The following is a 115343-nucleotide window of genomic DNA, read 5'->3' as shown; positions in this document are numbered from 1 at the left end:
TATCAATAATCTTTTGCTTACGAGCTTCGAACTGCGGCTTCTCGAAATCACGAATGATGTAATGCATTTCCGCGCGCTCAACGTTGCCCTTGATGGTCGTCAGGTGATAGAAACCCTCATAACCCTCCGTATGCTCAGGCGTTTCATCAGCGGGTAATTCGCTATGGAAACGGGTTGCCAGTGACAATGCGTTGACCATCACGCCTTTTGCGCTGCCCGGATGCACGTTATTACCGACGATTTTAATGGTCGCGGATGCTGCATTGAAGTTTTCAAACTCCAACTCCCCTACCCCGCCGCCGTCAACGGTGTAGGCCCATTCCGCGCCAAAACCCGGAATATCAAAACTCTGCGCACCTTTACCGATTTCTTCATCCGGCGTAAACGCGATACGGATCGGACCGTGCGGCACGTTGCTATTTTTAAGACGCACCATGGCGGTGATGATTTCCGCGATACCTGATTTGTCGTCCGAACCGAGCAACGTTTTGCCATCGGTGGTGATCAGTGTCTGACCGAGTAACTGATGCAGAACCGGGAACATCACCGGCGAAAGCACTTCATCACCGTTGCCCAGCGCAATATCGCCGCCACGGTAATTCTCAACAATCTGCGGATTGACGTGTTTTGCAGTGAAATCAGGGGCGGTATCGAGATGAGAAATAAAGCCGATGACCGGCACTTTCCAGGCAACGTTGCCCGGTAACGTCGCCATTACGCAGCCTTTGTCACTGAGAGTTACCTGTGAAAAACCCAGATCAATCAGTTCGTTACGCAGTGCCTGCGCCAGCCTGAGCTGTCCGTCAGTGCTGGGCGTATGTTTAACATTGGGCTTAGATTGGGTATCGAAAGAAACGTAGTGAAGAAAACGGTCAAGCAACTTATCCATTTGGGTATCCTCTGGCGGCTGGGTTTTATTATGCGCAGCATGAATACCGTGAATATTGCGTCAGGTCATTTTTCACCAAGTTTACGCAAAGAACTCTTAGGATCCGGCGCAATTTTGGGGATGTATGGCTAAAAAAGCCCGGTTACGACCAGGCTTCGTCTTTTTTAGTCAGGAACTTATGCACGAACTCAGGGACGACCTCGCTTGCCAGCCCGTAGTGTTTCATGTCGAATTCGCTTTCTACCTGGCTTGGCTCGAGATTCAGCTCGACCGCACAGGCTCCGCCGATACGCGCTTCGTGAACAAATCCGGCGGCCGGATATACATGACCGGACGTGCCAATCGCCACGAAGAAATCAGCTCTGGCCAGCGCATCGTAGATTTTATCCATACCCAGCGGCATTTCGCCAAACCACACAATGTGCGGGCGCAGCGGTGCCGGGAACTGACAGCAGTGACAGCGATCGTCAACGCTCAGGTCACCCGGCCAGTCCAGGATCTGCCCGGACTGGGTGCAGCGTACTTTCAGCAATTCACCGTGCATGTGCAGCACGCGCGAACTGCCTGCGCGCTCATGCAAATTGTCGATGTTCTGCGTGACCAGCAGGAAGTTATCCCCGAGTGCTTCCTCCAGCGTCGCCAGCGCGTAATGCGCGGCATTCGGTTTGAGGTCGTCCTGTTGCAGCTGGCGGCGGCGTTCGTTGTAAAAACGCTGCACCAGCTCAGGATCGCGGCGATACCCTTCCGGGGTCGCCACATCTTCCACGCGGTGCTCTTCCCACAGGCCATCGGCGGCCCGGAAGGTACGGATCCCTGATTCTGCGGAAATCCCCGCGCCAGTCAGTACCACCACAAACGGTTTCTTCAGTGACGCGGCGGCCATGGAATCACGGTGAAAGATATTCGACCGGAAACGCTGGTGGCGAATGCGTTTATTTTTGCGAAACCGACACAGACGATGACGTGTGCGCATGACGTGCTCCTTACTCTCTGTGTCTGAATTTAAATACTGTTTTTGAAGATTTGATTACTGACCTCCACTGAGAACCCGGGCCGGATCGATGCGGCTTGCACGACGCGCCGGATACCAGCTTGCCAGTAGACTCAGCACCAAAGCGGTAAATAATACGCCCGCAACGTCAATCCAGTGAACTTCAGATGGCAGGAAGTCGATGAAATAAATGTCACCCGACAGGAACTGATGCCCGGTCAGCTTCTGCAATCCGTTAATGATGTTGGTCAGCTGGAAGGCGGCAATGACACCGATCACCACACCGGTTACGCTGCCGACCAGCCCCGCCAGTAAACCGTACCAGATGAAGACCGCGCGGATAAGTCCGTCTTTCGCCCCCAGTGTGCGCAAAATCGCAATATCGCTGCTTTTATCTTTCACAGCCATGACCAGCGTCGACACGATGTTGAAACAGGCGACGCCGATCACCAGCACCATCGCCATATACATAATCGCGCGAACCATCTGGATGTCGCGATACATATAGCCGTAAGTGCCAATCCAGCTGCTGATATAGACGTAAGCCTGCGTCACTTCACCGGCGTCGTGCACCAGTTTCTGCGCGGCAAACACATCGTTCACTTTGATATCGATACCGGTGACGCTGGTGCCCATATCCTGATACTGCTGCGCATCCGCCAGCGGTACCATGCCAAGACTGTGATCAAGCTGGCCGCTGAGCTGCAAAATCCCGGTAACCTGCAAACGGATCCGCTTCGGCTGTAGCAGTTTCATCTCCGGGTCGCTGTTGGGGATCATCACCGTCACCCAGTCGCCCTGCTTCACGCCAACGGCGTCCGCTACGCCTTTGCCGAGGATCAGTTGTTGCTCACCGGCCTTGAAATTCTGCCATGCGTTATTCTGCACAAACTTCGGTGCGGCGCTGACGCGGGACTCGCTCTGCGGATCCACGCCTTTTAGCTGGATGGCACGCAGTTTTGCGCCGTGCTCAATCAGACCGTTGAACTGAATATAAGGTGCAGCGGCCACAATACCGGGCACTTTTTCGACGCGATCCAGCACACCCTGCCAGTCGTTGAACGGCTGATTCACCGGACGAATTTCACCGTGCGGTACTACCGCCAGCACGCGATCTTTCAGTTCACGCTCGAAGCCGTTCATCGCGCTCAGGCCGACGATCAGTACTGCCACGCCAAGTGCGATGCCCAACGTTGAGATCACCGAAATCAGCGACACCATGCCGCTGCGACGACGACCCCGGCTGAACCGCAGGCCGATCAATAAAGAAAACGGAATGCCTGACATTACTTCGCTCCCAGCAACATCGAGTCCGGCTGCAATCTGCCGTCACGCATTTCCAGCTGACGGGTCAGACGGCTTGCCAGTTTGAGGTCGTGAGTCACCACCAGAAACGCCGTGCCCTGACGTACATTCAGTTCGCCGAGCAATTCGAAAATGCTGTCGGCATTGCGCTGATCGAGGTTACCGGTCGGTTCGTCCGCCAGTACCAGCGAAGGATTGTTGACCAGTGCGCGGGCAATCGCCACACGCTGGCGCTCACCACCGGAAAGCTCGGAAGGACGGTGATTACTGCGGTGTTGCAGACCTACCGCTTCAAGCATCGCCAGCGCACGCTCCTGTACTTCGGCAGATTTCTTTTTACCGATCAGCAATGGCATCGCGACGTTTTCCAGCGCGGTGAAATCGGGCAGCAGGTGGTGGAACTGATAGATGAAGCCCAGCTCACGGTTGCGCAGTTCTGATTTCGCAGAAGAAGACATCGCATTGAGCGACTGGCCTTTAAAAATAACTTCGCCGGAGGTCGGAGAGTCCAGTCCACCCAGCAAATGCAGCAAAGTACTTTTGCCGGAACCTGACGTCCCGACGATCGCCATCATCTCACCCGGCTGCATGTCGAAGGTCACGTCACGCAGTACATCGGTGTGCATCTTCCCTTCCTGATAAGTCTTACAGAGGTTGTCACACTGCAATAATAACGAATTACTCATAACGTAAAGCCTCTGCGGGGTGGGTGGCAGCAGCGCGCCAGGAAGGATACAGCGTTGATAATAAAGCAATGACCATCGCGACCAACGCAATGACCACCACCTGAACCGGTTCAATATCGACCGGCAGCGACGCGCCATCGAGCATCAGCCCGATAGCCGGCATAATAGTATTGAGCTGCGTGGCGAGCACAACGCCGAGTATGGCACCGAGTAACGCGCCGATGACGCCTGCGCTCGCACCCTGCACCATAAACACCGCCATAATCTGACGGCGGCTGAGTCCCTGCGTTTGCAAGATAGCGACTTCGCCCTGTTTCTCCATCACCAGCAGACCCAGCGACGTAATGATATTGAATGCGGCAACCGCCACTATCAGGCTAAGCAGCAGCCCCATCATGTTTTTCTCCATGCGCACCGCCTGGAACAGCTCGCCGCGACGCTCGCGCCAGTCTTTCCAGCTGCTGCCTTCCGGCAACTTTTGCGCGCTCAGGCTGTCGACGTCCAGCGGTTTGTCAAGAAACAGTCGCCAGCCGGTGACGTTGCCTTTCGGATAGAGCATCAGACGTGACGCATCCTGAATGTTAACCAGCATCTGGTAACCATCGACTTCGCTGTTGGCTGAAAACGTGCCGATCACGTTAAACAGACGCTGGCTCGGCACACGCCCAACCGGCGTGAACTGGCTGACGCTGGTAACCATCAGACGCAGTTGATCGCCACGGCGTACCTTCAGCTGTTGTGCCAGCTGATCGCCAAGAATGACGTTATATTTGCCAGGTTGCAGTTCCTGTTGGGCCACGCCAATCATGTATTTCGCCAGCGGGTCCTGGTCTGCGGGATTAACGCCGAGCATCACGCCCACCGCCACGCTGCCAGGGCTTTGCAGCACCACGTCACCGGTGGTCACGGGCACGGCGCGGTTCACGCTTTTCAGCGCGGTGACTTGCTCGTGAGTAATTTTTTGAGGGTCCAGCGATCCAACCGGTGTGGTGATCAACGCCTGAGGCATCAGACCCAGAATGTTACCTTCCAGATCCTTCTCAAAACCGTTCATGACCGACAGCACCGTCACCAGCGCCATCACCCCGAGGGTGATACCAATGGTGGATAACCAGGAGACAAACCGCCCAAAGCGGTCCGAACCACGCCCGCGCATGTAGCGCAGGCCTATGAATAACGCGACAGGTTGATACATGACTTCCGTTTTAAGTGCTTGGCCGCAAATAAGTGCATGGCGCAGACTAAAGTGATCAAGGATAATAAAGGCTAGCACCGCTTTATGGAACCATTAACCCAAAGTAATCGGTTTAACCCCGGGGCTCTTTTGTCCTTTTTTATTGCAAAGCCGGGTTGACCCCGATTGTCTGCGCATCGCAAGATACGGTCTGCTAATTGGCCACCTGCTGCCGCCAAACGAGAACGCAAAACAGCCTATGTCTCAAGATTATCGTTATTCATTGCCTGAACGCCCCGGCGACACCCGTCTTTTAGGGCAGCTTACCGGCTCCGCCTGTGCACTCGAATGTGCACAAATCAGTGAGCGTCACGCAGGCCCCGTCATGCTGATAGCACCGGATATGCAAAATGCCCTGCGTTTGCGCGATGAAATTCAGCAGTTTACCGATCACAAAGTGCTGAGCATTTCTGACTGGGAAACACTGCCGTACGACAGTTTCTCGCCGCATCAGGAAATCATTTCTTCCCGTCTTTCCAGCCTTTATCAACTTCCCACGATGGAACGCGGCATCATTATTCTGCCGGTGAATACATTGATGCAACGTGTCTGCCCGCACGAGTTTTTGCACGGTCATGCGCTGGTGATGAAAAAAGGCCAGCTGCTGTCACGCGACAAACTGCGTGCTCAGCTGGAACAGGCCGGTTACCGCAGCGTCGATCAGGTCATGGAGCACGGTGAGTTTGCCACCCGTGGCGCCCTGCTCGACCTGTATCCGATGGGCAGCGACGAGCCTTTCCGTATAGATTTCTTCGATGATGAAATCGATAGCCTGCGCACCTTTGACGTCGATACGCAGCGTACGCTGAGCGAAGTCGATCAGATCAATTTGCTGCCCGCGCACGAATTCCCGACCGACAAAAATGCCATCGAACTTTTCCGCAGCCAGTGGCGCGAAAAGTTTGAAGTTCGCCGCGACGCTGAACACGTTTATCAGCAGGTGAGTAAAGGGACCTTCCCGGCTGGGATCGAATACTGGCAGCCGCTGTTTTTCAGTCAACCGCTGACCACGCTGTTCAGCTATCTGCCGGAAAATACGCTGGTGCTCAATACCGGCGATCTGGAAACCGCCGCCGAGCGTTTCTGGCAGGATGCCACTCAGCGCTACGAAAGCCGCCGCGTGGATCCGATGCGTCCGCTGCTTGAGCCGGAAAACCTGTGGCTGCGGGTCGATACGCTGTTCGCTGAACTCAAAGCCTGGCCACGCGTTCAGCTGCGCACTGACTCGCTGCCGAAGAAAGCTGCAAACACTAATCTCAGCTACGAAACCTTGCCGGATCTCTCCGTGCAGCCGCAAAACAAAGCGCCAATGGATAACCTGCGCCGCTTTAACGAATCCTTTGCAGGCAGTCTGGTGTTCTCGGTTGAAAGTGAAGGCCGTCGCGAAACGTTGCAGGATTTACTGGCGCGCATCAAATTGATGCCGACGCTCATTACCCGCATCGAAGAAGCCGAATTCGCCGGACGTTACATCATGATCGGCGCCTGTGAGCGCGGATTCCTTGATGCCGATAAACAGCTGGCTCTGATTTGCGAAAGCGATCTGCTGGGTGAGCGCGTGGCGCGTCGCCGTCAGGACAGTCGCCGCACCATTAATACCGACACGCTGATCCGTAATCTCGCCGAGCTGCGCCCCGGCCAGCCGGTGGTTCACGTCGAACACGGCGTTGGCCGCTATCTGGGCCTCACCACGCTCGAGACCGGTGGTATTAAAGCTGAGTACCTGATCCTGACCTACGCCGGTGAAGATAAACTTTATGTGCCGGTATCGTCACTGCATCTTATCAGCCGCTACGCCGGCGGTGCCGATGACAGCGCGCCGCTGCACAAACTCGGCGGTGAGGCATGGTCGAAAGCCCGTCAGAAAGCCGCTGAGAAGGTCCGCGACGTGGCCGCCGAGCTGCTGGATATTTACGCCCAGCGCGAAGCCAAAACCGGTTTTGCGTTTAAGCATGACAAAGAGCAATACCAGCTGTTCTGTCAGGCTTTCCCGTTTGAAACCACGCCGGATCAGGCGCAGGCCATCAATGCCGTACTGGCTGACATGACTCAACCGCTGGCGATGGACCGGCTGGTGTGTGGTGACGTTGGCTTTGGTAAAACCGAAGTGGCAATGCGCGCTGCGTTCCTTGCCGTCGCCAACAACAAACAGGTGGCGGTTCTGGTGCCAACCACTTTGCTGGCACAGCAGCATTTCGACAACTTCCGCGACCGTTTTGCCAGCTGGCCGGTGCGCATCGAAATGATGTCGCGTTTCCGCAGCGCCAAAGAGCAACAGGCGGTGATTGAGGAAGCGGTCGAAGGCAAAGTCGATATTATTATCGGCACACATAAACTGCTGCAAAGTGACCTGCGCTGGAAAGATCTCGGCCTGCTGATTGTCGATGAAGAACACCGTTTCGGCGTGCGTCATAAAGAGCGTATTAAAGCGATGCGCGCTGACGTGGATATCCTGACGCTGACCGCCACACCGATCCCGCGCACGCTGAATATGGCGATGAGCGGCATGCGCGACCTGTCGATTATCGCCACGCCGCCCGCACGCCGTATGGCGGTCAAAACCTTTGTCCGCGAATACGACAGCCTGGTGATACGCGAGGCCATCCTGCGTGAAATTCTGCGCGGCGGGCAGGTTTATTACCTATTCAACGATGTCGAAAACATCGAGAAAGCCACGCAGCGCCTGGCAGAGCTGGTGCCGGAGGCGCGTATTGCCATCGGCCACGGCCAGATGCGCGAGCGCGATCTTGAACGGGTGATGAATGATTTTCACCATCAGCGTTTTAACGTACTGGTGTGTACCACGATCATTGAAACCGGTATCGACATTCCGACGGCCAACACCATCATCATTGAGCGCGCCGATCACTTTGGTCTGGCGCAGTTGCACCAGCTGCGCGGTCGCGTCGGGCGTTCGCATCATCAGGCCTACGCTTATCTGCTGACGCCACCGCCGAAAGCCATGTCCGTCGATGCGCATAAACGCCTCGAAGCTATTGCTTCGCTCGAAGATCTGGGTGCCGGTTTCGCGCTGGCGACGCACGACCTTGAAATTCGTGGCGCAGGCGAACTGCTGGGCGAAGGCCAGAGCGGGCAGATGACCAGCATCGGTTTCACGCTGTATATGGAGCTGCTGGAAAACGCCGTCGAAGCGCTGAAAGAAGGTCGCGAGCCATCGCTTGAGGATCTGACCACCAGTCAGACCGAAGTCGAAATGCGCATGCCTGCCCTGCTGCCGGAAGAATTCATTCCTGACGTCAATACACGCCTGTCGCTGTATAAACGCATCGCCAGTGCGAAAAGCGAAAATGAGCTGGACGAGCTGCGCGTGGAGCTTATCGACCGCTTCGGATCGCTGCCGGACGGTGCGCGCAATCTGATTCAGATAGCCGTGCTGCGACTTAAGGCGAAGGAACTGGGCATCAAACGTATTGAAGGCAATGAGCGCGGCGGCTTTATCGAGTTCGGCGATAAAAATCGCGTCGATCCGGGCCACCTGATTGGTTTGCTGCAAAAACAGCCGCAGGTTTACCGCCTCGACGGCCCGACCAAACTCAAGTTCATGCTGGACCTGACCGATCGGCCAAAACGCCTGAAATTTGTCAGCGATATGTTGGCAGATTTTGCTGAGCATTTGATCTGAGGTCGTAAGCAGATCTGAAGTGGTAAGCACAAAAATAAAGCCCGGTGAATTCATCCCTCACCGGGCTTTTTTACATCGTGATGTCACTCAAACGATTATTTACGCAGCGCCTTCACCTGTTCAGGGGTGATATCCCCCGGCAGACCGGCGAAGGTGACACGCAGATAGTTCACCATATCGGCGATCTGGGCGTCATTCAGACGATCCGCAAATCCCGGCATGGACTGCATGCTTTCGCCATTGGGAAATGCCTGCGCCGGTAAACCATCGAGCACTGAGACGATGAGATTACGGCCATCGGGCTGGCGCAGCGTGGCGTTGTTTTGCATCGCCACAGCGACGTGCGGTTTACCAGATCCATCGGCCATATGACAGCCAGAACATTGATCCAGATAAGTGATCCGCCCCGCATCATTGCCGCCCTGCCCGATGCTCACCGGTACTGCCACGGGCGGTTTATCCCCCAGCAGATAGGTGACTATGGCACGGTGGTCGTCGTCGGTCAGATGACGGGTGCTGAGATCGATAACTTTGTGCATTTCGTCAAACGCCGATCCTTGCGGTGAAATGCCGGTAGCGAGGAAACGGCTCAGACTGGCCGGATCCCAGCCGCGCTGCGCCAGCGCCTGCGGGGAGATGTCCGGCGCGGTGATGCGCCCGAGCGTTCCGCCTTTCAGGTTGTTATCGGTATCCATCTGCCCCAGTTTGCCGCGCGGCGTATGGCATTCTCCGCAGTGGCCGAGCACGTCCGTCAGATACTGCCCGCGCTGCCAATCGGCAGAATTCCCCTGCGAGCTGGCGGGCATCGGATCGGCGTTGCGGAATAACAGATTCCAGCCGATCATCGCCATGCGCTGGTTAAACGGGAACGGCATCTCATTTTCCGGCACTGGCTGATTCACCGCCGGACGGGTCATCAGAAACGTGTACATGTCGTCCGAATCTTTCCGCGCCACACCTTTATAGGAGGTATACGGCATCGCCGGATACAGGTGACGCCCGCCCGGAGCCACACCCTGAGTCAGCGCCAGATAGAAATCATCCGACGTCCAGCGACCAATGCCGTCGTCGGCGGAAGGTGTAAGGTTGCTGCCGAATATTTTGCCGAACGGCGTTTCCAGCGGATAGCCGCCCGCTAACGGAGCACCGCCGGACGCGGTGTGGCACGCGGCGCAGTCAGATGCCTGTACCAGATAACGGCCCCGTTCAATCTGCGCGCTGTCCGCCGTGACTTTCTGTACCGGTGCGTCCAGTGTGCGGTTTTCCCGCCACCACAGTACGGCGATAATGATAATAATCACCACCAGCAGCGCGAGGAAAAGACGTTTTATCATCACGCGTGCTCCCTGATCAGACCCGGCGTTTTCATCACCACGTCACGCACCGCTTCGTAATAACGGACGTAACCGGTACAGCGGCAGATGTGATTCTCCAGCGCGCCTTCAATCGCACTTTCCAGATCGGCAAGCGCAATCGGATGTTTTTCCAGCCGCTCAAGCAGCAGCGTCGCGGCATTCACAAATCCCGGTGTGCAATAACCGCACTGGAAGCTGTAATGCTCCATAAACGCTTGCTGAACCGGCGACAGCCGGACTTCACCTTGGTCATCGGTTTTGGCGTGGCCTTCGACGGTGCGGACTTTCTTACCGTTGAAAAAATGTGCGCCGGTGATGCAGGTGCGCACTTCTTCGCTGGTGCCGCTGTCGTGATCGACAATTGCCACGCAGGCGTGACAGATGCCCTGCCCGCAACCGAGCCGCGAACCGGTCAGCGCCACGTATTCGTGCAGGAAATCGATCATCATCAGGCCTTCAGGCACATCCAGCGGGCCGTAATGTTGATTATTGATGGTCAGCTCTAACGGCTGTGTTTTGATGCTCATTGTAAAACCTCACGAATATTTTCAGCACGGACGGGCAAATCACGGAAACGGTGACCGGTGGCGTGGGCGATGGCGTTCACCAGCGCAGCGACGACCGGGATCATCACCACTTCGGCCATGCCTTTCGGCGGATCGGTTTCCGACAGCGCAGGCAGGATCTCGCTGGTCTGTTTCCAGACCGCCACGTCGCTGGCGCGCGGCAGGTGGTAACGGTTGAAGTTCCAGGTACCGTTACCCGGCCCGTCTTCGTACAGCGGTAAATATTCATGCAATGCGTGACCGATGCCCATCGCCAGCCCGCCCTGTAACTGTCCGGAGACCAGTTCAGGCACGATCAGATTGCCGCACTCCATAATCGAGTGGTGCGTGAGTAATTCGACGTTTCCGGTGGCGATATCCACCGCAATTTCAGCCAGCGTACCGACCGCACTGTAGTAGGTCACAGACGCGTTATTACGCTGCGTCGGCGGGTAATAGACCGCGTCACGCGCCAGCGTCTGGTATTCACCCGCGCCGGTACGCACTGACATGCCGTCAACCGGCACGCGCTGACGCGCATTGTTGAGCGTGAAATCGGCTTCAGCCCACTGCCAGCGGTTGAAGACGTGAACCGCCGCACCGGTCAGCCCCTGCATCTCATAAGCTTTTTTTGCCAGCGTCTCAAGACTGAGAATTTGCATCCCGTTGGCCGTCAGACCGCCTTCCACCCAGCGGGCATCCTCTTTGCGCACGATGTATGGCGCAGCCTGTCCGCCGCCAATGCCGGTTTTCCAGATAGCCATCGCCGCCGGCCACAGGCCGTGATCGAAGACCAGACGCGCCGCTTCGCGGGTGCTGTGTGAAAAGTAATAGGCTGAGTTACTGGCGCTCGACGGTGAGCAGTAGGAGGGCGACCAGCGCGGATTTTTTTGCAGCTTGTCCTGCTCTTCCTGCGACATAATGTACGGATCGCCGCTGGTCTCCACCGGCAGCACTGACCAGTCGGTCACCGAGAAATGCGCCTGCTCCGCCGGTTTACCCAGCCATTCGGCGCACAGCACGGACTGTGACGTGGACATGCCCGTCCCCATTTCCGCACCGCTGTGCCACAGGCTTATCTGCCCGTTTTCGCTGATTTCGACGCGGGCGAATGACGTTTCCGCACCAGTACCGAAATCTTTCTGCACGCAGCCAAACCCGACGCCGTAACGTTTACCCGGATTCTGGCTTTCATAGGCGGCCTTGCGTTTTTCACGCTCCGTCCACAACGGATGGACGGCGGCTTCTTCCAGCACTTCATCCGCACGAATCGCACCTGCCGGAATCGCCCCCTGGGTATTTTTCATACCGGATTTCAAAACGTTGCGCATCCGGAAGGCAATCGGATCCAGCTTCAGTTCGGCGGCCAGTTCATCCATCATCATTTCGGTGGCGGCCATACTTTGCAGCGTGCCGTAACCACGGGCGGAACCGGCATCCAGCGCACGTGATGCCAGCCCGACGGCGGATAAATCACTTTTCGGGAAGTAGTAAATCGACTGCGCAGCGGTTGCGCCAACCATCACCACCGACGGGGTAAAGTTACTTCGCCCGCCGCCGTCTGCGGTCATTGCCGCATGGAACGACTGCAACATCCCGGTTTCACGGTTGACCGCGATGTCGTAATTCATATCAAACGCGTGACGCTTGAGGGAGGACTGAAACTGCTCGAAGCGGTCATTAGCCAGGCGCACCGGAGTGCCGTCACCGTACATCGCCGCCACCGCGCCGTAATACGGGAAGTTATAGTGATCTTTCGACCCGTAACCGACGGTGTAGCAAGGATGCATAATCAGCGTTTTCACCGTGCGGTGGGCTTTGGCCATCATGCGCGGCATTTCATCTGCGACTTCCTGCGGTGACTGCGTCGGCACCACCATATGCAGCGTTTGCGTGGCGGCGTCATACCAGCCGTTGGCGTTGTCGGGTTCAAGCGCCGAGGTATCGACAGACTGCGTGGTGAAACGTCGCGACATCACCAGCCAGTCCTGCGGCGGGGATTTCATTTCGTCTGCCATTTCCCCGGCGTAGAACATGCCCTGCTCATCCAGCTTGCCGCCTTCACGCCCTTCCGGCCAGACCGGCAGATGCTTGCGCATACCGGTCGGAAATACCGGCATATCTTTCAGGCTGGAGAAACGATCGTCTTCAAACGCAGTTTCTCCCCCGACGCGCACAAAGCGGAAAGTGCCCCAGGGATCGCGTTCCAGCGGGCCGGTTTTGGCGCCGTAGCGCACCACACCGTCTTTGAATTTCAGTGCGTTTTTCGCAAAGCGGAATTTGGCAAAATCCTGATAGACCAGAATGGCCACCGCCTGACCGAGATACGCAGGCGTTTTGCCTTCCGGCAGCAGCATGTCTTCGCCGTAAAATGCCGGGAATGCCAGACCGTCTCGCGCCAGTACGTCGGCGGTGACCAGTTGGTCGGGTTGCAGATCCTCACCGAGTAACGATAAATCCAGTCCTGCATAAGTTCTGTCTGCCTGCGTCACGCGCAGGATAAAGGCGTGCGCCTGTTTCTGCGGCCAGTGCGGCATATCTTTGGCGCGGATATCGCGGGCAAACACTTTCTGCCCCATGACTTTGGCTTTTCCGTCAATACGGAAACGGACGCGTTTGTGTTGTGCGTCCCACTGCGGCGATTGCAGGATTTTTTCTTCGAAGAGTGCCGCATAAGCACGGCTGTGTAGCGGCGCGAGATACACGGAGACACCAGCGATTACAGCGCCTTTCACAAAGCGCCGCCTGGACGGGTTAAAGTTGCTCATAAATTTCCTTGCTTCTTATTGTCTTTCTTATAGTCCGGCACATTTACAATTTGTCATAAATTCTGCAAATACCGTTTAACGCGGGCGATTATAGGTAGATGAGTTACTGGAAGTCATGACAGAAAACACATTTTTAATATTTCGTTCACAAATTTGCGCAAAATAGTGGGATAATTAATTCTGTTGCGCAAACAATGTACAAAAGGGATCGGAGCAAGATGGCAGGTATTATTCTCCTCGCCGCAGGGCTGGGGAGCCGGTTTATCGCCGCAGGCGGCGAAGGAAACAAGCTGAATGCCACACTGTCGAAAACAGCAGAAAATGCTGCCAGTGTTTTTGATATTACGCTCGGTCATGCGCTGGAAAGCGGACTGCCGGTACACGTCGTGACGCGCGCCGGGAACCTGCAGGTGCAGGCCAGCTGCCGCCGCGCAGGTGTGCCGTTTACGCTGACGGAAAGCACGGGCACCGGTGGTTCCATTGCCGCAGGCGTGCGCGATACGCCGGAGTGGGACGGCTGGCTGGTTCATCTCGCCGATATGCCGTTCGTTACGCCGGATATTTTCTCCACCGTGGCCGATACCCTGCACCTCAAGCCGGTGGTGCGCCCTTTCTGGCAAAATGAGCCGGGGCATCCGGTCGGTTTTGCCCGCGAAATGGGCGACAAACTTTTGCAACTGCGTGGCGATCATGATGCCCGCGAGCTTATCCGCAGCCATGACCTGCTGCGCATTGATTTCAATACTTCGGGCGTGATCGCAGACATTGATTTGCCCGGGGATCTTGCTCTTTCCCCGCGGCTTTTGAACGGAAATCTCCATGCAGCATCTTGATAATCATGTTATTTCAAAGGCGCGGGAATGGCTGGCACAGCAGCCGGTGTGGCTTTGTACAGTGCTGACAACCTACGGCTCTTCTCCGCGCGCGCCGGGCGCGCTGATGGTGGCGACCCAGGATGGACGCTATTGCGGGTCGCTCTCCGGCGGCTGCGTCGAAGAAGATTTTTTACAGCGGATAGCCGCCGGTGATTATCAGCAAGCCAGCCAGATTGTGCGCTACGGAGACGGTGGATTAACGCCAAACATTGCGCTGCCCTGTGGCGGATCGCTCGATGTGCTGATCGAATATCTGCCCGCTACGCAGGGGAATCTTGAGTACCTGCAACGCATGGGAATGGCGCTGGCCGGGCATTATGCGCTGGATAAATCGCTCACCCTGCCCGCTGCCTGTGACCATCTGGCGCTGACGGAGTATCACAGCGCCACACAGGTAATGCGTGACGGCGACTGCGTGCATCTGCATCTGGCCGCGCCCCCGCGCTTACTGATTGCCGGACTCTCGAGCGTCGCGCTGTATTGCGCCGACTTTGCCTGTGCGCTGGGTTTTGACGTGGTGGTGTGCGAATGCCGTGAAGACGTGCTGGAAAACTTTCTGCCGTTACTGAAAGCGGAAATACGGCTGGAGAAAGCGTTCCCTGCGAAGTATCTCGAACGGGAAAGTTGCCACGCCAATACGGCGATTGTGGCGCTGACCCACGATCCGCGTATGGATGACCTGACGCTGATGGAGGCGGTGAATACGCCTGCGTTTTACATCGGCGCAATGGGCTCACAGCGCAACAGCGCACGACGTCGCGAACGCCTGCAAACCATCGCCGATTTCTCAGCCGATGATTTCGCCCGTCTTCATGCCCCGGTCGGTTTATCCATCGGCAGCAAAACGCCGGCAGAAATTGCACTGGCGGTGATGGCCGACATCGTTAAGCACAAAAATGGGTTGAAAACCCACGGCGTGGCTGCCTGACCAGCAGAAGTGCGAACATAAAAAAAGCCTGAGGTTTGCACCTCAGGCTTTTAGTTTGCGACTTACCTGTGGGTTATGAACGGGTAAGCTGCAACTGACCGCTTTTATCCAGCGGGATTTGCGTGCCCGGATCGTGGTCCATACGCACTTTGCCCTGCTGATCGCCTATTTTATAGGTGACATCATACCCGAGCATTTTATCTTCTTTGTCATACACGGTTTTACAGCGCTGCTGCTGTGTGGTGTAAGTGTCGTTATTCTGCATGCTGCTCTGTACACGGTTACCCGCGTAGCCGCCACCCAGCGCACCGGCAACTGTCGCGACATCGCGACCGCGTCCGCCACCGAACTGATGACCCAGCACACCACCCGCGACGGCACCCAGAACGGAACCGGCGATCTGATGCTCATCCTGTACAGGACGGCGGTGAGTCACAGTGACGTTACGGCATTCCTGACGTGGCGTTTTCGTGGTCTCTTTGATTGGCGTCGCGCTGACAACCTGCGCGTATTGCGGCTCAGATGAAAAGACATTCATGCTCGCCACACCGGCAATGCCCAATGCCGCAGCCACACCAATACCGACCCCAGCTAACATTGACTTGTTCACAGGACTTCCTCCGAAAATGTTACCACGCATATTGCACCTTACTCAGGGCACATTCCTCAGTGGAAAACTTCACATCCTGAGGTTCGGCGTGCGTGAATCGCCGGCTATGAACTTGTTAAAGTTTGTACTCTGAAGCGTTAAGGAACAATAAGACGAAGTCTGTAAGTGCAGGAATTGCGGGTGTAACGGGGTGTTTCAGAGCATTCTTAGCGGACAAAGCCGGGCTTTAAGTGTCTGCTTGCGCCTGAAAAGAAAAAAGCCTGTAGTAAACAGGCTTTTAGAATAGAAACGACGTTAAAACCATTCAGCCGACAGAGAAAAAAAGTCGGCCAGTTCGCATCAGTGCAGCTTCAGGCGCGGGCGGATCACGCGGTTGATTCCGCCAACCAGCATCATCAGGCCGGTTTTAGTGTAGCCATGCAGCGCAATCTGATGCATGCGGTACAGGGAAACGTAAACCAGTCGCGCCAGGCGCCCTTCTACCATCATCGAACCGCGCATCAGGTTACCCATCAGACTGCCGACGGTGCTGAAACGGGACAAAGAAACCAGTGAACCGTGGTCTTTATACACGTAAGGTTTCAGACTCTGCCCTTTGCGCTGCGCCATGATATTTGCGAAGCAGCGTGACGCCATCTGGTGCGCGGACTGCGCGCGTGGCGGTACGAAACCACCGGACGGCTGCGGGCAGGATGCGCAGTCTCCAATCGCGTAAATGTTTGGATCGCGCGTGGTTTGCAGCGTCGGTTCAACCACCAGCTGATTGATACGGTTGGTTTCCAGACCGGCAATCTCTTTCATGAAGTCGGGCGCTTTGATACCCGCTGCCCAGACCATCAGATCCGCATCAATGAATTCGCCGGATTTGGTGTTAAGACCGTTTTTATCAGCACTGGTCACCATGGTTTGCGTCAGAACGCGCACGCCGAGCTTGGTCAGTTCCTGATGGGCGGCCGCAGAAATACGCGGCGGCAGCGCAGGCAGAATACGTTCACCGGCTTCCACCAGCGTGACGTTCAGCGCTTCGCTGTCCAACCCTTCAAAACCGTAGCTGTGCAGCTGTTTCACCGCGTTGTGCAGTTCCGCAGACAGCTCAACGCCGGTAGCGCCGCCGCCGACAATCGCGATGTTCACTTTTTTCTGTTTATCCGCGCTGGCGGAGAATTTGAGGAACAAATTCAGCATTTCGTTATGGAAACGGTGCGCCTGATGCGGGTTATCGAGGAAGATACAGTGATCTTTTACACCCGGCGTCCCGAAGTCATTGGAGGTACTGCCCAGCGCCATAACCAGCTGGTCATAGGCAATATCGCGCACCGGCACCAGCATTTCGCCGTTTTCATCACGAATTTCAGCCAGTTTGATGGTCTGATTTTCACGATCAATATCGGTCAGGGAACCGATCTGGAAAGTGAAGCCGTGGTTGCGGGCATGCGCCAGATAGCTCAGCGCATCCACGCCGTCATCCAGGCTGCCGGTCGCCACTTCGTGCAACAGTGGTTTCCATAAATGGCTGTGATTACGGTCGACCAGAATGATCTCCGCTTTCTTTTTACGGCCAAGCTTATGCCCGAGGCTGGTTGCCAGCTCCAGTCCGCCAGCGCCGCCGCCAATTATCACAATTTTCTTGATTGGTGATGTCAAAATGACCCCCTAAATGTGAACCAATTGTTATATAAGAGTTAAAAAATAATCCTTATATTACATAGGGTTGCTTAAGTTAAATCGGTATCTGAGAGGGAGGATATCATGCGTGGTGATTTGGTCATACCAAAATTGATGCAGGTCAATTTAAATTGATTTGTCTGATTTCAGTTAATGATTTGGCATAGATTTTGACGATTTTAAATCAGCAAGTTAGCGACAACGCAGTGATAAAAGTGAACCACTGATGTATCTCAGCCATAAAAAACCACTGCGCAAGGCAGTGGTTTTGGTCTTCGGCAGTTTCTGTCAGACGATGTTTTTGAAGGCTTTAATGCGCTGCAAATGCGTCGAAATATCCTTGAATTTATGGCTCTGCTTTTCGTCCCATTCAACAGGATAATAATGATGCAGCTTCTCAGCGGTTTTACTGCTGTCCAGTACGCCATCTTCACGGGATAAAATCACCAGACAGCGGTCACGATTTTTCTCACGGAAATCACTGATGCATTTGGTGGCGATATCTTCGTACTCTTCAGGACGATCGATTTTTCCAGCCATATTGTCCTGCGGCGACAAATTCGGATTGAACATTACCTGACGAATGCCGCACAGGAAACCGATGCGCTCGGCCCAGAAACCGCCGAGGCCCACGCCGCAAATCAGCGGATGCGGATCGCTGGTTTCTTGCAGGACTTTATCGACTTCTTTCAGCAAGTGCTGCATGTCGTGGCGCGGATGTAGCGTGCTGTAACTGATAAAGCGTACGTCCGGGTCAATAAACTGTAACTGCAATACTTTCTCGTGGTTACCGGGACTGGTTGAATCGAAACCATGCAAATAGATAATCATCGTTTACCTCATCCTGAATCTGCGAGACACCCTCATACGGTTCGAAAACCGTTACCGGGCAGCCTGTTTGTGTTCCTGCCAGCGGGCATCCAGCGCCGTTAAATCACGGTTTGCCTGCTGCCAGCGGGTTGAATTGAGCAGGTCCTGACGGGCCTCTTTTCCCGTGTAGCGTCCGCGATGATACAGCTGCGCAACACGCTCTGCGTTGACCGGAGACAGGTTATCCAGCACGCTGACCGCGCCTTCACGATGGTTACACACCAGAATCATGTCGCATCCGGCATCCAGTGAAGCCTGACCGCGCTCGGCGTAACTGCCCATGATCGCCGCGCCCTCCATCGATAAATCGTCTGAGAAAATCACACCGTCAAAGCCCAGCTCTTTGCGAAGAATTTGTTGCAACCAGTAAGGCGAGCCGCTTGCCGGACGCGGATCGACCTGCGTGTAAATAACGTGCGCAGGCATGACAGCATCGAGCAACTTACGCTCATTGAGCTGGCGGAAAATGGCCATATCGTGCTCGCGGATAACCTCCAGCGGGCGATCGTCACGCGGCGTCTCTTTGTGGGAATCCGCACTGACCGCGCCGTGACCCGGAAAATGTTTACCAGTGGTTTTCATCCCCGCCGCATGCATGCCGCGAATGTAGTGTTCGGCCATCTCCAGCGCTTTTTGCGGTTCGGCGTGGAATGAACGCTCGCCGATAGCTGCGCTGATATGGCCGATATCCAGCACCGGCGCGAAGCTGATGTCGATATCCATTGCGATCATTTCAGAGGCCATCAGCCAGCCGCTTTCCTGCGCCAGCCGCCCCGCTTCGTGCGGTTCATTCAGTGCCACAAAAGATTGTGCGGCAGGCAGACGGGTAAACCCGTCGCGAAAACGCTGCACACGTCCACCTTCCTGATCGACGGCCAGCACCAGCCTGTCGTGTGATGCCGCACGGATCTGACGGATAAGCTCATGCAACTGCTCTACGTCATGATAGTTACGGGTGAACAAAATCAGTCCGCCCACCAGCGGGTGTTGCAAAATCTCACGTTCTTCGGCATCCAGCTCATAGCCAGCCACATCCAGCATTACAGGTCCCAACAAGATGAGCACTCCTTTTCAATCAGTTCAGCATTCAGTTAAGATTTCGCTATGGTCGCAGCGGTTGCGCCCATTCACAATATTTTAGCTCGCCGGTTTGCTGCCAGCGCACTTCAAACCACATCAGCATCAGGTAGTCGACCCAGGGTAACCAGCGGTTTACCTGCTGCTGTAAAAGGACGAGATCACGGTAACCGCCCGCATCGACGTAGCGCTGCACCAGCGCATGCTGCTGCACTGCATTCCAGCCATTACTGCGAACCATTGCCGCCAGTTCCAGCGCGATATCGCCATCCGCTGCATATTCCCAGTCAATCAGACGCAGGCCGTGCGGCGTTTCCAGCACATTACCGGCGTGAATATCCATGTGCACCAGCGACAATCGCAGCGGCGCAGGCGGCCTGCAACGCATCATTTTTTTATGCAGGCGCAACCAGGCCGGCGTCAGACGACGGCGGTCAATGTGCTGCCAGTAATGTGCGAACTGCTGCTGCAAATCCAGCCGGTAACCTGTAAGCGGCAGGTGATGCAATTTTACTAAAGACTGCGTCAGCACATCCTGAGCCGCACCTGCAAAGGCATCCTCCGCAAGCGGCGCGCCGTCAAGCCAGTCGACTAAGAGCCACGGCGAAGAATAAAGTCTGACACAGGGGCCAAGATTATGCCGCGCGATATGCCGCAAAATCGAATGCTCGCGTCGCCGGTCTGCCCCCGAAATCTGTCGGTCAGGTGAGTGAAAACGCGCCAGCATTTCGCCGGAAGACATGCTGACTCTCCAGCTCTCGCCGGTCAGCCCGGCAACCGGCGACAAATGAAAACCGGCGGTTTTCACCGCCGGATAATGTTGCTCAATCAGTTGCGCAAGCTGAGAATTAATTCTGAACGGCACCGCGGCCTGACCAGACAATTTCGCCGCTCGGTGCGGTAATAAGACGCATCGACATCGTCGGCGCTTTCACATCACCGCTCACCGTGCTGTAAAGGACGTATTGCGCTTTGACGATGTTCGCCAGACCGATGGCTTTGCTGACGGACGCCAGGCTGTCGTCAGGCGATAATCCCAAAGACTGTTTGGCAGAAGCCACCTGTTCGGCAGGGACAACCTGGAAAGTGGTGTTGTTGGCCAGCGCGTTGCGTAAAGCATCCGTCGCTTTGGCGGTTTGCAGCGAACCGTTGGTGCTGTTTTTCACGCTATCCACCAGCAGAACGCTGCCGGACTGCACGCCTTCAGCCTTGAGCATTTTTGTCAGCAACGGCGAAACGGTCGCAGTCCAGTCAATATTGGCAAATTTCGGCGGCTGAGGAACAGGCTGAACCGGTGGTTGCTCCGGCACTGGCGGATTCACCGGAGGCAGCGGCTCTTGCGGCTGCTGTGGTTGTTCCGGCTGTTGTGGCTGCTGCTGGTTTGGTAGCGAACAACCACCGAGGATCAGTGCGGCCATTGCCACAATGAGGAAATACTTTTTCATCAACCTGCTCCGTTATGGAAATTAGAGATAAAGGTAAAGGCGCACACTGTACGCATCAAGATTGCCGTTCAGCGAGTTGATTTCCACGCTGCTGTTGGCAGGCACGATGACCGTGCGCGCATCGGCGACGGGCAGTAAATCCAGCCCCTGTTTGTCATACCAGAAGAAACGATAATGCAGCGTCACAGCATGCGGCTGGTTGTTATTGAGCGTGCTGGTGGCTTGTTTTTGTCCACCGGTTTCACCCACGGCGGGGGAACTGGGAATGATTCCCGCGGTAAGAACAGGCGATTCCATCACAATCCTTTGCTGATTATTGAGCGCAATGCCCGGACGACTGCTGCATCCCATCAACAAAAGCACTGGCAATAATGCCATCAAAAATCGCATATTTTATCCTTACTGGCGCGACAGCAATGGGCCAAGCGCATGGCCACCGACAAGGTGCATGTGTATATGATAAACCTCCTGCCCGCCGTCACGGTTGCAGTTAACAATCAGACGGTAGCCGCTTTCGGCGATCCCTTCCTGTTCTGCGATTTTCGCCGCTACCGTCATCATGCGGCCGAGCGCAGCTTCGTGCGTGGCATCCACATCATTCATGGTGGGGATCAGAACGTTGGGAATAATCAGGATATGACTGGGTGCCTGAGGAGATATATCGCGAAATGCGGTGACGAGCTCGTCCTGATAAACCACATCTGCCGGAATTTCACGGCGTATAATTTTGCTGAAAATTGTCTCTTCGGCCATCTTAACTGTCCTTAACATAGTAAAAAGCGATGTACGCAGTATGGGTTAGAATTTCCATTCCTTTCAACCTGATTACGCTTTTAGCTGCTTAATTGCCGCAGAAAGCGCCAGCAAGTGCGTAATGGCAAATCGCAGGCATGAAAAAAGGAGGCCGAAGCCTCCTCTCTCAGAACTCATACTGCTCAGCATTAATGGCTGCGCATGTACTCGTCCATATCTGTTTTCAGGTTATCCGACTTGGTGCCGAAAATTGCCTGAACACCAGAACCTGCCACAACCACACCGGCTGCACCCAGTTTTTTCAGGCCAGCCTGATCAACTTTAGAGATATCAGCCACGCTGACACGCAGACGGGTGATACAGGCATCCAGGTTAGTGATGTTGTCTTTACCGCCGAAAGCCTGAACCAGAGACGCAGACATTTCTGAACCGCCCTGAGTTGTCGTTTCGCTGGCAGAGTCTTCACGACCCGGCGTTTTCAGATCCAGTTTGGCAATCAGGAAACGGAAGATGCTGTAGTAAACCACTGCATATACCGCACCCACCAGAGGGAACAGCCAGATACGGCTGCTGTTGCCACTCAGCACGATGAAGTCGATCAGACCGTGTGAGAAGCTGGTGCCATCACGCATACCCAACAGGATACAAATTGGGAACGCCAGACCTGCCAGAATTGCGTGGATCACGTACAGGATCGGCGCAACGAACATGAAGGAGAATTCGATTGGCTCGGTGATACCGGTCAGGAACGCGGTCAGCGCAGCGGAGATCATGATGCCGCCGACTTTCGCACGGTTCTCAGGTTTCGCTGAATGCCAGATAGCGACTGCAGCAGCTGGCAGACCGTACATTTTGAACAGGAAGCCACCTGACAGTTTACCCGCAGTCGGGTCACCGGCCATATAACGTGGGATGTCGCCGTGGAAGACCTGACCTGCGGAGTTCACGTATTCACCGATTTGCATCTGGAATGGAACGTTCCAGATATGATGCAGGCCAAACGGTACCAGCGCACGTTCAACCACACCGTAGATACCGAATGCCACAACCGGGTTCTGGTAAGCAGCCCATTGGGAGAAGGTTTGGATTGCGCTGCCGATTGGAGGCCAGATGAAGGACAGAACCACACCCAGGATGATAGCGGCCATACCGGAGATGATTGGCACAAAGCGTTTACCGGCGAAGAAGCCCAGATATTCTGGCAACTTGATACGGTAGAAACGGTTGAACATGTATGCCGCAATCGCACCCGAGATAATACCGCCGAGTACGCCGGTATCCGCCAGATGGCTGGCTGCGATTTCTTCAGCCGGCAAATGCAGAACCAGAGGTGCTACAACTGCCATGGTTTTAACCATGATGCCGTAAGCCACAACTGCCGCCAGTGCAGAAACACCGTCGTTGTTGGTAAAGCCTAATGCAACGCCGATAGCGAAGATCAAAGGCATGTTAGCGAAGACTGAACCACCGGCTTCGGCCATAACATGAGAAACGATCAGTGGCAGCCAGCTAAAGTTTGCGGAACCGACGCCAAGCAGGATACCTGCGATTGGCAATACGGAAACGGGCAACATTAGCGATTTACCGACCTTCTGAAGGTTTGCAAACGCGTTCTTAAACATAATTGAGTGTGCTCCTGAGTAATGATGCTTTTTGATACTTCATGCGGTTCGTCTGATAACTGACCGCTTTGTAAAACGCTCGTGGAGCCTTTTACAGTCGGGTGTCTGAGCACCCCTTTTAATTTTTACGCAGGGTAAAATAATTCCCATTGTTAATGTTTGATGGCAGTCACGTTTTTCTGAAAAATGCTGAAAAACTGGATTAAAAACCGTCACTTTGCAGCGTTAAATCCGAATGAGGCTCTCCTGACAACCGAAAAACGGTGCCAAGATACCTCATTCAGATGATTAATTACGAGGTGAAAAATAAATCCAGCGAATATGACTAAGCTACAGCCTAGATCAAGGAGGATGTGTCGACGTGAAATAATTGTGAAAAGTTTGCGGTAGTGGCTTCTGCGAGCTGTTCAACGCTGACGCCTTTGAGTACCGCCATATAATCGGCCACGTCGCGCACGTAAGCAGGCTGATTCTCTTTCCCACGGTGAGGGACCGGTGCCAGATACGGCGAATCAGTTTCCACCAACAGGCGGTCAAGCGGTACATAGCGCGCCACTTCGCGTAAGGCTTCAGCGTTTCGGAAAGTCACAATGCCGGAGAAAGAAATGTAGAAACCGAGATCCAACAGGAACTCAGCGGTGGGCAGATCTTCGGTAAAACAATGCAGAACGCCACCGCACTCCCCTGCATTTTCCTCTTTGAGGATATCCAGCGTATCCTGGCGCGCATCGCGGGTATGCACGATCACCGGTTTATTGAGCGCGCGGCCAATGCGGATGTGCTCGCGGAACGAATCCTGTTGCAACTTCAGCTGGTGCGCTTCTTTCTGATAGAAGTAATCCAGACCGGTTTCCCCCATCGCCACAACCTTCGGACTGGCTGCCAGACGGCGCAGTTCGGCAAATTCATAACCATCGTCAATGTTCAGCGGATGAACGCCGCAGGAAAACGCCACGTCCGGGCGATCGCCAATCAGTTGCGTCATCGCCTCATAGCCCGGCAATGTGGTTGCCACCGCCAGCATAAATTTCACGTCACGCTCGCGCGCCTTTTCCAGCACGTTATCCACGCCTGAATGAAGTTCGTTGTAATCCAGGCTGTCGAGGTGACAGTGGGAATCGACTAAAAACATAGTAGTTAACTCATTACGATTAAAGTGGGGTTCAGCGCATCATGCCTGAGCTGAAGTGGGAAGGAGACACGGCGCCCTGCAGCATTTGTTCCCATTCCAGCAGCTGTTCGGTGAGCAGCAGTTCGCGGTTCACACCCACGATAGACAGCAACTGCTGACGACACTGCATCCAGGCCGATACCGACTGTTGCAGCGAGGCGTTGGACTGCGCACTGGCCAGCAACGCGATAAGCGGCTGCTGATCATGATTGAGAATAAACTGCGCCGCGTGTTGCTGCCATTTGATGGCATCAAGCAGCAGCGAGGCCAGCCAGTAGATGCGGTCAGCGGCATCGTCATGGTTTAGCTGCGTCAGCAGCGACAACATATCCTGCTGCTGACACTGGATGTAAAGCTGCTGGCAAAGCGCCACGCGCTGTTTCCAGCGTTCCGGCTGCAACAGCTCTAGCGCAGAAAGCGGTGCACCGTTGGTCAGGCGTAATGCGGTTTTAACTGAAACCGGATCGGTGTTCATCTGGCGGTTGATCCACTGCACCGATAATGCTTCTTCAGGCACCGGCAGATGCCAGTAGAAACAGCGGCTGCGGATGGTCGCCAGTAAAGACGAAGGTTCCCGACAGCCCAGCAGGAAATAGGTCCCGGCGGGCGGTTCTTCCAGCGTTTTGAGCAAGGCATTGGCGGCGGCTTCCGTCAGCAATTCGGTCTGCGGGATCCACACCACTTTCGCCCCACCCTGCTGCGAATAGTTGTACAACGTTTCAATCAGCTGACGCACAGGGTCGATGCCCAGTGAGTTTTTACCTTTTTCCGGCTGCAACACGTGCCAGTCAGGGTGGTTTCCGGCAATCATCAACTGGCAGCTGTGGCATTTGCCGCAGCTCTTTTCGCCGTCTTTATGCTGACACAGTAACCAGCGGCTCAGACCGTAAACCAGCGCTTCATCACCCATGCCCGCAGCAACGTGCATCAGCACAGCGTGATGTCCGCGACCGGCCTGATATTGTCCGATCAGTTGGCGATAGGGGGCACTCAGCCACGGATACCAGCTCATAACGCGTGGCCTTGTGCAGCGACCTGCTGCTGATCGAACCAGTTTTTCAATGTCTGTTCGATGGACGCGGTCACCTGCTCAATGGTTTGCGACGCATCGATGGTTTTGATGCGGCTGTCTTCGGCGGCCAGTTCCAGATAGCGGGCACGCGTACGTTCGAAGAACGGCAGAGCTTCCTGCTCGATACGATCCAGCTCACCGCGCGCACGGGCGCGTTGCAGACCAATTGCCGGCGGCAGGTCGAGATACAACGTCAGATCCGGGCGGAAGTCGCCAAGCACGGTGTCGCGCAGCGAACTCATAAGTTTGGCGTCAATACCGCGACCACCGCCCTGATAGGCTTGCGAAGAGAGATCGTGACGATCGCCAACCACCCAGGCACCGCGCGCCAGCGCAGGCAGGATCACGGTTTCCACCAGTTGAACGCGCGCGGCGTACAGCATCAGCACTTCCGCTTTGACGGTCGGTTTTTCACCTTCCACGCCGCGCTTAAATAAATCCCGCAGCTTTTCTGCCAGCGGCGTACCGCCTGGCTCACGGGTGAAAATGATTTCTTCGACGCCATGCTGGCGCAATGCATTCACAACCACTTCATGAGCGGTCGTTTTGCCCGCCCCTTCAAGGCCTTCAATTACAATGAAGTTACTTTTCATTCTTATTCTTCAGAGCCTCTAAATACACGCGAACCGCCTTGTTATGATTCTCAAGGTTAGTGCTGAAAGTATGCCCGCCTTTGCCGTCAGCGACAAAATAAAGATAAGCCGTTTTTGCGGGATGCGCCGCAGCCTCAAGCGAAGCTTCACTTGGCATCGCGATTGGCGACGGTGGCAGACCGGATATCACGTAGGTATTGTACGGCGTTGGCGTCTCAAGATCTTTCTTGCGGATATTGCCGGTGTAGCTATCACCCATCCCATAAATGACCGTTGGATCGGTTTGCAGACGCATACCAATTCTCAACCGGTTAATGAAAACGGAAGCCACTTCCGCACGTTCGCCTTTAACCGCGGTTTCTTTTTCAATGATCGACGCCATGGTCATCATATCGGCCGGGGTCTTGTACGGCAGAGAATCTGCTCGCCCTTTCCAGATATCGGCAACGGTTTTTTCCATCCGCACGTGAGCACGTTTTAGCAGCGATAAATCCGTCATGCCGGCGGTGTAATGATAAGTATCAGGATACAGCCAGCCTTCCGCATTTTTGGTATCGGTCATGCCCAGCGCTGCTGCGATCTCTTCGCCGCTCTTACCTTTTAGCTCGTGTTTGATGAATTCCGAGCTATCGAGTACTTTCATCCAGTCACTCAGTTTGAATCCTTCCACGAAGCGGATGCTGAACTGCGCCTCTTTGCCACTTTTCAGCAGCACGAGCATCTGGCGAATCGTCATACCTTTCTCAAAGCGATAGGTGCCCGCTTTGAACTCACTTAATTCTGGTTCAAGACGCAAGAGCCACGGAAACCACGGGTTAGGTTTCATGAGCTTTTTATCGATCAGTAACGTTTCCAGCACCACACGGCCTGTGCCTGCTGGCAGGGTAAAGATGGTTTCACTGCTGACGTTAATCGGCCGGTCAGCAAACTGTTTCACTTTGTGATAGGCAAACGCCACTGCCCCGAGCAGGATCAGGACTATCAGGGCGAAGATTTTGGTCTTTTTGTTTGTCATTTTTTGTTCACTTATTAACAGCTATGGCGCAGAAAATCGTACAAATGACGCGAGGAGTAATGGCGCTTATCTACTTGCGTCACCGGTAATAATGGCATTAATGCATTACAAATCAGGACCTCATCGGCATCGGCCAGCGTCCCGGGTGCTTCGCTGACGATATCTACCGTCCATTCAGTGCTGGCATCCAGTTCGCGGATTAGGTGCTGACGCATAATGCCGTCAACGCCGGACTGCGATAAATCCGGGGTATAAACGCGGGTTCCCTTGCGCCAGAATAAATTGGCCGCACAGCATTCCACCAGGCAACCGGACGTGTCAACCACCAGCGCTTCATTGGCGTCCGTCTGGTCAAGATGCATGCGGATCATGACCTGTTCAAGCCGGTTAAGATGCTTGATACCCGCCAGCAGCGGATTTTTGCTCAGTGCTACCGGGCTTGAGCCCAGCGTCACGCCCTGCTTACGCCACTGATGATAATGCGCGGGATAATCTGACACAGTGACGATGCGCGTTGGCAGAGTGCAACCTGCGGCGCTGTAACCACGTCCACCCTGCCCGCGGGTGAGAATCACTTTGACCACGCCTTCTTCGCGTTCGGCAGCTGCCAGAATCATTTCAGCTTCCAGCGCCTGCCAGTCTGCATTGTCAATCATGAGGACGCTGGCAGCACGTTGCAGCCGGGAGATGTGCTGCGGCAAAAACTGAATATTGCCGTCAATCACCCGCGCGGTGGTAAAACATCCGTCGCCGAATTGCACAGCGCGGTCGCCTGCCAGCAATGTCTTCGTTGCCACACCGTTAATCCACATGGTTATACCCTCCGGGCGCACTATTCTGACAGCAGAGCCTGCGTGAGCAGACATAACGCAACAAGTGGAGCATTCCTACTTTATCGCACGAAAACGCTCAACGGGCCTGAACACGCATTCTGTTGAGCTGTCGTTTGAGACTTCAGCGCTTTTATGCAGACAGCAAAAAGGCCCGATTAACGGGCCTTTCATTTCAGCATCACTGACTGACTCAGACTTTACGGAACACCAGAGAACCGTTGGTGCCACCGAATCCGAACGAGTTACACAGTGTGTACTCCATCCCTTTGACCTGCCGCGCTTCGTGAGCCACGAAATCGAGATCGCAACCTTCATCTGGATTGTCCAGATTGATGGTTGGTGGAACTGCCTGATCACGCAAAGAGAGAACGGTGAAGATAGATTCCACTGCGCCCGCTGCACCTAACAGGTGGCCAGTCATCGACTTAGTGGAACTCACCAGAACTTTGTGCGCATCCGCACCAAAGACTGACTTCACAGCCTGTGCTTCGGCTTTATCGCCCGCTGCGGTAGATGTACCGTGTGCGTTGATATAACCAATGGCAGAAGCAGAGATGCCAGCATCGTTTAATGCGTTTTTCATCGCCAGAGCGGCACCAGCCCCGTCTTCAGGCGGCGAAGTCATGTGGTACGCATCGCTGCTCATCCCAAAACCGACGAGCTCAGCATAAATCTTTGCACCACGTTTGCGGGCGTGTTCGTACTCTTCCAGCACCATGATACCGGCGCCGTCACCAAGAACGAATCCGTCTCTCTCTTTATCCCATGGACGGCTCGCCGCCTGTGGATTGTCATTACGCGTTGATAACGCGCGGGCCGCGCCAAAACCACCGACACCCAGCGGGGTACTGGCTTTTTCTGCGCCGCCTGCCAGCATCACGTCTGCGTCATTATACGCAATGATACGTGCCGCATGGCCAATGTTGTGTACGCCAGAAGTACAGGCTGTTGCAATAGAAATACTCGGTCCACGTAATCCAAACATAATGCTCAAATGACCGGCAATCATGTTTACGATAGTTGATGGAACGAAGAAAGGACTAATTCTGCGCGGTCCGCCGTTAACCAATGAGGTGTGGTTTTCTTCTATCAGACCAAGCCCGCCGATGCCGGAACCGATCGCCGCACCAATGCGTGTCGCGTTCTCAGCGTTCACTTCAAGCCCTGAGTCTCGCATGGCTTGAATACCGGCAGTAATACCATACTGAATAAAGGCATCCATCTTGCGGGCATCTTTGCGCGAGATGAATTCTTCACAGTTAAAATCTTTTACTAAGCCAGCAAACCGTGTTGCATAGGCGCTAGTATCAAAATGGTCGATCAGGCTAATGCCACTCTGACCGGCAAGGAGAGCGTTCCAAGTGGACTCTACAGTATTGCCGACAGGAGAAAGCATGCCCAGTCCAGTCACTACAACTCGACGCTTAGACACGGGTGTCCTCCAGGGAGGGAAAAAAGTAGTAATACCGTGGGCTAAAAAAAACTTAGGCGGTCAAATGACCGCCTAACTATCTAAACTTAAAGCATGTACGCTTACTGTTGGCTAGCGTTGATAAAATCAATTGCTGCCTGAACAGTAGTGATTTTTTCAGCTTCTTCGTCAGGGATCTCGGTATCAAACTCTTCTTCCAGAGCCATAACCAGCTCAACGGTGTCGAGAGAATCAGCGCCAAGGTCGTCTACGAAAGATGCAGCATTCACTACTTCTTCCTGTTTAACACCCAGCTGTTCAACGATGATTTTCTTAACGCGTTCTTCGATAGTGCTCATACTCTTAAATTTCCTATCAAAACTCGCTTTCGCGATGGTTTTCGTAGTGTATAAAATGTTGAAAAAGATGCAACTAAATCCAGGCTATTCAAACCACGAATTTGCTCTATTTTGCGGTTTTTACCGCAAAAAACGCAAATAGTTTCGTAATTTTTAAATCATGTACATGCCGCCATTGACATGTAATGTTTCGCCCGTGATGTAGCTGGCCTCGTCAGAGGCTAAAAAAGCAACGGCGCTGGCAATTTCTTTGGCATCGCCCAACCGGTTGGCTGGAACTGATGACAAAATGCCTGCGCGTTGATCATCTGTCAACGCCCTTGTCATATCCGTCTCAATAAAGCCGGGAGCCACGACGTTGACAGTAATGCCACGTGAAGCAACTTCACGCGCCAAAGACTTACTAAAACCAATCAAGCCAGCTTTAGCCGCCGCGTAGTTCGCCTGCCCTGCGTTACCCATGGTGCCAACAACGGAACCAATTGTAATAATCCGTCCACACCGTTTCTTCATCATAGCCCGCATGACAGCTTTTGACAGCCGAAACACCGAAGTCAGATTCGTATCCAGGATATCCTGCCACTCATCATCCTTCATACGCATGAGAAGGTTATCACGGGTGATGCCGGCATTATTAACTAAAATGTCAATTTCGCCAAATTCAGCTCGAATCGTCGCCAATACTTGCTCAATAGATGCAGAATCAACCACATTGAGCATGATCCCTTTGCCATTTTCGCCTAAATATTCGCCGATCGCTTCCGCGCCTTTCTCGCTGGTCGCGGTGCCGATCACTTTCGCGCCGCCAGCAACCAGTTTTTCTGCGATAGCGCGGCCAATACCACGGCTGGCACCGGTAACCAGTGCAATTTTGCCTTCGAAGCTCATATTATCCTCTTTTATTGCTCAAGCGCCGCTGCCAGACTCGCCGTGTCATTCACTGCGGCAGCTGTCAGGGTGTCAACAATACGTTTAGTCAGACCAGTCAGTACTTTGCCCGGCCCTACTTCTAATAACTGCTCTACACCCTGTGCGGCCATGAATTCGACAGACTCAGTCCAGCGTACCGGGCTGTATAACTGACGAACCAACGCGCTGCGGATGGCTTCCGGCGAGGATTCTACTTTAACATCAACGTTGTTTACCACAGAGAACTGCGGTGCACTGAAGGTGATGTTTTCAAGCGCAACGGCCATTTTGTCTGCCGCTGGCTTCATTAAAGCACAGTGGGAAGGCACGCTGACAGGTAACGGTAACGCACGTTTTGCACCCGCAGCCTTACAGGCAGCACCAGCGCGCTCAACGGCTTCTTTGTTGCCCGCAATCACCACCTGACCCGGTGAATTGAAATTCACCGGAGAAACAACCTGACCCTGCGCGGACTCTTCACACGCTTTGGCGATCGCGTCGTTATCCAGACCGATGATGGCATACATAGCACCTGTTCCTGCAGGGACTGCTTCCTGCATCAGTTTGCCACGCAGTTCAACCAGCGAAATTGCCTGTTTGAAATCCAGCACACCGGCACAGACCAGCGCAGAATATTCCCCCAGGCTGTGGCCTGCCATCAGAACAGGCTGAGTGCCTTTCTGCTGCTGCCAGACGCGCCAGATAGCCACGGAGGCCGCCAGCAACGCAGGCTGTGTCTGCCAGGTTTTATTCAGTTCTTCAGCAGGCCCTTCTTGCACCAGCTGCCATAAATCGTACCCCAGCACCGAAGAAGCCTCGGCAAATGTTTCTTCAACAACTGGATGCGCAGCGGCTAAATCAGCCAGCATACCAAGCGTCTGAGAACCCTGACCAGGGAAAACAACTGCAATTTTTGTCATTTTTATGATCCTGTTAAATCAAAAACGTACCAGCGCCGAGCCCCAGGTAAAGCCACCGCCAAATGCTTCGAGCAATACTAATTGCCCGCGCTGAATTCTGCCATCACGCACTGCTTCGTCAAATGCCGCAGGCACCGAGGCCGCAGAGGTATTACCATGACGATCCAGCGTGACCACGACTTTTTCCATCCCCATGCCCAGCTTTTTCGCTGTGGCACTGATGATGCGCAGGTTCGCCTGATGCGGAACCAGCCAGTCAAGTTCGGAACGATCGAGATTATTCGCCGTCAGCGTTTCATCAACAATATGCGCCAGTTCAGTCACTGCGACTTTGAAGACTTCGTTACCGGCCATAGTAACGTAGGCAGGTTTTTCCGGCTCAGTCTGGCTTGGATACGGTAACGTCAGCAAATTGCCATAATGGCCGTCTGCGTGCATGTGAGTGGAAATAATACCCTGCTCTTCGGATGCACCAAGCAAAACTGCGCCCGCGCCATCGCCAAAGAGGATCACCGTACCGCGATCCTGAGGATCTAGTTTACGGGAAAGCACATCAGAACCGATCACCAGTGCATGTTTTACTGCACCGTTCTTGATGTATTGATCCGCCACGCTCAGCGCATAGGTAAACCCTGCGCAAGCAGCGGCCAGATCGAACGCTGCGCAATCCTTGATACCCAGCATATTCTGCAACTGGCAGGCTGAACTCGGGAAAGCATGTGAAGATGAGGTTGTTGCAACAATGATTAAACCTACGTCGCTTGCGCTGACGCCGGCCATTTCAAGTGCTTTTTCTGCTGCGTGCAGGCCCATTGTGGCCACAGTCTCATCCGGAGCAGCGATACGACGTTCACGAATACCTGTGCGGGTGACAATCCACTCGTCGGAGGTATCCACCATTTTTTCTAAGTCGGCATTAGACCGAACTTGCACGGGCAAATAGCTCCCCGTACCGAGAATCTTTGTATACATGTACGATCAGTCACTCTTGGGTAATACAGCTTCAAGGCGCGCGGCGATCCGCTGAGGGACCTGCCGCTGCACCGCCTGCACGGCCTGTTCGATAGCAACAGCAAACGCACGCTGATTTGCTCCACCGTGGCTTTTAATAACGATGCCGCGTAATCCTAACAAACATGCGCCATTATACTGGTCGGGGTTGAGATGGCTAAAACGCTTTAGCAATTTCTTCTGTAAAATCCGACCCAACCACTTCAACCACCAGGCCTTCTTGCCACCCTCTCCAGAGGATTTTAACAGTGACAAAAACATCCTTATTACACCTTCCATGGTTTTAAGCGTAACATTTCCGACGAAACCATCACACACCATCACATCGGTCTTGCCAGTCAGAAGGTCATTGCCTTCAAGATAGCCGATATAGTTGATAGCCGTGGTTTTTTTTAAAATAGCAGCGGCTTCGCGGATGTTATCGAGCCCTTTGCTTTCTTCTTCACCGATGTTCAGTAAGGCGACGCGAGGGTGAGTAATCCCCACCACCTGCTCCGCCATAACTGCACCCATCACGGCAAACTGAACCAGCATCGTGCTGTCACACTCAACATTCGCCCCCAGATCAAGCACCACCGTTTTACTACGCTGCTGATTGGGCAATACGCTCATCAGCGCCGGGCGCTCAATACCCTCTAAGGGTTTAACAACCAGCTTCGCTAATCCCATCAACGCGCCGGTATTTCCCGCGCTAACGCACGCCTGTGCATCACCACTTTTAATCAGTTCCAGCGCCACACGCATTGAGCTTCCTTTACTGGCGCGTATAGCTTGCGACGCTCGCATGTCGTTGGCTATGACGGACTCAGCAGGAATTATCCGAATTCGTTCTAACAAAGAAGGATCGGTTTTGGCTAAAAAAGGTGTGATGGCGTCGGGGATTCCGACCAAAAGAAGGTCTAATTCAGAATTAGAGATAAGTGCCTGCAATGAAGCAGGCACTGTGACGGATGGACCGAAGTCCCCGCCCATTACATCTAACGCGAGGGTTAGACGAGTCAAGGTATCGCCTTGCTAGCACTTATCACGTGAATAAGTAGCTGGCAAATATCAGCCGATAACCTTGCGACCGCGGTAGAAACCGTCGGCAGTGATGTGGTGACGCAGGTGAGTTTCACCAGAAGTCTTGTCCACAGACAGAGTGGAAGTGGTCAGAGCATCGTGTGAACGACGCATGCCACGTTTAGAACGGGTTGGTTTATTCTGTTGTACGGCCATGGACCTTACTCCTTAATTACTTTTCTTTAAACTCGCTAATACGGCAAATGGATTTGGTTTCTCCACCTCTGCAGGCAGTTTACCGAATACCATGTCCGCGTCGGACACTTCACAGTGTTCAGATTCATGTACCGGAACGACAGGCAGTGAAAGAATGATTTCGTCTTCAATCATCGCCAGCAGATCAACTTCGCCAAACTCATCGACTTCGATCGGCTCGTACGCTTCCGGTAATGCTTCAGCCTGTTCATCATTGCGGACAGGACTAAAACAATATGTTGCGTGAACCTGGTGCTCAAACGTCTTACCACATCTCTGGCATTCCAGAGTCACAGTAACATCAGACTGACCATTAATAACGGCCAGACGCAGATTGTCGATATCAAACGACAAAGAAGTTTGGACATCAGAATCAACGCTCACCACTGATGCCGCTAATCGTGTCACCTGACCAGGCGAATAGATACCGGAGTAGTCTAAACGCTTTTGGGCTGTACGAATCGCATCAACGGCTAAGGGTAATTTTACTTTTTGCATAGGGCGCGCATATTAACTTTGTAACGACATAGAGTCAAAGAAAAAGGCCTCAAAACCGCACCTTTCACCAATATTCGCTTCCACAGCGGCCAACAGTTTAAAATGTACGATTGAATAACGCTACGCTTTGTGAAAAAAATTATGACAACACTTCCTGCAAAACTGCTTTTGGCCTCTACGTCAGTCTACAGAAAGGCGCTGCTTGATAAGACCGGCCTCGCGTTTACCTGTGCTGCACCCGACATTGATGAAACGCCGCTGGAGGCTGAGAAACCAGAGGTTCTGGTGCAGCGACTGGCACAATCTAAAGCCTTCGCACTGAGCAACTCGCACCCCGAACATCTGATTATCGGGTCTGATCAGGTTTGCGTCATCGACGGCCACATCACCGGTAAACCCTATACATTCGAAAATGCTTTTCGTCAGCTGCGCGCTGCCAGCGGTAAAACCGTGACCTTTTATACCGGCCTCAGTCTGTTCGACGCGCGAACTTCACAAGCGCAGACATTGTGCGAAACCTTTGATGTCACGTTCAGGGCATTAACCGATGAGGAAATTTCCGGTTATCTGCACCGTGAGCAACCTTACGACTGCGCAGGCAGTTTCAAATGTGAAGGGTTAGGGATTACTTTATTTGAGAGCCTGACCGGTCGTGACCCAAACACCTTGATTGGTTTACCGCTGATTGCGCTTTTGGGCATGCTGCGCGGGCATAATGTTAATCCGCTGCTTTAGTTAGACGCACAAAAAAAAGGGCGCAATGTATGCGCCCTTTTCGCTCTAAAAATAGCTATAAGCATTCACTTATCGGGACGCGCTTTTTCCACGCAATACCTTGAGGCAGTTACGCAGTTTGGCGTCCATCGGAGCCTCAATGCGCATCGTCTCGCCGGTACTCGGATGCTCAAAACGCAGTGCTGCCGCGTGCAGGAACAGACGGTTCAGGCCGGTTCCAGACAATTTGGCATCGAATTCGCGCTCACCGTAGCGATCATCAAATGCGATTGGATGCCCCGCATGTAACGCATGAACGCGGATCTGATGCGTTCTGCCGGTCACCGGACTGGCCTTCACCAGCGTGGCAAACTCGTAGCGCTCTTCAATTTTGAATCGCGTTTCAGAAGGCTTACCTTCAGCATTCACACGAACAATCCGTTCGCCGCTTTGCAAAATATTTTTCAGCAAAGGTGCCTGTACGACTTTGCAATGGGAAGGCCATTCGCCCTGAACCAGTGCCAGATAGTCTTTCTGCATACTCTTGATACGCAACTGCTCATGTAATGAACGCAGCGCAGACCGCTTTTTGGCAACCAGCAGAACACCGGAAGTATCCCGATCCAGGCGGTGAACCAGCTCAAGGAAACGGGCTTCCGGGCGCAATGCCCGTAATCCTTCGATAACGCCAAAGCTCAGCCCGCTGCCGCCGTGTACCGCAGTACCGGAGGGCTTATTGAGGATCAGCAAATGATCGTCTTCATAAAGGATGCAATCTGTGAGTGCCGCGACTTTATCGAGTTTGGCCGAAACAGGCGCTTCATCTTTTTCCGCGATTCTCACCGGCGGAACACGAACGACATCCCCGTCTAATAATTTGTATTCTGGCTTAATACGTTTTTTATTAACCCTGACTTCACCCTTACGCACGATGCGATAAATCATGCTTTTCGGCACGCCTTTTAGGATTTTTAGCAAGAAGTTGTCAATACGCTGACCGGCTTCATCTTCAGAAATGGGGATTAATTGTACAGCTGGATTCTCAGTTTTCATGGCTCGGGATTCTAAATATCAGGCACGATTCGCGCCACAGATTTTTATGTGCTTAACTCATAGCTTACCAGCAACTACCGTGGAAAACCTGCAAGAAAACCAGATAAAAAGCACGAGCAATGTGCATTACCTCGCAGATGATTAAGATTCTTGGTCATAACGGGAAAAGTCACCTTGCTATCACAGTGCCTGCAATGGAATAATGAAGTCACTTTCCGCGTTGTTTCTCTTAAGTTAGGGAAAACGCAGGAATTATAGATTTGCCTGATCGCACAAAAACGCAGCAATGGCGTAAGACGTAATGTGAAATCAAGCAATTAGCGGGCTGCGGGTTGCAGCTTGGCCGGCAAACGGAATGAGATCTGTAAACTTAAATTCAGAAGCTATTCCCCTAATAAAAGTGCTGCTTTCACAACGCTGGTGTCTTTAATACAGCAAAAGCAGACTTACCGAAATAATGCGCCCCTATGCAAGCGACAGCCGTGAGGTTGACGATTTGCGAGAAGACTCGGGGCCAACGGTTTATCCGGTCATGACGTCATTTTGCCCGCAGCTCTGTCAATAATGGAAAAATAACGAGTAAGTTAAGATGAAAAGAATGTTGATTAACGCAACTCAGCAAGAAGAGTTGCGCGTTGCCCTTGTAGATGGACAGCGTCTGTATGATTTGGATATTGAAAGTCCGGGCCATGAGCAGAAAAAAGCGAATATTTACAAAGGTAAAATCACCCGCATTGAACCTAGTCTGGAAGCGGCATTCGTAGATTACGGCGCAGAACGACACGGTTTCCTTCCTCTGAAAGAAATTTCCCGCGAATATTTCCCTAGCAATTATTCCTCACATGGCCGCCCGAACATCAAAGATGTTTTGCGCGAAGGTCAGGAAGTGATCGTTCAGGTTGATAAAGAAGAACGCGGAAACAAAGGCGCAGCGCTGACGACGTTTATCAGCCTGGCCGGTAGCTATCTGGTTCTGATGCCAAATAATCCACGTGCTGGGGGTATTTCCCGCCGGATTGAAGGTGATGACCGCACTGAATTAAAAGAAGCGTTATCTTCTCTGCAATTGCCTGATGGCATGGGCCTGATTGTGCGTACTGCCGGCGTCGGTAAATCCGCAGAAGCCCTGCAGTGGGACCTGACCTTCCGCCTTAAGCATTGGGATGCCATCAAGAAAGCCGCAGAAGGCCGCCCAGCACCCTTCCTGATTCATCAGGAAAGTAACGTTATCGTTCGTGCGTTTCGTGATTACCTGCGCCCGGACATCGGTGAAATCCTCATCGATAACCCAAAAGTTCTCGAACTGGCGAAAGAGCACATTGCCGCTCTGGGCCGTCCGGACTTCAGCAGCAAAATTAAGCCTTATGTTGGCGAAATACCGCTGTTTAGCCATTACCAGATTGAATCCCAGATTGAATCTGCATTCCAGCGTGAAGTGCGTCTGCCTTCCGGTGGCTCGATTGTCATCGATAGCACTGAAGCTCTGACTGCTATCGACATCAACTCCGCGCGTGCAACCCGCGGCGGCGATATCGAAGAAACCGCTTTTAATACCAACCTGGAAGCCGCAGACGAAATTGCCCGCCAGTTACGCCTGCGTGACTTGGGTGGCCTGATCGTTATTGACTTCATCGATATGACACCTGTGCGTCATCAGCGTGAAGTTGAAAACCGTCTGCGTGATGCAGTTCGTCAGGACCGTGCACGTATTCAAATCGGCCGCATCTCCCGCTTTGGTCTGCTTGAAATGTCCCGTCAACGCCTCAGCCCGTCACTGGGTGAGTCAACGCACCATATCTGCCCACGCTGCGCCGGTACCGGTACAGTGCGCGATAACGAATCGCTGTCCCTGTCGATTCTGCGTCTGATTGAAGAAGAAGCGCTGAAAGAAAACACCAAAGAAGTCCATGCGATTGTGCCAGTACCTATTGCCTCTTACCTGCTGAACGAAAAACGTGAATCGGTGAATGCCATCGAAAAACGTCAGGGTGGCGTGCGCGCAGTGATCGTACCAAACGATCAGATGCAAACTCCGCACTACCACGTTCTGCGTGTACGCAAAGGCGAAGAAATTTCTGCACTGAGCTACCTGCTTCCGCAGATTCACGAAGCCGAAATGCTGCAACCTTCTGAGGAAGTGCCGTCTGAACGCCGTCGCCCTGAGCAACCGGCCCTCGCCGCGTTTGCCCTGCAAGGCGAAGCGCCACCATCAGGCTTTGAACAAACCTCTGCTCCTGAAGAGCCAGTTCAGACACGCACCACAACAGTCAATGCACCTGCTGCGCCTGTTGCTGAGAAACCAGGGTTTGTCAGCCGTCTGTTGAGCGGTCTGAAAGGCTTGTTCGCACCGGAACCTCAGCAGGAAGTTAAACCTGTTGAAGTGCCTAAAGCTGAAACAGAAACCACTGAAGCCGCGGAAACCCGTCGCAACAACGATCGCCGCAATCAGCGTCGTCAGGGCGGACGTCGTGATCGCAATGGCGAACGCGGTGAGCGCACCGATCGTGGTAATCGTGGTGAAGGCCGTGATAACAATCGTGACAATCGTGGCGAAAGCCGTGACACTCGCGAAAATAACCGCGAACCGCGTGAAGATCAACGCCGTAACCGTCGTAATCCGGAACTGGTTGTTGCTGAAGCCCGCATCGAAGAAGTTGAAACTGTCGCCCGTGATGAGCAGCAGCAACAACCTCGCCGTGAGCGCTCCCGTCGCCGTTCTGATGACAAACGCAGAACACAGCCGGAAGAGAAAGTTCAGGATGTTGTGGTTCAGGAAATTGCCGCGCCGGTGGTCTCCGCACCTGTTGTACAAGAAGATGCCGACCAGGAAGATCGTCAGCCTGCTCAACGCCGTCAGCGTCGCCAGTTAACGCAAAAAGTACGCTTCGAATCAGAAGAAGTGGATCACGAAGCTGAAGCTGCTGCGCAATTGCTGATTACCGGTAGTCGCCCGGCTGAACGCCCTGTTGAGCCTGCCTTCACTTCCCATGAAGAAGCCGGTGCTGAAACCAATTACTCAGCAGATAACGATGACAACCAGAATGACAACGCCCGTGAAAACGGTATGCCACGTCGTTCACGTCGTTCGCCGCGTCACCTGCGCGTCAGCGGTCAACGTCGTCGTCGCTACCGCGATGAGCGTTATCCGACCCAATCACCAATGCCAATGGCTGGTGCTTTCGTTTCTCCGGAAATGGCATCAGGTAAAGTCTGGATCACCTACCCGGTTGCTCAGGCTTATGAACAGCATGTGAATGAGACCGAAGCGCCAGAAGTGCTTGCTCAGCAAGTTGAAATCGCGCAGGAAAATACTCCTGTGTTGAATGAAACGACCGAAGCTGCACCTCAGACTGTTGTGGAAACGCCGGTTAATGAACCAGCGAAAGTTGAGCCAGAAGCTGTTGTTGCAGAATTTGCGCCGCAAGAAACACCTGTAGAAGCGGCACCTGAAGTTGCTGCACAGCCTGTTGCCGATGAGCCTGTTCTGGTTGAACCAGAAACAGCTGAACCGGTACAGGAAACCCCAGTGGTTGCTGTTGCACCGAAAGCGCAAGAGCCGATTGTTGTGGAACCTGTCACTGTTATCGCTGAACCAGAAATTCAGGTTCAGGCACCGGTAGCGGCTCCAGAGGCTGAAGTGAAGGCTGAACCTGTTGCACAAGTTCAACCGGTTGTGGAAGCTGCGTCAGTTGCGGAAACGGCGATCAGCACTGAAGCGGCTGCACCGCGCTTCAAACTGCATGCTACAGCACCGATGACCAAAGCACCTGCGCCAGCTTACGTGCAAGAGCCGGCTCGTCACAGCGACTGGGTTCGCCCTGAGTTTGACTTTGAGGGTAAAGGTTCTGCAGGTGGTCATGCCGCCGTCAGCACGGCTACCGCACCGGCAACAAAACCTGAAATGCCATCAGAGTAATACTCTGACAGACTGGTAACAGGTATAAAAAAACCCGCCTCGGCGGGTTTTTTATTGCCTGAAACTTCCGGCGCATAAGACAGTTAAAGGCTGCGGGTAATCAAGCCAGTGTTTTAAGGCGGCGGATAGTCAGCTCATCAAGCTTACCTTCCAGACTTGCGGCGAAGCGCTGGAAGTGTTCAGTTTTATTATGTTGGTTCAGCGCGTCTTCCGATTTCCAGCGTTCGTAAAAGACAAAAGCTCCTTCTTTGTCGAGATCCCGATGAAGCTCATACTGCAAGCAACCCACTTCTTGTCGGCTGGGTTCAATCACCTCAAGTAAAGCTTCAGTTACCTGTGCCTTAAACTCCGGTTTAGCAGCAATAGTGGCAACAACTCTGATTTCCATAGTAGTTCTCCTGTTATTTTTGTCTTGCTTGCGGGTAACTCCGGCAAGCCCGGCGACTCACATCTGTCCCTACTATGACCCCTACCCCGCATTGATTTCAATACGAAGTTTATTTAACAGATGCAACCCAACGGTTTTGCGCTTATTCTTGTTCCCCGCCGTTAATGCTCCCATTACCGCACCTGATCCCAACATCTTGTCTCTCAATGCCGGAGTTTTGCCTGATGAACGCTACACCGCAAGTTTTGAAAATCCGCCGCCCAGATGACTGGCATATTCACCTTCGTGACGATGATATGCTCAGTACAGTACTACCGTTCACCAGCGAAGTTTTTGGCCGTGCGATTGTTATGCCAAACCTGACGCCGCCAGTGACCACTGTGGAAGCTGCCCTGGCATATCGCGCGCGCATCATGGCCGCTGTGCCTGCAGGCCATCACTTCACACCGCTGCTGACCTGCTATCTGACCGACTCTCTGGATCCGGATGAAATCGCCCGCGGTTTTGAGCAAGGCGTATTCACCGCCGCAAAACTTTACCCGGCCAATGCCACGACCAACTCCCAGCATGGTGTTTCTGACGTCAAGACCATTTATCCGGTACTGGAACGTATGCAAAAAATCGGCATGCCACTGCTCATCCACGGCGAAGTAACGCACAGTCATGTAGATATCTTCGATCGTGAAGCGTATTTCATTGATGAAGTGATGGAGCCGGTTCGCCGTCAGTTCCCTGAACTTAAGATTGTATTCGAACACATCACTACCAAAGATGCGGCTGAGTATGTTCTCGAGGGCAATCAGTATCTTGGTGCTACCATTACGCCGCAGCACCTGATGTTTAACCGCAACCACATGCTGGTGGGCGGCGTGCGACCACACCTTTTCTGCCTGCCTATTCTTAAACGTAATATTCATCAGGAAGCGTTGCGTAACGTAATCGCCAGCGGCGCTGATCGCTTCTTCCTCGGTACCGATTCCGCTCCTCACACCAAAGGCCGCAAGGAATCGAGCTGCGGCTGCGCAGGTTGTTTCAATGCACCTCTGGCAATGCCTGCCTATGCTACGGTATTCGAAGAGATGAATGCGCTGCATCACCTGGAAGCATTCTGTTCACTGAACGGCCCGCGTTTCTACGGTTTGCCGGTGAATGAAGATTTCATCGAACTGACGCGTATGGCGGTCACTCAGCCGGAAGAAATCGCGCTGGGCGAAGACTGCGTTGTTCCATTCCTGGCAGGGCAGACACTGAACTGGAAAGTGACAGCCTGCTAAACGCAGTTCAGAGTTGATCGTCAGTAATCCACCGCGCGATTTTCTCTTCATCTCCTTGTTGCGTAAACAGCAGATTGACTGTATAAATATACAGTCAATCTATTCAGGAGGTCCTATGCGTGTTGAAATCACTATCGATAAAACCAAACCTCTGCCTGTCGGTGCGCTCGACGCGCTATCAGGTGAATTGAGTAAAAGAATTAACAAACAATTTTCAGACCGCGAAAACAATATTCAGGTCCGCTACGCCGGTGCAAATAGCCTGTCGGTTTTGGGTGGAGCAAAAACTGACCGTGATCTGATCGAAGAAATTCTGCAGGAAACCTGGGAAAGTGCCGATGACTGGTTTTCAAATCAGAACGATGAGTAACGCGATGAAACGCCTGAAAATCAACCTGGCTGCCATACCTTATTTATAATAATCAGGTTTATTAAAACCACGCCGAAAGGCTATTTCAGTATTTTACCGGGCGTCGCAGTCCGGTTTTTTATTCCTCTCGCCTGTATAGAAAACACTCAGCGTGAAAATAAAATTTCCGTTAATTCCCAGATAATTCTTACCCCTCATATATCAACACAATTTTTTTACAATTAAATTGATTCAAACTCTCCTCAAAACGATTTAACTGTTTATACTGAAATAGCTCACCTGATAATGAGCCGCATTGATCCTCAGATAGTCACTCACGTTAGTCACTACAAGATAAGGGGTCTATATGGACAGAAATGATGAAGTTATTCAGACACACCCGCTTGTTGGTTGGGATATCAGTACGGTCGACTCTTATGACGCCATGATGATACGTCTCCATTACCTGTCTTCAAAAGACCAGACTCCAGAAAATGCTCAGGTAGACAGAACCCTTTGGTTGACTACCGACGTTGCCCGGCAATTGATTCACATTCTCGAAGCCGGCATAGAAAAGATCGAATCGAATGAGTACGAATACAGTGATCACCGAAAACACTAATCTTTACCTGCCAGCCTGAGGCACCAGCGATTGACATCCTGGTGCCTTTTTCTTTGTTCCCGCCCTGCTTGCCTTCGCTGCCGTAAACTCTCTATCATGACCCTAGCCAGATTGTTAAAAATTTTCGTCAGAGGAGTCTGTGTAACATGGATTATGATCTCATCGTCGTCGGCAGTGGCTCAGTAGGCTCTGCGGCAGGTTATTACGCCACCCGCGCCGGGTTGAAAGTCCTGATGATCGACAGTGCGATGCCGCCGCACAATGCAGGCAGCCATCACGGAGAAACGCGTCTAATCCGTCACGCCTATGGTGAAGGCGCACGTTACGTACCGATGCTGTTAAGAGCGCAAACGCTTTGGGACGAACTTGCGGAGGTCAGCGAAGAGAAGGTCTTTCATCGCAGCGGTGTACTGAATGTCGGACCGGAAAACTCAGAGTTTATCGCCAATGTGAAAAACAGCGCTGAAACTTATGACCTGACGACTAAGAACATGGATGCCGAAGAGATCCGCACAAAGTGGCCGCTGTTCACCCTGCCAGACGGTTATTGCGGCGTTTTTGAACCCAATTCAGGTTACCTGCAAAGTGAAATTGCCATCTCCGCTTATATCCGTCTGGCACGGGAAGCGGGCTGCGCGCAATTGTTTAACTGTCCGGTAGACAGCATAGAATGGCTGGAAGATGGCGTAGAAGTTTCTACCGCCGATGGTGTGTACCGTGGCGCGAAGCTGGCCGTTACCGCCGGTACCTGGGTGACTAAAATTCTCCCCGAACTGCCAGTGAAACCCCTGCGAAAAGTATTTGCCTGGTTCCATGCCGATGGACGCTACAGCGAAGAGAATCATTTCCCGGCGTTCACGCTGGAGACGATGCAAGGTGAACAATATTACGGCTTCCCGTCGGTAAAAGACGCACTAAAACTCGGTAAGCATAATGGTGGCCAGTGGATCACTGAACCGCAAGAGCGTAAACCCTATGGTGGTTTTAGTCAGGACGGAACGGAATCGTTTAACTTTTTCCGCCACTTCCTGCCGGGGGTGGGCGTTAATCTTCGCGGCGCGTCGTGCACTTACGACATGACCGAAGATGAAGACTTCATCATCGATACGTTACCTGACCGGGAAAATACCCTGGTGATTTCCGGACTTAGCGGACATGGTTTCAAGTTCGCCAGTGTTTTGGGCGAAATTGTTGCTCAATTCGCTAACAATCTTCCTATCTCCTTTAATCTGAAGCCCTTTTCGCTTTCCCGCTTCAAGTAATGTAAAAAATCTCACCGTCGTCTATATTCTGCCGACGGTGTTTCTTTTTTCAGTGGCAATGGGTTAATTTCGCTTTGAACCAGATCAATAGACTGGTATTTCCGAATTGACAGCATTATAGAAAAAAACATATGCTAGCCTAAGAAATCACAGGAGTGCTTTCTATCGCGTAATGATACGCACAACAAGGATGTAATATGAAACTATCAATTATAGAACCCTGTGGATTCACACGCTTAGGCATCTATTCTTATCTTATTGAGAATAATAATCTCGACATTATAGATTCCGTGAATATACCCAAGTCACTAAAATCTCTTCATGAATTCCAACCTGATGTGATTCTCGTTAACATGACACAATATTGTCATAGCGCAGAATTATCTGAGGAGTTGAAAGCTTTCTTTGAATACCGCCACACAGCCCGTATTTACTGTTACATCGATGCCAACTATCCCGATTGCGAAGAGCCGATTTCGATTACCCGCGAGGTCTTTATTCTCAATAAACAATCACTGACGTCATTGTTGCAGAACATTGCATTAACACCTGAATCATACATGCCGGGAAATAATGCCGGGCTGCCGAGAATGTTGTTCAGCGATCAGGAAATTCTGGTGATGAACTACTGGATGTCTGAAATGCCCAACTATCGTATCGCCAGGAAATTGAATATCAGCAGCCGTACGGTGTATGTTCATAAACGACATCTGGCGCAGAAAATAAAAGTACGTAACCGGCTAGAGTTCTGTTTCATTTATAATTTGATCAAGTATCTTTTCTGGCCTATTGATGACATTTCTGCCACACCAATGAGTCGCCAAATAAAAGATGACCTTTTGATGATTTATAAGGCCCACATCTGAAAATGCCCTGATTGCTCAGGTTTTTTTTATTCGCAAACCCTTCTGCACTCTTCAACAACGGCTCTTCCGCCTCCTGCGGTTGCACTCTCAATCCAGAAGCCTACAATGACTTCACGATTACCAGCCTCATTTTGAGGAGCCTCATAAAATGAATGTAATTGATAGAAGCGAAGTATCCCCCACAGAAATCACGGAAACATTGCTCTCTGTGATTCGTCTCATGCGTAAGCAGGTCGATGCTGCGATGTCCGCTCAGGGACTTTCGCTTGCCCGTGGTAAGTTATTGACCGCCATCGCACACGAGGGAACCTGCCGTCCGGGTGAACTTGCGCATGTGCTCCAGCAATCACCGAGAACCATTACTGACGCCATTGATGCAATGGATCGGGACGGTCTGCTTATCCGTAAACGCCATCCCACTGACCGTCGTTCGCAGCTGCTTGAGCTTACCGAAGCCGGTAAACAGGCGCTGGAGCAGGTAAAAAAACCCAAACAGGCGGCAATCGACCGGTTGTTTGATGGCTTAGACTCTCATGCCCGCCAGCAGTTAATGGCCTCGCTACGCAGCATTGAAGCACTGGCGCAGGATATCGAAGAGCAGAACAAAGCCTAACGATGAGGCGTTCCATCGCCGAGCAGGATAGCAATTTTGTGCCCTGCTGCGGTGGGCTCCAGGGCGATTTTAAGCACAATCGTCAGAGGAACCGACAGTAACATGCCCACCGGCCCCATCAGCCATCCCCAGAATATCAGCGAAATAAACACCACCAGCGTCGATAACCCCAGCCCTCGCCCGAGAATTTTTGGGTCGATAATGCTGCCGAAAATCACGTTGATCAGGATATAACCGCCAGTCACCATTATTCCGTCACTCACGCCGTTAAACAGGAAGGTCTGAATAATTGGCGGAATGGCCGCAATGAATGAGCCTATGTTAGGAATGTAGTTCAGCGCGAAAGCCAGCATGCCCCACAGGAAGGCAAAACGGACGCCGATAAATGCCAGCAACGCCCATACGGCAAGCCCGGTGACGACACTTATCAGAGTTTTGATCACCAGATAGCGCGTAACGCTGTCCAGCGCGCGCTGAACGTTCGCCATCCCTTTTCCCGGATCGTCGGAGAGTTGCTCGATTTTGTACGGCAGTTGCGTGACCTCCAGCAGCATGAAGGCGACCGTCATCAGCAATAAAAACAACCCGGCCATGGCATTCGAGAGATAACTTATCAGCTTACTCACCAGATTCAGCGTCGCGGCCGGGTCGATATACCCGGCCAACTGTTCCGGCGTGAAGGTCAGTTCACCTTGTGGAAAATAGGCGTCGTACTGCCGCAATTTCTCAACGATGATGCCGCGATACTGCGGCAATGTGCGGGCAAATTCATTGAGCGTCACCAGCAACGTTGAGGTGAGAAACACCATCACGCAAATCACCACCGTCGCCACCAGCATCACCGCGAGTGCACGCGGCACTCGCACTTTCTCCAGTAAGACAATTAACGGATTCAGGACGAAAGCCAGAAACAGCGCCAGAATGAACGGAACGATAATGTCAGCGGCTGACTTGATACCCGCGAAAATAACGACCAGCATGGCCATCATCACCACGATTTTCAGTCCCTGATTAGTCACTATGGTCTTTCGCATGATTGTCTCCTGATGATGATCGCTGGCAGCAAATTAACGTGATTTCACCCATTCACGTAAACGCTGAATATGCACATACAGCGCCGGGATAAACAAGATCCCCGCCGTCGTTGACAGCAACATCCCGCTGAAGACCGTAACCCCGATGATGTGGCGGCTCATTGCGCCGGCACCGGAGGCCAGCACCAACGGCAGAACGCCAAGAATAAAGGAAATCGCCGTCATCATCACCGCACGAAAACGCTGCTTCGCGCCGTCCGCCGCCGCTTCACGGACCGACGCCCCTTCTTCACGTCGCGCTTTCGAGAATTCGACAATCAATATGGCATTCTTCGCCGCCAGCCCTATCAGCAACACCATGCCGATTTGTGCGTACACGTCGTTGCTCAGCCCGGCCAGATGCAATCCGCCGATTGCACCAAATACGGCGAAGATAACTGAAATCATCACCACCATCGGGATACTCCAGCTTTCGTATTGTGCTACCAGGAACAGATAAGCAAACAACAGCGCTGCGGCATATATCAGGATTGCCTGACCGCCAGCCTGAATTTCCTGTAACGACATTCCTGTCCATTCATAACCATAACCAGCCGGGAGTTTTTCGCTCAGAATATGTTCCATCTGAACCATCGCTTCACCGGAACTTACGCCCGGCGCCGCCGAACCGCTGATGGCCAGCGACGGGAACTGGTTGTATTGAGTGATAAACGGCGCGCCGAGCGATGGAGTGAGATCGACAAGTTTGCCCATGCTGACCAGCGAACCATTATCACTGCGCACACTGAGGGTTGAAATCTGATCCGCGCGCTGCCGATCTTCCATTTCATTTTGCATCTGCACATTGAACAGACGGTTATTGATGATGAAATCACTGACGTTCACGCCGCCCAGCGAAGTCTGCAACGTGCCGAAGATGCGGCTGACCGGCACCTGCAACTGTGCGGCACGGTCGCGATCGACGCTCAGGGCAATCTCCGGTACTGATGCGCTGAAGGTGGTGAATACGCGGCTCAGTTGCGGATCCTGATTGGCTGCCATAATCAGCGCCTGACCGGTTGCCGCCAGTTCCTGCGGGGATTGCCCCTGTAATGCCTGCAGGCGCAGATCAAGCCCGGAGGCAGTACCCAGCCCGGAAATAGCGGGCGGATTGATCGCCATGATCATCGCCGAAGGGATCCCGGCCATCGCCGGTTGCAGGCGACCAATCACCTGGTCCACGCTGCTGCGCTCCCCCCAGGGTTTCAGCAGCACAATCCCGAACGCCGAGTTTGGCGCACTGCCGCCGCTCAGCAGGCTGAAACCACTGATGGCAATCACGTCGTCAACCGCCGGATCGTTTTCCAGCAGCGTCTGCATTTGCCCGAGAACCGCATCAGTTCTCCCCAGTGATGCGCCATCAGGCAGTTGCACATTCACAAAGAAGTAGCCCTGATCTTCATCCGGCAGGAAAGATTTCGGCAAGCTCGAGTAGCCCCAGACGCATGCTCCCACGAGGGCTATAACAGTGATCACGCTGGTCAGTGCATGCTTGCCGAGGCCACGTGTGGCGGTCACATAGAGATCACGCACGGTATCCAGCCCGCGATTGAACGCGCTGAACACTCGCACAGGTTTTTCAGGACGAGGTTTCAATAAAGTCGCGCACAACGCGGGGGTCAGCGTTAATGCGTTGATGCTGGAGAGGATCACTGCCGCTGAGAGTGTGACGGCAAATTGACGGTATAATGCGCCGGTGATGCCCGGCAGTACGGCGATGGGAACGAAGACCGCCATTAACACTACGGTGGTGGCGATGACCGGCCCGGCGATTTGCTTCAGCGCCTTGCGGGTGGCGGCCACGCGCCCGAGTGACGGGTCTTCGGTCATCAGGCGCTCGACGTTTTCGACCACCACGATGGCATCATCGACCACGACCGTCAGCGCCAGAATAATCGCGAACAGACTCAGCGTATTGGCGGAATAACCGAACGCGTAGAGCACCGCAAAAGTGCCGAGCAAAGAAACGGGAATGGTCAGTGCGACGATAAACGTGGCGCGCGCACTTTGCAGAAACAGGAAAACAATTGTCAGAACGACCAGGAACGTCAGGGCAAGAGATACCACGATTTCATCCAGCGTGGCGCTGACGAACTGAGTCGAGTCGAACTTAATTTCGTAATTGAGATCGTCCGGGAAATAGCGCGCCTGACGCGTCATTTCTTCGCGTACGGCATTGGCCACGTTAAGCGCATTGGCGCCCGGCGCGGGATAGACCGAAAGAAACGCGGAAGGCGTCTGATTGAGCGTCGCGTTGACCTGATAATCCTGCGCCCCCAGTTCAATACGGGCGACGTCGCGCAGACGAACCGTGCCACCGTGCTCATTCTTACGCACGATGATGTTGGAGAACTCCTCGGGCGAGCTGAGACGTCCGGCACCACTGATGGTCAGGGTTTGCTGCTGCATCGACGGACTGGGTGATGCGCCGATTTGTCCGGCCGCCGCCTGCACGTTTTGGCTTTGGATCGCGGCACTGATCTCCGTGCTGCTGACATTTAGCGCTTCCATTTTTCGCGGATCAAGCCAGATACGCATGCTGTAGTCACGCGAACCAAAAACCTGTACGTCGCCTACCCCGTCAATACGCGCCAGCGCGTCACGTAGCTGGATGCTGGCAAAGTTGCTGATAAACAACATGTCGTGCGTATTTTTTGGCGAAAGCAGACTGATGCCCATCAAAATATTAGATGCCTGTTTACGCACAGATACGCCGGTGTTAAGCACCTCGGCAGGCAACTTCGCGCTAACCTGAGAAATACGGTTTTGCACTTCCACCGCAGCAGTATCCGGATCGGTGCCGCTGGCAAAGGTGATATTGAGGGAATAGCTGCCGTTATTGCCGCTGTTTGATGACATATACAGCATATTGCTGACACCGTTCACCTGCGCCTCAATCGGCGCGGCAACGGATTCCGCAACATCCCTCGCACTCGCGCCCGGATAAATCGCACTGACGGAAACCACCGGCGGCGTGATATCTGGATACTGTTCGACCGGGATGACTTTGAGCGCTACCGCACCAATCAGGGCGGTGACCAGCGCGATAACTATCGCAAAACGGGGTCGCTTGATAAATTGCTGGAGCATCGTCGTTCCTTAACGTTTTGTTGTCTGAGCCGTTGAAACGCCCTGTGCGTCCCGCGTCGTCACTTTCATTCCCGGCTGGATCCATTGCAGACCTTCCGTCACCACGAGATCTCCGCCCTTTAAACCTTCCAGCACGAAATAGCCCTGAGACGTTTGGCCCCCGAGGCGTACCGCCCGCGCTTCAACCTGCTGCTGTGCATTGACCAGCAGAACAAAGTGACCGGACTCATTTTGTTGTAACGCATTGGCTGGCACGACCGGAAGATGGGCATCAGAGCGCGGCTGCGCCAGCACATTGACGGTGCCGCCGGGCAGTAAGCGATGTTGTGGATTCGCCACCGTCAGCCTGACCGCCACGGTGCCGGTCTGCGCATCAATACGGTTACCCAGCGATTCAAACGCAGGCACAGTCATATAAGGCGACCCGTCTGATAAGCGCAAAGACAGCGCCATGTTTTTCTCAGACATCGCCTCTTCTAATGAACCGGTGTTCTGGCTGGCGCTGAGAAAATCGCGCTCATTGACGGAAATCACTACGCGAACCGGGTCAAGCTGAACGATTTCAGTCAGCGTACCGCTCGCCGGATTCACCAGACTGCCGGTGTGAAAATGGCTGACGCCGATGCGCCCGGAAATCGGCGCGGTGATGCGCGTATAGCTAAGCTGCAGCTCCTGCGTTTTCAGCGCGGCTTGCGCTTGTGCGACGGCTGCGCGGGCAGTGTCCCTCGCAGCGAGGGCGGCATCAACGTCAGACTGACTGACCGTACGGGCATCGCCCAGACGCTGGATGCGGTTCAGATGCGTTTGTGCGTGGCGTGCGGTCGCGTTTGCGCTGTCGAGTTGCGCTTTCGCCTGAGCAACAGCCGATTTATGCAAAGCAGGTTCGATTTCATACAGCAGGTCACCCGCATTAACAAACTGGCCTTCTTCAAAGGCGCGTCTTGCAATAAACCCTTCGGTGCGGCTGACCACATTGACCGACTGTACGGCTTCAAGTCGCCCAAGATAAGTGCGGCTGACGCCGTCAGTTTGGGTAGCAATGGTGACGGTGCCGACCGCAGGGACAGGCTGAGCAATCACGTCGTCTGAATAAAGCAGAACAAAAGCCAGTATTGCGGCAATAGCGTTAAAGCGGGTGCCCGTTGCCGGGCGGCGAAATGCGGGGATCATCATAGTGTCACTCTCCGTGTGATGTCGGATGCCTGCCCTGATGGAAAAGAGCGCGCAAGCAACGGCAGACATCGGATATAAGAATATAAAGAAATTCCTAACAGAATTTTCCCGCAAGTATAATTGCGGAAATATGCAGTAACCTGATCTCGATCACCTGAACCGCCACCCTTAATTTTCTTTACGTTTTATTTAGGAAATATTTAGACTTTAGGAATATCAGTAAACTTATATATAAGAATTTTCGCTCCTCTGAATCACAACGCAAAAAAATCATCGAAAATCATTAATCACAGATGAAACCACATTTATTTACTCAAATTTTTAGAACTGGAATCATCTTTACCCGCCATGACAAATACTTACAAACCCTTGCCAGCTCTGCGTTGCCAGTTATTACTTATATGATTTGCGGAATAAGACTAAATGACTGAACAAGCCAAGGTTATTATCATCAAATTTAATGAACAAGTGAAATTAATCGACACTTTTGAAAATTAAATATTGCCAAGATGTTTCAAAATGTTTAGCTTTCGAAAATATCTAATTGAGTGAGATGTCTTTTATGCTGTGGAAAAATACGCCTGTTCGCTTTGGCAATATTTCCGTTGTGATTCATTGGGCAGTCGCGCTGGCCGTTTACGGATTATTCGCGCTGGGCCTGTGGATGGTGGGATTAGGTTATTACGACACCTGGTATCACCGTGCGCCGGAATTACATAAAAGTATCGGCATATTGGTTTTCACCGCCATGGTATTCCGGCTGGCATGGCGGTTTATTTCCCCGCCGCCGAAACCGCTCAGCAGTTACAGCGCGAAAACCCGCCTCGGCGCGTGGCTGGCGCACCTGCTGCTGTTTGCCGGACTGTTCGGCATTTTGATCAGCGGCTATCTGATTTCCACGGCAGAGGGCCAGCCGGTAAGTGTGTTTGGCTGGTTTGATATCCCTGCCACGCTCTTCGGATTGAACCAGCAGGCGGACATTGCCGGAACAGTTCATTTATGGATGGCGTGGGGCATTGTGATCGTTTCCGCCTTACATGCGCTTGCGGCGCTTAAACATCATTTCATTGACCGGGACAGCACCCTGACACGCATGCTGGGTCGCTGATCCGTTTCACTTTCTGCTCTTCACTTTATGGACAATGGAGAATCATCATGTTGAAAAAAACCACACTGGGCCTGACGCTGGCATCGCTGTTACTGGCTGCCGGATCCGCCAGCGCAGCAAATTATAAAATCGACAAAGAGGGCCAGCACGCCTTTATCGAATTTCGTATCAAGCACTTAGGCTACAGCTGGCTGTACGGCAGCTTTAATGATTTCGACGGTGGTTTCACCTTTGATGAAAAAGATCCCTCTGCCGATAAAGTCAACGTCACCATTAACACCACCAGCGTATTTACCAATCACGCTGAGCGCGACAAACACCTGCGCAGCGCAGAATTCCTCAACGTCGGTAAACATCCGCAGGCCACTTTCACCTCGACATCTGTGAAAAAAGAGGGCGAGAACCTGGCAGTGACCGGAGATTTCACGCTAAACGGCGTCACCAAACCGCTGACGTTACAGGCGAAACTGCTGGGTCAGGGTAAAGATCCATGGGGCGGTTACCGTGCGGGCTTTGAAGCCGCTGGCACCATCGCGCTGAAAGATTACGGCATCACAACCGATTTGGGCCCGGCCTCTCAGGATGTTGAGCTGATCATTTCTGTTGAAGGCGTCCGGGAGAAGTAATTCCTGCCGGCAAAGAAAAAGCCCTGAATGGCGAGGCCAGTCAGGGCTTTTTTACATCCTGAAAACGGATCAGTCGTTTTCTGGCGCAGGAATATGCATGGTGGTTTGCAACAGGCCTTTGGACTTGTTGAAAATCTTGATACCATTTTCACGCCCGGCACGCAGCGCGCGCTGTTCTTCGACCGGCAGTTTCAGCTCTGTCATACAGATTTCACTGCAACAACCGTCAAACTTCGCCGCACAGCTTGGGCACTGAATAAACAACAAGTGGCAGCCGTCGTTTTTGCAGTTGGTATGGTTATCACACGCGGTGCCGCACTGGTGACAATGCGCGATCACGTCATCAGAAATACGTTCGCCCATGCGCTCATCAAAGACAAAATTCTTGCCTTTAAATTTAACCGGCAAACCTTGCTCTTTCGCCCGGCGCGCATATTCAATAATGCCGCCTTCGACGTGATACACATTTTTAAACCCGTTGTGCAGCATGTAAGCGCTGGCTTTTTCACAGCGGATCCCGCCAGTGCAGTACATGACAATTTTCTTTTCTTTGTCTTCTTTCAGCATATCAACGGCCATTGGCAGCTGATCGCGGAAAGTGTCCGATGGCACTTCGATCGCTTTGTCGAAATGCCCTACTTCGTATTCGTAGTGATTACGCATATCGACAAACAGCGTGTCCGGATCGTCAATCATCGCGTTGACCTGCTCAGCTTTCAGGTACTCACCGATATTGGACGGGTCAAAGCTTTCGTCGTCGATACCGTCCGCCACAATGCGGTCACGCACTTTCAGGCGCAGCACCCAGAACGATTTGCCATCGTCTTCAAGGGCAACGTTCAGACGAATTTGATCCAGCGCCGGATGGCTGGAAAATAGCTCAGTTTTGAACGCATCGAACCGGCTTTGCGGGACGCTTATCTGCGCGTTAATCCCTTCTTTCGCCACGTAAATTCTGCCAAACACGTTCAGACGCGTCAGGCTGATATAAAGGGCATCGCGGAAGGCTTTCGGATCTTCAATCTGGAAATACTTATAAAAAGAAACAGTGGTGCGCGGCTCAGTTTCGGCCAGCATGCGCTCCCTCAGTTCCTCATTAGAAATACGGTTATGTAACACTGGCATGGTGTACGTTCCTGTCTTTCGGGGAATTAAACTATCGGTCACTTTTAAGCGGCAAGATTATACATTAAAGCAACAATGAGGACATCTCCCGTTGCAAATTCGTCAACAGAAAAACACCTGCTGCTCCTTGCACCCAGGATATTTACGATAATCTATGCTTAGGTGTTATCCATTTTTCGGGATTTATTCACGATTCAACCCTTCGCAGGAGCAGGAAACATGAGCAAGCTTTTTGAACCGATTTCGCTGGGTCAGCTGACATTGCCAAACCGCATTGTGATCGCCCCAATGTGCCAGTACTCCTCAGATAACGGCAAAGCCACGTCCTGGCATCACGCTCATCTCGGCCAGTTATCCTTCTCGGGGGCAGGTTTGCTGATTCTGGAAGCCACCGCGGTGGAATCCGTCGGGCGCATTTCTGCCGAGGATTTAGGGCTATGGGATGATGAGACCGAGACCGCGCTGAAAGGTCTGGTTGATGGCCTGCGTGAAAACAGCGACATGGCACTCGGCCTGCAACTCGGCCATGCAGGCCGTAAAGCGTCGTGCGCAGCGCCATGGAATGGTGGCGCGCAAATCCCTCAGTCCGCCGGTGGCTGGCAAACCGTCGCGCCGTCTGCGCTGGCATTTGCAGAAGGTACCGAATCCCCCGAGGCGATGTCGCTTGAACGCATCGAAGACCTGAAAAAAGCTTACGTCGACAGCGTATTCCGCGCCGATCGTCTTGGGTTTGATCTGCTGGAATTACACGGTGCGCATGGTTATCTGCTACATCAGTTCCTCTCGCCGCTCTCCAACCAGCGTACCGATCAGTACGGCGGTTCGCTGGAGAACCGTATGCGCCTGCTGCTGGAAATCTTCGAAGAAATCCGCGCGGCCTTCCCGGCAGAAAAACCGGTGGGCGTGCGTATTTCCGCGACCGACTGGGTGGAAGGCGGCTGGGATCTGGAGCAATCCATCGAGCTGGCCAAAGCGCTGGATGCGCTGGGTTGTAGCTACATTCACGTCTCCAGCGGAGGCCTGAGCACAGAGCAAAAGATCGCCGTCGGCCCGAACTATCAGGTACCTTTCGCCGATGGCATTAAGCGTTACGTGAAAATGCCGGTGATCGCCGTTGGCCTGATTACCGAGCCTGAACAGGCTGAAGCGATTATCGGCACCGGTCAGGCGGATATGATCGCTTTGGCGCGCGGGATTCTGTACAACCCGCGCTGGCCGTGGCACGCCGCCGCCAAACTTGGCGCCAAAGTGACCGCACCGAAACAATACTGGCGCAGCGAGCCGCACAGCGTAAAAGGTTTATTCCTGCCAAAGTAATCTCTGTTTGTAAATTTACCCTCGGGCAGCCCATTTGGCTGCCCGTTTATTTGACAAAAACCGGTTCTCTGCTGATATTCAGTCGGAAAGAGAAAAGTCCACTCTGTAGCCTTTTATAGGCCGCCGTTCATAAAAAGAGCACATTGCTTTCCATTCAGGCAGTGAATACCAAAAAATGAGGTATTAGTGCCGACAACTTTCACCTCATACAAAAAAAGTGCCACAATATGTCACTTTGCTACAAGAAATTAACGCATAACACGCACTCCATATGGGGAGTGACCGTTTTTATGTAGCGGGCTGCTGCACTAGACAGAGCTTATATATTTTCTACATCAATATAATGACGCAGAGATTCTATGACTCAGGTACCAACATTTAACCGTTCGTTACTGCACCCACGTTACTGGCTCACCTGGATGGGTCTGGGTTTATTGTACGCGCTGGTCTTATTACCTTATCCGGTTATCTATCGTCTCGGCACCGGGCTCGGGCGTTTCTCCATGCGCTTTCTGAAACAACGCTACAAAATCGCGCAACGTAATCTCGAACTCTGTTTCCCCGATATGCACCCTGAACAGCGGGCAGATATGGTGGTGAAAAACTTTGAATCCGTTGGCATGGGGTTGTTTGAAACCGGCATGGCGTGGTTCTGGCCTGACTGGCGTATAGAGCGCTGGTTTCGCGTCAGCGGGCTTGAGCACATTCAGCGCGCCCGCGACAACCAGCAGGGCGTGTTATTGATCGGCGTTCACTTCCTGACGCTCGAACTGGGTGCGCGCATTTTCGGCATCCACAATCCGGGCGTGGGCGTTTATCGTCCGCACGACAATAAACTGATGGACTGGATCCAGACCAAAGGCCGTATGCGCTCAAACAAAGGCATGCTGGATCGCAAAGACCTTAAAGGGATGATCCGCAGCCTCAAGCAAGGCGACATCATCTGGTACGCCCCGGACCATGACTACGGTCCGCGTGCCAGCGTCTTTGTGCCGTTTTTTGCCGTTGACAAGGCTGCCACCACCACCGGCACTTATCTGCTGGCGCGTATGGGCAAACCGGCGATCATTCCGTTCACCCCACGACGTCTGGAAGGTGGCAAAGGCTATGAGATGATCATTCATCCTCAGGTCGCTGACTTCCCACTGGATGATGAAGTTGTAGCTGCCACCTACATGAACAAAGTGGTGGAAAACGAAATCCGTCAGGCTCCGGAACAATATATGTGGCTGCATCGCCGCTTCAAAACGCGTCCGCAGGGCGAGTCTTCACTGTATAAAAAACTAAAAGATTAAACAGCTTGCCGGTTCTCATTCACTGAACCGGCGTTTGTTTCTCTGTTTTTGATTTGCTTAAACAGTTTTTTTGACAGACTTCTTCAAAGTTATCAGATTTTATCTCTTCTCTTTTAGGCCAATACTCTCAGCATAATTTCCCCACGTGATTACCCCACCCTTTTTGGGGCCGCGTGACATCTGAGTCTCATTCGAAAGGAACGTATTATGCTGGCTAAACTGAACACTGCTTTTACCCGCGCCACCGACCATCCTGATTTCGGTAAGCTTTTGTTACGTCTCACTTTCGGTATTCTTATTCTGTTCCACGGCGTGGCAAAAATTGAGAACGGTGTCGGCTGGATCGCTAAAATGTTACAGGCTGATGGCTTGCCGGGTTTCATTGCCTACGGTGCCTATATCGGCGAAGTGATTGCCCCCGTTCTGATCATTTTGGGGATCTTCACCCGCCCTGCGGCGCTGGTGATGGCATTCAATATTCTTGTTGCCGTCTTCCTGGTGGTCGCGGGTAAATTCTTCACCGTCACTGACGTGGGAGCCTGGGGTCTGGAAGGCGAAGCGCTGTATTTCTTCGGCGGCCTGGTGATTATGTTCCTTGGCAGCGGCCGTTATTCTGTGATGAAAAATCCGGCGCTGCGTTAATTTCTACGGTGGTATTTATCTTTCTGAGTCTGTCGCGGCCAGCCTCCTTGCTGGCCGTTTTCTTGTGATCTATCCGCACTGATATTGATCTCCTGCATCCCCGCTTTTTTTTAATACCTGTATTTTAGTCCTCTTGTTACAGTTCATTAACATCATTGAAGTGGATGATAATTAGGCGCATAATTATCCATCTGACTGATTGTTACTTGTGCTCTGCCTTGTTTCTGTCTGCTATGACAGAGCGAATCGACCTTTATCTTTCGGTAATTTATGACCCCGGATCCTGAACCTGAAATAGCACCAGAACCCATTAACTGGAAACGTAATCTGTTTGTTGCCTGGATCGGCTGCTTTCTTACCGGTGCCGCTTTCAGCCTGATTATGCCTTTCCTGCCGCTGTACGTAGAAACTCTCGGCGTAACCGGCCATGAGTCCCTGAACATGTGGTCAGGGCTGGTCTTCAGTATCACCTTCCTGTTTTCCGCCATCGCATCCCCCTTCTGGGGTGGGCTTGCCGACCGCAAGGGACGCAAAATCATGTTGCTGCGCTCTGCACTCGGTATGTCGATCGTCATGGTGTTGATGGGATTCGCGCAAAACATCTGGCAATTCCTCGTTCTCCGCGCCCTGCTCGGCTTACTCGGCGGCTTCGTGCCCAACGCCAACGCGCTGATTGCCACTCAAATTCCCCGTAACAAAAGTGGCTGGGCACTGGGCACGCTTTCAACCGGTGGCGTCAGTGGCGCACTCCTCGGGCCGCTGGTCGGCGGTTTACTGGCGGACAGCTACGGGCTGCGTCCGGTCTTCTTCATCACTGCTGCGGTGCTGTTCCTGTGCTTTGTGATGACGCTGTACTGCATCCGCGAACAGTTCGTCCCGGTGAATAAAAAAGACATGCTTAACCGTAAGCAGGTGTTTGCTTCGCTTAAAAACCCGAAACTGGTCCTTTGCCTGTTCGTCACCACGATGATTATTCAGGTGGCGACCGGCTCGATTGCGCCCATCCTCACACTTTACGTGCGGGAGCTGGCGGGTAACACGCAGAATCTGGCGTTTATCAGCGGCATGATTGCATCAGTGCCGGGCGTGGCGGCTTTAATGAGTGCGCCACGGCTGGGTAAACTGGGGGACAGAATCGGACCGGAGCGCATTCTGGTGGCAATGATGGGGATATCAGTGCTGCTGCTCATCCCGATGGCATTTGTGCAAACGCCGTTGCAGTTGGGGATTCTGCGCTTCCTGCTCGGTGCCACCGACGGTGCGCTGCTTCCGGCGGTACAGACCCTGCTGATATACAACTGCACTAATCAGGTCGCAGGACGCGTGTTCAGCTACAACCAGTCATTCCGTGATGTCGGAAACGTCACCGGCCCGCTGCTGGGTGCAGCAGTCTCGGCCAGTTACGGGTTTCGTACAGTATTTTGCGTCACGGCGCTGGTGGTGCTGTTTAACGCCGTCTACTCCTGGTGGTGTCTGCAACATCGGCCGCGTCAGGCGATGGTCGATTAAACATGGCCGCCGGGACAGAAAGCCGCTTACTTCGCCATTTCCGGGCGGGGTGGCAGACCATCAGGGACTTCAACGACCGCCAGTCGGACCTCATAATGCTTACCGGCCGTGGTTGCCGGCAGCACCGATGTCAGGTTCTGGATAGTCTGAGTCGGATTATCACTGGCCACGCTGGCACAGAACAACTGCCCCGGATGACAGAACCCCATCATCAATGGCGGCGGCATGCCTTCTCCGTGGAATGGCGGTAAGCCCTGCAGTGGCTGAGGATGTACATTTTCAGCTGCTGTACTGGCAACGCTGAATAACACGCCGAGGCTGCACAGCGGCAGAAGTAACGCGCGGGAAATAATCTTCATAACAGTAACCTTATTGCTGAAAGTTTCATGGTCACTGTAATCCCCAATTTCACGCCGCGCAGACGGTTTGCTAAAACTTTACCCTCCCCCTTCAGAGCCTTTGCAAAGCAGGGAAAGTACTGACATTTGTGTCTAAACCGTCCAGTCACGAGAAGCCAAAACTACACGATATCCATCCACATCCTCAAACGTTTTGCCGTTCTCGTCCCAGTAGGGGTTAAACGACGCCACCTCTGTAAACCCGGCCAGGCGCATCGCTTCACATTGCGCATTCCATTGGTCGGACTCGGAAATATAAAAGACCAACAGGTTGTCCTGTGTCGGCGCACGGCCTGCGGTTGAAGCGTGATGATGCGTAAATTCCAGATGGTAATGATGATGCGGATGTCCTACCAGAACGCCGTCAAATCCCTGATGATCGCTGAAGCGGCCAATCACCTCGAATCCTAAACCGTGACAATACATTTGGGCTATTTGCCCAAGATTGTCAGTCGGGCGCGCCACCCGCAGCACTGCATTTCGTGAAATCATCGTAAATTCACTCCCTCACATCAGCGTTTATGACCAGGAAATTCAGAATAGCAGAAGAATGCCAGACTGTTTTTCATCTGAAAACTTGCACTCTGTGATTTATCGACAACAATCATTGAATCAGCGTTTTCACTGGCGGATGGTTGTTACCTGTTCATTCATAACGCTATTTACACCATAACTGTTTACCCGTTACCCCATTTCAACTCAGGAGACAACAATGAGCATGTACGTAACGCTTGAAGAAGCTATTGATGCCGCCCGCGAAGAATTTCTCGAAGCCGCACAGGACAGGGTCCAGGGCGATGAAGAGCCGCTTCCCGATCAGTTCAATTTGCAGAAATACATCATGCAGGATGGCGACATCATGTGGCAGGCGGAGTTTCTTAACGGCGAAGGGGAATCGATTGATGCGTTAACCTTCCGCAGCGGTGCTGCCGCTCAGGCCATTTTCGATGAAGACTATGACGTCATCGAGCTCGAAGAAGAGTGGCTGGAAGAAGCGACGCTGTACGAATGGGATGAAGGAGAATTCCAGCATGAGCCGCAGACCGACACCGAGGAAGGCGCTGCTGCTGCTGAAGAGTGGGATGATGAGGACGATTATCCGGGGCGTGATATTGACTAACGTCTAATCGTAAGGTCCGTGGCGGGCGTCAACCGGCAGCATGAAAGTGTCGACGATCATCGAAAGCGGTACGTCGATGACGGTAACAAAACGCCACGGGCTATCCCGCAGATCCCATTGCACGCCGGGATAATACTGATTGCCATGCCCCTGCCCCGGTACTGTCCGGCTGATGATACTGCCACAGCCCGTCAGCGTTCCAGCCAGTAATGCCAGTACACATCCGCGAAAAATTACCCGATTAATCACTCACACAACCTGTCGATTCGAATCAATGGAAGCACTCCGTGGAGCGCTAAATAGCGCTGTCAGCGTATCACGTCGCCATGCGCCACGATGTTAAGGTAAAGTAAAATTTTATACGCTGGCACCTAAAGAGTCACTGAACTTCCTGCCATAAAAAACGGGCAGTATGTTTTTCACATACTGCCCGTTAGCTTTACTGACTCTTCACATCAACTCAGGCGGGTGTAACTTCCAGCGTCTGGGTTTCAGGGAATGCCTCAACGTTACGCGGCAATTTACTGTAATGCTCACTCCACGCCTGCTGATCCGGTTGCGTCCAGACCGCAGAGTGTAAGCGCGCCATCAGTACCGGATCGCTCAAAAGGATCAGGCGATCGGCCTTACCTAAATCTTTCGGCCCGGTTTTCAACGCCTGCTCAAGGTGAGCACGACGGCCATTTTCAACCGCATCACGCATCAGGTGACGCGAAGTCGCCATAGCTGTCGCCAGCGCATTGAACGTCGGATCAAATACCGCATGCATGAAGCCGTTTTGCAACTTACGTTCACGGTTCAGTTTGAGATATTCATCAGTCGCCACCAGTTCACGCGGAGGATCGTACTCTTCCGGGATCAGGAACAGCTTGGCTCTCTTACTCTTAATCCCCAGCGTTGCACGGCTTGACAACACCGACACGATTGGCGAGAGGATAAGAGAAAAGACGATAGGCGCCAGCCACCACAGGAAGCGTAAGTCCAGCCACGCCATACCGGCGGCCCAGACAGCACCCAGCAACAGCTGAGAACCGTGACGCTTAAAGGCTTCGCCCCACGGCGTATCATCATCATCACGCTGCGGTGAATTCCAGACCACTTCCCAGCCCAGGAACGCGCTGACCACGAATACGGTGTGGAACAACATACGCACAGGTGCCAGCAGGACCGAGAAAAGCATTTCCAGCAACATGGAAAGCAGCAGACGCAGACCGCCGCCGAATTGCTTCGCACCTTTCGCCCAAATCAGGACGATACTCAGCAGTTTTGGCAGGAACAGCAGCACCATGGTGGTCGAAAACAGCGCGATGGCCAGCTCAGGACGCCACTGCGGCCACACCGGGAATAACTGGCGCGGTTGCAGGAAGTACTGCGGTTCCATCAGCGTATGCACTACCTGTAAAGCAGTAGACAGGGCCAGGAACGTAAACCACAGCGGAGCAGACAGATAAGACATCACGCCGGTCAGGAATACCGCACGGTGAACCGGGTGCATCCCTTTCACCAGGAACAGGCGGAAGTTCATCAGGTTACCGTGACACCAGCGGCGGTCGCGTTTCAGCTCATCCAGCAGGTTCGGCGGTAATTCCTCATAACTGCCCGGCAGATCATAAGCAATCCACACGCCCCAGCCCGCACGGCGCATCAGAGCTGCTTCCACGAAGTCATGCGACATGATGGAACCGGCAAACGAACCTTCACCCGGCAACGGTGCAAGCGCACAGTGCTCGATGAACGGTTTCACGCGGATGATAGCGTTATGACCCCAGTAGTGGGATTCGCCCAACTGCCAGAAGTGCAGACCGGCGGTAAACAGTGGCCCGTAGACGCGGGTGGCGAATTGCTGACAACGCGCATACAGCGTATCCATGCCTGACGCTTTCGGCGAAGACTGGATAATACCGGCGTTCGGGTTGGCATCCATCAGACGCGCCAGACCGGTCAGACATTCGCCACTCATGACGCTGTCGGCATCGAGAATAACCATGTAGGCATATTCTCCGCCCCAACGACGACACCAGTCATCGATGTTACCGCTTTTACGTTTCACACGGCGGCGGCGGCGGCGGTAGAAGATCCGACCATGACCATCAACGTCGCGGCAGACTTCCATCCAGGCTTTCTGTTCGGCTACGCAGATATCCGGGTCATAACTGTCGCTCAGGACATAGATATCGAACTGATCCAAATCACCCGTTGCTTTTACAGATTCATACGTTGCACGAAGACCCGCGAAAACGCGCTCCACGTCTTCATTACAAATCGGCATGATCAGCGCAGTGCGGTTATTCGGGTTCAGCGGCTCATCGCCTTTGGTCGAAGCCGTGATGCTGTATTTATCGCGACCGATGAGCAATTGTAAAAAGCCCATCAGTGCGGTCCAGAAACCGGCCGACACCCAACAGAAGAGGATGGCAAACAGCACCAGGATCCCCGTCTGCAACACATACGGCAGAAGTTGCAGCACCGACTGTAACCAGTCCTGATTCAGCATATCTGCGGGGTCAATCAGCGCCCAGCCCTGATAAGGCAGGATGGTTTTCATGTACCAGGTCGCGATCGCCGTTTGCACCAGCATCAGAGCCAGCAAGATATAACGTCGGACGGAACCTGCATGACGCCAGCGTTTTTCGGACTCCGGCATTTCTGAGGCACGATGACGTGAGGCCGCGCTGCGCCCCATCAGGTTGTCCCAAAAACGCCCTACCGGGTTGGTGCGCCAGACATCAGGGAACATGCTGGAACGTTTAACCGGAGGCATAGCGCTCGCGATGGTGCGGCCTTCGTTATCCACCTCATCCAGCGAGCCCTTCTCCAGTGCGTAAGGCCAGCCAGCACCGACGCGCGCTTTCACCGAGGCCAGAGGTGCATCGGTGTCCGCTGCGGCAGCAGCCGCTGAAGCCATGTCATCAGCGCCTAAGCGCCGATGCACGGTGGCAAAAGCTTCACCTTCAGCAGCCGGGAGCTGCTGAAGGAGTGCCGCTTTCTGTTCTTCAGGAAGCGGCAAAGCTTCTACATATTCATGAGTAGAGTGCGTTGACTTATTCATTTGCAGGCAGCTGATAGCTCCAGGTTTCACTCAGTGTTTTATCGCCATTGGCCAGAGAAGCGCGCATTTCGATCGCTTTCTTCGGATCTTTCACTTTCAGGCGCAGCGTCAGACGCCAGCCTTTAGTTACCGGATTATAGCGGACAGTGTTTTCAACCAGATCGCCGTTGTCGCCCACGCTGACCTGAGACGCCACCGGGGTGTCGCTTTTCAGGGCTTTCAGATTTGGACCGACAAAATCAACCAGGAAGGCAACGCTGCCGTCTGGCTCACGGATCAGATTTGACTGCTTCACATCACCGGTTGAGCGCATGGTACGTTCAACCCATGCCAGATCCGGTGAATGCAATTTGTCTTCTTCAATAGAGAAGTGCAGACGATAGTTCATAGACAGCGGTTTACCTGCATCAGGTAACTGATCCGGCGTCCAGAAGGCCACGATGTTGTCATTGGTTTCATCGGCGGTCGGAATTTCGACCAGCTCAACTTTCCCTTTACCCCAGTCGCCTTTGGTTTCTACCCAACCGCTTGGACGCAGATCATAACGATCGTCCAAATCTTCAAAGTTGGAGAAACTACGGCCGCGTTGCAGCAGACCGAACCCTTTCGGGTTTTCCATGGAGAACTGGCTGACGGCCAGATGTTTTGGATTGTTCAGCGGACGCCAGATCCATTCACCGTTACCTGCGTGGATAGACAGACCATTGGAATCATGCAGCGCCGGGCGATAGTTCATCACCGGAGAAGGCTGGTTCGCGCCGAACAGGAACATACTGGTCAATGGTGCAACGCCAAGTTTGCCCACTTTGTCACGCAGATAGACCTGAGACTGCACGTCGACAGTGGCTTCTTTACCCGGATATACATCCAGACGGTAAGCGCCGGTCGCACGCGGAGAATCCAGCAATGCGTAAATGACTAAGTGTTTTTCATCCGGATTAGGACGTTCAATCCAGAATTCGCGAAAGCGCGGGAATTCTTCGCCGGAAGCCAGCGCGGTGTCGATAGCCAAACCACGTGCAGACAAACCATAAACCTGGCCTTTACCGATGACACGGAAGTAGCTGGCACCCAGCACACTCATAATTTCATCATTTTTGTCTGCTTTATTGATTGGATAAAGCACTTTGAAACCGGCAAATCCGAGGTTCTTCACAGAGTCAGCGTCATGTTTGACGTTGCCAAAGTTGAAGTAATCCGGGCTGTATTTGATTTCTTTGACAGCGTTGGCCGTCACTTCATTGATTTTCACCGGAGTGTCGAAGTACATCCCCTGGTGGTAGAACTCAAGCTTGAAAGGCGTGTTCTGGTCTTTCCAGTACGCTTTGTCATGATTGAATTGAATTTGTTGGTAGTCTGCGAATTTGAGGTCGCGGAACTGGGACGGTAAATTGCTTTTTGGCGCTTCGTAGCCTTTGTCGGCTAATGCTTTCGCTTGTTTTGCAACATCGTCAATAGAAAAAGCCCAGGCAGATGAGGTGAACATGGCCATCAACACTGCGGCACTTAGCAAACGGACTTTGATCATACGTGACCCTATGGAAAAATTTTTATCCGACACCTTGTCTCCTTTAAGCGCGCTTAACACATTCGCTGTAGCAATTTTAAGGGAAGTGTCAGGTTTCCGACAACCTGAGCAGTCGATGGTTCATCCATTGATGAACCGTTTAAGCGCAACAGGGTACAAGGATATCAATTCGTTGAAACACAGGCTATGGAAACTTGTCCTATAACAAGGCCCGTTTTATCTTCGGAGTTATACTATTGTCAGCAACGTCCATTTCTGGTTACCTGAATGAATAACCCTAAAGACAAATTACGATCTAAAATTAGGATGAGCTGCATACAACGGGAACCTAATGAAACCACAAAAACCACAACGTGAGTTCTTTTTGGACTCCATACGCGCATATTTGATGCTGCTGGGTATTCCATTCCATATATCATTGATTTACTCCAGTCATATCTGGGCAGTAAACAGTGCCATACCCTCACACGGCCTGACTATCTTCAATGATGTCATCCACGCCTTCCGTATGCAGGTGTTCTTCGTCATATCAGGCTATTTCTCCTATATGCTGTACGAGCGCTATGAATCGCATCAGTGGCTGAAGGTGCGTTTGGAGCGGGTTGCCATCCCGCTGGCCGCGGCGTTTCCGCTTATCACGCTGCCACAGCTTTATTTCCTGATGAAATATACCAGCAAGTTTTCTGACTGGAGCACGATGGGCCTCTATCAGAAAATTAACATCACCGTCTGGGAATTAGTCTCTCATTTATGGTTCTTATTGACGTTGGTTATTCTCACCAGCATTTGTTTTTATCTCTTTAAATTTATAAAAGAAATTAAGACTAATCGCATTCAATTAATTAAAAACCGAACAAATAGTTTAGGAAAACTCTCAATACTCTTTTTGTTTATCGGTTTAATTTATGCCGCTTTTAACAGAGCGTTGTATCTTTTCGCGCCGGATTTACTTTCTAACGGGGCGTTTAATTTCATCGTGATGCAGACGTTGTTTTATCTGCCCTTTTTCATCATTGGCGCCTTTGCGTATAAATTCGCCTGGTTGAAAGAGCTGTTTATCAAGCCTTCTGCCACTGCGGGTGTGGTCAGCATCTTCCTGTTCGCTGCCTACATGTTCAATCAGCACGTGAATACACCGCAGCTTTACTCGATGGAGATTGATGCCATCATTACGACGCTGTTAGGCATTCTGATGGTTAACGTGGTGTTCTCCTTTAGCCATTACATGCTGAACTTCCAGGCACCGTGGATCACTTATCTGGTGAACTCATCCCTGTTCATCTATTTGATTCATCACCCATTAACGCTGATTTACGGTGCGTTCATCACGCCAAAAATTCACAGCGACTGGATGGGCTTCTGGCTGGGTCTGGTATTCGTATTCGGTATCGCCTTCATCCTTTATGAAGTGCATAAACGTATTCCGCTCCTGCGCTTCCTTTTCTCAGGCAAACCGCAGCAGTTGACCAAAAAGAATCCGTCCGGCCCTACCCCGCCGCAAAATCAGGCGTCTTAACCGCCCCTTAACTGCGCAGTACGTAAAAAGGCGACCATGCAATGAAGCATGGTCGCCTTTTTTGTATCGGTTTAAGTGACTGAAAACCTGATTTATCGCGATGCGGTATTGATAGTAGGGATCACAGACATGCCCACTTTAAGACGATTCGTATCGGTCTGATGAGGGTCAAGCACGATTTTTACTGCCAGACGTTGCACCACTTTAGTGTAATTGCCCGTCGCATTGTCCGCAGAGATCGGGGAAAACGTCACGCCGGTTGCGGGAGAAATACTGTCCACCTTCCCTTTGAGCACGACACCCGGAAGTGCATCGACTTTGATCTCTACGGCCTGATCGGGCTTCACATCGCCTAACTGTGTTTCAAGATAATTCGCCACAATGTAGGCATCGTGCAGCGGAACGACCGCCAAAACGCGCGTGCCGGCGCTAACATAACCGCCGATGCGCAGCGAACGTTGCCCGACAATACCGTCGACGGGCGCCGTGATTTCCGTGTAGGAGAGATTTAATTTAGCCTGCGCCAGCGCGGTCGCCGCTAAATCAATAGCAGCTTTCGCTTCGGCCTGCCCCGCTTTCAGCACGTCGACCTGTTTTTCAGCGGCCTGTGCTGCCGCCATATCGCTTTGCTGCGTAGCCAGTTTGGCCCGCAGATTCGCATCCGATTCATCGCGCGCATCGGCGGTGCCCGAACCGTTTTGCAGTAAACGCTTGTAGCGGTCAGCGCTCTGACGCGCATACGAAATACCCGCGCTGTCGGCATTCACCTGCGCCTGAGCCTGCAAAATGGTTTGCTGCTGTTTCGCCAGCTGCGCGGTGAGGCTCAGCATTTGCGCATTGGCCGTTTCCAGATTCGCTTCGGCCGTCAGAACTGCGTTGCGATAATCCCGGTCATCGATACGCGCCATTACCTCCCCGGCTTTAACCGGCTGATTGTCGCGCACGTACACCTCGGCAATAGTGCCGTAAATGCGCGGTGCCACCAGCGTGGAATCGGCGGACACAAAGGCATCATCCGTTTCTGGCTTAGTGCCTCCGGCCAAAATCCAGAAAGCGATAACAATCAGCAATATCACCACTACTGCGGCAATCAGCCAGCTTAGGCGGACGGGCGATGTTTTTATCATGGTTCTTTTCTCTCATTCTTTTTTATTGTGGCGTGCATTTGTTTGGGTGGAGCGTGCTTCAGTTGCGGTTAACCAGTGACTGCGGCGGATACGTGCGTTTGGGCAAAATTGCGGCCAGTAAGATCAGTACCAGCGCCAGACCGATAATCACCAGATAGGTATCCGCCAGCCCAAGCACCAGTGCCTGTTTTTTTACCAGCCTGGAAAACTGGGTGATCACTTCCGTTGAAATAGCCGAGCCATCGCTGTTAAGCGGCGCGAGAAAACTGCTGCCGCCCCCGTACGGCTGTGACAACAGATAGCTCACACTGCCTGCGTGATTGAGTAATACATTGGAATGGAACTGCTCGCGGTGACTGACGAAAACGCCCAGCATGGCGCTGCCCATCACGCTGCCCAGACCGCGCGTGGTATTAAACATTGCCGAGGCAAAAGGCCCTTCCGGCGGCTGCACTACGCTGGTCGCACTCATCAGGATCGGTAACACGGCCATCGGCTGACCGAACGCCTGCATAATCTGAATCAGGTAAAAATTGTCCCGTGCCCAGGCGCTGGTCAGGTGCGTTCCCCAGTAGCAGGAAAAACCGATCAGCCCCAGCCCGCAGGCCAGCACCCAGCGACTGTCGATCCAGCGCATGGTCAGTACAAAGGCCACCATAGGGGCCAGCAGGAGTTGCGGCAGGCCGATGGTCAGCGCCAGCGGCCCCACCTGAACCGCACGGAACCCGCCGACCTGCTCCATATAGCTCGACGGTAAAGCAGAGCCGGATAAGAAAAGGAACATCAGCGCAAACAGCGTGATTAAACCGTGAGCCAGATTGTGGCGCCTGAGCATCTGTAATTTGAATAACGGCAAAGGGTGATGCCATTCGTTGACCAGAAAAATTGTCAGCAACGCCAGCGCAGCAAAAAACATCATCGTGATCAGCGGAGAGTTAAACCAGTCCAAACGCTCCCCTTGTTGCAGGGACAGCACCAGCAGAGAAATACCGCTGCATCCTGTCAGCATCCCGACTTTATCCATCTGCTTAAAACGCTCAAAGCGCAACGGATCCTGCGGAATGCCGTAGCCGACCATCATGACCGCCAGTAAACAAGGCGGGATAACCTGCCAGAACACCCACTGCCAGCCTGCGTAATCTGTCCAGAGTGCTGCCAGCGACGTCGCCATATTCGGGCCGAAGGTGGCCGTCAGGGCGTAGGCACTCAGGCCATACAATTTGTAATGCGGCGGCATAAAGCGCAGCGCGGCGGTCATCAGCAAAGGTGGCAAAGCACCGCCGAAGATGCCCTGAACAGTACGCAACGCGATGAACACCGGCAAATTGGGCGCGAAAGGGAGGATCGCAGCCAGAAGTAAAAATCCGAAGGTGACGAAAAGAGTGAAACGGCGCAGTGAAAACGTCATTGCAAACCACGGTGCAATCATCATCGCCGCCACTTCCGCCGCCTGATAGACACCGATCAACCAGGATCCCTCGTCACTGCTGATACTTAGCGCACCGCGCACATCGGCCAATGCGATATCCGTTACCCGATCGTTCAGGCCGGAGCACAGTGAGGCGATCAATACGCCGATCAGCCCAATAATCAGCCGCAGATTAAAAGGCGGCGGAACGGGCATTGCAGCACCGTTCGCGGCAGGTGCCGTTGTGACTGAATGATTCATCTTGTCGCTCGTTAACTACGTCGCTTATAGGTGCGGCGATAGTGGAAAGGCAGGTGTGCGGGTAGAAATCGCAATGTGGCGATCGATATCACTTTTATTTCGATGCATTGCACCACATTGTGGTACAAGCGCAAATACTATAATACGGTGCACTGTATTGCAATGTGATTAAAAATTGTTTTTAGACCGTCCAGCTATTACATTGGCAGCATAGATTTCGGTAAGGATCACCCGTTGGTGACAAAGGAGAAGTGATGGCGCAGGACATTGCAGGAGACGAAGAACGCAGCGGTGGGATCCAGGTGATTTCGCGCGCCGCATCCATTCTTAATGCGCTGGGAAAACATCCTCAAGGAATGAGCCTCGGGGCGATCGCCCATGATGTCGACCTGCCGCGCTCCACCGTGCAGAGGATCGTGGCCGCACTTGCCGAAGAAGGTCTGGTGCGATCCGAAGGCAGCGGGGGTGTCAGGCTTGGTCCGACGCTGCTGAAACTGGTGTCCACGGTACACACCGATGTGATAGCCATCGCCTCCCCGTTCCTTCGCCAGCTGTGCGAATCCACTGACGAAACCGTCTCTCTCGGACGCGCCAGTGGCCGCCAGATAGCCAATATTCACAGCATCGTGGCGGAACGTGAGTTACGCGTAGTACCGAGAGTCGGCCTGAATCTGCCGATTTACAGTACCTCCGGTGGCCGCGCACTGCTATCGCTTAAAACCGATGACGAGATCCGCATTATTGTCGGCGAGGTGCTTGAACCCGCCACCGAACAGACGGTGCGTACGGTCGATTCCCTGCTAAACAAAATTGCCGACGTCCGCGAAAGCGGCATCTCCATGGAGAACGGTGAGACCGTGGACGGCGTGTCGACGCTGGCCGTTGCGATCGATACCATTCTGGGTCGCTACTCCGTTTCAGTGCTTTTTCCCACCTCGCGCCGGAAAGCCAAAGAAGCCCTAATTCGTGACGCGCTGCTCGAGTGTAAAAATGCGCTGATTGGCGAAATCGGTAAGCTCGGTCAGAACAACTAACCCAGGAGTGCACATGTTTGATGTTATTTTGCTGGCCGTAGATGGCTCAAAGCAGTCCCCTTTCGTCGTCGATCTTGCCCGGCAGCTGGCGAATGGTCATCCGTCAACAGTGTATGTCACCTGCTGCATTGATGAATCTTATGCGCTGGAAGAGAACGGCGATGTGCCTGGCGAAATCGTGGAGTATCCACCGGCGGAGGAAGAGCAAAACACCGCCCGCGCAGTGGTAGGCAATGCGCTGAAAACGCTGAATGAAGCGGGTATCCGCGCTAAAGGAAACCTGATCGTCGGTACTGCTGGCGAAGCGCTGGTGGCCGAGGCTGAAAAGATAAAAGCATCGGTCATCGTCATCGGTCACCGTCAGCTCTCGGCCTTTGGACGTATGATGAAAGGTTCAGTCAGCGCAGAAGTGATCGCCCATGCGCCCTGCCCGGTGTTAGTTGAAGTTCGCGGAAATTAATTCAGCGGATCTAAAAACAAAAAAAGCGCCTTGCCAGCGCTTTTTTAATACCTGAAGAATAAGGCTATTTACTGTTGATAAGCCCCATAGATGTTGCCCAGTCATTGATATTATTACGGTAAAAAAAAGCAATATCACTGTCCAGAGGATTGGTTTTAGACGGAGTCACCATACCAAGGCAAGGGTATTCCTGTGGACGCGATTCGAAAAGAAAATCATCCATTTCCTCATCGGTCAGAAGTGTGTCACCAAAAATATTATCCTGACGGAAATAGGCATCAAGCATCCAGGAACGGTATTCAAAATCGTTTTTAATCAAGTGCATAGGATTAACTCACAGTAAATAATGTCTAACGCACCTGATAAAAAATCTTCCTTAAATACTTAATATGAGATCAGGCACGCGTTGCGTTCGAGCCATCCATTGCTAATTTCACATAACAGAAAATTAACATATAAATTGAAGTTAGCAAATAGCAATTTCTCTCAAAACCTTATTTTCTGGGTTTATTCATTTTTTATTTAAAGGTAACCCCTTTATTCATAATAATAATGAATAAATTATGTATCCATATTCATTATAATAATTAATTACAGCAGTAACCATCAGGAGCGAAAGTACAAAACGCAAAAGGAACAGAACTGACATTGGGGATACTTTCGCATCACCACTGCCAACCCTGTTCCCAAAATTTTGATGATTCTCTTGAGCTAACTTACTGCGCTTTTATTACCAGCGTCCCGGAGGGGGCCCTTCCCGCCAGTGCCCCGGAGGGCCATCACGCCAGTACCCCGGCGGGGGTCCTTCGTGCCAGTGTTCATGATGCCAGTGACGCGGTGGCGGCGGTGGCTCGGGCTCGTAATAGACCCAGTGTCCCCGACCTTCATCACGGTAATGTTCATCCCACCAACCCGGCGGACGCCAGTCGCCTCCATCCCAATAATATCCACGGGGATCGCGGTCACCAATGTGCAGTGAAAGGCCCGGCATATTTACGCCCAGCTCGACGTTTGCCTGAGCCAGCGCGGGCACAGTGGAAAGCATAACGGCGAGAATCAGAATCAGTTTTTTCATTGGAAACCTCACGACCTGCTTATCAGGTGATGACAAATTACCGCCAGCTATCTTCCTGTTCTATAGGAATTTATCCCAAAAAAAATGTCCTTTCGCTATCCTTACATTTGCGTCAGAAACCGGTTTTACGTAATGCGTTGCAACGCTATGTCAGTAAAGGAGATTCAGACAAAAAATCGTTATTTCCCACAAACGTCAGACACAAAAAAACCGCCGAAGCGGTTTCTTTATTTACTGTACTTTGGGGCAAAATCAGATTTTGCAGCCTTCACAGTCACTTTCGTCCTGAACGGCTTCAGGCACTGCTGCTGCTTTTTCAGCCGCTTTTTCTTCTGCGGACACCAATGCAGCATCAATGTCAAAATCAAAAATATCGTCGCTCATTCTCATCACCTTAATTGTTCGAAACTGGCTCTAGTATAAACGAGACCGGCGTATATCTGACGCCTTTTTTGTGCCCTGATAACGCTTTTCCTGCCCCTGGAATTGGGACGAAAAGCCGCAGGATTTGCATAAACCGCTTATGGAAACCATAGTTATAGTGAATATAAAGGTGTCATGACGACATTTTTTACGAACTTATTTCATGAGATCCTACGAGGAAAACCGGATGACGACGTCAAATATCAAAGCCTGGGCCAACACGCGTGAAACCTCTCACGAAATAGCCGAAGCCATTTTTGAGCTGGCCAAAAATGATGAAACGCTGGCTCAGAAAATTTGGGAAGAAGGCAATGATGAAGTGCTGCCTATCGCCTTCGCAAAAACCAAGGAAGACCATCTTTTCTGGGGTGAAGAGAAAATCGACAGGAAAAATGTGTAAAAGCTTCCTGAGAAAGCCCTGAGCGACACTCAGGGCTGGCGTTGATTATTGCTGCGACAATTAGCTGTCGAAGCCAAAGCCCATCTTGTGCGCCCAGTCGAAAATCTGTTCTTTATACACGAAACGCGGTTCGCAAACGCCCGGCTCTCCCGGCGTCTGGATCATCACCGCCACGCACGGATACGCTACCGGCCTGGCATCGAAAATAAAATCATCCACTTCCTGATCGGCAAACTCAGAGGTTTCGCCTACCGCGCTCGCCTGGAAAATTTCATCCATTATCCATTTACGGTATTCAACTTCGTTGTTGATAAACTTCATCATTCACCTCTGCTCTGCGTTTACTCTCTGCATTTTCTTACCCGTGAAGTGCGTCCCCACCACAGCACGGACACACTTCTGCGCGGGAAACTGACATCTTTGCACTTCCGTCACAATCCCATTCCACCCGTAAAGGTTCACCGGTGTCATTATCGGCGTGAATGTAGCGATCAAAATGGATGGCCTGCCCGCTCATCGTCTCGGTCAGCAGCAGCTCTTCACCAGCATAAATGCGGGCGACGGCATGTGCATCCTGTTTTTCATCAGAAACGATTTTGTGCAGATGATGAATAGTCAGTTTGATTCGTTCCACAGCGGCTCCTGTAACGGCTCAACATACCTCGTGATTCGTTCGTCAGATGAACAACTCATTCACGTAATGTATGTCCAGCCGCTATTTTATCAGAGCATGCAGGGTGACGTCATGGACGAAAGCCATGTTGAAGGGGGAATTAGTGCGCTAACTGTACAGCATTCATCGAGGCCGGTTGCTGGTGTTCAAGGCGGGCCAGATCGTAAACATCGTAAAAATCGACAAAACCTTTGTTGCGTACAATCGACTCAATGCGATTTTTCACCCAACTACTTACGCTTTCGGCACTGAGAATCTGCTGTACGGCCTCTGCGGATAATTCACGGCTGAAATACCATTCGCCGTTATAGCAGACACGTAAATCCAGCACACCGATGTCTTCATAGCGATATACCGGTTTGATTTCTAGCAACAGCATCGCTGACATAAAGACCAAAAAGGCGGTGAAACCGATAAACCAGCCAATGCCCATGTATGGCGATACATACATCACGACGCCAACCGCAATATACCCGACCAGCATCGCCAGACACAGCCACGGATGATTCACAAAGAACTCAACGTTGATGCGAACCCTGCCATCACGGCCTTCCTGACGGTTGATCCGATCAATTTCACTATTTAATACATTTTTGATCACGTCCATCCCATAACCTCGCTGCAGTGACGACTATAATGCAATCTGATTACATTATTTTATCATGACAACTGTTATAGCGCGTAGAGCAGTTACCCGCTGCAAAACGGGGAACTGTTATAGCTGGCATCTGTACCGTTAGTATTATCATCATGGAACTATCTCAATTCATGTCAGATAAAAGGAGATCATCGTGGCACTATTAATCGTCGAAAGACCGGCAAAAAAACTGGTGAGCTACCGGGTTGTCGGGCCATATAAGGAGTCAATCCACAGCGGATTTCAGCAGCTGACGAAGTGGGTCGCACGACACCATCAGCCACATAACGAATGGCTGACGTGGTTTCATGATAACCCGGATACCACACCCGCTGAAGCGCTGCGCGCGGATCCTTCGGTTTGCGTCGCGGATAATTTCATTCTCGATGATGCGGACGGGCTGGCGCTGCAAACCCTGCCAGGTGGCACCTATGCGGCGTATCACACCACCATAACAGACGGAAATTTTGAACAAGCCTGGCGGGAGTTTTACAGCCAGCTGCTGGCCAGTAATCATTACCGGCCGGATGGAAAAGCCTGCTTTGAGCACTATCTGAGTGATGGCTCAAAAACCGGCATCTGGGAAGTGGTGTTTTATCAGTCGGTCGAGAAGATCCCGGCTATCCGCTGAAGGGGTCAGACGCTGAGTGTAATGTCAGCCTGCTGGCAAAAATCAAGGTAAGCCTGTGGCGGTTTGGCATCGCTGACCAGGGTGTTAAAACGGGCTAAAGGTGCGATTGCCGCCGGTCGCACCTGATCAAACTTACTGCTGTCGGCCACCAGAATACATTGCGCAGAGCGCTCCATCGCCTGATGCTTCATCAGCAATTCATCGAAATTAAAGCACGTTACCCCATGTTCAATGCTGACACCCGCGGCGGAAATAAACGCTTTTGCCGGGCGGATAAAATCGATTTCACAGCTTCGACCGATCGGCGTGAATATACTGTTGCTGGATTTAAACGCGCCGCCGCATAAAATGACATCGCAGTGCGGTTTCTCCTGAAGTGCCAGAAAAGTGTTAAGCGAATAGCAGATTGCAGTGAAAATCCTGGATTCGGGGATACTTTCAATCACATACGGCATGGTAGTGCCGCAATCGAAAAAGACGGTGTCATTATCGAGGATCAGGCTGGCGGCACATTTGGCCAGTCGGCGTTTTTCAGCGACCTGCTTCATTTTTTGTTCACTGACGAAATAGTGCGTCGCCGGGTTGTTCTTAGGATCCATCACAATATAACCGCCGAGCAGGATCACTGGCGCAGGCTCTGCATTCAGATCACGCCGAATCGTCATCTCGGAAACATCGAGCAGCAAAGACGCTTCTTTCAGGTGGATTTTGTCAGTCTTTTTTAGCGCCAGCAAAAGACGCTGGATCCTGTCTTCACGCTTAGTTTCCATGATGTTATCTCAGCTTTCCGGTTCGCAGCCGGTCACTATACCTTTGCCAGCAATCCACCGCAAACCCTCACCCTGTCTGATATTATTGCAACTGAAGTATGGTCAGACAACCGCCGAATACCGCGCCAGTATCAATGTAGTGTTGATTGGCAAATTGCATCACTTTTTCAACCGGCGTATGGCCGAAATAAAAAGCATCGGCACCGGCGACAGGCTGATAACGTCCGGCCAGCGCGTGATTGATTCGATCACGATTCCAGATGATTTCATAACTGTCCAGGAGCCTTCCAAATACATACTCATCTGAAACGTAGTCAGCGTGCGCCACCACGATGCGTTTTCCTTCGCGGGTCGTCAGCTCAATAACATGCGGTAAACTGTCAGCCTCCAGAATCAGTGCTTTCACCTGTTCCTGATCTTCGCTTTCCAGCGCATAAAACCAGTCACCACCGTTACGCAGCCATCGCGGAATATTTTGCTCGTTCACCGCATCAATCGCCATTTGCTCATGGTTGCCTCTCACGCAGCTAAACCAGGGCTGATGGATGAGTTGCAGGCAACCGACGCTGTTGGGCCCGCGATCGGCGAGATCGCCAACCGACAGCAACAGATCGAGGCTGGGGTTGAAAATCATTATATTCAGTTGCTCGTCAAGTAAGGACTTACAACCGTGCAGATCCCCCACGATATAAATGTGCCGGTAGTTTTTGCCATCAATACGTTTATACAAAGCAGGAATCATATTTGGATGAAATCCATTGTGACCAGGGATAGCTCAAGTGTATCTGATGAGGGGCATTAGAAAAGGATGTTCGAAGAGCAAACTAAGGGTTTCCTCGTGCGTTCAGGAAGTTGAGGCCTCTCTACACGTAGTCGCGGCTGAAATCCACTGATAAATTATTTATCATTAAGTAACTGGCGCCTTTTTGTGCTAGACTACTGGCCGCTCTAAGTAAAACCGGAGGTTTTATGAGTTCTACAGTTGTAAACGCTCAAGACGAGTGTCCGTTGTGTCAAAACACGAATAAGACGTCGGTAAATATGTCGGCGAAAATTGTTACTGTGACCTGCACTTCCTGTGGCCGTTACAGTATCTTCCGCAAAACCATGGAAGAGATTTCGATAGACCGGAAGAAACGCGTCGCCCTTCAGGCGTTTTTCACCAGCCAACCGAACTACCATCTGCCTTTATCGATCCGGGCACTGAGTAATACAGATTCATCGGGCGAGATTTAGCCCTAAAAAAGCCCTTCGGGGCTGTTTTAATCTGCCCTCAATCCGCCACTTTCACTGAACATCAGCACACACCCAGACCGGAAATTACCGTAAAGGGACTTTTTGCATTGCTGATATGATTTGGCGTTGCTGTAAAAGCATAAAGGCCACTCTTAGAAGTGGCCTTTATTATATGCAAACTGCAATATCGTGATGTCAGAAACACCCTTTCTTGATGCAAATTTCAGACATAAAAAAACCACCCGAAGGTGGCTATAACGACATTACTACACTATTGCTTTTGATTATTCTGCTAATTTTCCCATGGTACCCGGGACGAGACTTGAACTCGTACAGCCTAAGGCCGAGGGATTTTAAATCCCTTGTGTCTACCGATTCCACCACCCGGGCTCCGGGAAAATTGGAGGCGCGTTCCGGAGTCGAACCGGACTAGGCGGATTTGCAATCCGCTACATAACCGCTTTGTTAACGCGCCTTAAATCTTACTACTTGTCTTGCACTTAAATCGATTAAGAAATCAATTCAAGAAAATTTGGAGCGGGAAACGAGACTCGAACTCGCGACCCCGACCTTGGCAAGGTCGTGCTCTACCAACTGAGCTATTCCCGCTTTAATCAGAACGTACTGATTTTTTTAACTATCTTCTGGCGCATTGCTGTCTGCCTTCCGATGCGTTGCATTCTACTGACCTGAGAGAATGAGTCAATAAAATTATCTGGATCCTTCGCTCGTTTGACGTTTTTTACGTCAGTTTGATCAGGGTTCCAGCAAATCGTGGCGTGCAGCGTTCAAATACTGGAACATTGACCAGAAAGTCAGCACTGCGGCGATGTAAAGAGCTACAACACCGACACCCACGACAATGTTGTCAGGACGCCACAATAAGGCGACCAGAGATAACATCTGCGCCGTGGTTTTGACCTTACCAATCCAGGAAACGGCAACGCTGCTGCGTTTACCAATTTCAGCCATCCATTCGCGCAGCGCGGAAATGATAATTTCACGGGCGATCATGGTGGCAGCCGGTAATGTTATCCACCAGGAGTGGAAGTACTCTGCGACCAACACCAGGGCAATCGCCACCATCACCTTATCGGCCACCGGATCAAGGAATGCACCGAACCGCGTCGTTTGCTTCAGGCGCCGCGCTAAGTAGCCATCGAGCCAGTCAGTCATTGCCGCAAAAACGAAAATGAGCGCGCAAGCCATCGATGCCCATGGGTAAGGCAGATAGAAGGCGAGCACGAAGAAAGGGATCAGTGCAACGCGGAACAGGGTAAGGCACGTCGGTATATTAAATTGCATAGCGAAGGTAACTGTTTGTCCAGTTTAGATATTATGAGTATGTTGCTACAACGGCTTTAGTGTTTCAACGCATTATGAATCTTTTCTGCTAATGCGGTCGAAATACCTGGTACCTGTGCAATTTCCTCGACGCTGGCATTCAGTAATGGCTGAATGCCTCCCATATATTTCAGTAATACCTGACGTCGTTTCGGCCCGACGCCTTCAATCTCTTCGAGTGCACTGGTCGTGCGCACTTTGGCACGACGCTGACGGTGCCCGGTAATCGCATGATTATGCGAATCATCACGAATATGCTGGATAACGTGCAATGCCGGTGAATCCGCCGGCAAGGCAATCCCCTCACCTTCTGGCACAAAGAATAACGTTTCAAGCCCTGCTTTACGATCGGCACCTTTCGCAATACCGATCAGCAGAGGTTTAGATTTATCCCATGTCACATCCAGTGAATGAAACACATCCAGCGCCATCCCGAGCTGCCCTTTCCCGCCGTCGATAAAAATCACATCAGGAATTTTTTTCTCATCCAGCGATTTACTGTATCGACGCGTCAGAACCTGCTTCATGGCCGCATAATCATCCCCCGGCGTGATACCAGCAATGTTATAGCGACGATATTCAGAACGTACCGGCCCGTTATTGTCGAAGACCACACAGGAAGCGACCGTTTGCTCGCCCATAGTATGGCTGATGTCGAAGCATTCCATGCGGTTAATTTCCGCAAGATTAAGGGTTTTTGCCAGTTCTGCCAGACGCTGATGAATAGTCGACTGCTGCGCCAGTTTCGTGGTCAGGGCCGTGGAGGCATTCGTACGCGCCAGCTTCAAGTAGCGGGCACGGTCGCCGCGCGGCTTACTCTGAATCAGCACTTTGCGCCCGGCAATCTCACTGAGCGAATCAGCCAGCAGATCTTTTTCCGGCAGGCTGAAGTCCAGGAGGATTTCGCCAGGCAAGGTGCGCATCTGGCTGCCCTGTAAATAGAACTGCCCGACAAAAGTTTGCACCACTTCGCCAAGATCGGTGCCGCCCGGTACCTTCGGATAATAACTGCGGCTGCCCAACACTTTGCCCTGACGAATAAACAGAACGTGCAAGCACGCCATGCCGGATTCGAATGCCACCCCGATAACGTCGAGATCTTCACTGTTACCCGATACAAACTGGCGCTCAGTGACGCGACGGACGGCCTGGATTTGATCGCGTATGCGTCCGGCATCTTCAAAACGCAAATCCTTGCTGGCCTCTTCCATCCTGTTCACCAACTGCGTGACCACCTGCTGATCTTTCCCCTCGAGGAAAAGACGCACGTAATCCACCTGATCTTTGTAATCCTGTTCGCTGACCAACCCTTTCACGCATGGACCGAGACAACGCCCAATCTGATATTGCAGGCAAGGACGCGAGCGATTGCTGTAAACGCTGTTCTCACACTGGCGGATTGGGAAAAGTTTCTGCAACAGCGCCAGCGTTTCACGCACAGCATAGGAGTTGGGAAACGGCCCGAAGTATTCACCTTTAGCGTGCTTGGCGCCGCGATGCACGGTAATACGCGGATGATTATCGGCGCTGAGGAAAATCAGCGGATAGGATTTATCATCGCGCAACAACACGTTATAACGTGGCTGATACAACTTGATGTAGTTGTGTTCGAGGAGAAGCGCTTCGGTTTCCGTATGAGTTACGGTGACGTCGATTTGCGCAATATTTTTGACCAGTGTTTCCGTTTTACGGCTGGAAACCTGAACGCGAAAATAGCTGGCAAGACGCTTTTTAAGGTCTTTAGCTTTACCTACATAGATTACGGTGCCGCTGGCGTCATACATCCTGTAGACGCCCGGCTGGCTGGTGACCGTTTTCAGAAAGGCTTTTGGGTCGAAACGCTCATCATTCACTGCCTGATAAAGTCTCCGCGTTGAACAAACCGTGTCGGATTGCCAGATGAGTTAACTCGACATCGCCACTGATATTTAATTTACTAAACATTCTGTAACGATAACTGTTAACGGTCTTTGGGCTCAAGTTCAGTTGTTCTGAAATTTCATTCACTTTTTGCCCTTTAGTAATCATCAGCATGATTTGTAATTCACGCTCAGATAAGGAGTCAAAAGGCGTTTCAGACTGAGGCTCAATCTGGCTGAGTGCCATTTGCTGAGCGATGTCAGACGCGATATAGCGCTGACCCGAGTCAACCAAACGGATGGCGTTAACCACTTCCTGTGGTGCAGCACCTTTACTCAGATAACCGGAAGCCCCCGCCTGCATCACTTTTGCTGGCAGCGGGTTTTCAGTATAGATAGTTAACATGATGATCTTGATATCCGGCGAGAAACGCACGATTTTCTTCGTCGCTTCCAGGCCGCCAATACCCGGCATATTCATATCCATCAGGACAATATCAACATCATTGGTACGACACCACTTCACGGCGTCTTCGCCGCACTGAGCCTCACCAACGACTTTGATGCCTTTGATATCTTCGAGAATGCGTCGGATCCCTGCGCGCACTAATTCGTGGTCATCAACAAGAAGAACGCTTATCAAAGAGAATTCTCCAAAAAATAAGGGCGACGCACCGTCAGGGTCTTCGGGCTTGTCTTAACGCAATCATACACGTCAAACATTGATATCGTGCGCAGACAGCTTATAGAAGAGAAGGTGGCAATAAGAAGCCAACATCAACGAACTTACCTCACTACCGCACGTGGACAGTGTTTTTTAAATCAATAATTCAGAGTATTTATTATTGCCCGCACATTTTACTCTATCTGTGCAGCTTGACCAAGGAATGTCTGCAAAAAACTAGTTTGCTGAATGTAAATGAGAACTGCCATAACCTGTATTAATAATACAAAAAAAAAGCATTTTGAATCAAACAATAAGGTCTGTATCAAGCTACATCTTTTCTGCTGTAAAAATAACAATGTCGGTATTTTTCCCGTAAATTAACTGGCTTTCTGAAAAGGTGATTAAAACAGCAAATCATTACTCCCATATATCTATGATATACCCAATGATTATTTGCAATAGCAGGAATTGTCCCGGCATTTATAAGAATAACCTTAGTCATTTAAACGGAAAATGTCTGGTCACCTATTATGTTTAGTATTCTTTACTAACTTTCAAATCTGTTAACTCATCGGATTTCTTTTCTCTCTATGTCCGGAGCATTCAGCCCATTTTGATCGCACCCCGCGCACTACTGCACTAAAACCTGCCGACTATGCTAAAATGCGGTCACTTTGCACCTGGCCGTTTCGGGTGAGCCCGTTGATATACCCCCTTCTTTTTACTGTATAAAGTCGGGAGCGCTGCCTGGCAGCCTGCCTGAGGAGAAATAATGAGTAACTGCGATTTTACCACTGAAGCGAACGTTGAAACCCTGGCGACAGAAGTTGCCTGCCTGAAAGCCACCCTGACCCTGATCCTGAAAGCGATCGGTCAGGCGGATGCGGGTAAGGTCATGTTGAACATGGAAAAATATGCTGCCCAGATGGAAGATGAACAGCAGGCAGAAATCTTCAGGAACTCCCTGCAGCAAATCAAATTTGCCTACCGTCAGTAATGCTTTTTCGGAGTCTGTCGCCCGACGGACTCCCGCCTTTTCCCGCATCCTTACACGATTTCTGCTATAATTATCCCCTCTTCTTATTTCATCAGGACAACCGTAATGAGCGAAAATAATAAAGAAAACAAAAGTAAAGCAGACGACGTACATGTCAGCGACGGGCTGGCTGAATTGTTTGAAGTCTCTGAACAACTGACCGATGAAGAAATTCAAAAGGCGGCTGAAGAAGCCAAACAAGCCGTTGAAGATGCTAAAAATCAGCAACACCACTGAGTCATGCACTCTCCCTTTCTCGCACCTGATCAGGCCATTGCACCGCTGGCAATTGATTATCAGCACGGTGACAGCGAACCTGCACACAGCCACAGCTGTTCACAACTGATCCACACCCTGTGTGGCGTTGTCGAAGTTCATACCGCGCTCGGCACCTGGATGGTTCCGCCGGGGCGCGGCATCTGGTTACCTGCCTATGTCGAACACAGTCTGCGCTTTATCGGCGGCGTTAAAGCCCGCACCTTGTTTGTCGATCCTCTGGCACGTGCGGATTTACCTGCACAATGTCAGGTGGTACAAATTTCCCCGCTGCTGCGTGAACTCATTTTGGTTTCGCTGACGATCCCCGCCGGTTATTTGCCCGGTGGCCGTGACGAACGCATTATGGAATTACTGCTCGATGAATTGCGTCTGTTACCGACGTTGCCGTTGTATTTACCGGAGCCAAAAGAACCCGAACTTTTGATGCTTAGCCAACAGATTTGCCGTGATTTAAGTGCATCCTGGGAACTGGAGGAAGTCGCTGCGCGGCTGAATATCAGCAGCCGGACACTTTCCCGTCGCTTTCAGCGCGAGACCGGACTGCGTTTCAGTGACTGGGTCCGTCAGGCAAAATTGCTCGACGCTTTGCAGCAACTGGCGGCAGGAAATTCGGTGATTGATGTGGCGCTGGCACTCGGCTACGACAGCCCGAGTGCCTTCAGTGCGATGTTCCGCCGATCACTGGGCGTCTCGCCAAGTGAATATTTTAGTCAGTCAGAATTCCGCTCGCCGCATTAAACAACGCCTGCAACGAGGCGCTGGAGACATCACTGTCGATACCCACGCCGTAGCACGTTTCGCCCAATTTCCCCTGACAACTCACGTACGCGACTGCCCGGCTATGGCTCTGATGCCCCAGCGTGTGTTCATGATAGTCGCCGATTTCCAGCTGAACATCGTAACTGCGGCGCAACGCATCTACCGCGCCGGACAACAAACCGTTGCCGCTGCCGGTAATATGCTGCTCTTCATTGCGATAACGGATGCGCGCGTTGAAATGGCAGACATTCTGCTCGTCGCTGCGGATGTCGTAACTCAGCAGTTTCACCACCGGTTGCTCCGTCAGTCCGTAACGCTGACGAAACAGTCGCCAGATATCGCTGGTGCTCATTTCTTTGCCGTGAGAATCGGTGTCCCGCTGAACGGCTTTGCTGAAATCGATCTGCAAACCACGCGGCAGTTTCAGCCCATGATTCTGTTCCAGCAGCCATGCGGCACCGCTTTTTCCCGACTGGCTGTTCACCCGGATCACGGCTTCGTAGCTGCACCCCACATCGGCCGGATCCAGCGGCAGATAGGGCACGCGCCAGACAGCATTGTCTGAGGTTTTCTGTGCCGCGAACCCTTTCTTAATGGCATCCTGATGTGACCCTGAAAACGCGGTAAACACCAGTTCTCCTGCGTATGGATGACGCGGATGCACCGGTAGCTGGTTACATTCTTCTACCGCTTCGACGATGGCCTGCAGATTACTGAAATCCAGCTCAGGGGAAACGCCCTGCGTATACAGGTTCAGCGCCAGTGTCACAATATCCACATTACCGGTCCGCTCACCGTTGCCAAACAGACAGCCTTCCACCCGGTCGGCACCCGCCAGCATCGCCAGTTCAGCGCAAGCTACGCCGGTTCCGCGGTCATTATGCGGATGTACGCTGATGGAAACCTGTTCGCGGCGGCTGAAATGACGGCAGAACCATTCGATTTGATCGGCATAAATATTCGGTGTGCTGACTTCCACAGTCGCTGGCAAATTAATGATCATCGGGCGCGCATTGCCCGGCTCCCAGACAGCGGCGACCGCTTCGCACACTTCCAGTGCGAACTCCAGTTCAGTAAAACAGAAGGTTTCCGGTGAATACTCAAACGTCCACTGCGTCTGCGAATATTGTTCGCAAAGCTGACGGATCTGCTGCGCGCCGCGAACCGCCAGATCGCGCGTGGCATCTTTGTCCTGATTGAACACGACTTCACGAAATACCGGCGCCGTGGCGTTGTATAAATGTACGATGGCGCGTGGCACGTCTTTCAGCGCTTCAAAAGTGCGCGCGATTAAGTCCGGGCGCGAAGGCGTCAGCACCTGAATCACCACGTCATCAGGGATCAGGTTGTCGTCAATCAGACCGCGAACAAAATCAAAATCAGTTTGCGACGCCGAAGGGAAGGCCACCTCTATCTGCTTGAAACCACAGCGGATCAGCAAATCAAAAAACTGACGCTTACGGGCGTTGTCCATAGGCTCAGCCAGCGCCTGATTACCATCGCGCAGATCACTGGAACACCACTGCGGTGCCTTCGTCAGCACGTTTCCCGGCCACCGGCGGTCGGGTAAATTCACCGGCGGGAAGGGACGATATTTTTGCGATGGGTCGGTTAACATGGGTTTCTCCTTAGAATTCATCGTTGCAGGCTTTGCGTTGTGAAATACCTTTGCCTTGTAAAATACATAGTACGCAAACGATAACTTCCTGCGCCTTGCTAACTGACACTAACCCTCGCAAAACGGACAAAAAGAAAATGATAAACGAATCATACTCACGTTATAGTGCATAACTAAACGCGTCCAGGTTGGCGATCAGAGGTCGTACAGAATGAAAAGGGTTCTGAATCTAAACGAAAAAAAACGGCTTTCGGCGCTGCAAAAATTAAAAATTGCTGACAGCAATCCGGACGAAGTGCTTGATTTGATTACCCGCCTTACCCAGCAGATTTTTGATATCCCGGTGTGTTTAATTACTCTGGTGGATGAACATCGCCAGTGGTTTAAATCGAAGACGAATATGGCGATAAGCCAGACGGCGCGCGACATCGCCTTTTGCGACCATACGATTCGTTCCTCCTCAGTGATGCTCGTCCCCGATGCCGAACAGGATCCACGTTTTTGCAAAAATCCGCTGGTGACCGCCGATGAAGGGATGCGTTTTTATGCCGGTGCGCCGCTGATTACACGTGAAGGCTTTGCTGTCGGCAGTTTGTGTCTGATCGATCATCAGCCACGTGACTTTTCCGTGCAGGAAATCGAGATGCTGTCAGATCTCGCCGCTATCGTCATCGACATCATTGAGTCACGCAGCTCAGTCGGATTTGTCGATATCGTCACGCGCCTGCCGAACCGCCAGCGCCTGATGGAAGACATCGCCACGCTTATTAAAGCCCCAGACCACACGCCCTGTTTGCTGATTCTGATCGACACGCTCGATACACTTTATGCCTACGATATTGGCCGCGCGATCGGCATTCCCAAAGTCGAAAATATTCTGAAAGACGTGGGATCATTTTTACGCACGGAGCTTAAGGGTAATGACAAAGTCTATAGCCTGATGCTCGGGCGTTTCGCCATTATCAGGCCGCTCGACGAGCAGGAAGCGATTTTTAATCAGTTAGAAATCGCCGCCACTAAAATTTCGCAAAGCATTACCAGTGATATCCCAATTAACGTTCGTCTGCACGCCGGTTACACCGTCTTTTCTTCAACGTCGGAATGCGCTGAAACCATTATGCGCCAGGGCATGTCATCCCTGCACGAAGCCATCAGCCACAACCGGCTGGTGATGCCGTATCAGCAGGAGTCCGATGTTATCCAGCTGCGCGCCTTCAATCTGCTTAATGATTTAATGGCTACGGTGGCGTCCTGTGATGATTTTCATCTTCTTTATCAGCCAAAAATTCGTCTGGCCGATAAAAAATTTCACGGCGTTGAAGCGCTGATCCGCTGGCACCATCCGACGCTCGGCATCATTTCACCGTCTGAATTTATTCCTCTGGCGGAAAAAACGCCGCTGATAACGCCGCTGACCAACTGGGTTATCACGCAGGCGGTGATGCAGATTGCCGAATGGCAAAAACGCGGCGCACAGATTCAGGTGTCTATCAATCTGACCGCCAACAATCTGGTTGAACAGGATCTGGTACAGCGTATTCATACCGCACTTATCCTGCATCAGGTATCACCGTCGATGCTGGAGATTGAATGCCTGGAAACTCAGACGCTGATGAATAATCCTCACGCGGTGGCATCTCTGGATGCCCTGCGCCATATGGGGATCAGCATCGCGCTGGATGATTTCGGCTCCGGTTACAGCAATCTGAATTACCTGCAAAAGATCCCCGCCGATATCCTCAAGCTGGATCAGTCGCTGATTCAGGGCATCAGCAGTGACAATAAGAGCAAAGTGATTGTGAAATCGATGATTGATATGGCGCATGCGCTCAGCTATCACGTCGTCGCGGAAGGCGTTGAGGATAATGACACGCTGCGGTGTCTGGAAGAGTTGCAATGTGATTCTGTTCAGGGCTTCTACTTTTCGCGTCCGCTGCAACACGATCAGATTCTGGAATGGTCAAAGCCGTATATTTAAGTGCCTACGTGAGAAGCAAAAACAAAAAATCCGCCGAAGCGGATTTTTTTATGCCGGTTATTCGCCAGCTTTGGGGCGGATATGATATGTGCCAAAAATGTTGCGGTCGGTTTCGAGACTGATACTCTGCCCTTTCGCATCTACGGTGATAGAACCGGTGGTTTTGGTCAGCGCACAGGCAATACGGACATCAATTTTGCGCAAGCCATTAGGCACATTTAAATCTACGTACTGATTAAAATGCAGGGAAGCCACGGTCTGGCCGTCCAGAATCACAATCAGCGGACAGGTTTTCTCAAACGGCACCGTGGACCACTGATCGATACGATGCAACCTGATGTGTGTCTGCCCTTCCGGCGCCGTAGTGCTGGCGTTAGCGAAAGAGGATTTGACCTGAAGGGTCGGTTCATAAGGATTGCTTGCGCACCCGGCTAAAAGCAGAGCAGCCAAGGCCACCAGTGTTTTTTTCATCGTTATCTCCCTGAGTTTATGCACGAATGATAGCAGCGTGCGCGGCGCGGGCAACAAAAAACCGGTGAGAGTTACGTGTGGCCGAAAGGGAGACGACAAAAGCGGGACAAATCTGTGACGTTAGTATGAAAATCAGCCACCCGAATTGCTAATCGCCGTCCGCTGGTATTTGATACTCTTATTAGGATTTATCCGATGAGACGTTCAACCAGATTCAGGAAGCATCTATGTACAGCTACACACTTATCGCCCCCGCAGGGATCGTAAAGACCTATGAAGACGAGTTTCGCGAGAAAGGCATTGAGCTGCTGGTTGCCAAACAGAATCGCTCAGAAATGGTGGTTTTACGCAGCAGCCAGTTCACTGAAGAACGCGCCTTTATCACTCATGTCCATCTGCTCATTTTCAGCCTGTGCATGCAGGTACAAAAACAACTAAAAAACGGCAATAAACCGAATACCACCATTATGTATTAATTCTTCGCACTCGCTTAACCCTGTTCCGGCCTCATTCTGTGAGGCCAGACGCTCCGCCTTCATCTATTTCCCTTCTGCAAATAATTGCGATACCTAAAAATAATCTTACTTAGTGGCTCAGATATATGCAGGTTCCCCGACGTTATTTTCGTCAGAACATGGTCATTAATTTCGACTGAGGTTGAAATCAAATATTCATTATCAAGGAAAAACCGGAAGAGGCAGAACGACATCAGGCAAGGTAGAGATTATCACCTTGATTTATTGAATGTTGGTGGGTCGTGCTGGGTTCGAACCAGCGACCAATTGATTAAGAGTCAACGGCTCTACCAACTGAGCTAACGACCCAACGGGACGGATTATTCGCCTGTCGGCCGGTGATGTCAAACGCTTATCCCTACTTTTTTTACCGTTATTCAAATCGAGAATTGTGAAGCTCATCACAAGCAAACGCGGTATTATTCTCTGTCTACTCACGCTCACCTGATTAATTAACACGCAGTTATCCCCGATGTAAAAATTACGATACATTTTTCCGGTTGGCATTTTTCATGCCAGTTATAATAAATACGCAATTAACATTACTATTACATCAACAGATCGTCGCTGTCGTTCACCGTGCCGGTCAAAATAACCGCGTTTCAAATCTTAATTTGTTGAAATGAATGCGATATGGCGGAGTTCATACGCAAAAGCAAAAAAACAGGAATTAATACAACATGCAAGACGAGTCAAAAATCCTCACGCAGCCGGAGGAAGAGAACGCTGAAGGTCTGCGGCGCAATCTCTCCAACCGGCACATCCAGCTGATTGCGATTGGTGGTGCTATCGGCACGGGTCTGTTCATGGGATCCGGCAAAACCATCAGCCTGGCCGGTCCTTCTATCATCTTCGTGTACATGATCATCGGCTTTATGCTGTTTTTCGTGATGCGCGCGATGGGCGAACTCCTGCTGTCCAATCTCGAATACAAATCCTTCAGCGATTTCGCCGCCGACCTGCTCGGCCCGTGGGCGGGATATTTCACCGGCTGGACCTACTGGTTCTGCTGGGTCGTCACCGGAATTGCCGACGTTGTGGCCATCACCGCTTACGCCCAGTTCTGGTTCCCCGGACTCTCGCAGTGGATCGCCTCTTTGCTGTGCGTTTTACTGTTACTTAGCCTGAATCTCGCCACGGTAAAAATGTTTGGTGAGATGGAATTCTGGTTCGCGATGATCAAAATCGTCGCCATCGTCGGGCTAATCATTGCCGGGCTGGTGATGGTTCTGACCCACTTCCAGACGCCAACCGGTACCGTCGCCTCTTTCAGCAATCTGTGGAATGACGGCGGATTCTTCCCGAAAGGCGTCAGCGGCTTTTTTGCCGGTTTCCAGATAGCAGTGTTTGCATTCGTCGGTATCGAACTGGTCGGGACCACCGCGGCTGAGACCAAAGATCCGCAGAAATCCTTGCCGCGCGCCATCAACGCCATCCCGCTGCGCATCATCATGTTTTACGTTTTCTCGCTAATCATGATCATGTCGGTCACGCCGTGGAGCCACGTCGTCGCGGATAAAAGCCCGTTTGTTGAGCTATTTGTTCTCGCCGGTCTGCCGGCAGCGGCGAGTATCATTAACTTTGTGGTGCTGACATCGGCAGCGTCTTCTGCCAACAGCGGTGTTTTCTCCACCAGCCGCATGTTGTTCGGCCTGGCGCAGGAAGGTAATGCACCGAAAGCGTTCGGCAAACTCTCTTCACGCGCGGTGCCGTCAAACGGCCTGACCTTCTCCTGCATCTGCCTGCTCGGTGGCGTGGTGCTGATATACCTTATCCCGAACGTGATGACCGTCTTTACGCTGGTCACCACCGTGTCAGCCATCTTGTTTATGTTCGTCTGGACAATCATCCTCTGCTCGTATCTGGTATACCGCCGTAAACGCCCACAGCTGCACGAAGCATCTATCTATAAAATGCCGCTGGGTAAGCTGATGTGCTGGGTTTGTATGGCCTTCTTTGCCGGTGTACTGGTGCTGCTGACCTTGCAGGATGATACCCGTCAGGCACTTATCGTCACGCCGCTGTGGTTCGTTATTCTGGGGATTGGCTACTGGCTGCGTTGCCGTCACCGTACTGCCTGAGTCTGAAATCCGCACATTACAGATGAAAAAAAGGAGCCAAATTTGGCTCCTTTTCTTTATCTCACTCCACCTCTAACGCCTGCCTGAACTGTTCGAGCATTTTGGTCGCCGATGGCCTCGCCGAGGCGACTTTCACCGGCAACTCCGGTGGTGCGCCGGGTTTCATGTCGCCGAGATCGAACACAAAGCTATAGTCTGGCTCCTGCCCCATGCGTAAATCGCTGACCAGAATATGGCTACCCTGCTGTTTTACGCTGAAGAAGCCGTGGCTGAACCAGGCGACGCGGGCCAAAAAGGCGTTATCTTTGTGTGCTTCATATAACGCTTCTCCACGCGGATAAAAGCGGAAGCGGATCGGCGAATCAGGGTGCAGCAACGAGGTGAATCCTTCTCCGTAACTGTCTTTGGTCATCACCACTACACGCCAGACCAATGTATTGAGCGGCGTGGGTGTCACCAGAACCTGCGTACTTTCGATATTCTGGCGTTGAAGTTCGTCGCCGACGTGCGCCGTCACCTGATGCTGTTCCACCACGGTGCAGGCCAGATACAGGCAGCTGACGCCCAAAAGCACGTTGTTCCAGACGATACCGCGCTGACGTTCACGATACAGCGCCAGCCCGACGCCGATAATCAGCGGCAAGGTGTAGAGCGGATCGATGATGAAAATGCTGCCGACCGCAAAGGGCGTATTAGTGAACGGCAGGCCAAGCTGCGTACCGTAGACGGTCATCAGATCCAGCAACGGATGGGTGATCAGCGCAAGCCAGACCGAGCCCCACCAGTGCCGGAAATGCTGCCCGGCGCTGAACAGTCTGGCCATCAGCCAGGCTAACAGCGGTGACAGCAGCGTCAGATAAAACAGCGCGTGGCTCTCGGTGCGGTGCAGCGTCATATTGCTGATAGGATCACCGTGGTCATAAAACACGTCGAGATCCGGCAAGGTTCCGCACACCGCCCCCGCCAGCGCGGCTTTCCACACCGGCACGCGTTTACCCATCACCGCGATACCTACCGCAGCGCCCAAGACTAATTGTGATACCGAATCCATCCTGACCTCTTTAAGCCCGAAGCTGTATGCCTTCGGTAATAATGCGCTGTACGTTACTCACGGTCTGCTCGAAGAACTCAGGGTCGTTGAGCGTTTTGCCCGTGATGGCTTCGACCTGTACACCAAAATCCGCGTAATGCTGCGTCGTTGCCCACAGCATAAAAATCAGCTGCATCGGGTCAACCGGCGCGATTAATTGGTCTTTTATCCAGCCGCGGATCACGTCGGATTTATCTTCCACCAGTGTTTTCAGGCTGCCGCCGAGTTCCTGCCTGAGCAGCGGCGCGCCCTGCACCATCTCCAGACAGAACAGACGCGAAGCTTGCGGATGGTCGCGCGAAACACACAGCTTAAGGCGAATGTATTCGCGGATTGCTTCCAGCGGATGTTGATCCGACTGCAACGCTTTCAGCGGCGCCAGCCAGATATCGAGCAGGCCTTTCAGCACCGCGATGTACAAATCTTCCTTCGACGGAAAGTAGTACAGCAAATTGGTTTTCGAGACGTCGGCGCGCTCGGCGACCTGATCCAGGCTGGTGCCATGAATACCGTACAGCGAAAAAAATTCCAGCGCCGCCGCCATGATATTGCCACGCTTGGCGGCCACGGCGCGCGAGCGTCGCGTCGGGGCTTTCGCTGCGGCTTTGCGGGTGTGACTTCCCCCGTCGGCAGGCTGCGGATGTTCAACCATTGGCTTCACAATGTCTCCCTGAGACAAACGGCAAGGCGGAAATCATAACAAATGGGGATAGAAGCGACTATCGCTATGCATCTGCATGATGAAAGCAACATGTTATCCAACACTACATAACCACAAAGGATTATAAATTTAACAAATTTGCACCATTTCTGTTCAATCCTGCCTGATTAACGTGCAGTTTGTTTTGACCAAATGGTCTGAAACAGACCATTTGCTCCACCTGAAATCGAAATCATTTTTCAACCCACTGAATATCCTGGTGATTATAAAAGTGGCATCCCCTTTGCAATAGTCCTCACGTCAGGAAATTTCAGCCCGGTGCAATTCGGAACCCGCAGGACGCACTCAAGCCGCGCAAAGAATTTCGCAAGCCCTTGTTTTGATCTCTTATTTTCAAAAATCTGTCATGAGGTGAGCTATGAAAATCGGCGTCTTTATTCCTATCGGTAACAACGGCTGGTTGATTTCTGAAACCGCGCCGCAGTACAAACCGACTTTCGAACTGAACAAAACCATCGTGCAAAAAGCCGAGCACTACCATTTCGATTTCGCGCTGTCGATGATCAAACTGCGCGGCTTTGGCGGCAAAACCGAGTTCTGGGAACACAATATGGAGTCGTTCACGCTGATGGCCGGTCTGGCCGCCGTAACGTCCCGCATCCAGCTCTACGCCACCGCCGCGACGCTGGTGATGCCTCCGGCCATCGTGGCGCGCATGGCGGCGACTATTGACTCCATCTCCAATGGCCGTTTCGGCGTCAACGTGGTTACCGGCTGGCAGAAACCCGAATACGAGCAGATGGGCATGTGGCCGGGCGATGACTATTTCAGCCGCCGCTATGATTACCTGACCGAATACGTCAGCGTCCTGCGCGACCTGTGGGGCACCGGCCACTGCACGCTCGACGGCGAGTTCTTCAAGATGGACGACTGCCGCGTCAGCCCGCGTCCTCAGGCAGAAATGAAAGTCATCTGCGCCGGACAAAGCGACGCCGGCATGGCGTTCTCTGCTAAACACGCTGACTTCAACTTCTGCTTCGGCAAAGGCGTCAACACGCCGACCGCTTTCGCGCCGACCGCCGCACGTATGAAAACCGCCGCCGAAGCCGAAGGCCGGGACGTCTCGTCTTACGTGCTGTTTATGATTATCGCCGATGAAACCGACGCCGCCGCACGCGCCAAATGGGAGCTGTATAAATCCGGCGCCGATGCCGGTGCGCTGGCATGGCTCACCGATCAGAGCAGCAAAGACACCAAATCCGGTGCTGACACCAACGTCCGCCAGATGGCTGACCCGACCTCTGCGGTCAATATCAACATGGGTACGCTGGTGGGTTCTTACGCCAGCGTCGCCAAAATGCTCGATGAAATCGACACCGTGCCGGGCGCAGAAGGCATTCTGCTGACCTTCGATGATTTCGTCGAAGGCATTGAAAACTTTGGCCGCTACATTCAGCCATTAATGAAAACCCGTCAGCACATCGCGGCAGAACAGAAAGAGGTAGCGTAATGACTGTTTTTGAGAAACCTAAAGCGGTGGAAAATCAGAGTGTTGTCCGCCGCGAGCCGAAAAATAGCGGCGATGAAACCATTCTCACCGCCCGTCCGGAAGCCATCGCCTTCACGCCGCAGCAAACGGCGCTCATCGTCGTGGATATGCAGAATGCCTACGCCTCGCAGGGCGGCTATCTGGATCTGGCGGGTTTTGACGTTTCCGCCACTGCGCCGGTGATTGCCAACATCAAAGTGGCGATTGCCGCCGCGCGTGCCGCCGGCATCAAAGTGATTTTCTTCCAGAACGGTTGGGACAACCAGTACGTCGAAGCGGGCGGTGCCGGTTCACCGAACTTCCACAAATCCAACGCACTGAAAACCATGCGTAAGCGTCCGGAACTGATGGGCAAACTGCTGGCGAAAGGCGACTGGGATTACGATTTGGTGGATGAACTCCAGCCGCAGCCGGGCGATATCGTGCTGCCAAAACCGCGTTACAGCGGGTTCTTCAACACTCAGCTCGACAGCCTGCTGCGCAGCTACGGCATTCATCATCTGGTCTTCACCGGCATCGCCACCAACGTGTGCGTTGAGTCCACGCTGCGTGACGGTTTCTTCCTCGAGTATTTCGGCGTAGTGCTGGAAGACGCCACCCATCAGGCAGGCCCGGAATTCGCGCAAAAAGCGGCGATTTATAACATCGAAACTTTCTTCGGCTGGGTGTCTGACGTGCGCAGTTTCTGCGATGCGGTGGGTTATAAATCTGAACAAAACGCAGCCTGACCGACAGCCGATAAGGAAAATTTGTATGCCTAAAAGTGCAATTATCCCGGCCGGTACCGGCGTTCCGCTGGCGCCCTTTGTTCCGGGCACCCTGGCCGATGGCGTGGTGTATGTCTCCGGCACGCTGCCGTTCGATAAAGACAATAACGTCGTGCATCTGGGAGACGCCGCCGCGCAAACCCGCCATGTGCTGGAGATCATTAAAAGCGTGATTGAGACCGCTGGCGGCACGATGGATGACGTCACCATGAACTCGATTTTCATCACCGACTGGGCGAACTATGCGGCAGTGAATCTGGTTTACGCGGAGTATTTCCCCGGCGAAAAACCGGCGCGGTTCTGCATTCAGTGCGGGCTGGTCAAACCGGGCGCGCTGATTGAAATCGCGTCGATTGCCCATATCGGAAAGCCGTGAGGTAACCCTATGTATTACAAGGTGTCAGGTAAGAAAAATGCAGATGCCGAAACCGTGGTGCTCTCCTCCGGCCTCGGCGGTTCAGGCAGTTTCTGGCTGCCACAACTGTCAATGCTGAATGAGCATTTTCGCGTGGTAGTGTATGACCAGCACGGCACCGGCGTCAGTCAGGGCAGCGTCCCGGCGGGCTACCGCATGGAAGACATGGCGGACGAACTGGCCGGGCTGCTCAACGAGCTGGACGTCAGCCGCTGTCATCTGGTCGGTCACGCGCTCGGCGGCATTATCGGCCTGCACCTTGCCCTGCGTTATCCGGCGCTGCTGCAAAGCCTGGTGGTGATCAACGGCTGGACAAAACTCGACAGCCAGACCCGCCGCTGCTTTGAAGTACGCCAGAATCTGCTGCTCAACAGCGGCGTCGATGCCTACGTGCAGGCGCAGCCGCTGTTTTTGTATCCCGGCGACTGGCTTTCTGAAAACGAAGAATTGTTGCAAGAGGAGCGCCAGCACCAGGTAGCGCATTTTCAGGGGATGGAAAACCTGCTGCACCGCTTGCAGGCGCTGATGGCATCCGATCTGACCGATACGCTCGGGCAGGTGATCGCCCCGACGCTGGCGTTTAGCTGTAAAGATGATTTGCTGGTGCCGTGGATGCGTTCCGCCGATCTCGCCGCCCGGCTGCCCAACGGCGAACACACGCAAATGTTGTACGGCGGCCATGCGATGAGCGTGACCGATCCCGATACCTTTAACCCTATTTTACTGGACTGGCTGCTACGGCATTCATCGCAAAACACGGCCACCCCGTCCAGCCGCCTGCCCACGGAGACATCATGGCCGAAGCATTAACCGCCAGCGCACTGGCGACTTTATTCACCGAAGCCCGCACCCACAATGGCTGGCTGAATAAACCCGTCACCGGCGAAGAGCTGAAAACAATTTATGATCTGGCGCGCATGGGGCCGACCTCCGCCAACTGCAGCCCGCTGCGCATCGTATTTATTCAGAGTCAGGAAGCCAAAGAGAAACTGGCACCGGCGTTATCGGGCGGCAATCTGAAAAAAACCCTAACCGCGCCGGTTACAGCCATCGTCGCCTGGGATCCGGAGTTTTACGAGCTGCTGCCAGAGCTGTTTCCCTCCGGCGATGCCCGCTCGTGGTTCACCTCCAGCCCGCAGCTGGCGCATGATACCGCGTTTCGTAACAGCAGTTTGCAGGCGGCTTATCTGATCCTTGCCTGCCGCTCGCTGGGGCTCGATACCGGACCGATGTCTGGTTTTGACAATGCCAAAGTGGATGAAACTTTCCTGTCGGATACCGGCTGGAAATCCAATTTTCTAATAAACATCGGTTACGGCGATACCAGCAAAGTGTATCCGCGCGCACCGCGACTTGATTTCGACCGCGCCTGCCGCGTGCTGTAAGTCACTGACAGAACTCTGAGGACCCGATCATGCAAACCACCCTGAATGCCGTGGATTTACCCGTTGCACCTGCTGCGAACAACGCCGTTGAGGAAATCGCTGCCGTTGAGAAAAAAGAGTACCGCGATGCAATGGCGCACCTCGGTTCGGCCGTCAACATCATTACCACTGACGGCCCCGCAGGTCGTGCCGGATTCACCGCCTCTGCGGTGTGCAGCGTCACCGATTCCCCACCGACGCTGCTGGTATGCCTCAACCGCTCGGCCTCGGTGTACCCGGTGTTTAAGGAGAATCAGGTGCTGTGCGTGAATACGCTGGCAGATTGCCATGAGTCGTTGTCCAACCTGTTCGGCGGAAAAACTCCCATGGAGCAACGTTTTGCCGCTGCCGAATGGGCGCGTCTCGCCACCGGCTCCCCTGTCCTCACCGACGCACTGGTGTCGTTTGACTGCAAAGTCACGCAGGTCACCAGCGTTGGCACCCATGACATTCTTATCTGTGAAGCCGTCGCGCTGCGACGAAACGACGAACGCCACGGACTGGTGTATTTCGACCGCCGCTATCACCCGCTGATGCGTCAGTCTGCCTGTTAATTTAACCTGATTAGGGAACACAGCATGGCAAACACTTACTTTCCAACCTGGCGTAAAAGAGAAGGCAATTTAGATGGCGCAGTGATCGCCCCGGAGGAGCGGCTGCCGTTAGGGCCGACGCTGGTCATGGGGCTGCAGCATACGGTGGCGATGTTTGGTGCCACGGTACTGATGCCGCTGCTGATGGGCTTCGACGCCAATATGGCGATCCTGATGTCCGGTATCGGCACCCTGCTGTTCTTCCTGGTGGTCGGCGGACGTGTCCCCAGCTATCTCGGCTCCAGCGCGGCGTTTGTCGGGCTGGTGATCGCGGTGACCGGTTACAGCGGCCACGGCGCGAACCCCAATATCGGCGTGGCACTCGGCGGGATTATTGCCTGCGGCGTGGTCTATACGCTGATAGGCTTTGTGGTGATGGCCGTCGGGACGCGCTGGATTGAACGTCTGATGCCACCGGTGGTGACGGGTGCGGTAGTGATGGCGATTGGCCTGAACCTCGCGCCGATCGCCATCAACAGCGTATCAGCCTCTTCTTTTGACAGCTGGATGGCGGTGGTGACCGTGCTGTGCATCGGCTCTGTCGCGGTATTCACCCGCGGTCTGGTGCAACGCCTGTTGTTGCTGCTGGGCCTTATCGCTGCGTACCTGATTTACATGGTGGTGACTAACGGACTGGGGCTCGGCGCGCCGGTAGATTTCTCCGCCGTGGCGCAGGCGCCGTGGTTCGGCGTTCCGACCATCACCACGCCAGTCTTCAGCTCCCACGCCATGCTGATGATAGCGCCGGTGGCGGTGATTCTGGTGGCAGAAAACCTCGGCCACATTAAAGCAGTTGCAGGTATGACCGGCAAAAACCTCGACCCGTATATGGGCCGCGCGTTTGTCGGCGATGGTCTGGCGACGTTACTTTCTGCATCAGCAGGCGGCACGGGCGTCACTACCTACGCAGAAAACATTGGCGTCATGGCGGTCACCAAAATTTACTCCACGCTGATTTTCGTTGCGGCAGCCGTTGTTGCCATTGTGTTGGGCTTCTCGCCCAAATTTGGTGCACTGATCCACACCATTCCCGGCCCGGTGCTCGGCGGCGCATCAATTGTGGTGTTCGGTCTGATTGCGGTAGCCGGTGCGCGTATCTGGGTACAAAACCAGGTGGATCTGGGACTTAACGGCAATCTGATCATGGTCGCGGTGACGCTGGTACTGGGCGCAGGCAACTTCACCCTGAGCCTTGGCGGCTTCAGCATGGGCGGCATCGGCACGGCGACATTCGGCGCAATCTTGCTCAATGCCTTCCTGAGTCGCAGCAACAAAGAAAAAACGTTGCCTGTTTCAGAAACTGGCACAGAAGCTGCATTAAAAGATCACTGACGACCTCAGTTTCTCCTTAGCTCATCATTTTTGATGATCGCCAGCGGTTAGCCGGTCCACCCGTCCGGATTAGCCGCTGGTTTTTTTCTTTCTGCCCTCCCCATTCCTGTTTTGCAGCTAAGCAATGCAGATTTCCTTCGTTCACCTGCCCTTTAAATTGGTTTGTTATGGGTCCAGCAGTTTCGTTCTATACGCGCTGCGGGAGTCATTCACTTGCCAATAATAAAAAGGGTCGTCTTATGCAAAACATTCGCCGGAAAAGCGCCATCGCTCGCGCACTGGCTTTAGGGGTTATTCTCACCAGCACGTCCACCGTATTTGCCGCCGACGGCGCGCCGGTTCAGGGCGGAACACTGATTTATCTCGAACAGCAGGCACACACCAACCTTTATCCTCCAGCGGGCGGATTCTACCCGAATGGCGGCATCCTCAACCAAATCACCGATAAACTGACTTACCAGAACCCGCAGACGCTGGAAGTGGAACCCTGGATCGCCGAATCCTGGACGTTTAACGCTGACAAAACCGAGTACACCTTCAAACTGCGTCCGGGCGTGACCTTCTCCGACGGCACGCCGCTCGACGCCAATGCGGTGGCTAAAAACTTTGATACCTACGGTCTGGGCAACAAAGAGCATCATCTGCCGGTCTCTGAAGTCATCAACAACTACGACCACAGCGAAGTGATCGACCCGCTGACCGTGAAGTTCTATTTCAAAAAATCCTCTCCGGGCTTCCTGCAAGGGACGGCCACGATTGGCTCGGTGCTGGTTTCACTGAGCACGCTGAACCGCAATTTTGATGCGCTGGGTGATGCGACGCACATCATCGGCTCCGGCCCGTTTGTGGTCAGTAAAGAAACCCTCGGGCGCGAAGTCGATCTGACTGCGCGTAAAGAGTACAACTGGGGGCCGAAAAACCTCAAACAGCAGGGCCGCGCCAATCTTGACGGCATCAAAGTGATTGTCACCGGCGAAGACAGCGTGCGTATCGGCGCGCTGCTGGCAGGTCAGGCGGATTTCATCCGTCAGGTTCAGGCGTATGACGAAAAACAGGCCAAAGACCAGAACTTCCCGATTTATGCCGCGCCGACCAAAGGCGTGAACGACGGCATCGCCTTCCGCCCGGATAACGCGCTGGTGTCGGATCTCAAAGTGCGTCAGGCATTGCTGCATGCCACCAACAGCAAACAGGTGGTCGATACCCTCTTCTCGCCAAACTATCCGCAGGCCACTTCGGTCATCGCCAAAACGGCCGCCGGTTACGTCGATCTCAGCCACAAGCTGACCTATGACCCGACGCTCGCGAAAAAGCTGCTGGACGAAGCGGGCTGGAAACCGGGCGCAAATGGCATCCGTCAGAAAGACGGCAAAACGCTGGCGCTGACAATTTATGAATCCCTGCCGCAGCCGCAGAACAAAGAAGTGTTGCAGCTGGTTTCCCAGCAGTGGAGTCAGGTCGGCGCGAAGCTGAACATTCTGGCCGGTGACGCAGGCAGCCGCGTGGCGGATAACCTGGATCCGGAAAAAACGCCGGCTAACGTCGTCGAAGTTGGCCGCGCCGATCCTGACGTCATCAAAAGCTCGTTCTACCCGACCAACCGCGATGCGCTGCTGCAAAAAGGTGGGCTGAGCAGCAAAGTGAGAAGCTTCCGCGACGACAAGCTTAATGACCTGCTGACCGCTATTTCGGCAGAAGTGGATCCGAAAAAACGTCTGGCCCTGACGGCTGATGTGCAGAACTACCTGCTCGATCAGGCTTACATCATTCCAATTTTCGAAGAGCCGCAGGTCTTTGCCGGTGCGCCGTATCTGAAAGGCGTGAATTTCGAAGCCGTTGGCCGTCCGAGCTTCTACGGCGCATGGCTGGAAAAGCATTAACAGGCAGGAGTGAATGATGAACCGATACGTGAGCGGTCGTCTGGGTCAGGCTGTACTGGTGTTGTGGGCGGCGTTTACCGTCTCCTTCATCCTGTTGCAGGTGCTGCCGGGCGACGCGATTCTGATTAAATTCCAGAACCCGGATATGGGATTAAGCCCGGCGCAGATCGCCGATATGCGTGCGGCCTACGGTGCGGATGTGCCGCTGCCACAGCAGTATCTGCACACTCTGGGCAATTTTCTGCGCGGGGATTTGGGTTATTCGATTCAGGCTGGCGTACCGGTCACTGAATTACTCAGCACCAACTTCCCGCCGACGCTGCGGCTGGCGCTGATTGGCTTTGCACTGGCCGCCGTAGTGGCCTTTGCACTGGCGTTTCTCTCCAGCCTGCTGCACTTCGGCTGGCTAAAAAACCTGTTGCAGTCAGTGCCGTCGCTGTTTATTTCCATACCGACCTTCTGGCTGGGTATTGTGCTCATCCAGATTTTCTCCTTCCATCTGCGCTGGATCCCGGTGATTAACCCCGGCGAATGGGTCGGGCTGATTTTGCCGATCGCGACGCTGGCAGTGCCGATTTCCGCGCCACTGGCGCAAATCCTGATCCGCAGTATCGACCAGGTTCAGACACAACCGTTTGTCGCCGTCGCCCGTGCCAAAGGCGCGAGCCGCAGCGGCGTGCTGTGGCGTCACGTGGCGCGTAATGCCCTGCTTCCGGCGCTGACTATCGCCGGCCTGCTGTTTGGCGAACTGATCGCCGGGGCGCTTATCACCGAAACCGTGTTCGGTCTTAACGGTCTGGGTCAGCTGACGCAACAGGCGGTGAATAATCAGGACGTCGCTGTATTGCAGGCGATTGTAGTGATTTCCGCCGCCGCCTTTGTCGGCATCAATTTACTGGTCGATCTGCTCTATCCGCTGCTCGACCCACGTCTGAAAACATCCGCTAAACGTTCCGCCGGAGCCACCTCATGAGCAGTTTACCGCTTGGCAAAAGCGTCCTGTCTTTGCCCCTCACGCAGCGCCGCCGCTGGAAAACCGCCCGTCTGCAACCGGCGCTGATTTTAGCCTGGCTGGTGATGGCGACCGTCATTCTCTGGGCGATTGCGCCCGGCTGGTTTACCGATTACAGCGGCACCGAAGGCATCGCCGGTGCGCAACGTCTGGCGCCACAGGCCGGACACTGGCTCGGCACCGATCAGCTTGGCCGCGACGTCTACGCGCGCATTGTTTACGGCGCATCGCATTCGCTGTCCGGCGCGCTGGTCGCAGTGGCGCTGGGGCTGGTGTTCGGCACCGCCTTAGGGCTGGCGGCCGGTGCCAGCGGCGGCGTGATTGACGCCATCGTCATGCGTATTAATGACGTGCTTCTCTCGATTCCCGGCCTGTTGCTCTCGCTGAGCGTGATCATCCTGCTCGGCTTCGGCACGGTGCATGCGGCGATTGCCGTCGGCGTCACTTCGGTCGCCAACTTCGCCCGCCTTGCCCGCGCCGAAGTGGTGCTGGTGCGCCACAGCGATTACGTCGAAGCCGCCTATGGCAGCGGCGGCACATTCTTCTCGATTCTCTGGCGACATATTTTGCCTAACTCGCTGACCTCGGTAATCGCCTTCTCGGCGTTGCAGTTCGGCAGCGCGATACTGGCAATTTCCACCCTGAGTTTCCTCGGCTACGGCACACCACCGCCGACGCCGGAATGGGGTCTGCTGATAGCCGAAGGCCGTAACTACATTTCTACCGCCTGGTGGCTGACCACCTTTCCGGGCATCGTCGTGGTGCTGGTAGTGCTTTCCGCCAACCGCATCAGCCAGTCATTACGCAGGAGAACGCGATGAACGCTCAGGCCACGTTTAAACATGACGCCCCGCCCGTCCTCGAACTGGAAAATGTGTCGATTGCCTACGATGGCAAACCGGTGGTGCACAACGTGTCGTTTTCCATTCACGCCGGAGAAGTACTGGCGCTGGTGGGCGAATCGGGCTCCGGTAAAACCACCACTGCGCAGGCGATCATCGGCCTGCTGGCGGAAAACGGCCATATCGATCAGGGCGAAATCCGCCTCAACGGCACCGACATCAGCCAGTGGTCGCAGCGCCGTCTCGACGCTCTGCGCGGCGCACGCATCAGCCTGATCCCACAGGATCCGACCAGTTCACTCGATCCGGTGAAAACCATCGGCTCACAGGTGGCGGAAATTCTCGACATCCATCAGCGCCTGCCACGCAAACAGCGCGATGAGCGCGTGGTTGAACTGCTGAGCCGCGTTGGCCTTACGCACCCCGAACAACGCGCGAAGCAGTATCCGCACGAACTGTCCGGCGGCATGAAACAGCGCGTGCTGATTGCGATTGCCATCGCATTACAACCGGCGCTGATCATCGCGGATGAACCGACTAGCGCACTGGACGTGACGGTACAAAAGCGCATTCTGGACCTGATCGACGATCTGCGTCGCGAGTTCGGCACCGCCGTGTTGCTGGTCACGCACGATCTGGCGATCGCTGCCGAACGCGCCGACCGGCTGCTGGTTTTCCGTCATGGCAAAGTGCAGGAACAGGGCATCACCGCCGGGGTGCTGAGCGCACCGAAAAGCGACTACACCCGCCAGTTGTTTGCAGACGTTCCTGCCCTTTCAGGCCGCCACCGCGCACAAAGTAAAGCGAGCACCGAACCGGTATTAGTGGTCGAAGGCGTGACGCACGACTTCACACTGGGCGGTAAAAATCATGCCGCCTTTCGCGCGGTGGATAACGTCTCGTTCAGCATTCCGCGCGGGACGACGCATTCGCTGGTCGGCGAATCAGGCTCAGGAAAAACCACGCTGGCGCGCATTCTGCTCGGTTTTCAGAAACCGGATAAAGGCCGCGTGCTGATCGACGGCGAAGACATCACCCGCCTCAAAGGGGAACCGCTGCGCCAGCTGCGCAAGAAAATTCAGCTGGTGTATCAGAATCCGTTTGCTTCACTGGATCCGTCACAAACGCTATTCAGCGTGATCGAAGAGCCGTTGCTGAATTTCGAAAAAATTCCGTCCGCCGAACGCCGTCAGCGCGTGCTGGATATCGCCCGCCGCGTGGCGCTGCCGGAGGAATTGCTCAGCCGCAAACCGCGTGAACTGTCCGGCGGTCAGCGTCAGCGCGTGGCCATTGCGCGCGCCCTGATCCTCGAACCGAAGGTGCTGATCCTCGATGAAGCCACCTCGGCGCTTGATGTCACGGTACAGGCGCAGATCCTCACGCTGCTTTCACAACTTCAGGATTCGCTTGGCCTGACCTATTTATTTATCTCGCACGATCTGGCGACCGTCCGGCAAATCTCCCACAGCGTCTCGGTGTTAAACCGCGGGCAACAGGTGGATTCCGGCGAAGTGGAAGCAGTATTTGCGCTGCCATCCAGCGATTACACCCGCCAGCTGATTGATGCTATTCCTGGCCGCCATCGCGCCGCCTGAGAGGAAAATTATGAGCAGTAAACGTCTTGGATTTTTTACCCGCCTTTTGGACAACACCAGCGCACAGGAGCGCTACCGGCTGGCGACCGAGCAAATCATTCATGCCGAGCAGCTGGGTTTTGATTCCGCGTGGGTCGCGCAGCACCATTTCCACGAAGCCGAAGGCGGCCTGCCCGCGCCGCTGGTGTTTCTTGCGCAGGTGGCGGCAAATACCCGTTTTATTCGCCTCGGTACCGGCGTGATTACGCTGCCGATGGAGAATGCGCTGCGCGTGGCCGAAGACACCGCCGTGCTGGATTTGCTCAGTGGCGGGAGGCTGGAGATCGGTCTCGGTTCCGGCGGCACGCCAACGTCCTTCCCGCCGTTCGGGCTGGAAAGTCAGGATCGCGGCGCGGCGTTTGCCCGTAATCTGCACACCCTGCTCACCGCATGGCGCGGTGAAAAACTGGCGGGCACCGATAATCGCCTGTATCCGGCAGCACCTCATCTGGCGCACCGCGTCTGGCAGGCGACATTCTCCGTGGACGGTGGTGCGCGAGCGGGTAAATCCGGCGATGGCCTGATGCTGTCGCGCACCCAGCCACGACCGGCGGATGCACCGGATCTGCGCCTCGACGAACTGCAAAACCCGATCATTGATGCCTATCTCGACGCACTGCCTGACGGTGTTGCGCCCCGCATCATGGGATCGCGCACCGCGTTCGTCACCGGAAATGGCGAAGACGCCCGTGAGCTGGCGCAAAAAGGCCTGCGCCGTCAGGCCGAAAATCACCGTGCCAGCGGGCAAATCGTACAAGGCGATACGCTCGATGATTACATCCGCGCGTTCGACGTCCATCTCGGCACGGCAGCGCAGGTGACCGCCTCATTGCAGGCCGATACCGCGCTGGCCCGCGTCACCGATTTGGCGTTTCAGGTGCACTCCATCGATCCGCCACATCCGTACATTTTGCGTTCTATCGAACTGATCGCCCGTCACGTCGCACCGGCCCTCGGCTGGGTTCGCCGCACGCCGTCACGCGCCGTTTCCACGTTTTCCTCCGATACCACTTTCTCCAAGGAAATCCAATGACCGACTATTCGACCGACCTGCTGGAAAAACTGGCCGAGATCGCCCCGGCGTCTGAACTGAAACAGGCGCGCGACACGCGTGAGGCCGCCACCCGCCATGCGCAGGGCAGCTACGACGCGTTATTTACCGAACAGGATGGCGTGGATTTCACGCTGGCGGAGCGTCTGCGTTTGGCGCAAAACGTGGCGCGCTGGCACGGTGATTCCCAGCTGACTAATCACTATTCCGAGCGTTTGCAGGATTTGCCCGATATCGATGAAACCGCCCGCCTCGACGCGGCGCTGACGCACGGTGAACGTCTGAGTTTCAAACCCGCCAGTGCCACGCCCGCACATTTGCAGGCGCTGAGAAAAGCCGGATGGTCGGTGGATGCGATTGTCACGCTGTCGCAGCTGATTTCCTTCGTCAGTTTCCAGAGCCGCGCGTTGCGCAGCTACCGGCTGATCGGCGGTAAGCCGGTGGAAAACGGCAGCAATAAACCGGTCGGCGCGGCGTTCTGGCGCACCGATCCCAACACACATAATGGCCGTGACGCACCGCAAGCGTTCACCCAGGAAGAGCTCGGCTGGGAGCCGTGGATCCCGGCGAAAAAGCTGGAAGAATTTGATGAAGCCCAGCAGGCGATTTTGGCAAAATTCGGCCATACCGATTCCGACTATTTCCGTCTGTTAGGCCGCAATTTGCCGGTGCTGGAACAGCGCACTCTGACCGACAAAGGCATTTTCTTCACCTCCGGCGGCCTGCCGCGTAAAGAGCGTGAACTGGCCGCCACCGTGGCCAGTAAAATCAACGGCTGTATCTTCTGCGCGTCGGTGCATTCGCGCAAAGCCAGCCAGCTGTCAAAGCAAACCGACGATGTTCAGCGTCTGATCGACACCGCACCGGGTGGCATTCTCAGCAAAGACCAGTCCCCGCGCTGGCAGGCTGAAATCGACTTCGCCGCCGCGCTCTCCGCTACCCCGCCGGTCGCCACTGCTCAGCACATCGCCGCCCTGCGCGATCAGGGTCTGAGCGAACTGGAGATCGTCGATTTAGCGCAGTCCACGGCGTTTTTCGCCTGGGCAAACCGTCTGATGTTAACGCTGGGAGAACCGTTCAATGACTGAGTCTCTTCGCCCGCAGCTCGACCACGTGGTGATCAACGTCGCCGAACAGCTCAATCATTCCGAACAACAGTTCCGCCGGTTAGGATTTCATCTCACCGCGCGCGGCCACCACTCTCTGGGATCGAGCAATCACCTGGCGATTTTCGGCGAAAACTATCTCGAACTGCTCGGTTATGAGCCGGGTAATGCCCACACCCGCACCGACTTATGGCAGGCTCCGCTCGGTCTGACCGGTCTGGTGTGGAAAACGCAGAATTCAGCGGCGGTTTACCAGCATCTGCAAAATCAAAATATCGCCGGATCGCCTCCCGCTGAATTCTTCCGCCCGGTGGCACTCAACGACGGCACCTCGCCAAATGCGCGGTTCCGCACCGTTCCGCTGGCCGCCGATCGCGTACCCAATGGCCGCAGTTTCTTCTGTCATCACCTGACACCGGAGCTGGTATGGCGCAACGAATGGCAGCACCACCCTAATGGTGTCGCTGACATCACCGGCTTTGTGATTTCCGCCGCTGACCCGCAGGCTGCGGCAAGGGTGTACGAGGAGTTATTTGGTGCTGAAGCCTTACAAAGTGGTGCCGATGGCGTGATTCTGCGCGCCGGGCGCGCTGCCGTCCGGTTTGTGACACCAAAGCAGGCCACGGCAGAATTCGGCATTGTGCCCGAAGGTGATGGCGGCAGCGCGCGGATGGTCGGGTTGGAGTTTGCGACGCGGTCGCTTGAGGCAGTGCGTAATAGTTTGCGGGTGGGGGAAATACCGTTTAATGACTTAACCCGTCTGGTTTTGGTTCGCGCGGCGGACGCACTGGGCGTCGCGTTGGCGTTTCGGGAAGAATAAATTCAAGATCAGCCAAAATCTGGCCGGTTTGCTCCTCCCTCTGCGAAGGGGGAGAGCTGGCAATAAACGTGTTAAAGCACACTTTAAACTTTGGATTTAACGTTAATACCCCACGCAGAGGAAGGAGCAGTTCGCGGGAGTCCGCAGGGCGTGCGTTTAGGCGTACTCAAGGCCAACTTAAGTAGCAACTCAAAACCCCCTCATTGCATCAATCACTGCAATAAAAAAGGCGCGACATTTTCACGTCGCGCCTTTCAACAAGCTTAAACACTTTTAGATGACGGCTTTAGCCGCTACCGCCGCATCTGAACGTTTCAGAATCGCGTAAGCACCACCGGCCAGCACGGTACCCACAATGATCGAAATCAGATAACCGAGAACAGGTGTGATTGCGCCAGGGATCAGCAGAACGAACAGACCGCCGTGCGGTGCCATCAGCTGTGCGTGGAAGGCCATCGACAGAGCACCTGTTACGGCGCCCCCTACGATACAGCAAGGCAGTACGCGCATCGGGTCACGGGCGGCGAAAGGAATCGCACCTTCGGAGATAAAGCACAGGCCCAGAACCAGCGCCGCTTTACCGCCCTCACGTTCACTCTGCTCGAACTTATTACGCGCCAGCAGCGTTGCCAGACCCATCGCCAGCGGTGGCACCATACCGGCAGCCATGATGGCAGCCATTGGTGCGTAGACGGAAGAACTCAGCAGTGCCACGCCGAACGCGTAAGCGGCTTTGTTCACCGGGCCACCCATATCGGTACACATCATCGCACCCAGGATTGCACCCAGCAGTACCGCATTCGCTGTACCCAAAGATTGTAGCCAGGCAGTCAGACCCGCCATGATTTTAGCAACCGGCGTACCGACCACGTAAATCATGACCAGGCCGGTAATCAGACTCGCCACCAGCGGAATAATCAGGATAGGCTTCAGGGCTTCCATACTTTGCGGTAACTTCAGCTTGCCGCTGATGGCTTTCGCCACGTAACCCGCCAGGAAACCGGCAATGATACCGCCCAGGAAACCCGCACCGGTGCTGACAGCCAGCATACCGCCGATAAGACCCGGCGTCAGACCCGGACGGTCTGCGATGGAGAAAGCAATGAAACCAGCCAGAACCGGCACCATCAGCGCGAAGGCGGAAGCGCCACCGATTTGCATCAGTGCAGCCGCCAGCGTGCCCTTCACTTCAAAGGCTTTGATACCGAATACGAAGGAAAGCGCGATACACAGACCACCCGCAACAACCATCGGCAGCATGTAAGACACGCCGGTCAGGAGGTGACGGTATGGGCCTGAACCGCCCACTTCTTTCTTCTTCGTTGCTGAAGCTGCGCCCTGTGCGTTAGGGGCATACACTTCAGCTTCAACCAGCGCTTTATCCAGTTCCTGCTTGGTCTTTTTCAGTGCCAGACCCGTAGAGGTACGGTACATCGGCTTACCGGCAAATTTCGCCAGATCCACTTCGATGTCAGCCGCAACAATCACCAAATCGGCTGCTGCAACTTCTTCAGGCGTGATGGCGTTACCGGCACCCACGGAACCACGGGTTTCAACTTTCACCCCCCAGCCGCGTTTTTTAGCTTCACTTTCGATAGCTTCAGCCGCCATGAAAGTGTGCGCTACGCCGGTCGGGCACGCGGTGATCGCCACAATACGTTTTGGACCGTTAACAGCCGGTGCTGAAACAGCAGCCACCGCGGCGGGAGCAACGTAAGGTTTCGCTTCAGCCAGTGCGCGTTGCACGAAAGCTTCAGGTTCGCGAACCGCAGCAGCCACATCGCCGGTATAAATATTCTTGCCGGTCAGCGTCGCATCGTTTGGCACGGTTTCACCGGCGACGATCACGAGTTCAGCGTCAGCAGCCTGCTCAACCAGCTGGTGCCCGGCTTTCGCTACGGCAGCAGCGAGCAAATTTTTCGCCAGATGGCTGCGAGCCTGTCCCAGCGAACTGTCTATCATCAGCAGCGTTTTCATTCTGCCTCCTGCGGATTAAAAGGGTTTCAGATCAACACGGGCCATCATCGCCGCGAGCTGCGGACGATCGGTGACACCGACATTACTCTGGCTGACAGCCAGGGCGGCAACGGCGGTTGCCAGTCGTAGCGTATGTTCACTGGATTCACGCATCAGTAAACCGTAGATCAGGCCACCGACCATGGAGTCACCGGCACCGACGGTGCTGACAACTTCACAAGCTGGCGGTTTGGCGATCCACGCACCGGATGCGTTAACCCACAAGGCACCTTCTGCACCCAGAGAAATCACCACATGGGCGATACCCTGGTCACGCAAGGCGTGCGCGGCTTCTACCACGTCACTCAGTTCTGGCAATTTACGGCCAGCCCAAATTTCCAGCTCACGGCGGTTTGGTTTAACCAACCACGGCGCAGCTTTCAGGCCAGCAACCAGTGCTTCACGGCTGCTGTCGAAAATGATGCACGGGCACTGCGCGCGCAGACGTTTCATCCAGTCGGTGAATGCGTCAGGATCGACGCCGGCAGGCAGACTGCCGCTCACGCAGACCATGTCGAACTGGCCTAGCCATGACAGAGAATCCGTCACGAAACGTTCCCAGTCCGCAGGCGTCACGTTAAAACCGGAGAAATTGAAGTCGCTGACTTCGCCGTCTTTTTCGGTCAGTTTGACGTTGATGCGGGTACGGCCATTGACCACCTGAAAGCGGTTGGCGATGCCCAGATCGCTAAACAGCAGCTGGAAGCCGTCCTGATTTTCTTTACCGAGGAAACCACCCACAGTGACGTCGATGCCGAGATCTTTCAGCACTTTCGCAACGTTGATGCCTTTACCTGCAGCATGCAGGCCAGTGGTCTGCACCAGATTCACTTCACCGCGTTCGATTTCAGGCACATAGCCCACTAAATCGTACGCCGGGTTAAGGGTAATTGTGGCGACTCTGCGGCTCATGCGCCCTCCCCAAGACCTTCGGAAATGGCTTCACCGATGGTTTTCAATGCCAGTTCGGCATCTTCACCGCTGGCGGTAAAGCGCAGGTGATGACCTTTTTTCACGCCCAGCGCGACGACTTTCATCAGGCTGCGGCCATTGGCAGGTTTACCGCTGCCATCAAGATTGGTGACGGTGATTTCGCTGGTGAACTGTTTGATCACGTTGACCAGCGCCGTACCCGGACGCGCATGCAGACCGTGTTCGTTGCGGATCACGTATTCAGCCGTCAGCACGTTGGCTTCTTCTGCGACTTCACTGGTCAGCAAGGCCAGCACACCCACGGCGTCAGCCGTCAGCAGGCGTTCAGCTTTGTTGGCAATCAGCAGATCGCTTAAGTAGTTCAGCACGTTCAGAGGCTGATCGTCGGCGACGGAAATAGTCAGCAGCAACGCCACCTTCTCACCGTCCAGTTCGAAGGCCTGTTGAGCACGACTGACCGTCGCCGCGCTTTTCAGATTGCCTTCGGTGCTGTCGCTCAGCCAGATGCCCTGTCCCAGATTCAGCGGTTTACGGCTGATCACGTCACTGACGAAGGCCGTATCGACCGCGCCAACCTGTTGCAGACGACCGGCGTTCAGTGCCTGCAGGGTGATCAAATTTTCTGCCGCAACATCTACCGCAATCAATTGAGTATCAAACAAGAATTCAGCGGCGTTCTTCTCGCCCATCAGCAGACTGCGCAACTCTTCAGCTGAATCTGTTTTCGCCATGCGTTCTGCCACGCTGTCATCACTTAAGACGTGCGTCAGCTGACGCAGCAGGCTGAGGTGTTCATCAGAACGGGCTGCGATGCCAATAACGATGTAAGCGGTCTGATCTTCGCCCCAGGCAATGCCCTGTGGGAACTGATAAACCTGAACGCCAGTATCGAGCACCAGATCACGCGTATCGGTGGTGCCATGAGGGATAGCGATGCCATTACCGAGGTAAGTGGAAGTTTGCAGTTCACGGGCTAACATGCCGTCTACATAACCTTCGCTGACACGGCCAGCCTGAGTCAGCGCAGCGGCGACCTGACGAATGGCCTCCTGCTTGTCGCTGGCAGCTGCACCGAGGTGAATATCTTGCTGTGACAGTTGGAACATAATTCTCCTCTCCTGCTGAAATTGAATCGTTTCAGCTTTACTGAGAAAAAAGGAGCGTCACCAGATTTCGTTGTTGAAACTGATAACGCTGAAACGTTTCAGGAAGTCTTAATCGGCCTCGCTTTTAAAGCAAGTTTTCCCTGATTCTACGTGATGAATTTTTGATGCTACGCACAGTTTCCTTTATTCAGAACGTTCGGAACGAATCACTTAACACAAATGCTGAAGTCAGGCTGACGCGGTTGTATTGAGTCTTAAACGTCAAAAGCTGACGTCAGCTGACGGTTTCTGATGATGCTGTCGGGCACTGTCTTTCGGCTATTTTTAACACAAAGTGCGGTTTTATTATTCAGTATGGCAAATTCATCCGGGTTTACATTTTTGATGATCAAAACCTGTTTTTGTTTTTTTTAAACTGTCGTAACATTCGCGCAAATTTCGTCCCTTCCCTACTTCTGGCACAGTTATCTCAATGCGAACATCTACAGCGTCAGCCCGCCGCCTGCCCGACATGACCTCGACGGCCTTTCTGATCATCGCCTTTCTCACCGGCATCGCGGGCGCGTTACAAACGCCGACACTCAGCCTGTTTCTGACTTCTCAGGTTTACGTCAGCCCGTTCATGGTCGGCATCTTCTTTACCGGCAGCGCGGTGATCGGCATTTTTGTCAGCCAGCTGCTGGCAACGTGGTCGGATAAACGCGGCGATCGCAAAACGCTTATCCTCTATTGCTGCCTGCTCGGTGCGCTGGCGTGCGTGCTGTTCGCCTTCAACCGCAACTACTTTATTTTGCTGTTTATCGGTGTGTTGTTATCGAGCTTCGGCTCCACCGCCAACCCCCAGATGTTCGCGCTGGCGCGTGAACATGCTGAGAAAACCGGGCGTGAAGCGGTAATGTTCAGCTCTATTTTGCGCGCGCAGGTTTCTTTGGCTTGGGTCGTAGGCCCGCCGCTGGCGTTCGCGCTCTCCATGGGCTTTGGTTTTACCTTTATGTACTGCGCGGCGACGCTGGCATTTTTGGTGTGCGGCGTGATGGTGTACGTGTTTTTACCGTCAATGCCGAAAGCGCGGATGAAGACTTCAGCAACACTCGAAGCGCCGCGCCGTAACCGTCGTGACACGCTGATGCTGTTCATCGCATGCTCGCTGATGTGGGCGGCCAACAGTATTTATCTGATCAGTATGCCGTTGTACGTGGTGCGCGAGCTGGGTCTGCCGGAGAAGCTGGCGGGCGTGCTGATGGGCAGCGCAGCCTGTCTGGAAATCCCTACGATGCTGATTGCCGGTTATCTGGCAAGACAACTCGGTAAGCGCTTCCTGATGCGTCTGGCGGTTGTCGCCGGTGTGATTTTCTACGGGTGTCTGTTGTTCACTACCGGCGCGGTCATGCTGATTGCTTTACAGCTGCTGAACGCGGTTTTCATCGGCATTCTGGCCGGTATCGGGATGTTGTATTTTCAGGATCTGATGCCAGGTCAGGCGGGCGCGGCTACTACGCTGTTCACTAACTCCACGCGCGCGGGCTGGATCCTCGCTGGATCGCTGGCCGGAGTGATTGCACAGTTCTGGAATTATCATGCCGTGTTTTACGCCGCGCTGGTGATGGTGGTGGGCTCGCTGCTGTGTATCTGGAACGTGAAAAACGTGGAAAATCCGATCACGGAAACTGTCGCTCCGCAAGCTTAGGGGGCGGTGTCTGCTTCCAGTTTAATCAGATAGGTCAGGGCCTGATCGCGATGGGTGAAACACATCTCGCGGCTGGCCTGCAAACTGGCGCAAACTTTCGGGCGCAGCGGCGAGGTAAAAATCTTGCACAGGAAATTATCCGCCAGCTGAACGCAACGCGTATTCGCAGGCTTGCCGTCCGGCATTCCGGGGATCGGGCTGGAAATTGAAGGCGCTATGCAACAGGCTCCGCAATCAGTACGACAGTCCATCAACAGCCTCCTCAGGTCTGGTTTTGAGGCGCGACAATAGCAGGCGCTTTACTGCGCCACCAGCGAAATATTTACTACTCTTTAACACAGTTGACGGCCCATTTTTAACGTCAACGGGCTGGCCTGAAAAAATGCGTAATAATGCGGACTTTCCCGACTCTTTTTGCGCTATCTGCTTGCCTGAAACCGGCGCCGCGGGTAACGTGTCGCAAATTATTTTCCTCTTTATCTCGACAGGTATTTATATGGCTCGTGCTAACGAAATTAAACGCGGCTTCGTTGTGAACTACGACGGCAAATTGCTGCTGGTAAAAGATATTGATGTTCAAAGCCCAAGTGCCCGTGGTGCAAGCACCTTGTACAAAATGCGTTTCGCGGACGTGCGTACCGGTGGCAAAGTGGAAGAGCGCTTCAAGGGTGACGACATTCTCGATACCGTCAGCCTTACCCGCCGTAAGGTGAACTTCTCCTACGTCGACGGCGACGAATACATCTTTATGGATGACGAAGACTTCACGCCTTACACCTTCAATAAATCGCAGATCGAAGAAGAACTGCTGTTTATTCCAGAAGAAGGTTTGCAGGGTATGCAGGTTCTGACGCTGGACAGCCAGCTGCTGGCGCTGGAAATGCCGCAGACCGTCGATCTGGAAATTATGGAAACGGCACCGGGCATCAAAGGCGCGTCCGCCAGTTCACGCACGAAACCGGCTGTGATGGCCACCGGTCTGAACATTCAGGTGCCAGAATACCTGAGCACCGGCGATAAAATCCGCATCCATATCGCTGAACGTCGTTACATGGGACGCGCAGATTAATTCCTGCTCCCTCTGAAATTGAAGGAACGCTGCGGCGTTCCTTTTTTATTACCTAAACTTTGCCAGAAATGCGCCAGACTCTCGATCTACTTCACAAAACGAGAGGCCTTCCGGACTTACCAATTCCCCTTTCTATCATATGACTTTACACTCAAAGCCCTGATTTCGGCTTAAATCGTCGCTTTATCCAGCATGAAATTGAACTGACGGGTAAACAGCCCCTATTTGGCCTGACCAATTATTTATTTTCTGACTTGCCTGGAGTATTGCATGAAAACTATTGCCACAGCGTCCCTGCCCGCAGCCGTGTCATTGCCTGCTTACGATCGCGATGCATTGAAAAGCCGGATTGTTCACCTTGGATTTGGTGCCTTCCACCGCGCGCATCAGGCGCTGCTGACCAACCGGGTGTTGAATTTACAGGGCGGCGACTGGGGCATCTGTGAAATCAGCCTCTTCGGCAACGAGACGTTGATCAAAACGTTACGCGAGCAAAACCACCTTTTCACCGTGCTGGAAAAAGGCGCAGAGGGTAATCAGCCGATTATTGTCGGCTCGGCCCATGATTCGGTGCACGGCTTGATTGACGGGCTGGATGCGGTTCTCGAAAAACTGACCGAAGCGCAGGTGGCCATTGTCTCGCTGACCATCACTGAAAAAGGATATTGCATCGAGCCAGGCAGCGGTGAACTGGATCTGCAAAATCCGAAAATTCAGCAGGATCTGGCAGGCGGACAAGCGCCTTGCACCGCACCAGGCGTGCTGGTTGAAGCGCTACGCCTGCGCCATGAGCGCGGCCTGCCGGGCTTTACCGTGCTTTGCTGTGACAACATTCCAGAAAACGGTCGGGTGGTCAAAAACGCTGTTCTGGGGATGGCAAAAGCGCGTTCCGCAGAACTGACTCAGTGGATCACTGAAAACGTCTCCTTCCCGAGCACCATGGTGGATCGCATCGTTCCGGCAGCGACCGAAAATACGCTGGAAGAAATCACCCAGGCGCTGGGTGGCGTGGCTGACCCTTGCGGTATCGCCTGCGAACCGTTCATCCAGTGGGTGGTGGAAGACCACTTTGTCGCCGGTCGTCCGGACTGGGAAAAGGCCGGTGCGCAGATGGTTTCTGACGTTTTGCCTTTCGAGCAGATGAAACTGCGCATGCTCAACGGCAGCCATTCTTTCCTGGCCTATCTGGGCTATCTGGCGGGATATCAGCACATCAACGATTGCATGGAAGATGAGCATTACAAAACCGCCGCCCATCGTCTGATGCTGAAAGAACAAGCGCCGACGCTGAGCGTGGAAGGCGTAGATCTGAACGCCTACGCCGACAGTCTTATCGCACGCTACAGCAACCCGGCACTGAAACACCGCACCTGGCAAATCGCCATGGACGGCACGCAGAAGCTTCCGCAACGTATGCTGGATTCTATCCGCTGGCATGTGAAAAACGGCGGTTCTTATGAGCTGCTGGCGCTGGGTGTCGCGGGCTGGATGCGCTATATCGGTGGGAAAGATGATGCCGGTGAGCCAATTGAAATCAAAGATCCGATGGCTGAGCAGCTCGCTCAAATCGTGGCATCTACCGCAGACGGCGAAGAACGCGTAAAAGCCCTGCTGGCGCTCAATGCCGTATTTGGTGAGCAACTGCCGCACGAAGAGAAAGTAGTGCAGGCAATTCTGGCGGCATATTCAGATTTGCAACGCGTCGGCGCGAAGAAAGCGGTGGCGAAGTACGTCGGTTAACATTTGGCGTGATGAAATGAAAAGCAACGGCTGCTGCGGCAGCCGTTTTTGTTGGCACTGATTCATCAGTCATTGAGTTCAGAAGGCACTGAGGAAAATAAGAATCCATCAAATGAGGGATCATCCGCGTCCGACACCTGCAATAACATATCTTTGACGTTCTCCAGATGCTGCCACATCGCCAGCTTGGCTGCTTTCGGATCACGGCGCAGCACCGCCTGCAAAATGGTCTGATGATCCTGCAACCAGATCTGGCTGTGATTTTTATCGCCGACGTGCTGATGGATCCCCTGCCACATCGGGCTGCGCTGACGGATCACCCACAAATCATCCACCAGTTTGACCAGTACGCTGTTCTGCGACGCCTGCGCCAGCAAACCGTGGAAACGCTGATCCTCGGCGTCATCAGAAACGCCGCGCTCAATACAATCGCGCTGCGCGTCAATGGCGTCACGCATTTGCAGAATATCGGTTTTGGTGGCTTGCATCGCAGCAAAGGCGGCAACTTCGCTCTCCAGCAGCTGCCGCGCCTGAAGCAGTTCAAACGGGCCGTAACCGCTGTCGGCGCCTTCTGGCTGGCTATTTTCAGGCGGCGGCAGCACATACACGCCGGAGCCTTTGCGCACATCCACCACTTTTTCCAGTTCCAGCATGATCAGTGCTTCACGCACTACGCTGCGGCTTACGGAGAAAGATTCAGCGATATCGCGTTCCGGCGGCAAACGGTCACCGGGGGCATATTTTCCGCCATGTATATCACGACGTAAGTGCCCGCCAATCTCCTGATAAAGTCGCATAAGGTTGCCTCTGCCGTTCAATTGGTCTGACATCTGTAAGCGAGTGATTCGCTGACACGATGCCTGCATTAACAGGGGAAATTATAACATGCGGGGATAATCGTAAAAGAAGGAGAGCTGAAAACTGACGGTCCGATCAAAATTGGGCCAGCCAGTTTTCAGGTTGTCCGGCCAGAAATGCGAAAGGCGTCTCTGGCGGCAAAACTTCACAACAAAATATTAAGAAATATTTATCAATTTAGTTATACGTGACTGTCATCACCGCCAGATGCGGATCGTTGTTAACAGACTGTGTGGTGACAGTTCCAAGCGATAGCGGCAAATTAAATGCCTGCGGGTTTTGTGGGTCGACAGCGTGAACCTGTTTGACGCTCTTACTCCCCCGCTCGCAATTGCTGGTAACCTGCTTACTGCCGGTATCAAAGGTACATCCGCCGTCAACAATCGCACCGTAGAAGTGGATCGTCCCGGTGCTGCCGGCCGTCGCAAACTGGGTCATCCCTGAGGCTAACAATCCCAAAAACAGCACCCACATGATTCTGTTCATGGTTACACCCTCATATGAAAATAGATTTTTTAATATTTAGCTAACGTCAATTTAACATTAATACACCTAACCGAATTCGCACTGTGCGGGCGAAAAAAATTGGGGATAATGCACGTCAGATTCAAGCCTTCAGGAACAAACATCGGCACAGCGCTGGATTTTCTTTAATGCCCGTTGCACATTGTCGGGTGAATTTTTCAAATAAGGATAGGCAGTCATGACCAAAACTAACCTGATCACCGGCTTTCTCGGCAGCGGGAAAACCACCACGCTGCGCCATTTACTGGCTCAGAAGCCTGAAGGTGAGAAATGGGCAATTTTGGTCAATGAATTCGGCGAAATCGGTATTGATGGCGCCTTGCTGGCCGACAGCGGTGCAGTCCTCAAAGAAATACCCGGCGGATGCATGTGCTGTGTAAATGGTTTGCCGATGCAGGTGGGATTGAACATGCTGTTGCAGCAGGCAAAACCCGATCGCTTGCTGATCGAGCCAACCGGGCTCGGTCATCCGAAGCAAATTCTGTCCCTGTTGACGTCAGAGGTTTACCACAACTGGATAACGCTCAATGCCACGCTGTGTTTACTGGATCCACG

112 protein-coding genes and 4 tRNA genes (2 of these 116 cut by a window edge) are annotated in these 115343 nt (G+C 53.2%); 48 read left to right on the top strand and 68 right to left on the bottom strand.

All coding sequences use genetic code 11. The features are described from left to right. The 5 genes from pepT to lolC form a co-directional block, all read right to left on the bottom strand. Window positions 1-889, bottom strand: the 5' portion of a protein-coding gene (gene pepT / locus TU92_RS11750; protein ID WP_112167372.1) for a peptidase T. The gene continues 338 nt to the left of window position 1, outside the view; only the first 889 of its 1227 coding nucleotides appear in the window; its start codon is at window positions 887-889; its stop codon lies off the left edge, out of view. A 142-nt stretch (window positions 890-1031) separates the two neighbouring features. Next, entirely contained in the window at window positions 1032-1862 is an 831-nt protein-coding gene (gene cobB / locus TU92_RS11745) for a Sir2 family NAD+-dependent deacetylase (protein WP_112167370.1), read from the bottom strand. Between the two features lie 54 nt (window positions 1863-1916). Continuing rightward, the gene (gene lolE, locus TU92_RS11740) at window positions 1917-3167 is read right to left on the bottom strand and encodes a lipoprotein-releasing ABC transporter permease subunit LolE (protein ID WP_112167368.1); all 1251 of its coding nucleotides are present in this window, start codon (window positions 3165-3167) and stop codon (window positions 1917-1919) included. Beyond that, the gene (gene lolD, locus TU92_RS11735; RefSeq protein ID WP_112167366.1) at window positions 3167-3871 is read right to left on the bottom strand and encodes a lipoprotein-releasing ABC transporter ATP-binding protein LolD; all 705 of its coding nucleotides are present in this window, start codon (window positions 3869-3871) and stop codon (window positions 3167-3169) included. Before lolD ends, lolE begins: the two co-directional genes overlap by 1 nt. Then, window positions 3864-5066 (bottom strand): lipoprotein-releasing ABC transporter permease subunit LolC, encoded by a 1203-nt coding sequence (lolC, locus tag TU92_RS11730; RefSeq protein WP_112167363.1) that lies wholly within the window; start codon window positions 5064-5066, stop codon window positions 3864-3866. The genes lolD and lolC overlap by 8 nt, the downstream gene beginning before the upstream one ends. Window positions 5067-5304: 238 nt before the next feature. Between lolC and mfd the strand changes: the two genes are divergently transcribed. After that, window positions 5305-8748 carry a transcription-repair coupling factor gene (mfd, locus tag TU92_RS11725; protein ID WP_112167361.1) on the top strand — a complete coding sequence of 1148 codons (3444 nt, stop codon included), beginning with the start codon at window positions 5305-5307 and terminating at the stop codon, window positions 8746-8748. 95 nt (window positions 8749-8843) lie between these two features. Here the strand turns inward: mfd and TU92_RS11720 are convergent, their stop codons facing one another. The 3 genes from TU92_RS11720 to TU92_RS11710 are packed head-to-tail and all read right to left on the bottom strand — an operon-like array spanning window position 8844 to window position 13416. After that, on the bottom strand, window positions 8844-10082 hold the full coding sequence (locus tag TU92_RS11720; RefSeq protein ID WP_112167359.1) for a cytochrome c: 1239 nt from the start codon (window positions 10080-10082) through the stop codon (window positions 8844-8846). Continuing rightward, on the bottom strand, window positions 10082-10630 hold the full coding sequence (locus TU92_RS11715; RefSeq protein WP_112167357.1) for a (2Fe-2S)-binding protein: 549 nt from the start codon (window positions 10628-10630) through the stop codon (window positions 10082-10084). The genes TU92_RS11720 and TU92_RS11715 overlap by 1 nt, the downstream gene beginning before the upstream one ends. Further along, the gene (locus tag TU92_RS11710; RefSeq protein ID WP_112167356.1) at window positions 10627-13416 is read right to left on the bottom strand and encodes a xanthine dehydrogenase family protein molybdopterin-binding subunit; all 2790 of its coding nucleotides are present in this window, start codon (window positions 13414-13416) and stop codon (window positions 10627-10629) included. Before TU92_RS11710 ends, TU92_RS11715 begins: the two co-directional genes overlap by 4 nt. 218 nt (window positions 13417-13634) lie before the next feature. Between TU92_RS11710 and TU92_RS11705 the strand changes: the two genes are divergently transcribed. Continuing rightward, on the top strand, window positions 13635-14249 hold the full coding sequence (locus tag TU92_RS11705; RefSeq protein WP_112167353.1) for a nucleotidyltransferase family protein: 615 nt from the start codon (window positions 13635-13637) through the stop codon (window positions 14247-14249). Next, complete coding sequence (locus TU92_RS11700; RefSeq protein WP_112167349.1) at window positions 14236-15219, top strand: XdhC family protein; 984 nt, start codon at window positions 14236-14238, stop codon at window positions 15217-15219. Before TU92_RS11705 ends, TU92_RS11700 begins: the two co-directional genes overlap by 14 nt. A 73-nt stretch (window positions 15220-15292) precedes the next feature. On the opposite strand, the gene TU92_RS11695 is transcribed toward TU92_RS11700, so the two are convergent. The 22 genes from TU92_RS11695 to yceD form a co-directional block, all read right to left on the bottom strand. Then, the gene (locus TU92_RS11695; RefSeq protein WP_112167345.1) at window positions 15293-15829 is read right to left on the bottom strand and encodes a glycine zipper 2TM domain-containing protein; all 537 of its coding nucleotides are present in this window, start codon (window positions 15827-15829) and stop codon (window positions 15293-15295) included. A 339-nt stretch (window positions 15830-16168) separates the two neighbouring features. Then, window positions 16169-17473, bottom strand: a complete 1305-nt coding sequence (locus tag TU92_RS11690) for an NAD(P)/FAD-dependent oxidoreductase (RefSeq protein WP_112167342.1) — start codon at window positions 17471-17473, stop codon at window positions 16169-16171. A gap of 309 nt (window positions 17474-17782) precedes the next feature. Beyond that, the gene (gene ycfP, locus TU92_RS11685; protein ID WP_112167339.1) at window positions 17783-18325 is read right to left on the bottom strand and encodes an alpha/beta hydrolase YcfP; all 543 of its coding nucleotides are present in this window, start codon (window positions 18323-18325) and stop codon (window positions 17783-17785) included. 51 nt (window positions 18326-18376) lie between these two features. Next, window positions 18377-19417 (bottom strand): beta-N-acetylhexosaminidase, encoded by a 1041-nt coding sequence (nagZ, locus tag TU92_RS11680; RefSeq protein ID WP_244207729.1) that lies wholly within the window; start codon window positions 19415-19417, stop codon window positions 18377-18379. 49 nt (window positions 19418-19466) lie between these two features. Beyond that, window positions 19467-20270: a phosphotransferase gene (locus TU92_RS11675; RefSeq protein WP_244207728.1), complete on the bottom strand. Its 804-nt coding sequence runs from the start codon at window positions 20268-20270 to the stop codon at window positions 19467-19469. Between the two features lie 19 nt (window positions 20271-20289). Continuing rightward, a complete protein-coding gene (gene lpoB / locus TU92_RS11670) occupies window positions 20290-20886 on the bottom strand; it encodes a penicillin-binding protein activator LpoB (protein WP_112167333.1) in 597 nt (198 codons plus the stop codon). 21 nt (window positions 20887-20907) lie between these two features. Then, window positions 20908-21276: a YcfL family putative periplasmic lipoprotein gene (locus TU92_RS11665; protein WP_112167330.1), complete on the bottom strand. Its 369-nt coding sequence runs from the start codon at window positions 21274-21276 to the stop codon at window positions 20908-20910. Window positions 21277-21285: 9 nt separating this feature from the next. Next, window positions 21286-21639: a purine nucleoside phosphoramidase gene (hinT, locus tag TU92_RS11660; RefSeq protein ID WP_112167327.1), complete on the bottom strand. Its 354-nt coding sequence runs from the start codon at window positions 21637-21639 to the stop codon at window positions 21286-21288. A 188-nt stretch (window positions 21640-21827) separates the two neighbouring features. Continuing rightward, complete coding sequence (ptsG, locus tag TU92_RS11655) at window positions 21828-23261, bottom strand: PTS glucose transporter subunit IIBC (protein WP_112167324.1); 1434 nt, start codon at window positions 23259-23261, stop codon at window positions 21828-21830. Between the two features lie 337 nt (window positions 23262-23598). Next, entirely contained in the window at window positions 23599-24393 is a 795-nt protein-coding gene (locus TU92_RS11650) for a metal-dependent hydrolase (RefSeq protein WP_112167320.1), read from the bottom strand. Window positions 24394-24424: 31 nt separating this feature from the next. Then, on the bottom strand, window positions 24425-25444 hold the full coding sequence (gene holB, locus TU92_RS11645; protein ID WP_112167318.1) for a DNA polymerase III subunit delta': 1020 nt from the start codon (window positions 25442-25444) through the stop codon (window positions 24425-24427). Continuing rightward, entirely contained in the window at window positions 25441-26097 is a 657-nt protein-coding gene (tmk, locus tag TU92_RS11640) for a dTMP kinase (RefSeq protein WP_112167316.1), read from the bottom strand. The genes holB and tmk overlap by 4 nt, the downstream gene beginning before the upstream one ends. After that, window positions 26087-27112 carry an endolytic transglycosylase MltG gene (gene mltG, locus TU92_RS11635; protein ID WP_112167314.1) on the bottom strand — a complete coding sequence of 342 codons (1026 nt, stop codon included), beginning with the start codon at window positions 27110-27112 and terminating at the stop codon, window positions 26087-26089. Before mltG ends, tmk begins: the two co-directional genes overlap by 11 nt. A gap of 14 nt (window positions 27113-27126) precedes the next feature. Beyond that, on the bottom strand, window positions 27127-27924 hold the full coding sequence (gene pabC, locus TU92_RS11630) for an aminodeoxychorismate lyase (RefSeq protein ID WP_112167312.1): 798 nt from the start codon (window positions 27922-27924) through the stop codon (window positions 27127-27129). 211 nt (window positions 27925-28135) lie between these two features. Further along, entirely contained in the window at window positions 28136-29377 is a 1242-nt protein-coding gene (gene fabF, locus TU92_RS11625) for a beta-ketoacyl-ACP synthase II (RefSeq protein ID WP_112167310.1), read from the bottom strand. A 101-nt stretch (window positions 29378-29478) separates the two neighbouring features. After that, on the bottom strand, window positions 29479-29715 hold the full coding sequence (gene acpP, locus TU92_RS11620) for an acyl carrier protein (protein WP_015690190.1): 237 nt from the start codon (window positions 29713-29715) through the stop codon (window positions 29479-29481). Between the two features lie 153 nt (window positions 29716-29868). After that, window positions 29869-30603: a 3-oxoacyl-ACP reductase FabG gene (fabG, locus tag TU92_RS11615; protein WP_013576245.1), complete on the bottom strand. Its 735-nt coding sequence runs from the start codon at window positions 30601-30603 to the stop codon at window positions 29869-29871. A gap of 11 nt (window positions 30604-30614) precedes the next feature. Further along, the gene (gene fabD / locus TU92_RS11610) at window positions 30615-31544 is read right to left on the bottom strand and encodes an ACP S-malonyltransferase (RefSeq protein ID WP_112167308.1); all 930 of its coding nucleotides are present in this window, start codon (window positions 31542-31544) and stop codon (window positions 30615-30617) included. Between the two features lie 18 nt (window positions 31545-31562). After that, the gene (locus TU92_RS11605; protein WP_112167305.1) at window positions 31563-32516 is read right to left on the bottom strand and encodes a beta-ketoacyl-ACP synthase III; all 954 of its coding nucleotides are present in this window, start codon (window positions 32514-32516) and stop codon (window positions 31563-31565) included. A gap of 6 nt (window positions 32517-32522) precedes the next feature. Beyond that, window positions 32523-33557, bottom strand: coding sequence for a phosphate acyltransferase PlsX (plsX, locus tag TU92_RS11600; protein ID WP_112167303.1), 1035 nt, complete (start codon window positions 33555-33557; stop codon window positions 32523-32525). Between the two features lie 48 nt (window positions 33558-33605). Further along, window positions 33606-33773: a 50S ribosomal protein L32 gene (gene rpmF / locus TU92_RS11595; protein ID WP_013576249.1), complete on the bottom strand. Its 168-nt coding sequence runs from the start codon at window positions 33771-33773 to the stop codon at window positions 33606-33608. A gap of 12 nt (window positions 33774-33785) precedes the next feature. Continuing rightward, the gene (yceD, locus tag TU92_RS11590; protein ID WP_112167301.1) at window positions 33786-34310 is read right to left on the bottom strand and encodes a 23S rRNA accumulation protein YceD; all 525 of its coding nucleotides are present in this window, start codon (window positions 34308-34310) and stop codon (window positions 33786-33788) included. 141 nt (window positions 34311-34451) lie between these two features. Here yceD and TU92_RS11585 point away from each other — a divergent pair, with 141 nt between their 5' ends. Then, on the top strand, window positions 34452-35045 hold the full coding sequence (locus TU92_RS11585) for a Maf family protein (protein WP_112167299.1): 594 nt from the start codon (window positions 34452-34454) through the stop codon (window positions 35043-35045). A 69-nt stretch (window positions 35046-35114) separates the two neighbouring features. Here the strand turns inward: TU92_RS11585 and rluC are convergent, their stop codons facing one another. Beyond that, window positions 35115-36077, bottom strand: a complete 963-nt coding sequence (gene rluC, locus TU92_RS11580) for a 23S rRNA pseudouridine(955/2504/2580) synthase RluC (protein WP_112167298.1) — start codon at window positions 36075-36077, stop codon at window positions 35115-35117. A gap of 589 nt (window positions 36078-36666) precedes the next feature. On the opposite strand from rluC, the gene rne reads away from it, so the two are divergent. Further along, window positions 36667-39993: a ribonuclease E gene (rne, locus tag TU92_RS11570; RefSeq protein WP_112167296.1), complete on the top strand. Its 3327-nt coding sequence runs from the start codon at window positions 36667-36669 to the stop codon at window positions 39991-39993. 100 nt (window positions 39994-40093) lie between these two features. Here rne and TU92_RS11565 read toward each other — a convergent pair whose 3' ends face one another. Beyond that, complete coding sequence (locus TU92_RS11565; RefSeq protein ID WP_112167294.1) at window positions 40094-40381, bottom strand: putative quinol monooxygenase; 288 nt, start codon at window positions 40379-40381, stop codon at window positions 40094-40096. A gap of 224 nt (window positions 40382-40605) precedes the next feature. Between TU92_RS11565 and pyrC the strand changes: the two genes are divergently transcribed. From pyrC to TU92_RS11535, 6 genes are all read left to right on the top strand, one after another. Continuing rightward, the gene (pyrC, locus tag TU92_RS11560; protein WP_112167292.1) at window positions 40606-41655 is read left to right on the top strand and encodes a dihydroorotase; all 1050 of its coding nucleotides are present in this window, start codon (window positions 40606-40608) and stop codon (window positions 41653-41655) included. A gap of 115 nt (window positions 41656-41770) precedes the next feature. Further along, window positions 41771-42025 carry a DNA damage-inducible protein I gene (gene dinI / locus TU92_RS11555; protein ID WP_056778732.1) on the top strand — a complete coding sequence of 85 codons (255 nt, stop codon included), beginning with the start codon at window positions 41771-41773 and terminating at the stop codon, window positions 42023-42025. 346 nt (window positions 42026-42371) lie between these two features. After that, entirely contained in the window at window positions 42372-42626 is a 255-nt protein-coding gene (gene bssS, locus TU92_RS11550) for a biofilm formation regulator BssS (protein WP_056778730.1), read from the top strand. A 146-nt stretch (window positions 42627-42772) separates the two neighbouring features. Continuing rightward, the gene (solA, locus tag TU92_RS11545; RefSeq protein ID WP_112167290.1) at window positions 42773-43888 is read left to right on the top strand and encodes an N-methyl-L-tryptophan oxidase; all 1116 of its coding nucleotides are present in this window, start codon (window positions 42773-42775) and stop codon (window positions 43886-43888) included. 197 nt (window positions 43889-44085) lie between these two features. Further along, window positions 44086-44754, top strand: coding sequence for a LuxR C-terminal-related transcriptional regulator (locus TU92_RS11540; protein WP_112167288.1), 669 nt, complete (start codon window positions 44086-44088; stop codon window positions 44752-44754). A 208-nt stretch (window positions 44755-44962) separates the two neighbouring features. Then, entirely contained in the window at window positions 44963-45367 is a 405-nt protein-coding gene (locus TU92_RS11535) for a MarR family winged helix-turn-helix transcriptional regulator (protein ID WP_244207709.1), read from the top strand. On the opposite strand, the gene TU92_RS11530 is transcribed toward TU92_RS11535, so the two are convergent. The 3 genes from TU92_RS11530 to TU92_RS11520 are packed head-to-tail and all read right to left on the bottom strand — an operon-like array spanning window position 45364 to window position 50703. Further along, complete coding sequence (locus tag TU92_RS11530) at window positions 45364-46401, bottom strand: AI-2E family transporter (RefSeq protein WP_112167284.1); 1038 nt, start codon at window positions 46399-46401, stop codon at window positions 45364-45366. The two genes, TU92_RS11535 and TU92_RS11530, sit on opposite strands and share 4 nt — an antisense overlap. Before the next feature lie 33 nt (window positions 46402-46434). Continuing rightward, the gene (locus TU92_RS11525) at window positions 46435-49530 is read right to left on the bottom strand and encodes an efflux RND transporter permease subunit (RefSeq protein ID WP_112167282.1); all 3096 of its coding nucleotides are present in this window, start codon (window positions 49528-49530) and stop codon (window positions 46435-46437) included. A 9-nt stretch (window positions 49531-49539) separates the two neighbouring features. After that, window positions 49540-50703 carry an efflux RND transporter periplasmic adaptor subunit gene (locus TU92_RS11520; protein ID WP_244207708.1) on the bottom strand — a complete coding sequence of 388 codons (1164 nt, stop codon included), beginning with the start codon at window positions 50701-50703 and terminating at the stop codon, window positions 49540-49542. A gap of 562 nt (window positions 50704-51265) precedes the next feature. Between TU92_RS11520 and TU92_RS11515 the strand changes: the two genes are divergently transcribed. Both TU92_RS11515 and TU92_RS11510 read left to right on the top strand, forming a co-directional pair. Further along, on the top strand, window positions 51266-51811 hold the full coding sequence (locus TU92_RS11515) for a cytochrome b (protein WP_112167280.1): 546 nt from the start codon (window positions 51266-51268) through the stop codon (window positions 51809-51811). Between the two features lie 50 nt (window positions 51812-51861). Then, entirely contained in the window at window positions 51862-52437 is a 576-nt protein-coding gene (locus TU92_RS11510) for a YceI family protein (RefSeq protein ID WP_112167411.1), read from the top strand. 69 nt (window positions 52438-52506) lie between these two features. On the opposite strand, the gene trhO is transcribed toward TU92_RS11510, so the two are convergent. Further along, window positions 52507-53562 (bottom strand): oxygen-dependent tRNA uridine(34) hydroxylase TrhO, encoded by a 1056-nt coding sequence (gene trhO / locus TU92_RS11505; protein ID WP_112167278.1) that lies wholly within the window; start codon window positions 53560-53562, stop codon window positions 52507-52509. Window positions 53563-53781: 219 nt separating this feature from the next. On the opposite strand from trhO, the gene TU92_RS11500 reads away from it, so the two are divergent. The 4 genes from TU92_RS11500 (at window position 53782) to mdtG (ending at window position 58325) form a co-directional block, all read left to right on the top strand. Beyond that, complete coding sequence (locus TU92_RS11500) at window positions 53782-54879, top strand: NADH:flavin oxidoreductase/NADH oxidase (protein ID WP_112167276.1); 1098 nt, start codon at window positions 53782-53784, stop codon at window positions 54877-54879. A 359-nt stretch (window positions 54880-55238) separates the two neighbouring features. After that, window positions 55239-56174, top strand: a complete 936-nt coding sequence (locus TU92_RS11495) for a Kdo(2)-lipid IV(A) acyltransferase (RefSeq protein WP_112167274.1) — start codon at window positions 55239-55241, stop codon at window positions 56172-56174. Window positions 56175-56381: 207 nt separating this feature from the next. Beyond that, complete coding sequence (locus TU92_RS11490) at window positions 56382-56816, top strand: DoxX family protein (RefSeq protein WP_112167272.1); 435 nt, start codon at window positions 56382-56384, stop codon at window positions 56814-56816. 270 nt (window positions 56817-57086) lie between these two features. Continuing rightward, complete coding sequence (gene mdtG / locus TU92_RS11485; RefSeq protein ID WP_112167270.1) at window positions 57087-58325, top strand: multidrug efflux MFS transporter MdtG; 1239 nt, start codon at window positions 57087-57089, stop codon at window positions 58323-58325. A gap of 26 nt (window positions 58326-58351) precedes the next feature. Here the strand turns inward: mdtG and TU92_RS11480 are convergent, their stop codons facing one another. Then, window positions 58352-58684, bottom strand: coding sequence for a hypothetical protein (locus tag TU92_RS11480; protein ID WP_112167268.1), 333 nt, complete (start codon window positions 58682-58684; stop codon window positions 58352-58354). A 132-nt stretch (window positions 58685-58816) separates the two neighbouring features. After that, window positions 58817-59215, bottom strand: a complete 399-nt coding sequence (locus tag TU92_RS11475) for a VOC family protein (RefSeq protein WP_112167266.1) — start codon at window positions 59213-59215, stop codon at window positions 58817-58819. A 220-nt stretch (window positions 59216-59435) separates the two neighbouring features. On the opposite strand from TU92_RS11475, the gene TU92_RS11470 reads away from it, so the two are divergent. After that, complete coding sequence (locus tag TU92_RS11470) at window positions 59436-59843, top strand: MysB family protein (RefSeq protein WP_112167264.1); 408 nt, start codon at window positions 59436-59438, stop codon at window positions 59841-59843. 3 nt (window positions 59844-59846) lie between these two features. Here the strand turns inward: TU92_RS11470 and TU92_RS11465 are convergent, their stop codons facing one another. From TU92_RS11465 to TU92_RS11455, 3 genes are all read right to left on the bottom strand, one after another. Further along, a complete protein-coding gene (locus TU92_RS11465; protein WP_112167261.1) occupies window positions 59847-60092 on the bottom strand; it encodes a YceK/YidQ family lipoprotein in 246 nt (81 codons plus the stop codon). Window positions 60093-60303: 211 nt separating this feature from the next. After that, entirely contained in the window at window positions 60304-62892 is a 2589-nt protein-coding gene (gene mdoH, locus TU92_RS11460) for a glucans biosynthesis glucosyltransferase MdoH (RefSeq protein ID WP_112167259.1), read from the bottom strand. Then, the gene (locus TU92_RS11455; protein WP_112167410.1) at window positions 62885-64420 is read right to left on the bottom strand and encodes a glucan biosynthesis protein G; all 1536 of its coding nucleotides are present in this window, start codon (window positions 64418-64420) and stop codon (window positions 62885-62887) included. Before TU92_RS11455 ends, mdoH begins: the two co-directional genes overlap by 8 nt. Window positions 64421-64751: 331 nt before the next feature. Between TU92_RS11455 and mdoC the strand changes: the two genes are divergently transcribed. Beyond that, complete coding sequence (mdoC, locus tag TU92_RS11450; RefSeq protein WP_112167257.1) at window positions 64752-65936, top strand: glucans biosynthesis protein MdoC; 1185 nt, start codon at window positions 64752-64754, stop codon at window positions 65934-65936. A gap of 92 nt (window positions 65937-66028) precedes the next feature. Here mdoC and TU92_RS11445 read toward each other — a convergent pair whose 3' ends face one another. Together TU92_RS11445 and TU92_RS11440 are read right to left on the bottom strand one after the other, a co-directional pair. Beyond that, on the bottom strand, window positions 66029-67063 hold the full coding sequence (locus TU92_RS11445; RefSeq protein WP_112167255.1) for an HlyD family secretion protein: 1035 nt from the start codon (window positions 67061-67063) through the stop codon (window positions 66029-66031). A 58-nt stretch (window positions 67064-67121) separates the two neighbouring features. Then, on the bottom strand, window positions 67122-68732 hold the full coding sequence (locus TU92_RS11440; protein WP_112167253.1) for an MFS transporter: 1611 nt from the start codon (window positions 68730-68732) through the stop codon (window positions 67122-67124). A gap of 254 nt (window positions 68733-68986) precedes the next feature. Between TU92_RS11440 and TU92_RS11435 the strand changes: the two genes are divergently transcribed. Continuing rightward, entirely contained in the window at window positions 68987-69766 is a 780-nt protein-coding gene (locus TU92_RS11435; protein WP_112167251.1) for an IclR family transcriptional regulator, read from the top strand. A gap of 13 nt (window positions 69767-69779) precedes the next feature. Continuing rightward, complete coding sequence (locus tag TU92_RS11430; RefSeq protein ID WP_112167249.1) at window positions 69780-70226, top strand: universal stress protein; 447 nt, start codon at window positions 69780-69782, stop codon at window positions 70224-70226. 64 nt (window positions 70227-70290) lie between these two features. Here TU92_RS11430 and TU92_RS11425 read toward each other — a convergent pair whose 3' ends face one another. The 3 genes from TU92_RS11425 to TU92_RS22535 all read right to left on the bottom strand — a co-directional run bounded on the left by TU92_RS11425 (window position 70291) and on the right by TU92_RS22535 (window position 71685). Further along, window positions 70291-70551 (bottom strand): hypothetical protein, encoded by a 261-nt coding sequence (locus TU92_RS11425; RefSeq protein WP_112167247.1) that lies wholly within the window; start codon window positions 70549-70551, stop codon window positions 70291-70293. A gap of 405 nt (window positions 70552-70956) precedes the next feature. Continuing rightward, window positions 70957-71301 carry a DUF2502 domain-containing protein gene (locus TU92_RS11420; RefSeq protein ID WP_112167245.1) on the bottom strand — a complete coding sequence of 115 codons (345 nt, stop codon included), beginning with the start codon at window positions 71299-71301 and terminating at the stop codon, window positions 70957-70959. Window positions 71302-71553: 252 nt separating this feature from the next. Next, window positions 71554-71685: a hypothetical protein gene (locus tag TU92_RS22535; protein WP_256370271.1), complete on the bottom strand. Its 132-nt coding sequence runs from the start codon at window positions 71683-71685 to the stop codon at window positions 71554-71556. 226 nt (window positions 71686-71911) lie between these two features. Here TU92_RS22535 and TU92_RS11415 point away from each other — a divergent pair, with 226 nt between their 5' ends. After that, a complete protein-coding gene (locus TU92_RS11415; RefSeq protein ID WP_056778653.1) occupies window positions 71912-72124 on the top strand; it encodes a YccJ family protein in 213 nt (70 codons plus the stop codon). Between the two features lie 60 nt (window positions 72125-72184). On the opposite strand, the gene TU92_RS11410 is transcribed toward TU92_RS11415, so the two are convergent. From TU92_RS11410 to TU92_RS11400, 3 genes are all read right to left on the bottom strand, one after another. Next, window positions 72185-72448 carry a hypothetical protein gene (locus tag TU92_RS11410; RefSeq protein ID WP_244207707.1) on the bottom strand — a complete coding sequence of 88 codons (264 nt, stop codon included), beginning with the start codon at window positions 72446-72448 and terminating at the stop codon, window positions 72185-72187. A gap of 34 nt (window positions 72449-72482) precedes the next feature. Next, window positions 72483-72758 (bottom strand): hypothetical protein, encoded by a 276-nt coding sequence (locus TU92_RS11405; protein WP_112167241.1) that lies wholly within the window; start codon window positions 72756-72758, stop codon window positions 72483-72485. Between the two features lie 139 nt (window positions 72759-72897). Beyond that, a complete protein-coding gene (locus TU92_RS11400) occupies window positions 72898-73404 on the bottom strand; it encodes a YlaC family protein (protein ID WP_112167239.1) in 507 nt (168 codons plus the stop codon). A 184-nt stretch (window positions 73405-73588) separates the two neighbouring features. Here TU92_RS11400 and TU92_RS11395 point away from each other — a divergent pair, with 184 nt between their 5' ends. Further along, window positions 73589-74065 (top strand): GyrI-like domain-containing protein, encoded by a 477-nt coding sequence (locus TU92_RS11395; protein WP_112167237.1) that lies wholly within the window; start codon window positions 73589-73591, stop codon window positions 74063-74065. 5 nt (window positions 74066-74070) lie between these two features. On the opposite strand, the gene deoR is transcribed toward TU92_RS11395, so the two are convergent. Further along, window positions 74071-74835 (bottom strand): DNA-binding transcriptional repressor DeoR, encoded by a 765-nt coding sequence (gene deoR / locus TU92_RS11390; protein ID WP_112167235.1) that lies wholly within the window; start codon window positions 74833-74835, stop codon window positions 74071-74073. 82 nt (window positions 74836-74917) lie between these two features. Then, window positions 74918-75577, bottom strand: a complete 660-nt coding sequence (locus TU92_RS11385) for a metallophosphoesterase (RefSeq protein WP_112167233.1) — start codon at window positions 75575-75577, stop codon at window positions 74918-74920. 227 nt (window positions 75578-75804) lie between these two features. Between TU92_RS11385 and TU92_RS11380 the strand changes: the two genes are divergently transcribed. Further along, window positions 75805-76071 carry a hypothetical protein gene (locus TU92_RS11380; RefSeq protein ID WP_112167230.1) on the top strand — a complete coding sequence of 89 codons (267 nt, stop codon included), beginning with the start codon at window positions 75805-75807 and terminating at the stop codon, window positions 76069-76071. A 304-nt stretch (window positions 76072-76375) separates the two neighbouring features. On the opposite strand, the gene TU92_RS11375 is transcribed toward TU92_RS11380, so the two are convergent. The 6 genes from TU92_RS11375 to uvrY all read right to left on the bottom strand — a co-directional run bounded on the left by TU92_RS11375 (window position 76376) and on the right by uvrY (window position 79917). Continuing rightward, window positions 76376-76461, bottom strand: a tRNA-Leu gene (locus TU92_RS11375). Window positions 76462-76472: 11 nt separating this feature from the next. After that, window positions 76473-76546, bottom strand: a tRNA-Cys gene (locus TU92_RS11370). Window positions 76547-76604: 58 nt separating this feature from the next. Further along, window positions 76605-76680, bottom strand: a tRNA-Gly gene (locus TU92_RS11365). Between the two features lie 147 nt (window positions 76681-76827). Continuing rightward, a complete protein-coding gene (gene pgsA, locus TU92_RS11360; protein ID WP_112167227.1) occupies window positions 76828-77376 on the bottom strand; it encodes a CDP-diacylglycerol--glycerol-3-phosphate 3-phosphatidyltransferase in 549 nt (182 codons plus the stop codon). Between the two features lie 56 nt (window positions 77377-77432). After that, a complete protein-coding gene (gene uvrC, locus TU92_RS11355) occupies window positions 77433-79268 on the bottom strand; it encodes an excinuclease ABC subunit UvrC (protein ID WP_112167224.1) in 1836 nt (611 codons plus the stop codon). Then, window positions 79261-79917, bottom strand: coding sequence for a UvrY/SirA/GacA family response regulator transcription factor (uvrY, locus tag TU92_RS11350; RefSeq protein WP_112167220.1), 657 nt, complete (start codon window positions 79915-79917; stop codon window positions 79261-79263). The genes uvrC and uvrY overlap by 8 nt, the downstream gene beginning before the upstream one ends. A gap of 796 nt (window positions 79918-80713) precedes the next feature. On the opposite strand from uvrY, the gene TU92_RS11345 reads away from it, so the two are divergent. The 3 genes from TU92_RS11345 (at window position 80714) to TU92_RS11340 (ending at window position 81994) form a co-directional block, all read left to right on the top strand. Beyond that, complete coding sequence (locus TU92_RS11345) at window positions 80714-80938, top strand: DUF2594 family protein (RefSeq protein WP_056778602.1); 225 nt, start codon at window positions 80714-80716, stop codon at window positions 80936-80938. Between the two features lie 105 nt (window positions 80939-81043). Continuing rightward, the gene (locus TU92_RS22310; RefSeq protein ID WP_167457454.1) at window positions 81044-81214 is read left to right on the top strand and encodes a hypothetical protein; all 171 of its coding nucleotides are present in this window, start codon (window positions 81044-81046) and stop codon (window positions 81212-81214) included. 3 nt (window positions 81215-81217) lie between these two features. Beyond that, a complete protein-coding gene (locus TU92_RS11340; RefSeq protein ID WP_112167217.1) occupies window positions 81218-81994 on the top strand; it encodes an AraC family transcriptional regulator in 777 nt (258 codons plus the stop codon). On the opposite strand, the gene leuA is transcribed toward TU92_RS11340, so the two are convergent. After that, window positions 81963-83633 (bottom strand): 2-isopropylmalate synthase, encoded by a 1671-nt coding sequence (gene leuA / locus TU92_RS11335; protein ID WP_112167214.1) that lies wholly within the window; start codon window positions 83631-83633, stop codon window positions 81963-81965. The two genes, TU92_RS11340 and leuA, sit on opposite strands and share 32 nt — an antisense overlap. Before the next feature lie 211 nt (window positions 83634-83844). Between leuA and TU92_RS11330 the strand changes: the two genes are divergently transcribed. Beyond that, window positions 83845-85611, top strand: a complete 1767-nt coding sequence (locus TU92_RS11330; RefSeq protein ID WP_112167210.1) for a sensor domain-containing phosphodiesterase — start codon at window positions 83845-83847, stop codon at window positions 85609-85611. A gap of 57 nt (window positions 85612-85668) precedes the next feature. Here TU92_RS11330 and TU92_RS11325 read toward each other — a convergent pair whose 3' ends face one another. Beyond that, entirely contained in the window at window positions 85669-86082 is a 414-nt protein-coding gene (locus TU92_RS11325) for a hypothetical protein (protein WP_112167207.1), read from the bottom strand. 227 nt (window positions 86083-86309) lie between these two features. On the opposite strand from TU92_RS11325, the gene TU92_RS11320 reads away from it, so the two are divergent. Continuing rightward, window positions 86310-86558: a hypothetical protein gene (locus TU92_RS11320; protein WP_112167203.1), complete on the top strand. Its 249-nt coding sequence runs from the start codon at window positions 86310-86312 to the stop codon at window positions 86556-86558. Window positions 86559-86830: 272 nt separating this feature from the next. Here TU92_RS11320 and TU92_RS11315 read toward each other — a convergent pair. Continuing rightward, window positions 86831-86906: transfer RNA gene (locus TU92_RS11315), tRNA-Lys, on the bottom strand. 371 nt (window positions 86907-87277) lie between these two features. On the opposite strand from TU92_RS11315, the gene cycA reads away from it, so the two are divergent. Next, on the top strand, window positions 87278-88678 hold the full coding sequence (cycA, locus tag TU92_RS11310) for a D-serine/D-alanine/glycine transporter (protein WP_112167194.1): 1401 nt from the start codon (window positions 87278-87280) through the stop codon (window positions 88676-88678). Window positions 88679-88739: 61 nt separating this feature from the next. On the opposite strand, the gene TU92_RS11305 is transcribed toward cycA, so the two are convergent. Together TU92_RS11305 and rutR are read right to left on the bottom strand one after the other, a co-directional pair. Beyond that, the gene (locus TU92_RS11305; protein WP_112167193.1) at window positions 88740-89729 is read right to left on the bottom strand and encodes a metal-dependent hydrolase; all 990 of its coding nucleotides are present in this window, start codon (window positions 89727-89729) and stop codon (window positions 88740-88742) included. Window positions 89730-89739: 10 nt separating this feature from the next. Then, the gene (gene rutR / locus TU92_RS11300; protein WP_425272524.1) at window positions 89740-90420 is read right to left on the bottom strand and encodes an HTH-type transcriptional regulator RutR; all 681 of its coding nucleotides are present in this window, start codon (window positions 90418-90420) and stop codon (window positions 89740-89742) included. Between the two features lie 427 nt (window positions 90421-90847). Here rutR and rutA point away from each other — a divergent pair, with 427 nt between their 5' ends. The 14 genes from rutA to TU92_RS11230 all read left to right on the top strand — a co-directional run bounded on the left by rutA (window position 90848) and on the right by TU92_RS11230 (window position 104854). Further along, window positions 90848-91939, top strand: a complete 1092-nt coding sequence (rutA, locus tag TU92_RS11295) for a pyrimidine utilization protein A (RefSeq protein WP_112167189.1) — start codon at window positions 90848-90850, stop codon at window positions 91937-91939. Next, window positions 91939-92706, top strand: a complete 768-nt coding sequence (gene rutB / locus TU92_RS11290) for a pyrimidine utilization protein B (RefSeq protein ID WP_136627586.1) — start codon at window positions 91939-91941, stop codon at window positions 92704-92706. The genes rutA and rutB overlap by 1 nt, the downstream gene beginning before the upstream one ends. A gap of 25 nt (window positions 92707-92731) precedes the next feature. Continuing rightward, entirely contained in the window at window positions 92732-93121 is a 390-nt protein-coding gene (gene rutC, locus TU92_RS11285) for a pyrimidine utilization protein C (protein ID WP_112167187.1), read from the top strand. 9 nt (window positions 93122-93130) lie between these two features. After that, window positions 93131-93970, top strand: coding sequence for a pyrimidine utilization protein D (gene rutD, locus TU92_RS11280; RefSeq protein ID WP_112167186.1), 840 nt, complete (start codon window positions 93131-93133; stop codon window positions 93968-93970). Further along, window positions 93955-94545, top strand: a complete 591-nt coding sequence (locus TU92_RS11275; protein ID WP_112167184.1) for a malonic semialdehyde reductase — start codon at window positions 93955-93957, stop codon at window positions 94543-94545. Before rutD ends, TU92_RS11275 begins: the two co-directional genes overlap by 16 nt. Before the next feature lie 29 nt (window positions 94546-94574). Further along, complete coding sequence (gene rutF, locus TU92_RS11270; RefSeq protein ID WP_112167182.1) at window positions 94575-95138, top strand: NADH-dependent FMN reductase RutF; 564 nt, start codon at window positions 94575-94577, stop codon at window positions 95136-95138. 24 nt (window positions 95139-95162) lie between these two features. Next, a complete protein-coding gene (gene rutG, locus TU92_RS11265) occupies window positions 95163-96509 on the top strand; it encodes a pyrimidine utilization transport protein G (RefSeq protein ID WP_112167180.1) in 1347 nt (448 codons plus the stop codon). A 239-nt stretch (window positions 96510-96748) separates the two neighbouring features. Continuing rightward, the gene (locus TU92_RS11260; RefSeq protein ID WP_112167178.1) at window positions 96749-98389 is read left to right on the top strand and encodes a TIGR04028 family ABC transporter substrate-binding protein; all 1641 of its coding nucleotides are present in this window, start codon (window positions 96749-96751) and stop codon (window positions 98387-98389) included. A 16-nt stretch (window positions 98390-98405) separates the two neighbouring features. Further along, complete coding sequence (locus TU92_RS11255; protein WP_112167176.1) at window positions 98406-99362, top strand: ABC transporter permease; 957 nt, start codon at window positions 98406-98408, stop codon at window positions 99360-99362. Beyond that, window positions 99359-100222 carry an ABC transporter permease gene (locus TU92_RS11250; RefSeq protein ID WP_112167174.1) on the top strand — a complete coding sequence of 288 codons (864 nt, stop codon included), beginning with the start codon at window positions 99359-99361 and terminating at the stop codon, window positions 100220-100222. The genes TU92_RS11255 and TU92_RS11250 overlap by 4 nt, the downstream gene beginning before the upstream one ends. After that, the gene (locus TU92_RS11245; RefSeq protein WP_112167172.1) at window positions 100219-101838 is read left to right on the top strand and encodes a dipeptide ABC transporter ATP-binding protein; all 1620 of its coding nucleotides are present in this window, start codon (window positions 100219-100221) and stop codon (window positions 101836-101838) included. Before TU92_RS11250 ends, TU92_RS11245 begins: the two co-directional genes overlap by 4 nt. 10 nt (window positions 101839-101848) lie before the next feature. Beyond that, window positions 101849-102910 carry a putative FMN-dependent luciferase-like monooxygenase gene (locus TU92_RS11240; RefSeq protein ID WP_112167170.1) on the top strand — a complete coding sequence of 354 codons (1062 nt, stop codon included), beginning with the start codon at window positions 101849-101851 and terminating at the stop codon, window positions 102908-102910. Next, complete coding sequence (locus TU92_RS11235) at window positions 102907-104016, top strand: alkylhydroperoxidase domain protein (RefSeq protein ID WP_112167168.1); 1110 nt, start codon at window positions 102907-102909, stop codon at window positions 104014-104016. Before TU92_RS11240 ends, TU92_RS11235 begins: the two co-directional genes overlap by 4 nt. Continuing rightward, window positions 104009-104854 (top strand): VOC family protein, encoded by an 846-nt coding sequence (locus TU92_RS11230; RefSeq protein WP_112167166.1) that lies wholly within the window; start codon window positions 104009-104011, stop codon window positions 104852-104854. The genes TU92_RS11235 and TU92_RS11230 overlap by 8 nt, the downstream gene beginning before the upstream one ends. 273 nt (window positions 104855-105127) lie before the next feature. Here TU92_RS11230 and fruA read toward each other — a convergent pair whose 3' ends face one another. From fruA to fruB, 3 genes are read right to left on the bottom strand one after another with little or no spacing between them, the layout of a single operon-like run. Further along, on the bottom strand, window positions 105128-106831 hold the full coding sequence (gene fruA / locus TU92_RS11225) for a PTS fructose transporter subunit IIBC (protein WP_112167164.1): 1704 nt from the start codon (window positions 106829-106831) through the stop codon (window positions 105128-105130). 15 nt (window positions 106832-106846) lie between these two features. Then, window positions 106847-107782 carry a 1-phosphofructokinase gene (fruK, locus tag TU92_RS11220; protein ID WP_112167162.1) on the bottom strand — a complete coding sequence of 312 codons (936 nt, stop codon included), beginning with the start codon at window positions 107780-107782 and terminating at the stop codon, window positions 106847-106849. Next, window positions 107779-108909 carry a fused PTS fructose transporter subunit IIA/HPr protein gene (gene fruB, locus TU92_RS11215; protein WP_112167160.1) on the bottom strand — a complete coding sequence of 377 codons (1131 nt, stop codon included), beginning with the start codon at window positions 108907-108909 and terminating at the stop codon, window positions 107779-107781. Before fruB ends, fruK begins: the two co-directional genes overlap by 4 nt. A 472-nt stretch (window positions 108910-109381) precedes the next feature. Between fruB and TU92_RS11210 the strand changes: the two genes are divergently transcribed. Beyond that, complete coding sequence (locus TU92_RS11210; protein WP_112167158.1) at window positions 109382-110596, top strand: sugar efflux transporter; 1215 nt, start codon at window positions 109382-109384, stop codon at window positions 110594-110596. On the opposite strand, the gene TU92_RS11205 is transcribed toward TU92_RS11210, so the two are convergent. Beyond that, window positions 110593-110847, bottom strand: a complete 255-nt coding sequence (locus tag TU92_RS11205; RefSeq protein ID WP_095922780.1) for a YkgJ family cysteine cluster protein — start codon at window positions 110845-110847, stop codon at window positions 110593-110595. The genes TU92_RS11210 and TU92_RS11205 overlap by 4 nt on opposite strands. Window positions 110848-111092: 245 nt before the next feature. Between TU92_RS11205 and yeiP the strand changes: the two genes are divergently transcribed. Then, window positions 111093-111665, top strand: a complete 573-nt coding sequence (gene yeiP, locus TU92_RS11200; protein ID WP_112167405.1) for an elongation factor P-like protein YeiP — start codon at window positions 111093-111095, stop codon at window positions 111663-111665. 270 nt (window positions 111666-111935) lie between these two features. Beyond that, window positions 111936-113405: a mannitol dehydrogenase family protein gene (locus TU92_RS11195; protein ID WP_112167156.1), complete on the top strand. Its 1470-nt coding sequence runs from the start codon at window positions 111936-111938 to the stop codon at window positions 113403-113405. 65 nt (window positions 113406-113470) lie between these two features. On the opposite strand, the gene TU92_RS11190 is transcribed toward TU92_RS11195, so the two are convergent. After that, entirely contained in the window at window positions 113471-114202 is a 732-nt protein-coding gene (locus tag TU92_RS11190) for an FCD domain-containing protein (RefSeq protein WP_112167154.1), read from the bottom strand. Between the two features lie 238 nt (window positions 114203-114440). Further along, window positions 114441-114749: a fimbrial protein gene (locus TU92_RS11185; protein ID WP_112167152.1), complete on the bottom strand. Its 309-nt coding sequence runs from the start codon at window positions 114747-114749 to the stop codon at window positions 114441-114443. Between the two features lie 217 nt (window positions 114750-114966). Between TU92_RS11185 and TU92_RS11180 the strand changes: the two genes are divergently transcribed. After that, window positions 114967-115343: the 5' portion of a CobW family GTP-binding protein gene (locus TU92_RS11180; RefSeq protein ID WP_112167150.1), read on the top strand. 607 nt of this gene lie beyond the right edge of the window; only the first 377 of its 984 coding nucleotides appear in the window; its start codon is at window positions 114967-114969; its stop codon lies off the right edge, out of view.

The organism is Rahnella inusitata, from assembly GCF_003263515.1.
In the GTDB taxonomy this organism is placed as follows: Bacteria; Pseudomonadota; Gammaproteobacteria; order Enterobacterales; family Enterobacteriaceae; genus Rahnella; species Rahnella inusitata.
Note: the sequence above shows the minus strand (reverse complement) of the source record. Positions and strands in the feature narration are given on the sequence as shown.

Excerpts from the sequence above, each read along its gene's own strand:
- TU92_RS11185 (WP_112167152.1), bottom strand. The coding sequence starts at position 114,749 with ATGAACAGAATCATGTGGGTGCTGTTTTTGGGATTGTTAGCCTCAGGG.
- cycA (WP_112167194.1), top strand. The coding sequence starts at position 87,278 with ATGCAAGACGAGTCAAAAATCCTCACGCAGCCGGAGGAAGAGAACGCT.
- TU92_RS11710 (WP_112167356.1), bottom strand. The coding sequence starts at position 13,416 with ATGAGCAACTTTAACCCGTCCAGGCGGCGCTTTGTGAAAGGCGCTGTA.
- fruA (WP_112167164.1), bottom strand. The coding sequence starts at position 106,831 with ATGAAAACGCTGCTGATGATAGACAGTTCGCTGGGACAGGCTCGCAGC.
- fabG (WP_013576245.1), bottom strand. The coding sequence starts at position 30,603 with ATGAGCTTCGAAGGCAAAATTGCACTGGTTACCGGTGCCAGCCGTGGT.
- TU92_RS11245 (WP_112167172.1), top strand. The coding sequence starts at position 100,219 with ATGAACGCTCAGGCCACGTTTAAACATGACGCCCCGCCCGTCCTCGAA.
- TU92_RS11475 (WP_112167266.1), bottom strand. The coding sequence starts at position 59,215 with ATGATTTCACGAAATGCAGTGCTGCGGGTGGCGCGCCCGACTGACAAT.
- TU92_RS11345 (WP_056778602.1), top strand. The coding sequence starts at position 80,714 with ATGAGTAACTGCGATTTTACCACTGAAGCGAACGTTGAAACCCTGGCG.
- TU92_RS11715 (WP_112167357.1), bottom strand. The coding sequence starts at position 10,630 with ATGAGCATCAAAACACAGCCGTTAGAGCTGACCATCAATAATCAACAT.
- cobB (WP_112167370.1), bottom strand. The coding sequence starts at position 1,862 with ATGCGCACACGTCATCGTCTGTGTCGGTTTCGCAAAAATAAACGCATT.
- fruK (WP_112167162.1), bottom strand. The coding sequence starts at position 107,782 with ATGAGCCGCAGAGTCGCCACAATTACCCTTAACCCGGCGTACGATTTA.
- TU92_RS11415 (WP_056778653.1), top strand. The coding sequence starts at position 71,912 with ATGACGACGTCAAATATCAAAGCCTGGGCCAACACGCGTGAAACCTCT.
- TU92_RS11425 (WP_112167247.1), bottom strand. The coding sequence starts at position 70,551 with ATGCACTTGATTAAAAACGATTTTGAATACCGTTCCTGGATGCTTGAT.
- TU92_RS11400 (WP_112167239.1), bottom strand. The coding sequence starts at position 73,404 with ATGGACGTGATCAAAAATGTATTAAATAGTGAAATTGATCGGATCAAC.
- TU92_RS11480 (WP_112167268.1), bottom strand. The coding sequence starts at position 58,684 with ATGAAGATTATTTCCCGCGCGTTACTTCTGCCGCTGTGCAGCCTCGGC.
- TU92_RS11240 (WP_112167170.1), top strand. The coding sequence starts at position 101,849 with ATGAGCAGTAAACGTCTTGGATTTTTTACCCGCCTTTTGGACAACACC.
- TU92_RS11605 (WP_112167305.1), bottom strand. The coding sequence starts at position 32,516 with ATGTATACAAAGATTCTCGGTACGGGGAGCTATTTGCCCGTGCAAGTT.
- TU92_RS11540 (WP_112167288.1), top strand. The coding sequence starts at position 44,086 with ATGAAACTATCAATTATAGAACCCTGTGGATTCACACGCTTAGGCATC.
- TU92_RS11435 (WP_112167251.1), top strand. The coding sequence starts at position 68,987 with ATGGCGCAGGACATTGCAGGAGACGAAGAACGCAGCGGTGGGATCCAG.
- TU92_RS11430 (WP_112167249.1), top strand. The coding sequence starts at position 69,780 with ATGTTTGATGTTATTTTGCTGGCCGTAGATGGCTCAAAGCAGTCCCCT.
- TU92_RS22535 (WP_256370271.1), bottom strand. The coding sequence starts at position 71,685 with ATGAGCGACGATATTTTTGATTTTGACATTGATGCTGCATTGGTGTCC.
- TU92_RS11410 (WP_244207707.1), bottom strand. The coding sequence starts at position 72,448 with ATGATGAAGTTTATCAACAACGAAGTTGAATACCGTAAATGGATAATG.
- rutR (WP_425272524.1), bottom strand. The coding sequence starts at position 90,420 with ATGGTTGAACATCCGCAGCCTGCCGACGGGGGAAGTCACACCCGCAAA.
- ptsG (WP_112167324.1), bottom strand. The coding sequence starts at position 23,261 with ATGTTTAAGAACGCGTTTGCAAACCTTCAGAAGGTCGGTAAATCGCTA.
- TU92_RS11565 (WP_112167294.1), bottom strand. The coding sequence starts at position 40,381 with ATGGAAATCAGAGTTGTTGCCACTATTGCTGCTAAACCGGAGTTTAAG.
- TU92_RS11720 (WP_112167359.1), bottom strand. The coding sequence starts at position 10,082 with ATGATAAAACGTCTTTTCCTCGCGCTGCTGGTGGTGATTATTATCATT.
- mdoH (WP_112167259.1), bottom strand. The coding sequence starts at position 62,892 with ATGAATAAGTCAACGCACTCTACTCATGAATATGTAGAAGCTTTGCCG.
- rutB (WP_136627586.1), top strand. The coding sequence starts at position 91,939 with ATGACTGTTTTTGAGAAACCTAAAGCGGTGGAAAATCAGAGTGTTGTC.
- TU92_RS11275 (WP_112167184.1), top strand. The coding sequence starts at position 93,955 with ATGGCCGAAGCATTAACCGCCAGCGCACTGGCGACTTTATTCACCGAA.
- TU92_RS11705 (WP_112167353.1), top strand. The coding sequence starts at position 13,635 with ATGGCAGGTATTATTCTCCTCGCCGCAGGGCTGGGGAGCCGGTTTATC.
- lolD (WP_112167366.1), bottom strand. The coding sequence starts at position 3,871 with ATGAGTAATTCGTTATTATTGCAGTGTGACAACCTCTGTAAGACTTAT.
- TU92_RS11250 (WP_112167174.1), top strand. The coding sequence starts at position 99,359 with ATGAGCAGTTTACCGCTTGGCAAAAGCGTCCTGTCTTTGCCCCTCACG.
- rutD (WP_112167186.1), top strand. The coding sequence starts at position 93,131 with ATGTATTACAAGGTGTCAGGTAAGAAAAATGCAGATGCCGAAACCGTG.
- rne (WP_112167296.1), top strand. The coding sequence starts at position 36,667 with ATGAAAAGAATGTTGATTAACGCAACTCAGCAAGAAGAGTTGCGCGTT.
- dinI (WP_056778732.1), top strand. The coding sequence starts at position 41,771 with ATGCGTGTTGAAATCACTATCGATAAAACCAAACCTCTGCCTGTCGGT.
- ycfP (WP_112167339.1), bottom strand. The coding sequence starts at position 18,325 with ATGATTATCTATTTGCATGGTTTCGATTCAACCAGTCCCGGTAACCAC.
- TU92_RS11665 (WP_112167330.1), bottom strand. The coding sequence starts at position 21,276 with ATGCGATTTTTGATGGCATTATTGCCAGTGCTTTTGTTGATGGGATGC.
- TU92_RS11490 (WP_112167272.1), top strand. The coding sequence starts at position 56,382 with ATGCTGGCTAAACTGAACACTGCTTTTACCCGCGCCACCGACCATCCT.
- TU92_RS11190 (WP_112167154.1), bottom strand. The coding sequence starts at position 114,202 with ATGCGACTTTATCAGGAGATTGGCGGGCACTTACGTCGTGATATACAT.
- holB (WP_112167318.1), bottom strand. The coding sequence starts at position 25,444 with ATGAGCTGGTATCCGTGGCTGAGTGCCCCCTATCGCCAACTGATCGGA.
- TU92_RS11495 (WP_112167274.1), top strand. The coding sequence starts at position 55,239 with ATGACTCAGGTACCAACATTTAACCGTTCGTTACTGCACCCACGTTAC.
- lpoB (WP_112167333.1), bottom strand. The coding sequence starts at position 20,886 with ATGAAAAAGTATTTCCTCATTGTGGCAATGGCCGCACTGATCCTCGGT.
- TU92_RS11650 (WP_112167320.1), bottom strand. The coding sequence starts at position 24,393 with ATGTTTTTAGTCGATTCCCACTGTCACCTCGACAGCCTGGATTACAAC.
- rpmF (WP_013576249.1), bottom strand. The coding sequence starts at position 33,773 with ATGGCCGTACAACAGAATAAACCAACCCGTTCTAAACGTGGCATGCGT.
- pyrC (WP_112167292.1), top strand. The coding sequence starts at position 40,606 with ATGAACGCTACACCGCAAGTTTTGAAAATCCGCCGCCCAGATGACTGG.
- TU92_RS11420 (WP_112167245.1), bottom strand. The coding sequence starts at position 71,301 with ATGAAAAAACTGATTCTGATTCTCGCCGTTATGCTTTCCACTGTGCCC.
- mdoC (WP_112167257.1), top strand. The coding sequence starts at position 64,752 with ATGAAACCACAAAAACCACAACGTGAGTTCTTTTTGGACTCCATACGC.
- yeiP (WP_112167405.1), top strand. The coding sequence starts at position 111,093 with ATGGCTCGTGCTAACGAAATTAAACGCGGCTTCGTTGTGAACTACGAC.
- TU92_RS11515 (WP_112167280.1), top strand. The coding sequence starts at position 51,266 with ATGCTGTGGAAAAATACGCCTGTTCGCTTTGGCAATATTTCCGTTGTG.
- TU92_RS11325 (WP_112167207.1), bottom strand. The coding sequence starts at position 86,082 with ATGAAAAAAACACTGGTGGCCTTGGCTGCTCTGCTTTTAGCCGGGTGC.
- yceD (WP_112167301.1), bottom strand. The coding sequence starts at position 34,310 with ATGCAAAAAGTAAAATTACCCTTAGCCGTTGATGCGATTCGTACAGCC.
- leuA (WP_112167214.1), bottom strand. The coding sequence starts at position 83,633 with ATGTTAACCGACCCATCGCAAAAATATCGTCCCTTCCCGCCGGTGAAT.
- TU92_RS11230 (WP_112167166.1), top strand. The coding sequence starts at position 104,009 with ATGACTGAGTCTCTTCGCCCGCAGCTCGACCACGTGGTGATCAACGTC.
- TU92_RS11520 (WP_244207708.1), bottom strand. The coding sequence starts at position 50,703 with ATGATGATCCCCGCATTTCGCCGCCCGGCAACGGGCACCCGCTTTAAC.
- TU92_RS11700 (WP_112167349.1), top strand. The coding sequence starts at position 14,236 with ATGCAGCATCTTGATAATCATGTTATTTCAAAGGCGCGGGAATGGCTG.
- fabD (WP_112167308.1), bottom strand. The coding sequence starts at position 31,544 with ATGACAAAAATTGCAGTTGTTTTCCCTGGTCAGGGTTCTCAGACGCTT.
- TU92_RS11440 (WP_112167253.1), bottom strand. The coding sequence starts at position 68,732 with ATGAATCATTCAGTCACAACGGCACCTGCCGCGAACGGTGCTGCAATG.
- deoR (WP_112167235.1), bottom strand. The coding sequence starts at position 74,835 with ATGGAAACTAAGCGTGAAGACAGGATCCAGCGTCTTTTGCTGGCGCTA.
- TU92_RS22310 (WP_167457454.1), top strand. The coding sequence starts at position 81,044 with ATGAGCGAAAATAATAAAGAAAACAAAAGTAAAGCAGACGACGTACAT.
- TU92_RS11530 (WP_112167284.1), bottom strand. The coding sequence starts at position 46,401 with ATGCGAAAGACCATAGTGACTAATCAGGGACTGAAAATCGTGGTGATG.
- TU92_RS11330 (WP_112167210.1), top strand. The coding sequence starts at position 83,845 with ATGAAAAGGGTTCTGAATCTAAACGAAAAAAAACGGCTTTCGGCGCTG.
- TU92_RS11455 (WP_112167410.1), bottom strand. The coding sequence starts at position 64,420 with ATGATCAAAGTCCGTTTGCTAAGTGCCGCAGTGTTGATGGCCATGTTC.
- pgsA (WP_112167227.1), bottom strand. The coding sequence starts at position 77,376 with ATGCAATTTAATATACCGACGTGCCTTACCCTGTTCCGCGTTGCACTG.
- TU92_RS11470 (WP_112167264.1), top strand. The coding sequence starts at position 59,436 with ATGAGCATGTACGTAACGCTTGAAGAAGCTATTGATGCCGCCCGCGAA.
- tmk (WP_112167316.1), bottom strand. The coding sequence starts at position 26,097 with ATGAAAAGTAACTTCATTGTAATTGAAGGCCTTGAAGGGGCGGGCAAA.
- TU92_RS11320 (WP_112167203.1), top strand. The coding sequence starts at position 86,310 with ATGTACAGCTACACACTTATCGCCCCCGCAGGGATCGTAAAGACCTAT.
- TU92_RS11340 (WP_112167217.1), top strand. The coding sequence starts at position 81,218 with ATGCACTCTCCCTTTCTCGCACCTGATCAGGCCATTGCACCGCTGGCA.
- TU92_RS11385 (WP_112167233.1), bottom strand. The coding sequence starts at position 75,577 with ATGATTCCTGCTTTGTATAAACGTATTGATGGCAAAAACTACCGGCAC.
- trhO (WP_112167278.1), bottom strand. The coding sequence starts at position 53,562 with ATGCCAGTGTTACATAACCGTATTTCTAATGAGGAACTGAGGGAGCGC.
- pabC (WP_112167312.1), bottom strand. The coding sequence starts at position 27,924 with ATGTGGATTAACGGTGTGGCAACGAAGACATTGCTGGCAGGCGACCGC.
- acpP (WP_015690190.1), bottom strand. The coding sequence starts at position 29,715 with ATGAGCACTATCGAAGAACGCGTTAAGAAAATCATCGTTGAACAGCTG.
- rutG (WP_112167180.1), top strand. The coding sequence starts at position 95,163 with ATGGCAAACACTTACTTTCCAACCTGGCGTAAAAGAGAAGGCAATTTA.
- bssS (WP_056778730.1), top strand. The coding sequence starts at position 42,372 with ATGGACAGAAATGATGAAGTTATTCAGACACACCCGCTTGTTGGTTGG.
- TU92_RS11500 (WP_112167276.1), top strand. The coding sequence starts at position 53,782 with ATGAGCAAGCTTTTTGAACCGATTTCGCTGGGTCAGCTGACATTGCCA.
- fruB (WP_112167160.1), bottom strand. The coding sequence starts at position 108,909 with ATGTTCCAACTGTCACAGCAAGATATTCACCTCGGTGCAGCTGCCAGC.
- hinT (WP_112167327.1), bottom strand. The coding sequence starts at position 21,639 with ATGGCCGAAGAGACAATTTTCAGCAAAATTATACGCCGTGAAATTCCG.
- TU92_RS11305 (WP_112167193.1), bottom strand. The coding sequence starts at position 89,729 with ATGGATTCGGTATCACAATTAGTCTTGGGCGCTGCGGTAGGTATCGCG.
- TU92_RS11260 (WP_112167178.1), top strand. The coding sequence starts at position 96,749 with ATGCAAAACATTCGCCGGAAAAGCGCCATCGCTCGCGCACTGGCTTTA.
- mfd (WP_112167361.1), top strand. The coding sequence starts at position 5,305 with ATGTCTCAAGATTATCGTTATTCATTGCCTGAACGCCCCGGCGACACC.
- solA (WP_112167290.1), top strand. The coding sequence starts at position 42,773 with ATGGATTATGATCTCATCGTCGTCGGCAGTGGCTCAGTAGGCTCTGCG.
- TU92_RS11195 (WP_112167156.1), top strand. The coding sequence starts at position 111,936 with ATGAAAACTATTGCCACAGCGTCCCTGCCCGCAGCCGTGTCATTGCCT.
- TU92_RS11255 (WP_112167176.1), top strand. The coding sequence starts at position 98,406 with ATGAACCGATACGTGAGCGGTCGTCTGGGTCAGGCTGTACTGGTGTTG.
- TU92_RS11445 (WP_112167255.1), bottom strand. The coding sequence starts at position 67,063 with ATGATAAAAACATCGCCCGTCCGCCTAAGCTGGCTGATTGCCGCAGTA.
- rluC (WP_112167298.1), bottom strand. The coding sequence starts at position 36,077 with ATGAAAACTGAGAATCCAGCTGTACAATTAATCCCCATTTCTGAAGAT.
- TU92_RS11525 (WP_112167282.1), bottom strand. The coding sequence starts at position 49,530 with ATGCTCCAGCAATTTATCAAGCGACCCCGTTTTGCGATAGTTATCGCG.
- TU92_RS11210 (WP_112167158.1), top strand. The coding sequence starts at position 109,382 with ATGCGAACATCTACAGCGTCAGCCCGCCGCCTGCCCGACATGACCTCG.
- TU92_RS11585 (WP_112167299.1), top strand. The coding sequence starts at position 34,452 with ATGACAACACTTCCTGCAAAACTGCTTTTGGCCTCTACGTCAGTCTAC.
- TU92_RS11235 (WP_112167168.1), top strand. The coding sequence starts at position 102,907 with ATGACCGACTATTCGACCGACCTGCTGGAAAAACTGGCCGAGATCGCC.
- mltG (WP_112167314.1), bottom strand. The coding sequence starts at position 27,112 with ATGACAAACAAAAAGACCAAAATCTTCGCCCTGATAGTCCTGATCCTG.
- lolE (WP_112167368.1), bottom strand. The coding sequence starts at position 3,167 with ATGTCAGGCATTCCGTTTTCTTTATTGATCGGCCTGCGGTTCAGCCGG.
- TU92_RS11205 (WP_095922780.1), bottom strand. The coding sequence starts at position 110,847 with ATGGACTGTCGTACTGATTGCGGAGCCTGTTGCATAGCGCCTTCAATT.
- rutC (WP_112167187.1), top strand. The coding sequence starts at position 92,732 with ATGCCTAAAAGTGCAATTATCCCGGCCGGTACCGGCGTTCCGCTGGCG.
- mdtG (WP_112167270.1), top strand. The coding sequence starts at position 57,087 with ATGACCCCGGATCCTGAACCTGAAATAGCACCAGAACCCATTAACTGG.
- rutA (WP_112167189.1), top strand. The coding sequence starts at position 90,848 with ATGAAAATCGGCGTCTTTATTCCTATCGGTAACAACGGCTGGTTGATT.
- rutF (WP_112167182.1), top strand. The coding sequence starts at position 94,575 with ATGCAAACCACCCTGAATGCCGTGGATTTACCCGTTGCACCTGCTGCG.
- lolC (WP_112167363.1), bottom strand. The coding sequence starts at position 5,066 with ATGTATCAACCTGTCGCGTTATTCATAGGCCTGCGCTACATGCGCGGG.
- TU92_RS11380 (WP_112167230.1), top strand. The coding sequence starts at position 75,805 with ATGAGTTCTACAGTTGTAAACGCTCAAGACGAGTGTCCGTTGTGTCAA.